Origin of the sequence: Pseudomonas sp. SBT1-2 (assembly GCF_028640875.1) — a bacterium.
Classification (GTDB): Bacteria; Pseudomonadota; Gammaproteobacteria; order Pseudomonadales; family Pseudomonadaceae; genus Aquipseudomonas; species Aquipseudomonas chlororaphis_I.
On the sequence record NZ_JAQZAA010000114.1, the window covers coordinates 1 to 81,901 of the forward strand.

Annotated in this window: 68 protein-coding genes and 1 pseudogene; 35 read left to right on the forward strand and 34 right to left on the reverse strand. The window is 64.5% G+C overall.

Annotated features, from left to right (window positions below):
• The coding region (locus tag PVZ78_RS28295; RefSeq protein ID WP_443218365.1) for a T1SS-143 repeat domain-containing protein at window positions 1–2,140 on the forward strand (2,140 nt) is incomplete at its 5' end.
• 251 nt (window positions 2,141–2,391) lie between these two features.
• Here the strand turns inward: PVZ78_RS28295 and PVZ78_RS28300 are convergent.
• The 5 genes from PVZ78_RS28300 to PVZ78_RS28320 form a co-directional block, all read right to left on the reverse strand.
• Complete coding sequence (locus tag PVZ78_RS28300) at window positions 2,392–3,108, reverse strand: response regulator transcription factor (RefSeq protein WP_009049535.1); 717 nt, start codon at window positions 3,106–3,108, stop codon at window positions 2,392–2,394.
• Between the two features lie 571 nt (window positions 3,109–3,679).
• On the reverse strand, window positions 3,680–5,041 hold the full coding sequence (locus tag PVZ78_RS28305; protein ID WP_016703028.1) for a TolC family outer membrane protein: 1,362 nt from the start codon (window positions 5,039–5,041) through the stop codon (window positions 3,680–3,682).
• A gap of 38 nt (window positions 5,042–5,079) precedes the next feature.
• Window positions 5,080–6,393 carry an HlyD family type I secretion periplasmic adaptor subunit gene (locus tag PVZ78_RS28310; RefSeq protein WP_016703029.1) on the reverse strand — a complete coding sequence of 438 codons (1,314 nt, stop codon included), beginning with the start codon at window positions 6,391–6,393 and terminating at the stop codon, window positions 5,080–5,082.
• On the reverse strand, window positions 6,386–8,161 hold the full coding sequence (locus PVZ78_RS28315; RefSeq protein WP_009049538.1) for a type I secretion system permease/ATPase: 1,776 nt from the start codon (window positions 8,159–8,161) through the stop codon (window positions 6,386–6,388). Before PVZ78_RS28315 ends, PVZ78_RS28310 begins: the two co-directional genes overlap by 8 nt.
• A 548-nt stretch (window positions 8,162–8,709) precedes the next feature.
• Window positions 8,710–9,441: a FadR/GntR family transcriptional regulator gene (locus PVZ78_RS28320; RefSeq protein WP_273829611.1), complete on the reverse strand. Its 732-nt coding sequence runs from the start codon at window positions 9,439–9,441 to the stop codon at window positions 8,710–8,712.
• A 402-nt stretch (window positions 9,442–9,843) separates the two neighbouring features.
• Here PVZ78_RS28320 and PVZ78_RS28325 point away from each other — a divergent pair, with 402 nt between their 5' ends.
• The 7 genes and pseudogenes from PVZ78_RS28325 to PVZ78_RS31895 all read left to right on the forward strand — a co-directional run bounded on the left by PVZ78_RS28325 (window position 9,844) and on the right by PVZ78_RS31895 (window position 15,324).
• Entirely contained in the window at window positions 9,844–10,518 is a 675-nt protein-coding gene (locus PVZ78_RS28325) for an amino acid ABC transporter permease (RefSeq protein ID WP_273829612.1), read from the forward strand.
• 2 nt (window positions 10,519–10,520) lie between these two features.
• Window positions 10,521–11,255 carry an amino acid ABC transporter permease gene (locus PVZ78_RS28330; RefSeq protein WP_016703032.1) on the forward strand — a complete coding sequence of 245 codons (735 nt, stop codon included), beginning with the start codon at window positions 10,521–10,523 and terminating at the stop codon, window positions 11,253–11,255.
• A 5-nt stretch (window positions 11,256–11,260) separates the two neighbouring features.
• Window positions 11,261–12,056: pseudogene (locus tag PVZ78_RS28335) on the forward strand (amino acid ABC transporter ATP-binding protein).
• Window positions 12,057–12,083: 27 nt separating this feature from the next.
• Window positions 12,084–13,037 (forward strand): bifunctional Delta(1)-pyrroline-2-carboxylate/Delta(1)-piperideine-2-carboxylate reductase, encoded by a 954-nt coding sequence (lhpI, locus tag PVZ78_RS28340; RefSeq protein WP_028682160.1) that lies wholly within the window; start codon window positions 12,084–12,086, stop codon window positions 13,035–13,037.
• Window positions 13,038–13,139: 102 nt separating this feature from the next.
• Complete coding sequence (gene lhpH / locus PVZ78_RS28345) at window positions 13,140–14,147, forward strand: trans-3-hydroxy-L-proline dehydratase (RefSeq protein ID WP_009049544.1); 1,008 nt, start codon at window positions 13,140–13,142, stop codon at window positions 14,145–14,147.
• Between the two features lie 86 nt (window positions 14,148–14,233).
• Window positions 14,234–15,058: a transporter substrate-binding domain-containing protein gene (locus PVZ78_RS28350; RefSeq protein ID WP_028682159.1), complete on the forward strand. Its 825-nt coding sequence runs from the start codon at window positions 14,234–14,236 to the stop codon at window positions 15,056–15,058.
• 74 nt (window positions 15,059–15,132) lie between these two features.
• The gene (locus tag PVZ78_RS31895; RefSeq protein ID WP_016703037.1) at window positions 15,133–15,324 is read left to right on the forward strand and encodes a tautomerase family protein; all 192 of its coding nucleotides are present in this window, start codon (window positions 15,133–15,135) and stop codon (window positions 15,322–15,324) included.
• 101 nt (window positions 15,325–15,425) lie between these two features.
• Here the strand turns inward: PVZ78_RS31895 and PVZ78_RS28355 are convergent, their stop codons facing one another.
• Window positions 15,426–16,319 (reverse strand): DMT family transporter, encoded by an 894-nt coding sequence (locus PVZ78_RS28355; protein WP_124302336.1) that lies wholly within the window; start codon window positions 16,317–16,319, stop codon window positions 15,426–15,428.
• A gap of 160 nt (window positions 16,320–16,479) precedes the next feature.
• Here PVZ78_RS28355 and PVZ78_RS28360 point away from each other — a divergent pair, with 160 nt between their 5' ends.
• Window positions 16,480–17,913: an aminotransferase-like domain-containing protein gene (locus PVZ78_RS28360; protein WP_038633312.1), complete on the forward strand. Its 1,434-nt coding sequence runs from the start codon at window positions 16,480–16,482 to the stop codon at window positions 17,911–17,913.
• A gap of 161 nt (window positions 17,914–18,074) precedes the next feature.
• Here the strand turns inward: PVZ78_RS28360 and PVZ78_RS28365 are convergent, their stop codons facing one another.
• On the reverse strand, window positions 18,075–19,034 hold the full coding sequence (locus PVZ78_RS28365) for a GlxA family transcriptional regulator (protein WP_273829613.1): 960 nt from the start codon (window positions 19,032–19,034) through the stop codon (window positions 18,075–18,077).
• A gap of 94 nt (window positions 19,035–19,128) precedes the next feature.
• Here PVZ78_RS28365 and PVZ78_RS28370 point away from each other — a divergent pair, with 94 nt between their 5' ends.
• A complete protein-coding gene (locus PVZ78_RS28370; protein WP_053269323.1) occupies window positions 19,129–19,593 on the forward strand; it encodes a tautomerase family protein in 465 nt (154 codons plus the stop codon).
• A gap of 118 nt (window positions 19,594–19,711) precedes the next feature.
• Here PVZ78_RS28370 and PVZ78_RS28375 read toward each other — a convergent pair whose 3' ends face one another.
• Entirely contained in the window at window positions 19,712–20,461 is a 750-nt protein-coding gene (locus PVZ78_RS28375; RefSeq protein ID WP_038633315.1) for a hydroxypyruvate isomerase family protein, read from the reverse strand.
• Complete coding sequence (locus PVZ78_RS28380; protein ID WP_009049551.1) at window positions 20,421–21,155, reverse strand: arylsulfatase; 735 nt, start codon at window positions 21,153–21,155, stop codon at window positions 20,421–20,423. Before PVZ78_RS28380 ends, PVZ78_RS28375 begins: the two co-directional genes overlap by 41 nt.
• A gap of 151 nt (window positions 21,156–21,306) precedes the next feature.
• Between PVZ78_RS28380 and PVZ78_RS28385 the strand changes: the two genes are divergently transcribed.
• A complete protein-coding gene (locus PVZ78_RS28385) occupies window positions 21,307–22,206 on the forward strand; it encodes a GntR family transcriptional regulator (RefSeq protein ID WP_273829614.1) in 900 nt (299 codons plus the stop codon).
• Window positions 22,207–22,591: 385 nt separating this feature from the next.
• Here the strand turns inward: PVZ78_RS28385 and tagQ are convergent, their stop codons facing one another.
• The 12 genes from tagQ to tagH all read right to left on the reverse strand — a co-directional run bounded on the left by tagQ (window position 22,592) and on the right by tagH (window position 40,107).
• Entirely contained in the window at window positions 22,592–23,530 is a 939-nt protein-coding gene (gene tagQ / locus PVZ78_RS28390; RefSeq protein WP_009049553.1) for a type VI secretion system-associated lipoprotein TagQ, read from the reverse strand.
• Window positions 23,531–23,674: 144 nt separating this feature from the next.
• Window positions 23,675–25,420, reverse strand: coding sequence for an SUMF1/EgtB/PvdO family nonheme iron enzyme (locus PVZ78_RS28395; protein ID WP_443218366.1), 1,746 nt, complete (start codon window positions 25,418–25,420; stop codon window positions 23,675–23,677).
• The gene (locus PVZ78_RS28400) at window positions 25,413–26,600 is read right to left on the reverse strand and encodes an ABC transporter permease (protein ID WP_273829616.1); all 1,188 of its coding nucleotides are present in this window, start codon (window positions 26,598–26,600) and stop codon (window positions 25,413–25,415) included. Before PVZ78_RS28400 ends, PVZ78_RS28395 begins: the two co-directional genes overlap by 8 nt.
• On the reverse strand, window positions 26,600–27,316 hold the full coding sequence (locus PVZ78_RS28405) for an ABC transporter ATP-binding protein (protein WP_041989567.1): 717 nt from the start codon (window positions 27,314–27,316) through the stop codon (window positions 26,600–26,602). Before PVZ78_RS28405 ends, PVZ78_RS28400 begins: the two co-directional genes overlap by 1 nt.
• Window positions 27,316–30,390: a serine/threonine-protein kinase gene (locus PVZ78_RS28410; protein ID WP_414885665.1), complete on the reverse strand. Its 3,075-nt coding sequence runs from the start codon at window positions 30,388–30,390 to the stop codon at window positions 27,316–27,318. The genes PVZ78_RS28405 and PVZ78_RS28410 overlap by 1 nt, the downstream gene beginning before the upstream one ends.
• Before the next feature lie 34 nt (window positions 30,391–30,424).
• Window positions 30,425–31,150, reverse strand: coding sequence for a PP2C family protein-serine/threonine phosphatase (locus tag PVZ78_RS28415; RefSeq protein ID WP_016703051.1), 726 nt, complete (start codon window positions 31,148–31,150; stop codon window positions 30,425–30,427).
• Between the two features lie 47 nt (window positions 31,151–31,197).
• Complete coding sequence (gene tagF, locus PVZ78_RS28420) at window positions 31,198–31,890, reverse strand: type VI secretion system-associated protein TagF (protein ID WP_273829618.1); 693 nt, start codon at window positions 31,888–31,890, stop codon at window positions 31,198–31,200.
• Entirely contained in the window at window positions 31,887–35,399 is a 3,513-nt protein-coding gene (gene tssM, locus PVZ78_RS28425; protein WP_016703053.1) for a type VI secretion system membrane subunit TssM, read from the reverse strand. The genes tagF and tssM overlap by 4 nt, the downstream gene beginning before the upstream one ends.
• Window positions 35,396–36,763 carry a DotU family type VI secretion system protein gene (locus PVZ78_RS28430; protein WP_124308885.1) on the reverse strand — a complete coding sequence of 456 codons (1,368 nt, stop codon included), beginning with the start codon at window positions 36,761–36,763 and terminating at the stop codon, window positions 35,396–35,398. Before PVZ78_RS28430 ends, tssM begins: the two co-directional genes overlap by 4 nt.
• Before the next feature lie 6 nt (window positions 36,764–36,769).
• Entirely contained in the window at window positions 36,770–38,104 is a 1,335-nt protein-coding gene (gene tssK / locus PVZ78_RS28435) for a type VI secretion system baseplate subunit TssK (protein ID WP_081360683.1), read from the reverse strand.
• 21 nt (window positions 38,105–38,125) lie between these two features.
• Window positions 38,126–38,596 carry a type VI secretion system lipoprotein TssJ gene (gene tssJ, locus PVZ78_RS28440; RefSeq protein ID WP_273829619.1) on the reverse strand — a complete coding sequence of 157 codons (471 nt, stop codon included), beginning with the start codon at window positions 38,594–38,596 and terminating at the stop codon, window positions 38,126–38,128.
• 110 nt (window positions 38,597–38,706) lie between these two features.
• Window positions 38,707–40,107, reverse strand: a complete 1,401-nt coding sequence (gene tagH, locus PVZ78_RS28445; protein WP_273829620.1) for a type VI secretion system-associated FHA domain protein TagH — start codon at window positions 40,105–40,107, stop codon at window positions 38,707–38,709.
• 383 nt (window positions 40,108–40,490) lie between these two features.
• On the opposite strand from tagH, the gene tssA reads away from it, so the two are divergent.
• The 17 genes from tssA (at window position 40,491) to PVZ78_RS28530 (ending at window position 59,470) form a co-directional block, all read left to right on the forward strand.
• Entirely contained in the window at window positions 40,491–41,519 is a 1,029-nt protein-coding gene (gene tssA / locus PVZ78_RS28450; RefSeq protein WP_037005791.1) for a type VI secretion system protein TssA, read from the forward strand.
• Window positions 41,520–41,574: 55 nt separating this feature from the next.
• Window positions 41,575–42,090 (forward strand): type VI secretion system contractile sheath small subunit, encoded by a 516-nt coding sequence (tssB, locus tag PVZ78_RS28455; RefSeq protein ID WP_009049566.1) that lies wholly within the window; start codon window positions 41,575–41,577, stop codon window positions 42,088–42,090.
• Window positions 42,091–42,105: 15 nt separating this feature from the next.
• Window positions 42,106–43,602, forward strand: coding sequence for a type VI secretion system contractile sheath large subunit (tssC, locus tag PVZ78_RS28460; protein ID WP_009049567.1), 1,497 nt, complete (start codon window positions 42,106–42,108; stop codon window positions 43,600–43,602).
• A gap of 97 nt (window positions 43,603–43,699) precedes the next feature.
• Entirely contained in the window at window positions 43,700–44,188 is a 489-nt protein-coding gene (locus PVZ78_RS28465) for an Hcp family type VI secretion system effector (protein WP_009044340.1), read from the forward strand.
• A 75-nt stretch (window positions 44,189–44,263) separates the two neighbouring features.
• Window positions 44,264–44,695: a type VI secretion system amidase effector protein Tae4 gene (locus PVZ78_RS28470; protein ID WP_028682143.1), complete on the forward strand. Its 432-nt coding sequence runs from the start codon at window positions 44,264–44,266 to the stop codon at window positions 44,693–44,695.
• The gene (locus PVZ78_RS28475) at window positions 44,692–45,135 is read left to right on the forward strand and encodes a hypothetical protein (protein WP_009049569.1); all 444 of its coding nucleotides are present in this window, start codon (window positions 44,692–44,694) and stop codon (window positions 45,133–45,135) included. The genes PVZ78_RS28470 and PVZ78_RS28475 overlap by 4 nt, the downstream gene beginning before the upstream one ends.
• 150 nt (window positions 45,136–45,285) lie before the next feature.
• Window positions 45,286–45,801: a type VI secretion system baseplate subunit TssE gene (tssE, locus tag PVZ78_RS28480; protein WP_009044342.1), complete on the forward strand. Its 516-nt coding sequence runs from the start codon at window positions 45,286–45,288 to the stop codon at window positions 45,799–45,801.
• Entirely contained in the window at window positions 45,798–47,657 is a 1,860-nt protein-coding gene (tssF, locus tag PVZ78_RS28485) for a type VI secretion system baseplate subunit TssF (RefSeq protein ID WP_009049570.1), read from the forward strand. Before tssE ends, tssF begins: the two co-directional genes overlap by 4 nt.
• Window positions 47,639–48,670: a type VI secretion system baseplate subunit TssG gene (gene tssG, locus PVZ78_RS28490; RefSeq protein ID WP_443218367.1), complete on the forward strand. Its 1,032-nt coding sequence runs from the start codon at window positions 47,639–47,641 to the stop codon at window positions 48,668–48,670. Before tssF ends, tssG begins: the two co-directional genes overlap by 19 nt.
• On the forward strand, window positions 48,667–51,375 hold the full coding sequence (gene tssH / locus PVZ78_RS28495; RefSeq protein ID WP_273829622.1) for a type VI secretion system ATPase TssH: 2,709 nt from the start codon (window positions 48,667–48,669) through the stop codon (window positions 51,373–51,375). Before tssG ends, tssH begins: the two co-directional genes overlap by 4 nt.
• A 30-nt stretch (window positions 51,376–51,405) precedes the next feature.
• Window positions 51,406–53,631, forward strand: a complete 2,226-nt coding sequence (locus tag PVZ78_RS28500) for a type VI secretion system Vgr family protein (RefSeq protein ID WP_101282738.1) — start codon at window positions 51,406–51,408, stop codon at window positions 53,629–53,631.
• Window positions 53,632–53,725: 94 nt separating this feature from the next.
• A complete protein-coding gene (locus tag PVZ78_RS28505; RefSeq protein WP_016703063.1) occupies window positions 53,726–54,172 on the forward strand; it encodes a DUF6484 domain-containing protein in 447 nt (148 codons plus the stop codon).
• A gap of 15 nt (window positions 54,173–54,187) precedes the next feature.
• Window positions 54,188–55,300, forward strand: a complete 1,113-nt coding sequence (locus PVZ78_RS28510; protein WP_273829623.1) for a DUF2169 family type VI secretion system accessory protein — start codon at window positions 54,188–54,190, stop codon at window positions 55,298–55,300.
• Complete coding sequence (locus tag PVZ78_RS28515) at window positions 55,300–56,334, forward strand: hypothetical protein (RefSeq protein WP_124340382.1); 1,035 nt, start codon at window positions 55,300–55,302, stop codon at window positions 56,332–56,334. The genes PVZ78_RS28510 and PVZ78_RS28515 overlap by 1 nt, the downstream gene beginning before the upstream one ends.
• Window positions 56,335–57,282: a DUF4150 domain-containing protein gene (locus tag PVZ78_RS28520; protein WP_009049577.1), complete on the forward strand. Its 948-nt coding sequence runs from the start codon at window positions 56,335–56,337 to the stop codon at window positions 57,280–57,282.
• A 10-nt stretch (window positions 57,283–57,292) separates the two neighbouring features.
• Window positions 57,293–58,207 (forward strand): hypothetical protein, encoded by a 915-nt coding sequence (locus PVZ78_RS28525; RefSeq protein ID WP_273829624.1) that lies wholly within the window; start codon window positions 57,293–57,295, stop codon window positions 58,205–58,207.
• A gap of 3 nt (window positions 58,208–58,210) precedes the next feature.
• On the forward strand, window positions 58,211–59,470 hold the full coding sequence (locus PVZ78_RS28530; RefSeq protein ID WP_273829625.1) for a TIGR02270 family protein: 1,260 nt from the start codon (window positions 58,211–58,213) through the stop codon (window positions 59,468–59,470).
• A 64-nt stretch (window positions 59,471–59,534) separates the two neighbouring features.
• Here the strand turns inward: PVZ78_RS28530 and PVZ78_RS28535 are convergent, their stop codons facing one another.
• Window positions 59,535–60,440 carry a LysR family transcriptional regulator gene (locus tag PVZ78_RS28535; RefSeq protein ID WP_198919061.1) on the reverse strand — a complete coding sequence of 302 codons (906 nt, stop codon included), beginning with the start codon at window positions 60,438–60,440 and terminating at the stop codon, window positions 59,535–59,537.
• Here PVZ78_RS28535 and PVZ78_RS28540 point away from each other — a divergent pair.
• Window positions 60,400–60,741 (forward strand): hypothetical protein, encoded by a 342-nt coding sequence (locus tag PVZ78_RS28540; RefSeq protein ID WP_124340386.1) that lies wholly within the window; start codon window positions 60,400–60,402, stop codon window positions 60,739–60,741. The genes PVZ78_RS28535 and PVZ78_RS28540 overlap by 41 nt on opposite strands.
• 379 nt (window positions 60,742–61,120) lie before the next feature.
• Here PVZ78_RS28540 and ycaC read toward each other — a convergent pair whose 3' ends face one another.
• From ycaC to PVZ78_RS28570, 6 genes are all read right to left on the reverse strand, one after another.
• Window positions 61,121–61,747, reverse strand: coding sequence for an isochorismate family cysteine hydrolase YcaC (ycaC, locus tag PVZ78_RS28545; RefSeq protein ID WP_009049581.1), 627 nt, complete (start codon window positions 61,745–61,747; stop codon window positions 61,121–61,123).
• Between the two features lie 68 nt (window positions 61,748–61,815).
• Window positions 61,816–63,654, reverse strand: a complete 1,839-nt coding sequence (locus PVZ78_RS28550) for an amidohydrolase (RefSeq protein WP_273829631.1) — start codon at window positions 63,652–63,654, stop codon at window positions 61,816–61,818.
• 118 nt (window positions 63,655–63,772) lie between these two features.
• Window positions 63,773–64,402, reverse strand: coding sequence for an antibiotic biosynthesis monooxygenase (locus PVZ78_RS28555; protein ID WP_009049583.1), 630 nt, complete (start codon window positions 64,400–64,402; stop codon window positions 63,773–63,775).
• Window positions 64,395–64,811, reverse strand: coding sequence for a DoxX family protein (locus PVZ78_RS28560; protein WP_009049584.1), 417 nt, complete (start codon window positions 64,809–64,811; stop codon window positions 64,395–64,397). The genes PVZ78_RS28555 and PVZ78_RS28560 overlap by 8 nt, the downstream gene beginning before the upstream one ends.
• A 127-nt stretch (window positions 64,812–64,938) precedes the next feature.
• Window positions 64,939–65,862 carry a LysR family transcriptional regulator gene (locus tag PVZ78_RS28565; RefSeq protein WP_009049585.1) on the reverse strand — a complete coding sequence of 308 codons (924 nt, stop codon included), beginning with the start codon at window positions 65,860–65,862 and terminating at the stop codon, window positions 64,939–64,941.
• A 35-nt stretch (window positions 65,863–65,897) separates the two neighbouring features.
• Window positions 65,898–66,887 (reverse strand): MBL fold metallo-hydrolase, encoded by a 990-nt coding sequence (locus tag PVZ78_RS28570; RefSeq protein WP_016703073.1) that lies wholly within the window; start codon window positions 66,885–66,887, stop codon window positions 65,898–65,900.
• A gap of 277 nt (window positions 66,888–67,164) precedes the next feature.
• Here PVZ78_RS28570 and PVZ78_RS28575 point away from each other — a divergent pair, with 277 nt between their 5' ends.
• Window positions 67,165–67,590: a helix-turn-helix domain-containing protein gene (locus PVZ78_RS28575; protein ID WP_009049587.1), complete on the forward strand. Its 426-nt coding sequence runs from the start codon at window positions 67,165–67,167 to the stop codon at window positions 67,588–67,590.
• Window positions 67,591–67,685: 95 nt separating this feature from the next.
• On the opposite strand, the gene PVZ78_RS28580 is transcribed toward PVZ78_RS28575, so the two are convergent.
• Window positions 67,686–68,510, reverse strand: a complete 825-nt coding sequence (locus PVZ78_RS28580) for an alpha/beta fold hydrolase (RefSeq protein ID WP_016703074.1) — start codon at window positions 68,508–68,510, stop codon at window positions 67,686–67,688.
• A 31-nt stretch (window positions 68,511–68,541) separates the two neighbouring features.
• The gene (locus PVZ78_RS28585; protein WP_273829626.1) at window positions 68,542–69,117 is read right to left on the reverse strand and encodes a flavodoxin family protein; all 576 of its coding nucleotides are present in this window, start codon (window positions 69,115–69,117) and stop codon (window positions 68,542–68,544) included.
• 387 nt (window positions 69,118–69,504) lie between these two features.
• Here PVZ78_RS28585 and PVZ78_RS28590 point away from each other — a divergent pair, with 387 nt between their 5' ends.
• Entirely contained in the window at window positions 69,505–72,321 is a 2,817-nt protein-coding gene (locus tag PVZ78_RS28590) for an ATP-binding protein (protein ID WP_273829627.1), read from the forward strand.
• Here the strand turns inward: PVZ78_RS28590 and PVZ78_RS28595 are convergent.
• On the reverse strand, window positions 72,268–73,764 hold the full coding sequence (locus PVZ78_RS28595; protein ID WP_273829628.1) for an ATP-binding protein: 1,497 nt from the start codon (window positions 73,762–73,764) through the stop codon (window positions 72,268–72,270). The two genes, PVZ78_RS28590 and PVZ78_RS28595, sit on opposite strands and share 54 nt — an antisense overlap.
• Before the next feature lie 153 nt (window positions 73,765–73,917).
• Window positions 73,918–74,868, reverse strand: coding sequence for a GlxA family transcriptional regulator (locus PVZ78_RS28600; RefSeq protein ID WP_009049592.1), 951 nt, complete (start codon window positions 74,866–74,868; stop codon window positions 73,918–73,920).
• 222 nt (window positions 74,869–75,090) lie between these two features.
• Here PVZ78_RS28600 and PVZ78_RS28605 point away from each other — a divergent pair, with 222 nt between their 5' ends.
• From PVZ78_RS28605 to chrA, 4 genes are all read left to right on the forward strand, one after another.
• Window positions 75,091–75,813 (forward strand): pirin family protein, encoded by a 723-nt coding sequence (locus tag PVZ78_RS28605; protein WP_103331884.1) that lies wholly within the window; start codon window positions 75,091–75,093, stop codon window positions 75,811–75,813.
• Between the two features lie 189 nt (window positions 75,814–76,002).
• Entirely contained in the window at window positions 76,003–77,205 is a 1,203-nt protein-coding gene (locus tag PVZ78_RS28610; protein WP_028682132.1) for a YbfB/YjiJ family MFS transporter, read from the forward strand.
• 174 nt (window positions 77,206–77,379) lie between these two features.
• Window positions 77,380–78,324, forward strand: coding sequence for a chromate resistance protein ChrB domain-containing protein (locus PVZ78_RS28615; RefSeq protein ID WP_273829629.1), 945 nt, complete (start codon window positions 77,380–77,382; stop codon window positions 78,322–78,324).
• Window positions 78,317–79,675 carry a chromate efflux transporter gene (gene chrA / locus PVZ78_RS28620; protein ID WP_273829630.1) on the forward strand — a complete coding sequence of 453 codons (1,359 nt, stop codon included), beginning with the start codon at window positions 78,317–78,319 and terminating at the stop codon, window positions 79,673–79,675. Before PVZ78_RS28615 ends, chrA begins: the two co-directional genes overlap by 8 nt.
• A 33-nt stretch (window positions 79,676–79,708) precedes the next feature.
• Here chrA and PVZ78_RS28625 read toward each other — a convergent pair whose 3' ends face one another.
• Together PVZ78_RS28625 and PVZ78_RS28630 are read right to left on the reverse strand one after the other, a co-directional pair.
• A complete protein-coding gene (locus PVZ78_RS28625; protein WP_038633390.1) occupies window positions 79,709–81,316 on the reverse strand; it encodes an MFS transporter in 1,608 nt (535 codons plus the stop codon).
• A gap of 108 nt (window positions 81,317–81,424) precedes the next feature.
• Window positions 81,425–81,901 (reverse strand): isochorismatase family protein (locus PVZ78_RS28630; protein WP_273829047.1); only part of this gene is annotated, 477 nt, incomplete at its 5' end.

Here is an 81,901-nt window from a genome sequence, read left to right on the forward strand (position 1 = left end):
CACGGCGATCTTCCAGTCCGGCGCCGATGTACCGCTGACTTACTCCCTGTCGAGCGACACCAGCGGCTTGCCAGCGCTGAGCTCGGGCGGAGTGGCGCTGGTCTACAGCGTCCTCGGCGACACCCTGACCGCCAAGGCCGGGGCGACCGATGTATTCACCTTCAGCCTCAGTGCAGCCGGAGCCTACAGCTTTACCCTGCTGCAGCCGCTGGACCATCCAGCCGGCAATGACGAGAACGACATCACCCTCAACCTGGGTACCTTGCTGCAAGCTACCGATAAGGACGGTGACACAGTGACGGCCGCCGCCGAGAAACTGGTGATTACCGTCGATGACGACACCCCAACCGCCAATGGAGCCGCCGTGACCGGCACCGTCGATGAAGACGGTCTGGCCAATGGCATCGCCGGTGGTATCGGCGACGTGGCCGGTGAAGCCACCGCCGCCAGCGGCAGTGTGACCGGCATCTTCCAGTCCGGGGCCGACGTACCGCTGAGCTACTCCTTGTCGAGTAACACCAGCGGCTTGCCAGCCCTGAGCTCCGGTGGCGTGGCACTGACCTACAGCGTCCTGGGCAACACCCTGACCGCCAAGGCCGGCGCGACTGACGTGTTCACCCTGAGCCTGACGGTAGCGGGTGCCTACACCTTCACCCTGCTCCAGCCCCTGGATCACGCGACGGGCAACGATGAGAACGACCTCGTCCTCAACCTGGGCACCCTGCTGCAGGCTACCGACAAGGATGGCGACACCGTGACCGCCGCGGCCGACAAACTGGTGATTACCGTCGATGACGACACGCCAACCCTGGCTTTCGGCAACCTGATTGGCACGGGGACCGACCAGGCGCAACAAGGCTACTGGAACCTGGGGACTGGCGCCGACGGGCTGAATGCAGCCGGCCTGGATATCTCGCTGGTGAACGGCCAGTTCACCCTGGTCCGGCCGGACGATACGACCACCACCGGCACCGGTACGCTGGTCGAGCAGTCGCCGTCACCGGACGCCAATGGCGCGTATCAGTTCGCGGGCACCTTGACCGGTGACTTCGACAACAACGCGGCCACGGCGGATACCACCGTGCACTACACGCTGAGCGCCTATGCCAACGGCACCTATGCCCTGGACCTGGAGGAAGGCTTCCGTTCGGTCATTGTCCTCAGCAGTGCCGATGGCGCGCTGGATGCCGGTGGCCCGGACCCCGTGCGCACGCTGACGATCGGCACCGAGGACATCGTGTTCTTCGGCGCCAACCCGCTGGCTCCCGCTAGCGGCGCGAACAGCATCCAGACCGGCATCGGGGTCGGGGCGCCCGACCCTACCGAAGCGCAACTGCAGACCAACCCGCTGCCATCGTTCATCGGCTCGGCAGCCTTGAACGTCAGCACGGCCGGTATCGGCATCGCCAACAACCTGCTCCAGGGCGACAACCTGGCGGCGATCGGCGCGGCCGATGAAAGCTTCGTGGTCAACCCGCAAAGCCTGCTGACGAGCATGAAGGTGTTTATCGACAACTCCGTGGGCGGCTACAACACAGCCACCGAGGACCTGTACTACAGGGTCTTCTACGAAGATGGCACCTTCTCCAACCTGATCGAGGTCAACACCCTGACGCCAGAGGCCGGTGGGCAGGTGTCCTTCACCGTCGAGCAATCGGCCACATCGCTGATCGATGCGGTCCAGCTGACGATGGCCCGGGGCGAGATCAAGATCCCGACGATCCTGTTCACCCATGAGACCGAGAGCCTGGCCAGCGACGTCAAGCTGGCGTTCAACGCGACGGTGACGGACAAGGATGGCGACACCGCGACCAGCGCGTTCGACGCCAACCTGTTCGCCAACGACCCGGCCGACGCCCTCTTCGACTTCAGGCTGGTGGGCACCACGGGTGAGCGGGATGCGTTCAACATCGACCTGTCGGTGGCCGAGAACCAGTACCAGGTCACAGGCTTCGATGCCGGCGCAGGTCAGCGCGATGCGGTGGTGCTCATTGGTGATGCGGGCGCGGTCGTGCAGTCGATCAACAACGCCGGCGCCGACAGCGTCGTCACGGTGGCCGAGACCGGTGGGCAGATAACGACCATTACCCTGGTCGGGGTCGACCTGCTCAATACCGATATCGTAATGGGCAGCGTCTGAAACCTCGCGCATGCGAATAAAAGCGAGGGTGGCCTGGAAACCACCCTCGCTTTTTTTGCCGCTACCGCCCGGAATTCCCCTACTCTCATCCGCGACAAACGCCCAGGCAGCGCAAAGAACGCGGCGGCATGCCAGCGCATTCACGGGGCAGGAAACAATGAGCACGGCATCGCCCTCGGCCTGGGCCCCCAGGTCGACGACGACAAGGACAGCGACAAGGACAGCCACCGGGCTGCCTTGTCTTGATCAACTCATTCCAGTTCCACCCACGTCGAGTCAGGCGGCTCTTCGTCATCGGTGAGCCCGTGCTTGAGCGCATACATCAGCAAGTCGATGCGGTTGATCAGGTTGAGCTTCTGATAGATGTTGCTGAGGTGGTTATGCACGGTGTGTTCACTGATGCCCAGGTGCTCGGCGATGCTCATGTACTTGGCGGACGGGTCGCCGACGATGGCGCGAATCAGTTCCCGCTCGCGCAGCGTCAGCCGCGCCTGTTTCGCCTGCTCCAGGTTGCATCGCAAGGGTATGTGCCGGGTCGCGGCATAGCCGGAAAGCCCGCCGGACCAGGCTCGGTCCAGTCCTACGTCGTAATGGTGGACCTTGATGATGGCCCGGACGATCGATTCCGTCGGGTCTTCCGCCAGCACGATGCCACGCGCGCCCGCTTCGATCGCCTGGGCAACCGGGACGGATTCGTACAGGCCCTTGAGCACCAGCAGCTTGATATCCGGGCGGCGGGTCAGCCCTGCGACCACCTCCAGGGGGTTCAACGCATCCGGAAAGAAACTGAAAAAAATCACATTGGGACGCAGCTGATCGGCAAGGTCCAGCGCATTGGTGTAGGTGGTGGCCTGGCCACTCACCTCCATCCGGGGCTTCCTCGCATTGATCAAATCATGAAGCCCCATAAGAACGAGGGGACGGCAATCGATCAGCATCACGCGTATCGTTTTTTTTTGGTCTGGCATGATCTTTCTGCCTCCCCTTGAAAAACGATGACCTTCATACGCGTTGGCCTTCCTTGATCGGCCACTCGCTCTTGAAGGACGGATGCGAGCGCCGACAGGCTCTGGAAGTGCCCACCCGGGTCTTGGCGACCCGGGGTACAGGCAGACATTGCGGGGGTTTCCCGAAGCCCGGCAAAGCTATTGAAACCACATAAATAAGAATAACTATCAATAGTTTGCATGTGCTGCAGGGCATCCGCGAGCCCTCAATTGAGTCTAGGCCAGCCCACTGTGCTGCCTGCCAACCCATCCGTCGGTCTTCGACTCAGGCCGGGTGCGGGTCACGTGGTCGATGCTCCCCCGAGGCGCCCTGCCCCCTGCAAATCAAGGTCTTAGGCTCGCTGCGGGGGACCTGCGGGCAGACTCGGATCCAACCAGGCTCGTCAATTAACAGACGAGTGGCGCGCGGATAAGTCAGTGTTTATTAAGGGCGTCAATTTATCGACGAAGCCGGCAGTGCCATGAAACCAGCGGCTCGACGCCGATCCCCCACAGAAGTGATTGGCCAGCCGGGACACCACTGTCCCGGTGTCTACTCCTGGTCCTCGATGCCAACGCCCATGGCCTGGCCGGCGCTACCGGGACTGAGCCAGGCATTCACATTCTCGACACTTTCCACCGGCGGTTTGCCCGCCCAGCGATTGAGGCTGAAGACGTTGCTGAGGAACTCGTATTGCGTCTTGAGCAGGTCGCGCCGGGCGCGGAACTCGTTGCGCACGCTGGCCAGTACATCGACGGCGTTGACCATGCCGTAGCTCAGCCCCTTCTCCGCCGCCACCCGGGACAGCTGGGCCGAGGCCAGGGCCGAACGGCTGGCGTCGATCTTCTCGCCGTTCGAATTGGCGGTCAGGTAGGCGCTGGTGATCTCCTTGACCACCCGGCGCCGGATCGCTTCCAGCTGCTGCTCGGCGACCAGTTGGTCCTGGTAGAGCCCACGGACCCGCGCCGAGGTCGAGCCGCCGCTGTACAGCGGCACCTGGACGCCGATGCCGGCGACATAGCTGTCGGTGCGTGGCGCCAGGGTGTTGTTGTAGCCCTCGTTGGTCTGCTGCGCGCTGAGGTTCAGGCTCACCGTCGGATAGTGCCCGCCCTTGCCACTGCGCAACGCTGCGTTGGCGGCTTCGGCGCCGCTCTCGCTGGCCTTGAGCGTCGGGTTCAGCTCCATGCCATCGCGTACCCAGGACTCCAGGCTCTGCGCCGAAACCCGCAGTTGCGCGTCGTTGCGAATCCGGTTGAGCTTCTCCTTGACCGGCCGGCCGACGATTTCCGCCAGCGCCTCGCGACTGATGCGGGCCTGGTTGCGGGCATCCAGCTCCTGGGCCGCGAGCAGGTCCACCCGGGCCTTGAGGTCAAGCTGGTCGGTAACCATTGCCATCTGCTTTTCGTACAGCGCATTGACCCGGTCCAGGCTCTTTTGCGTGGTTCGCCGCTCCGCCCGCACCAGCTCCAGCTCATCCTCGGCCGCCAGCGCGGTGAAGTAGCGCCGCGCCAGTTCCACCGCGGCCTCGGCCTGGGTATCCAGCGCTTCGGATTCAGACTGCTTGGCCAGGCTCTTGAACTTCTGGTAGTTCTCCCACGCGGCCTTGTTGTAGAGGTACTGGCGCAGCACCAGGCTGTAGCTTTCGCTATCGAAACTGCGCTCCTGTATCAGGTCGTTTTCCTGATGGATCCGGTTCGTCCCGGCATTCAGCGACAGTTGCGGCAACAGCGCCCCCAGCGCCTCGCGTTGATGCTCCTTGCCGGCCTGCGCTTGCGCAAAAGACGCCAGGACCTGTGGATCCTCCAGCCGCGCCTCGCGATACAACTGCATGAGGTCGGTGGAATAGGTCGAGGCGCTGACCCCGGTCGACGTTACCGCAGCGGTTTGCGCCAAGGCGGCCCCCGCTGCCAGCATGAATGCACTCCCTAGCAGAACTGACGGCGCTCCCACGGTCACTCCTCGATCATTGATTGAGACATCACATCCCGGGCCGGCTGCATCAGGTACTGCAACAGCGTGCGTTGCCCGGTGATGATCAACACGTCCGCCGGCATCCCCGGCAACAACTTGCGCTCACCCAAGGTGCGCACCCCGTGCTCGGTGACCCGGACCCGCGCCAGGTAATAGGCGGTCCCGGTCTTTTCGTTGGTCAGCCGGTCGGCCGAGACGCTGCTGACCTCGCCTTCGATCACCGGCGTGGTCGAGCTGTTGAACGCACCGAAACGGATATCGGCGCGCTTGCCGATAGCAATGCGGTCGATGTCCACCGGCGCCACCTGGGCCTCTATGATCAGCTCCGAGACCGATGGCACGATGTCCAGCAAGGGCGTCGCCGAACGCACGACACCGCCGATGGTGTGCACCGTCATGCCGATCACCATGCCCGCGTCGGGGGCACGGATGACGATGCGGCTGAGGCGGTCTTCCAAGGCCGAGTTCTTCTCTTGCAGGTCGTAGATCTTGGTCTGCACCTCGGCCAGCTGCTTGGCCACGTCGGAATTGAAATCCTTGTCGACCTGGAGAATCTGCAACTGCGTTTCGTTGATCTGCAGGCGGGTCTTGTCGATGGTGGAACGGTGATCGGCCACCTCCGACCTGAGCATCCCCAGCTTGCGGTCCTGCTCGAGCAGGCGTTGCTTGTCGACGAACCCTTCCTTGAGCAACTCGGTCAACTCACCGATTTCACCGCTGTAGGATTTCTCCAGGCGCACCTTGACCGCGATCATCGACTCCAGGCCCTTGATCTGCTGGTGCAATTGGCCGATGCGCTCGCGCAGCACCGAGATCTGGCCCAGCCGCGAGCCGCGCCGCGCGTTGAATACCTGGGTCTCGCCCTGGCGCGCTTCCTCTCCTCGCACACTGGCGGATTCGGGCATCGCCCCAAAGTCGATCGCCGGCAACCCGTCGCGCTCGGCAATCAGCCTCGACTCCATGGCCCTGGCCGCGACCAGCAGGCCTTGGGTCGCCTCGTATTCGGAGCGCAGCTGGGCATCGTCGAGGATGATCAGCGGATCATCCTGCTTGACGATGTCGCCATCGTGGGCCAACACCGATTTGACGATGCCGCCTTCCAGGTGCTGGACCGTCTTGCGGTAAGTCTGCACGGTGACCACCCCCGGCGCGTAAGCGGCGCCGTCCAGGGGCGCGAGTGCCGCCCAGGTGCCGAACAGGCCGAAGGTCACGCCGACAATCCCCATGCCCAGGCGGTGAGCCTTGCGATCGGATACCGGCAGGTCGGAGGAGCTTTCGATTTGACGATCAGGCATAGGATTCACCGCCATCGTCCTTACGGGCATCGATCGACGCCACGTTGGTCACCACCGGCACTGGCCCGGCATGTTTCGGGACCGGCGGTTGCTGCCCGCTGAGTTCGGCCAGCACTTCCTCGCGCGGCCCGTAGAGGCCGACCATCCCGGCTTTCATCACCAGCAGCCGGTCGAGTTGCGACACGATGTTGGTGCGGTGGGTAATCACGAACAGGGTCGCGCCGGTGTGCTTGATCTGCTGGATGGCGGCCGCCAGCGCGCGATCGCCGACCTCGTCGAGATTGGAGTTGGGTTCGTCGAGAATGATCAGCCGCGGGTTGCCGTACAGCGCGCGGGCCAGCCCGATGCGCTGGCGCTGCCCTGCCGAGAGCATGACGCCCTCGCTGCCGATGACGGTGTCGTAGCCATCGGGCAACAGCAGGATCATTTCGTGGACGCCAGCGGTCCTGGCGGCCTGGATAACCTTCGCCGAATCGATCTCGGCGAAGCGGGCAATGTTCTCGCCGATGCTGCCCTCGAACAGCTCGATGTCCTGGGGCAGGTAACCGATATACGGGCCAAGCTCATGCTTGTCCCAGGTGCTGATGTCCGCGCCATCCAGCCGGACCACCCCATGCTGCGGCGGCCAGACGCCGATCAGCGCCCGGGCCAGGGTCGACTTGCCCGAGGCGCTCGGGCCGATGATGCCCACCACGCAACCGGCCGGTACGCTGAAGCTGATGTTCTTGAGGATCGGGGTTTTCGAACCAGGTGCCGCGACAATCAGGTTCTCGACCTGCACGTTGCCCTCGGGCGCGGGCAAGGACAGGCGCTCGGGTTGCGCCTGCTGTTTGCCGAGGATGTCGTTCAGGCGGTTGTACTGCGAACGGGCCGCGATAAAGCCCTTCCAACTGCCGATCATCAGGTCGATGGGCGCCAGTGCCCGCCCCAGCAGCACGGCCCCGGCGAACACCAGGCCGGCCCCCACCTGATGGTCCACCGCCAGGTAAGCCCCCAGGCCGAGCACCAGCGATTGCACCAGCAGGCGGAAAGTCCGCGAAAGCGTCGTGACCATGCCGCCCCGGTCGCTCGCCAGCGATTGCAGCAGCAGAACGCTTCTTTGCCGGCGCCCCCAGCGATCCATCAGGGTTTCCAGCATGCCCATGGACTCGATGACTTCGGCGTTGCGCAGGTTCTTGGTGGTATGGAGGGTCGCGCCGATGTACTCCTTGTTGGCCTGGGCCAACACCGGCCCCGTGAGCTTCTCGTTGACGAAGGCGAGCACTATCAACAACAGCGCGCTGCCCGTCGCGACCCAGCCGAACCAGGGGTGGAACAGGAACATCACCGCGATATAGATCGGCAACCAGGGGGCGTCGAAAAAGGCGAACAGGCCGCTGCTGGAAAGAAACTGCCGCAAGCCCGTCAGGTCGTTGAGCGACTGGGCCGAGGCATCCATGCCGCCACTGTCCAGGGCCCGCTTGAAACTGGCCTTGTAGACCTGACGACCGAGCAGCACATCCAGCCGGGTACTGACCCGCACCATGATGCGCGAACGCACCCATTCCAGGGAGCCGAGGGTGATCACCAGCCCGGTCATGATCAGCGTCAGCATGGCCAGGGTGGTCAGGCTGCCGCTGGTCATCACCCGCCCATACACCTGAAGCATGTAGAAGGTCGGGACGAGCATCAGCGCATTGATGAAGAAACTGAAAAAACCGACGAAAACAAAGCTGTCTCGACAGACCTTCAACGCATTTTTCAGACTGTTTTCAGGTGTGCTTTGCATTGAAAACCTCTGCTCGAAAGGCCAGCCTTTGTGGAGCTTAGATCATGCCGGACAGCTGCGTGCAGCCATTGGCCGGTTCGCCTCGGGCACCCGGAATGGCCCCGGCAACGGCCCGGCGCGCACGCATGCGCAAGCGCCCCGCGGCCTTGAGAGCAGAGGGCTCTGGCACGGGCGTTTGGCGCCATCGTGGGTCGCTGGGAAGTGGCCGCTGCAAGGGCGCCGCGGGATGCCGGAACAGGCCTTCCAGGCGCGCGACAGGGGCGCCGCACACCTGCTTCGCCCAGAAGAATCCGATTGTCGGTAGCGACAGGTGCAGTACACGCAGCGCCGGGGGTATCCCGATTAGTCTAGTTACTGGATTGACTGGCCGATCTTGCGATGACCAGCGGTGCGCTCGCAGCGGATAACAGGTATGCGGGAGGGGTAGTTTTTGTGCGCAAGCGACTGACTTCGATCGCAGGGTTGCGGGTCAGAGAGTCACTCAGGTCAGCAAGCGGTCCGGGAACGACCGCTTCCTGGACCGGCTTGCCGGGCCTGGCGCCCGCCTGTCACTCGCGGGTGTTGATATCGCGCTGCACCCGCTTGAGGTGGTTTTCAACGTAGAAGGCCGCTGCCTCTTCGTCGCCGGTGACTATCGCTTCGTAAATCAAACGATGCTCCGCCACATAGAGCTGGATGCGATTGGCATCGTATATGCCGTCGTCGCGCAAGCGATTCCACAACGGCTGCGCCATGCTCGCTGAAACCTCATCTGCGATTTTCACCATCAGCGCATCCTCGGTCATGACCGCGAGCTGACGGTGAAAAAGGCGGTCGGATTCGCTCCACAAGGCTTGCTGGCTTATGTCATTGACGTCCTTCACACCGGCCATCTGGGCCAGATAGTGCTCAGCCTGCGCATTGCGCTTGCCGCGCCTGGCCGCCAGTCGCGCAATAGCCGGTTCGATCAGAAGGCGTACCTCAAGAACGCTGTTGGGACTGAAGTCCGCTTCTGACCTGGAGGCACCCTGCATCGAGGGCCGCTCCATCACCCGCTCGGCAACGTAGGTGCCGGAGCCAAGGCGGGTCACCACCATTCCCTCATTCTGCAAGGCGCCTATCGCTTCACGAACAGCGGGCCGGCTCACCATGAAACGCTGTGCCAGGTCCCGCTCCGAAGGCAGGCGCGATCCGGGCAGGTAGACGCCATTGATGATTCCCGCGCGAATTTCATCGGCCACTTGTTCGTAAATTTGCTTGGGGCGGAAATCGCTTTGCATATCGCTTGGGTTGCTTTTCAAGACCACCTTACCAATTTTTCAGACTTACCTTACAAACCGCTCTAAATCGGGCGTATCACGACCAATTTTCTGATTTCCCTTATCAAACAGGTCGTTTTCCAAACCGAATCAGAACTTTCCGGGCCCTTCCATCGTTGCAACCTGCCAAAACTGGACGTAGGTTAGCCGACAACTGGAGCAAAAAACAGACCGGTATTCGCAATATCCGCCAGTCCTGCCCAGTGGAATAACCAGCCAACGCTTAATGCGGTTTCCATAAAACCAATTCCCCACAACCTTGTTGTGCAGAAGGCTCCAATGAATAACAAAAACATGAAGCTGAGAGTGGTCGGTTCTACGTTCGGGATTTCACATTCCCAGCCAGGGGCTCATTGCCCATTCACTCATCAATGAGGGCAGGACATGTCGTTATTGAACGAATACGGGGCGACGCTCCTTCTCGGCCTGGCGCTCACGCTGCTGCTCTCCGTGACCAGTTGGCTGGCCGCCTTTCTGATCGCCCTGGCACTCACGCTGTTGCGCATGACAAAAGTGCGGGCCCTGGAACTTCTGGTGCTGGCCTTCATCGAGTACCAGCGCAATGTCCCTCCACTGGTCCATATCTTCCTTTGGTACTTCGGGGTCGGCAGCGTACTGCCTGAGGCCCTCCAGGACTGGGTCAACGCCAACCATGGCGAGTTCATTTTCGCCGCGGTGGCCATTGCCCTCTACTACGGCGCCTACTTCGCCGAGGACATCCGCAGCGGCCTGCGCAGCATTGCGAAAGGCCAGCAAGAGGCCGCACGAGCCTTGGGCCTGAGCTACGCCGCAGCCATGCGCCGGGTAGTCCTGCCGCAAGCCCTGCGCGTCGCCATCGCCCCGCTTGTCAGCGGCACCGTGATGCTGGTGAAAACCACCAGCCTGGCCATGGTGATCGGCGTCATGGAACTCACGTACGTGACCAAAGAGATCTCCAGCGCCACCTTTCGCATCTTCGAAACCTACGCGATCAGCACCGTGATGTACGTAGTGGTCACGCTCGGCCTGCTGTTCCTCGGCAACTGGTTGGGCCAGTGCCTGCGGATAAAGGGACGCTGATCATGCTCGATATCATCCACGAGTACTGGCTTCTGTTCCTGATCGGGGCTTACCCGAATGGTCCGCTGGGTGGCGTGGTTGCCACGCTGCTCCTGTCGATCACAGGCATCGGCCTGGCCCTCCCCCTGAGCGTGCTGCTCGCGCTGGCCCAGCTCAGCGGGTACAGGGTGCTTCGCTACCCGGCTTGCGCGGTGCGATACGTACTTCGCAGCATCCCGCTGGTCATGCTGATTTTTGCCACCTACTTCATCGTACCGATGATCCTGGGACGCCCCGTTGCCGGGTTCACGACCATGGCGGTGACCCTGGTGATCTTCCAGGCCACCTACCTGGCCGAAATCGTTCGAGCCGGCATCGAGGCGTTGCCGCGCGGCCAGGTGGAAGCGGCTGCGGCCCTGGGCATGGGCTACTGGACACGGACCTGCAGGATCGTCCTGCCCCAGGCGCTGAAGAACATGCTGCCCAGCCTGGTTGGCCAGTTCGTCACCACCATCAAGGACACCTCCCTGGGGTACGTCATCGGGGTGAATGAGCTGACCTACGCCGCCAACCAAGTGAACAGCAGCGTCCTGACGCAACCCTTCGGCGTCTTCCTGGTGCTGTCGCTCGTTTACTTCGCCATCTGCTTCACCCTGACACAGTCCGTTCGGGTGCTGGAGGCGCGTATCGAGCGCCGCAACTCCCGCACGTTCCCCCTTCCCCGCGTCCGTACTTCCAATGAGCCTGTAGCGCAATGACGACCATGAAATCCATCGCCCGGCGCACCGGCGCCGAGCCCCAGGAAAACCTCATCATTCAATTGAGCGGCGTCGAAAAGTGGTACGGCGAGCATCGCGTACTGACGAACTTCACCGCCGCGGTCAAACGAGGCGAAGTCGTGGTCCTGTGTGGCCCCTCCGGGTCCGGCAAGTCCACGCTGATTCGCACCTTGAATCGCCTGGAGGAAATCAACGCCGGCACCATCCGTGTCAACGGACAAGACGTGCAGGGCAAGCGCGTCGACATCAACAGCCTGCGCAGCCACATCGGCTTCGTCTTCCAGCAGTTCAACCTCTTCCCCCACCTCTCGGTGCTGGAGAACGTCACTTGCGGGCCGCTCTGGGTCAACAAGGCCGCTCTGGGTCAACAAGGCCGATCGCCAGGCGAGCCTGGAGATGGCCCTGGAGCTCCTGGCCAAGGTCGGGCTCGGGCACAAGGCGGATGCCTACCCCAACCAACTGTCCGGCGGCCAGCAGCAGCGCGTGGCGATTGCCCGGGCGCTGGCGATGAAACCTCCGGTGATGCTGTTTGACGAGCCGACCAGTGCCCTCGACCCCGAGATGGTGGGCGAGGTGCTTGCCGTCATGAAGGCGCTCGCCAGTGAAGGCATGACCATGGTGTGCGTTACCCACGAGATGAAGTTCGCGCGCGAAGTCGCGGACGTCGTGTGGTTCATCGACCAGGGAGAACTCCTGGAGGTCGCCCCTCCGGAGGCGTTCTTCAGCGCGCCGAAACACCCCCGTGCCAAAAAATTCCTCTCCGATATCCACCGCCACTGAATGTCACTTTCCACCTGGAGCATCTGCATGAGTACTCGGTTCCCTGCTGCAACCGCACACACCGACGCCCCGATCATCATCTGTGACCGGGCCAGGACTGCGGCGCTTCTGGATTTCAACAGGCTGGTCGAGGCCATCGCACAGGCAGCGCTGGAGTTGGCAGCCGGCCAAATCCACAGCCCGGAGCGAATGGTCGTCCCCTTGGGCGAGGCAGGAGTCATGCTGAGCATGCCCGCCACCGCCCAGGACATCGGCATTCACAAACTGGTCAACGTCCATCCCGGCAATACCCAACGCCAGCTTCCCACCATCCATGGCACCGTGACCCTTTGCGACGCAGCCACCGGCCAGGTCATTTGCCTGCTGGATGGGCCGGAGCTCACCGGGCGCCGTACCGCCGCGGTGACGCTCCTGGCGATCCGCACCCTGCTCAAACGGGAGCCGCGGCAGATCCTGCTTTTCGGTACCGGCGTCCAGGCGCGCTACCACGTGCAGGCAATCCATGCGATCTATCCGCAAAGCACGGTGTGGGTACGTGGGGTGGATGCACAGGCAGCCTCGCAGTTCTGCACCGGCAATCGCCAGCTGCATGAGCACCTGGAGCCCTGTGGCCCTGATATTCCGGCTGAAGTGGACGTCGTCATCACGCTGACCACCAGCACCGAGCCGGTCTACAACGAGCCCGCCCGGGCGGGGCGAGTTGTCATAGGCGTAGGCGCCTTCAAACCGGAAATGGCCGAGCTGGGGAAAGTGACCCTGGACGCAAGCGACCTCTACACCGACGACCCGGCCGGCGCCCGGCACGAGGCAGGCGACCTGCTGCAGGCCGGCATTGACTGGTCCCGCGTGAGCTCGCTGGCCGACGCGCTCCGCAAGGACGTCGACACGTCTCGCCCCGCCGTTTTCAAGAGCGTGGGCACCGCAGCCTGGGACCTGGCCGCCGCTCGTGTGGCGCTTCAGACGCTCGCCGCGGGCGAGTGAACGAACCGGGTCGCTGATAGCCGATCTCCCCCCTCACAAGCGCGGGCCGCTGAACCGGCCAGCGCTCTTGCGGATCGCTACATCTTCAAAAGGACTCTATCCATGCAAATTTCTCGCACCATTAGCACCGTCGAAGTCCATACCGGCGGCGAACCGTTTCGCATCGTCACCTCGGGTCTCCCGAGCATGCAGGGGAAAACCATCATCGAGCGCCGGACCTGGCTGCTGGAAAACGCCGATGAGATCCGCCAGGCGCTGATGTTCGAGCCGCGCGGTCACGCCGACATGTATGGCGGCTACCTGACGGAGCCCGTCTCCCCGAATGCCGATTTCGGCATCATCTTCGTGCATAACGAGGGGTACAGCGATCACTGCGGTCACGGCGTCATTGCACTCGCCACTGCCGCGGTGGAGCTGGGCTGGGTAACACGGCAGTCTCCGGAAACCCGCGTGGGTATCGACGCGCCCTGCGGTTTCATCGAGGCCTTTGTGCAGTGGGATGGTTGCCATGCCAACGGCGTGCGCTTCATCAACGTCCCGTCCTTTATCTACAAGCGCGATGTGACGGTAGAGACGCCTACCTATGGCGCCGTCACCGGCGATATCGCCTACGGCGGCGCCTTCTACTTCTATACCAACGCAGCGCCCCATGGCCTGGAGATTCGCGAGCCGTCGATTGAAGCGCTGAAGCAGTTCGGCGCAGAAGTCAAAAAGGCCGCCAACCTGGCCTGCCCGGTCGTTCATCCCGACATTGCGGGCATCAACCATATCTATGGAACCATCATCGACGGCGCACCGCGCCATCCGGGATCGACCCAGGCCAACTGCTGCATCTTCGCGGACAGGGAAGTCGATCGCTCGCCGACCGGCTCCGGTACGGGCGGTCGAGTTGCCCAACTGTATCTGCGAGGTGAAATCACCCGCGAGGATGTGCTCGTCAACGAGTCCGTCATCGGGTCCGTCTTCAGCGCCAAAGTCATCGATGAAACCCGTGTCGGCGAGTTCTCCGCCGTCATTCCAGAAGTGTCCGGCTCCGCTTATATCTGCGGTTTCTGCAACTGGATTCTCGATGATCGGGATCCCCTGAAAAACGGCTTCCTGGTCCGCTAATCGCCCCCCTGGAAACAACGCGAACGGGTTCGTGTTGGCTCAACAGGCCATGCAAATTTCAGTACAAGAAATCTGAGGATGTCGCAATGAAACTTCGAACAGTGGTCCTGATTCCGGTGGTTGCAGGTTGCTTTTTTCTGGCCACGGCCCAGGTGCGTGCGGACCAGCTGGCTGATGTCAAAACCAAGGGGACACTGCTTTGCGGGGTCCTGGATATTTTCGAACCCTTTGGCTACACGGACACCGGCAGTCGAGCCGTCGTCGGTTATGACGTGGATATCTGCAATGCGGTCGCCAAGAGACTCGGCGTCAAGGCGGATATCAAGCCGGTATCCATCGAGGCGAGAATCCCCCAACTGCAACAGGGCCATATGGACCTGCTGGCAGCCGGCCTGGCGTACTCGGCACAACGTGCCGGGCAAATCGACTACTCGGATGCCTACTACGTCAGCCAGAACATTGTCGCGGCGCGGAGCAGCCGTGGCTTCACCTCTATCGGCGATCTGGCGGGCAAGCGAATCAGCTTCGTGAAGGGTTCCATCAGCGAGAACTACATCAAGGAGCAGATACCCACCGCCACGGCCATCGGCTTCGAGGATGTATCGACGGCTTTCACCGCCCTGATGCAAGGCAAGGTCGAGGGTTTCAGCACCTCCGAAGAGACCTTCCATAAACTTGCCAGCCGTCTCGGCGCCAATGCATCCAGCTACGCCATCGTTCAGCCTGCAATCGGCCGCGAGGTGTGGGGGCTGGGGGTGCGAAAAGGCCAGAAGGCCATGCTCCAGGCCGTCAATGGCGCCTTGCAGGACATGGAAGCGTCCGGCGAAAGCCAGGCGATTTTCGACAAGTGGCTCGGCGCGCAAACCCTGTACAAGATGAATCGCTCGTTCAAGGCCGAACCCATCAAGTGAACGGAGAACAGCGCCGGACCTTCGCTGGTTGGCCGGCGCTCTCCTCCCCCCATCGTTTCGTTGAGGATGTCGTCATGCCCATTATCCGGGTCGAACTCCTGCCAGGCCGAACGCAGCAGCAGAAAGCCTTGTACGCCGCCGAAGCGACTCGGCTGGCCGCCGAAATCCTGAAGTGTGCGACTGAATCCGTCGACGTGATCTTTACCGAAACCGCCCCCCAGGACTGGGCCCGAGCTGGACGCCTGTACTCACCTGTACCCGACTAGCCCAACCTCTCTAGCCGTTGTCAGGGGAGTTTCTGGGCATGACGAACTGGCAATCCGCCCCTGACCACCGAGAGATTGCCAGCATTCAAAATGCCCATTGGTTATCTGCCCCATCCGAGAAGCCGTTCTACCGGCAATTTGGTGATGGCAAAGCCTGCCAGCAGCAACAGCGAATAGAGGATCAACTGTCGAGAGATGGGCGTGCCTTCGTACCAGGCGCCGAGAAGGACGGCGAATACTGGAAAGATGATGAATACGAACGACAGAATGACCGGGCTCAAGCGCTTGAGCAGGAAAAAATAGACAATGAAGCCACCCACGGAAGCCACCAGACCGAGATAGGTCAATGCCAGCCAGGAACGCGGCGTCACGCTGGCAAGGTCGGGATGCTCCAGCGCCAAGCCCGTCATGAACAGTCCCAGCCCGGCAATGCCGATCGGCAGGGTATTGAATGTAATGACCCCTATCTCGGCGCCTCTCTGCTTGGTCATGACATAGCAAAGGGCGTGCATCACAGCCGCGATCAGGATAGCGATCACTCCGAAAAGCTCCGAGTAATCGAGATGCAGTCCTTGTGTCTTGATAATCATGAACAAGCTGCCGAAGCCAATGGCTATGCCGACAACTTGCGAAAAAAATATCTTTTCTCTCAGAAAGATCGACGAAAAGATCAGGATGAAGACCGGCATGCTGCTGAACAAAAGTGCTGTCAGCCCGGAAGCTACAGACTGCTCGCCGTAGTTCAGCAGGTAATACGGCACGCTGAAGTAACACAGGGTGACGAAGATGAAAAAACCGAAGCTCTTGCGGGGGAAAAATATCGATTCACGCCGTACCCATGCAAACCCCAGGAACAGCGGAAAGGCGATCAAGAAACGCAAACCTGCAGCTGTCAGTGGTGGCACGCTCTCCACCGCTATCTTGATGCCGAGCCATGTGGTCCCCCAACTGAGACAGACCACCAGAAAGAGCAATGTGGTGACCAAGCCCGCCATCCATCTCCCTGCTGCAGGCTGATCCTGCACTTCCATGCTGATTGACATGTTTTTATTTGGCTCCTAAGGTGATTTTTTAATATTGATAGGATTTATTCCTAATGAATTATCTTATTCGCTCAATATTTTTGATTCGATATCAGGTTAATTTGAGGAAAATATGCCCGTCAAACCCGTTATTGACACCATTTCAATCTTCAAGAATGCCCTGCAAGAGGGTCCTGGGCCCAAGTACATGCGGCTTGCTCAGGGCATAGAGCAGGCCATCAACAACGGCGCTATCGGACAAGGTCTCAAACTTCCGCCACATCGCATCCTGGCCGACAAGATTGGCGTTACTGCCGGAACCGTCAGTCGGGCCTATTCGGAATTGGAGCGCATGGGGCTGGTCATGGCGCGGGTGGGCGATGGCACCTTCGTTCGTGCACGCGAGCAGGAACGCCCTCGCGATGCCGGCTTTCGCAACTTCATCGAGGCAGCGGATGAATGCCACGATATGAGTCGCAACATGCACATCCCCGGTATGGAAGCCACGTTGCTGGCGCGCACGATGGCGCAGCTGTCGGGAGATGTGGAGCGACTGCAGGAATTGATGCTCTACACGCCAGACATGGGTATTCAGCGCCACCGACAAGCCGGAGCCCAATGGCTGGCGCATGGCGATTTCAGGTCATCGGCCGAGCAGATCCTCTGCGTCAATGGCAGCCAGCACGGCCTGCTGACGGTCCTCATTGCAATGCTGCGTGCTGGAGACACGCTGGTCACAGAACACCTCACCTATCCAGGCCTCATCAGCGTCGCTCGATTTCTGGGTATCAAGGTCCTGGGTATAGAAATGGATGAGGAAGGGTTGATCCCTGCATCGCTTGCGGAGATTTGCGGCATCAATCGAGTCTCTGCTTTGTACTGCACGCCGACGATACAAAATCCGACCACAGCGATTCTCAGCCCCGAGCGCCGTAAGGAAATTGCGCAGATATGCCGCGAACACAATGTGCTGATCATCGAGGACGAGACCCATGGCGTGCTGATGCAGGACAGGCCAATGCCAATCGGCATGTACGCACCTGAGCGCGGGATCATCATCAGCAGCTTGAGCAAAGGAGTCGCCGCGGGACTTCGGGCTGGATATGTCCATGTACCGCAGGCGCTGGTAGGACGCCACGCCGCAGCGATTCGCAACAGCTGCTGGATGGCTTCGCCACTGCCCCATGAGATCGCCTGCCTCTGGATTGAAGATGGCACTGCACGCTCACTGCTGCATCAGCAGATAGCGGAAATAGAGCGCCGTAAGCAGGCGGTCGAAAAACTGCTGCAAGGGCTGACCTACCGGACCCATCAATACAGCCCTCACTTCTGGATCGAGGTACCGGCTCCCTGGCGCGCATCGGAAATCGAGTACTCGCTACGCCAGCGTAATCACCTGATCTCGATCGCCGATGCCTTCAGCATCGGTAAAGGCACGGTTCCACAATTCGTCCGCGCGAGCGTCAGTAATGCCTCTGGCGGTGATCAGGCCCTGCATGATGGGTTCGCGATGCTCGCCCAGGTGCTGCGCCACGGAATCAATCAAGAGTCCTCGATGCTTCTATAGAATCCATTCAAGTGTTGCACCAAACACTTTCCGCAGCCTGCAGTCGGTACCGCAGCGAGGCAAGCACCACAACCGGTGTCCAAGGTTAAGGCCAGTTCATGAAAGACGGGCTCAGTCACACAAGAGAAGCCCTCAGAGGATGTCTTTTTGTTCCTGCTGCACTACCTCAGTTGTCTCGGAGTCGCATTCAAGTGCTTCTTCAAGAGGCGGCGCAAAGCCGTTGGATCGCTGAAACCCACTTGCTCGGCGACAGACTCCACCGAGCATCGACTACTTTCCAGTAGCGCTCGCGCCCTATTCAACTGGACAGTTCGAATTAAGTGCAAAGGCCCATGCCCTGTAGCCTTGGATACCCGCCTGGATAGCGTTCGGGTACTCATTCGCATCTTTTCCGCCAGAGAATCAACACTCACCGGCATTGGAAGCGACACCTCGACATGAGCGATCAGCTGCGCAATCAGCTCACCATGTGCCATCAACGCCGGCACCATAAAGGGTGATTGCAACTGCCGCTGATTTAGAAGCAAAGCTTTGGCCACTGCGGCGACCAGTTCCGGACCAAAACGTTGGCCGATCAAGTGCATCAATAAATCGGTGTGCCCCAAGGCTGCGCCCGCAGTAACCAGGGGAGCATCCTCAATCACCATACGGTCCGGGTCGACGTTACAGCAACCTGCCGCTAGCTGCCGCAATGTGGCGGCCAGCCACCAAGTCGTCGTAACCGTTTTCCCTTCAGTCAGTCCAGCTGCGTGCAAGAGAAATACGGCTGAACATGACGCCGCAACAGTCCCGCCAGCGGCCACATGCTGACGTAAAGCGGCCAGCACTGACTCAATCTCAGGCTGTAACAAACTCGACTCCAACTCAGTCGAATCATCAACATCCAACCCAGGAAGAATCCAGCAGGCTCGTCCATCAGACGGGAGTGTCAAACTCTGAGTGAGCAGACTCAGACCTCCACCTAATGAAATGGGCCCCTCTACTGTTGAGCAGACAATCCAGCGTGGCTCTGGCAAACCTAGCCGTGGCGCCAACTTTGATGCAGTTGAAAGTATGTCCAAGGACAACGTGACACTGGAGGCAAACGCCCCAGGGGGGACAACAACAATGAAATCGTTCATTGGCCGATTCTGCACGAAAGATGTCTGATCAGCCAATTCCGCCTCAAAGCGGATAACGCTTCAATGGTGTCCCTCTCATCAGGAACATCCATTCATGCCAAACATCACGATTAAACTGCCCGCCAATGTGCTGAGCGAAGGCACCATTCAACAACTTCTGGCAGCTGTTGACTGCGCAGCAGTAGAAGCCACCGGGCTCGGCAATGATCCTCGTCAGCGGCTTCTGTGTTGGGTCATGCTCGATGAGGTTGCTGATTCACGCTGGATGTGTGGTGGGCGTAGCGACTTCGACCAATTCATACCCTGCCACATACAGGTACTGGCTCCTGCCGGAGAATTGAATGCCGGGCGCCGGGCTCACTACGCCGCAGTACTGCATAAGGCAATTGCCGGTTGCCTGAGCGCCGAAGATCCTCGTGTGCTGATGACCTCCATCGTGATAAACGACGTGGTGGATGGAACCTGGGCCGCTAACGGCGATATCTGGCATCTGTCGGATTTCGTCAGGGTTGCCGGTTACGCACGTCAGGATGTTGTGACAGACATTTCACCCCAGTAGATATAACCACTGCAGCTACCTGGGGCTTCTGCCTTTGATGGCGGCGATTGAAAAGCTGAATGGGTGGAATCGCCGCCATCTCTGCCCATTCAGCTTTTCAAAGGGTCTCGCACAGAACCTAGGCACTTAGCTGCTTGATCCAGTCAAGGCTCGCAACAGTAGCGCCGGAGGGGCGGTATTCACAGCCGATCCATCCTGGGTAGCCACGCTGCTCCAGCGCCGCGAACAAGGCAGCAAAGTCCATGCTCCCCGTTCCCGGCTCGTGACGGCCCGGGCAGTCGGCAATTTGCACATGGACGGTCCTGTCATAAAACCGGGCCAGAACCCCGGCTGCATCTCCGGTCAGAAGCTGGGCATGGTAAAGATCGAGAATCAGCCCGACACTCGCAAAGCGCTCCAGCACCTGATGCGCCTTGTCGAAGTCAGACATGTAGTAGTCCGGCATCGCCTGCGCACTGATCACTTCGATAAGCGGCCGCAGCCCCTGGTCTTCGAAGTATTTGACTGCGTACTCCAGGTTGCTCCCAAAGGTAAGCGCCGCCTCATCCTGTGTCGTCACTCCTGACATGATGTGGACATCCGAACACGCCAGCGCCTTGGCGTAGCTCACAGCCTGGCGCAAGCCGTCGCGAAACTCTTCTTCCTTGCCCTGCAAGGCAGCGATGCCTTTGGTAACCCCGGCCGGTGCCGCGAACTGAATCAACGACAGGCTGTGCTGAGCCAGGTGGTCGGCCAGGAGACTGGCGTCGAACTCATAGGGCGACGGGAACTCCACCGCCCGAAAACCAGCGGCGGCGGCAGCCTCGATGCGCTGCAGAAAAGGCCATTCATTGAACTGGAAACCGAGATGAGCATTGAACTTGAGCATGGGGTAAACATCCGTCCTGGGAAGAAATGAAATCATCGGCCTGAAGCATCCTGCGCATCTCCAGCACCGCACTGTCGGGCGTAGTCAACACCGGCAGACCGGAGCGAGCCTGCGCCTGCCCTGCGGCGCTGGTCATTGAAAACTGGGCGAAACAGATCAGGTCGCAGGCGTCGACCTGAGTGGCCATTTGTGCGATGGCGCGATCGTGACCTTCCTTGTCCCCTTCACTCAACGCCTGCATCGCCCCAGGGACAAAATAGGGCACCAGCTCCAGCGCTCGACCGCTGCGCTCAGCCGCTTGCCTGAACTCGGCCATGATCGAGACGATGGTCGGCTCGAACGTCGCCAGCACCGCAATACGCGATGCTTGCGTGAGAGCCAGGTTGATCATGGCTTCGTTCGGCTTGAGTAGTGGAATGGCAATCTCGGGCTTGCACAGGTCGATGGCATCGCCAAAAGCCGAGCAGGTAAACAGAATCGCGTCCGCTGCGCTTTGCACGGCGTAATGGGACAGCGTCAGAAAGCGCGCCTTCATGCTCGCGGTCAGTTCGCCCTCCTCCACGCGGTCCCGGGACAACGAGTCTTCGAGCAAATTGATCACCTGTGCCTGCGGCCAATGCCGGGCAAAGGCCGTCGCGATCGGATCGATCGCCAGTGCCGTCGCGTGGATCAGGAAAATACGTGGAGCCTTCATGCTCATGTACCTCGACCAGATTGTTCGCCCCATCCGCCAGTGCTCTTTGTGCAGATCCCCACACCTTCGTATGGTATTTTCCAACTCCAGTCCGGTGGGGGCTCCCGCCCCAGCGGAAACGGACTGACGTCAATCATCCGAGAGAGAGCCTGTGATCAAGAAAGACCTCGCCTTGCAGTTGGCCCCCCGCGTTATCGAGATGATTCGCGCGCGCTCGATGAAAGCCGGCGAGCCGTTGCGCGAGCAGACGTTTGCCCAGGCGCTGGGTGTTTCGCGCTCGCCGGTCCGGCGAGTGTTTGCCTTGCTCGCGGAATGGGACCTCGCCATCCAGGAACCCAATCGTGGCTACTTTCTGAAACAAGACGCCGGGCAGATTCAAGAAACGACCTTCCCGCTCGCCAGCGATCCTTTCGAAGACTTTTACCTTCGGGTGGTCGACGACATTCTGGGGGGCGAGATACCTGAGCACTTTTTCGAAGCCCAGCTGCTGCGCCGTTACGAAGTGCCGCGCGGGCAGTTGCTCAAGGTCTTGAACAGGCTGGCCAGCGAAGCCATGGTGGAACGCAAGCCGGGGCAAGGATGGGGTCTGAAGGACTTCGTGCATAACGCCCAGGCACACATCCAGAGCTACCGCTTCCGCATGGCCATCGAACCGGCGGCCCTGCTCGAGCCGGGTTATCAGGTCAATCACGCCGCGTTCGCCCAGGCCAGGCAGCAACAGCAGGCCCTGCTCGACGGGGATATCCAGACCTTGTCCCGTGCCCAGCTGTTCCAGGTGGGCGCCCAGTTTCACGAACTGATCGTGCAGTGCTCCGGCAATGTGTTTTTCATCGATGCCATACGCCAGCAGAATCAGCTCAGGCGCTTCATCGGCTACAAGGCCAACGTCGACCGCACCCGTCTTATGGCGCAATGCCAGGAGCACATCCATTTGCTCGACCTCATCGAATCCGATCGGCGCGAAGAAGCCGCGCAATTTCTCTGGAAGCATCTGGACGAAGTAGGTCGTCTCAAGACTCAACAGGACGTCATGCCAGATGTGGGGATATAGAGCGCGCCCCTGACACCCGTTGACTGATCGAGGCTTTGTCGGAGCGCTCCAATCATCCGCCGGCCAGCTTATCACGATTGTTTTTAATAAACACAAAATACAAAAACACCGCCATCCCGACGACGTGATGTGCCCGCCGCCCAATCCAGAAAACGGCACCTCTACCCCCAAATCCGTCGACCTCCAAAAATTCATTGGTGGGCTGGCCGCGCCGGACCTCAAGGACGCCGTCGTCAAACAGATTGTGCTTCCAATCGGCTCACCCAAACCCTGGAAAGAGGCCCACCCCCTCCTTGCCAGAGTCCTCGACCAGGCGATCAACGTGACGAGCCAGATACCTGTCGATGATGGCCATAGACAGGATCCCGCTGCCCTTTTTCTCGCATCAGGCTTTCGAGCAAGCAGGCGGTGCCCAGTCACCCATGTCGGGGTTGCTGCACACGTCGTTGACCATGGTCTGGCCACGGGCAGCGATTTTCTGGCCTTCCTCACGCTTGGCCGTGGCTTGCTGCAAGGTGCGCTCGGTGGTGACGGCTTCTTTGGGCACATTCTTCTTCGTCGTCGGCTTGACGCTGGCCTTCTTGTTGGTCGCCTTCTTATCGGTGGCGGCCGGAGGCTTCACGGCGGCCACCTGGGCGACGTCCTGGCGTTGCACACCGACCGTCTGCAGGTCTTTCTCATAGGCTTGGGTGTAGACATCGATGCTCTCGCCCGCACGCCCGTCCACGGCGGCCATCAGCTCGTTGGTTTCCTTCAGGCCGCTGACGATCTCGGCCAGACGCAGGCGCCCTTCGCTGTCGCTGATCTTCTTCGTCTTGCGCGCATTGAGCAGTGAGGTGAATTCACGCTGGTAGCAGTTCTGCGCGGTACGGGTGTAGCTGATGCTGCGGTCGATTTCGCCGGTACTGTGGTCGATGTCGCTGGCGTAGGAAGCAATGCGCGCACGGTCGTCGCTGATCTGCTTCTGGCGTTCGCTGTAGTAGCCGGTCGCGCCGCCGACCAGGGCCCCGGCGGCGGCGCCTATCAGGGCATTGCGGCCGGCATCGCCGCTATTGCCGACCAGGGCCCCGGTCAGGCCGCCGAGCAGGCCACCGGCAATGGCGCCGGTGGCCACCGACTTGGTCATCGACTTGTCGGAACTGCGCAGCTGGCTGACCGGCTCATAGCATTGCGGGTAGTACTCGACCTTGGTCTGGGCCGCGACCTTCGAGCTTGGAGCCCCGAAGCCCGCGCATCCGCCCAGCAGCAGGGCGCAGCAGACCGCGGTAGGCAACGGCAGGGTACGAGCAAGGATCGAAGCGCAGTTCTTGAGTGAAGTATCCATGGTCATGTCTCTCCTTTTTGTGCGTATCAATTCCGTTTCGGCTTCTGCGCAGCGTGAGCGCTGTCCGACGTGAGCGAAGCCTGCCGACGCTACATCCAGCCTAGCTGGTCTTCGCCGCCACCGACGGCCGTTCCGACACCCTGCTCAGGGTCCAAGCAGCTCCTTCAGGATCGTCTCCGGATCGGCTCGGCGCTGCTGGCGAAACTGGCCCACGTGCCTGACGAAAAGCGTGGCCCGGGCGACCAGGCTTTTTCCCAGTACCGGCTTGTGATTGAGCTCTTCCCGGGTCCGCTGGAACTGCGCCTGGATCACCGCGTCGGTGTAGCGCGTTCCGTTCGCCAGGTTGTCGATGTAGATCGCCAGGGCACCCTCGAGCGCACTGCGCCCATTGGCGATAGCCGTTTCATAGAGCTTGGCGGTGGCTTCGTCCTGGGCGGCCCGCGCCTGATCGCGATCCTTCTTCAGGTTGGTCAGGCGAATGTTGTAGTTGTTGACGGTCTCGGCCACCAGGGCCGCCGACTGGATCAGGTTGCCGGCGGCCTCCTCGCGCTGCCGGGCGATCAGCGACACGTTGCGCTTGAGTTCTTCGTTCACCCGCGCCAGGCGGGCCTGCAGGTTCGGGTCGGTGCTGCTGGCGATGAGACTGTCCAGTAATTGGGTCGGGTCTTCGGCAGCCTCGATTTCATCGGTCAGGCCTGCCAGGCGGCCCTCCTGCTGCCACTGCTCGAACAGTTCCTCGTAGCGGGAGCGCGGTGCCGACAACGCCCCCAGCGCCACCCGGAAACCGGTGGTGGCGTTGCGCTGTTCGCTGCCGTCGGCGGCGAACAGCGGGTATTCCCGGCGCATGCCGGTGAACAGCGTCAGCTCGCCTTCCAGGTAGTTGCCGCCCTTGACCACGAAGCCGCCGTAACTGCCCTGGCGGCGGCCGGCGTGGACCAGTTGGAAGGACTCCTGGACCATCTCCGCGGCATTGCCGATCACGTCGAACAGTCCCAATGGATTGGGGTTTTTCAGCCCGACCGGCAACAGCCGCGCGCCCTGCCCCGTGCCCCCGGCGACCTGGCTGAACACTGCCCAGTCCCCTAGCGGGCCATCGCTGTCGCTGCCTTGCACCTTGCGCGGAAACAACCGCGCCTCCAACGCCTGGCGGCTGACCGCCTGGCCACCGCGGGCGGCGAATTCCCACTCCACTTCGGTCGGCAGGCGGACGAAGCCCATGCCGCCGTCCTCGGCCGCTTTGCCGCGGCCGCTGACCGGCAACCGGTCGCGGTGGTACTTGAGCAACCAGGCGCTGTACACCGCGGCAAAACGCTCGGCCTCGAGGCGCGACAGCTTGACCTTGGGCAAACGCGCAGACATGTCGTTCATGGGGGCGCAGGCCGGTGCCTCGCCCTGCCCCGCCAAGGCCGCCTCCTGGGCCATGACCAGGGCGTATTGGCGCTCGGTGACCTCGTATTTGCCGACGAAATAGAACATCGGCTTGAGCAGACTGTCGGCCCCGCTCTTGGGCAGGGCCGGGGCGATCCTGGCTTGCCAGTCGGCCGGCAGGTCGTCGAGGACGAACTGACCGTTGATGTAGTCGCGCCGGTAACCGGAGATGAAGGATTGCCGGTAGCCCGGATCGTCATCGCTGAAGGGGTAGCCGAGATTGACCTCACGGTCGTCCAGGGTGCCCTTGGCGAGGACATAGACGTAGCGGAACACCAGTTCACCTTCGCAGGGCAGCGGCAGGCTGAGGTCATCGGGCAGCGGTTTCGGATTATCCGCCGGGGCGCTCTCCGCCTGTACTGTGCCGGCCAGCGCCAGCATGACCAGAGCCTTCAGCCAGACCAGAGCCCTCAGCCAAACCAGGCCCCTCAGCCAGACCAGAACCCTCGGCCAGTTACACATCGCGCAATCCTTCCGATGCTTCGATCCGCGCCGCGCGCCAGCCACCGCAGGCCGCCGCCAGCAGGCAGCAGAGCAGCGTCAGCAGCAGGGCCAGCAGGTAGTGGACCGGCAGCAGCCGGCAGGCGTACTCCCCCGCCGCCGGTGCGAACAGCCGGTTCAGCCCGGTTTCGGCCATGCCGTACAAGCCCCAGGCCAGCAGCAGGCCGAACACCCCGGTGTACAGCGCCTGCAGTACGACGAAGGCGATCAGGGCGCCGGTCGAAAAACCCAGCAGGCGCAACACCGACAAGGCCCTGCGCTTGCGCTCGACGGCGGCCAGGGCGCTGGCGGTCATCGCCGCGAAGGCCCCGGCCAGGGCCAGGCTGGCGATGATCCAGAACACCAGGGTCAGGTTGTGGCTGAGGGAGCGCACCTGGGCGATGATGCCGGCCTGGGTCGCGACCTCAAGCCCGCGCTCGGCGAAATACCGGCGCAGGCGCTCCACGCCGTCCAGGTCCACGGCGTAGAGACGGAACCCCGGATACACCCGCGCCGGGTTCAGCTGTGGCTCATACCCAGGCCAGGCCTGGCCGTCGCGGTAGTCTTCGGCGGCCTCTAGCAGGGCCAGGGGCGCGAACAGCGCATCGCGCGGGAAGGCCGCGAGTGGCAAGACCCCCTGCACTCGCAGGCGGGTGCGCTGGTATTCCTGGCGCCCGGCTACCTGACGGCCGAACGCGGCGCTCAGCACGTCGCCGCCCTGGACCCCGAGTTTCTCCGCCGCCCGCTGGCTGAGCAGTACCTGGTCCGGCGCCTGGAGCAGTTGCCCGGGCGCCACCAGCGGGTCGCCCGCGGCGGTGGGGATCATCTCGACCGTCAGGGCCTGGCCGGCCGAGTCCGGGTAGAGGTCGGCAGTCGCGGCGATCTGTCGGGTACGCGGCACGACGAAGGCGACTTCGGGACGCGCGGCCAGTTCGGCGATGGCCTGGGCGCTGAAGCGTCCGCCGCCCATGGGCACCACTTCGCGCACGGCGGGGTCGCGCTCCAGGCGTTCGGTCAGGGTAGTGACCAGGCCGAACTTGAGGCCGAACAGCACCAGCAAGGGCGCGAGTACGGCGACCAGGGCCAGGACCGCGCAAGCCGACAGGCGCACCTCGGCGCGGTAGTCGTGCCAGGCCAGCAGGGCCATCAGGGCAAGCCGCATCAACCACCTCCCGCCAGCGTCGCGGTGACCCCGCCATCCGCGCCGCGCTGCACCTGCAAGGGATGCAACTGCAGCCCGGCGCGCCGGGCCAGCGCCTCGTCATGGGTGGCGACCAGGATGCACACGCCGCGCTCCTCGGCCTGGGCCACCAGCAGCTGCATGACCCGTTCGGCGTTCAGCGGGTCCAGCGAGGCGGTGGGCTCGTCCGCCAGCACGATGCTCGGTCCATGGGCCAGGGCCCGGGCGATGCTGACCCGCTGGCGCTGGCCCACGGAGAGTGCCGCCGGCAGCTTGTGCAGCTGGTCGGCGATTTCCAGCTGCTCGGCCAGGCGCCAGATCGTGGCATCGGCCGGCAGGCCGAGCAGCGCCCGCGACAACCCGATGTTGCGCTGCACGTCGAGAAACCCCAGCAACCCGCCCGTCTGCAGCACATAGCCCATGACCCGGCTGCGCAGCCCGGCCAGCACATCCTGGCGGCCGCTGCGCCAGAGCCCGGCGACATCCAGCGTACGGTCGTCGGCGCGGCATTCGAAGACGCCGCCCGGGTCCGGCGACAGCACCAGGGCCAGCAGGTCCAGCAAGGTGCTCTTGCCGCTGCCGCTGGGGCCTACCAGGGCCAGGCGCTGACCCGGGCGCAGGTCGAGCTGGGGCACCACCAGGCTGTAACGCTGTGGCCCCTCGCCGCGGGTCTTGCGGATATCCCTGAGCTTGAACATCAGGGCAGCGTCGCCAGGGGCACGCGGTACAGCGCATCGCCCGGCTGGGCCTCGCCGAAGCGGACCCAGTTGGCAATGTCGTTGTGGAAGGTCTCGTACAGGCGGATCTTCGACTCCAGTTCGTCGATGAAGTCCTGCTGCTCGGCCACGCTCAGGGACAGCCAGAGGTCCTGGGTCATGCTCAGCGATTTGCTGCGATACGGCAGGCCGTCCAGGTACTCGCCGAGGATGCCGCCTTCGACCAGGTTGCCGCCCTGCTTCAACCGCGTCGGGTCGCGGCTCATGTGGGCGCTGGCGCTGGCGATTTCCTGGAAGAAATCCTTGGGCGAGGTCTGGGTACGGCGGGCCGCATCGACGATCAGTTTCAGCGACTGCTGCAGGTCGTTGAGCTGCAGCTTGGTCAGCAGCACGCAGACCTGGAAGGCCGGCAGCGAGGGGTTGGTCAGGTCATGGTCGGAGGTCCAGGCGGTGATCAGCTGCGGCGCACGGACCGCCGACTGGCGGCCGAGAAAGTCCATTTGCATGGCGTAGCCGATGGCCGTGGCCTTGCTCGCGACGCTCGCTGTCCCTTGTAGCGGCGGCAGGCTCGGCAGCTGGTTGTTGCGCGCCTGATGCACCTGTTCGGCGAATACCGAGCCGATCTCGGCGACCGTGTCGCCGAAGCGGCCGACATCGCCGCCCGCCACCGGAATGTACAGGTCGCCGATCTGCGGGTTGGCGTCGGCCGTCAGGCTGCGGTACTGCTGCTCGGCGAAGCCGTGGTTTTTCCGGCCGGCCTCGGTGCGCAAGTGCAGCGCATAGATCTTGACCTGTTTGCTGAGGGCGGCTTCGCGCACCTCGGCTTCGTTCATCTGGGTGCGCCCCAGCGGATCGTTCTTGCGCAGGGCGCCTGCGTCGGTGACCAGCAGGATCAGCCGCCCGGCATAGGGGCTCCAGTCCGTACCCTCGACCGCCGCCATCACACCGGCGAAGGCATCCTCATTGAAGGCGTGGCTGGACACCTGGGCGGCCTTGACCTGGCCAGCCAGCTCGAGGAAGCGCTGTGGATCGCGACCCTCCTCCAGGCTCACCAGGGTTTGCGCCACATATTCCAGGCCCGGGGTCTTCTCGACATTGCTGCGAAACCCCACCAGGCCGAAGCTGACGCTGTCCAGGTCGCCACGGCTGGCGATCTGCTGGTGCAGTGCCTGCACGACCTTACGCACCCGGTCGATGTAGGGCTGCATCGACACCGAGGTGTCGACCACCAGCACTATCGCCGTGCGGAAGGCATCGCTGCCGGCCCTGGCCGCCCCCTCGGCCTTGCCCTGGGGCGTATTGCCGGGGTCGATGGAGGCCACGTTGAGCAGTTGCACCGGCTGGCCGTTGGCATCGAAGCTCTCTCGGGCCTGGAAAATCGGCAGCAGGTAGAACTGGTCCTGGGGGATGGCGCTGGCCACAGGCTCCAGCGCGACGATCTGCGGGTCCACGCTGCCTTCGTTCTGCGCCTTGTGCAGGGCCGCGCGGGCCTGCGCCGTGTCAGCCAGGAACCGTTCGAGGCTGCTCTGCTCGCGCAGGAACATGACCGGCGAACGACCGGAGCGCTCGGTGAATTTCAGCACCAGGCTCTGTTTCCAGTCACTGACCTGCTCGGCCGGCAACCAGCCATCGCGCTGGCCATCGCTGGCGGCGCCGACCTCCAGCCAGTTGCCACCCGCCACCGCCTTGCGCTGATAGACATACAGCACCGAGAACGCCGGCAGCGCCGCACCGTCGGGCGCCGCCCCGGGCTGGCCGGACACCTGTGCGCCGGGCTTGCTCAGCACCCGCTGGAACAGGGTTTTCTTGCCCGGCATCAGCAGCGGACGGTCGCCGCCATCGGCGTTCGTCGCCAGCGGCGGTTGCGCTGCGCTGGCCGTCTTGGCGGGCAAGTCCTGCGCATCGCCAGCCGGCGTTTTTTGCGCCTCGACCTGGTCGTTTTGCGGTTCCACCGGCGGCGCCGGACGCAGCCACCAGTAGCCCCCGCCAGCCAAGGCCAGTACCCCGGCCACGACCACACCGAACAGTGCCCATAACGGTCTACGCGACCCGGCCGGCGGCTCTGCGCCGAGGCTTGCGGCCCGGGTGGCTGTGGCGGCTGGCTCGGGTGCGTGCTCAGGCGCGGGCTTTGGCGCAGCGAGCGGCGGCATGTCGAGGGAAACCGGCGCCAGCCCGCCCAGGTCGGTCGTCGCGGATTGGCCGGCGGCCGCCGCGGTGGGCGGCAACGGCAATGGGCGCAACTGCGTCGCCTCGGCCTCGGCCGGCCCGGCGGGCGGCAGATGGTCCAGCGCGGCGATCAGGGCATCGGCATCGGCAAAGCGCTCGGCCGGGTCCTTGGCCAGCAGCTTGCGCAGGATCCCCTGGTAACGGCCGTGGGCGATGGGCAGTTCGGGCAGCGGCTCGGTCAAGTGGGCCAGGGCCGTGGACAGCGAGTCGCTGCCGATATAGGGCAGCTTGCCGGTGAGTATCTCGTAGAGCACCACCCCCAGGGCGTAGAGGTCGGTGCGCCCGTCGATCTGCTGGCCGCGGGCCTGTTCGGGGCTCATGTAGCTGGGCGTGCCCACGGCGAAACCGGCCTGGGTGAACTGGGTGTGGTCCTCCAGGGACTTGGCGATGCCGAAGTCCGAGAGCACCGCCGAACCGTTGGCGCGAAACAGGATATTGGCCGGCTTGACGTCCCGGTGCACCAGGCCCTGGGCATGGGCATACCCCAGGGCCAGGGCGATCTGGCGCAGGTAGACCAGGCCCTGCTGCGGGCTGAGCCCCTCGGCAATCCGCTCCTTGAGCGTCCCGTTCGGCAGGTACTCCATGGCCATGTAGTAGAAGTGGCCGACATTGCCGATGTCGTAGATGGTCACTGTGTGCGGGTGGGAGAGCCGCGCCAGGGTCTTGCCCTCGCGCAGGAAGCGCTCACAGAAGCTGCGGTCGGCGGCCAGCGCGGCGGCCATGACCTTGAGCGCCACCTTGCGCTCCAGCGAGCGCTGGGTCGCCAGGTAGACCGTGGCCATGGCGCCCTCGCCCAGCTCGCGCTCGATCGCATAGCCGGGAATGTCCATGTCCAGACTCGAGCGTTCTTCAGCTGATGCGTTTTCAGTGGGCATTGACGACTACCGCCGTGATGTTGTCGGGAGCGCCCCGGGTCAGCCCCAGGTGCACCAGGCTGCGGACCACCTCATAGGGGCTCGCGTTGCCCAGCACGTCGCGCAGTTCATGGTCCTCGACGGTCTTGGTCAGCCCGTCGCTGCACAGCAGAAAGCTGTCGCCGGGACGCACATCCAGGTCCACCGCCGAGAGCTCCAGCCGGTCCTGGGTGCCCACGGCGCGGGTGACGATGTTGGACATGGGGTGCTCGCGCGCCTCGTCCTCGCTGAGCAGCCTGCTGTCCAGCAACTCCTGGACATAACTGTGGTCATGGCTGATGACCTCCAGCTGGCCCTCGCGCAGGCGATACAGGCGGCTGTCGCCGGCCCACAGGCAGGTGGCCTTGTCACCTCGGGCGGCCAGCAGCACCAGGGTGCTGCCCATGATGCCGACCCCGCGCTGCGCGGTTTCCTGGCGAACTGCCGCGTTGGCCTGCTCCAGCCCCGCCCGCAATGCCTGGACATAGGCCGGCAAGGCGGGCTCGGGCGGGATGGCGCGCAGCGTGTCGACGATCAGGCTGCTGACGAAGTCGCCCGCCGCATACCCGCCCATGCCGTCGGCCACCGCCCAGAGGCCGGCTTGCACGGCATCCAGACAGGCATCCTCGTTGACCTGACGCACCATGCCGACATGGCTGTGGCTGGCGGATTCGTAACGCGTTACGGCTGACGACATGCCCTGGCTCCCGAAATGTCCCTAATTCCCAAAATCAGCTCTTAAAATCAGCTCCCGAAATCGAACTGCACGGTTTGCGCAAGCGACGCGCAGCCGCCCTCGCCCAGCAGAAAACCGCTGAAATCCTGCGCCGCCGGCAACCCCTGGCAACGCAGCAGCCCAGCGGCGACCCGTCCGGAGCCCTTGCCCCACCAAAGGCTCGCGCCCTCGCAGGCGTGCTGCAGCAGCACCGCCCCGCGCGCCGCCGCAGTCGTGGCGGCGAAACGCATCTGCCCCTCCAGCGCCGGCATGCACAGCACCTGCACGCTACAGACCGGACTACCGAGGGCCGGCACCGCGGCCTCGAAGGCCTCGACATCGGCCTCGGGCTCCAGGGTCGAGAGCAACAGGGCCTCGGCCGCCTCGAACCAGTCATCCGGGCCGGCCACCAGCGCGCCCAGATCGGTCTCGGCCTCCAGCTGCAACGCGATGGTCAGCGGGAAGTAGCGCCCGACCCGGTCGACGCTGGGCATCATCACCCCCACCACCGCCTCGCTGCCGAGCAGGCCCGGCGCCACGGCAAAGCGCCACAGCGGGCTGACCAGGTAGGCATCCAGCCAGGCCGCCCCGAGCGCCGCCTGGCTGGTGGCCATGCCAGCGGAGAGCCAGGCATCCCAGCGCTCGATAAAGGTCGGCGACAGGCCGCGGTGGATGAAGTCCCCGCGGCCGGCCAGCTTGCCGTAGAAACCAGGGCTGCTCACAAGCGCTCCGGCAGGCTGAAGCCGGACAACAGCCGGCCCTTGAACGGGTTGAACGCGCTGCTGGCGCGCAGCTCGCAGGAGATACTGGAGCTGTCGACGCGCATGCGCAGGGTGAAGCGGTCCGGGGCGTTGCCCTGGGTCAGGTCGGACTGTTCCAGCAGGCGAAACCAGGCCCAGGGGCCTTCCAGGGTCAGCCCCGAACGACCGGCGCTGGTGGGCGGCGTGACGGACAGGCGCACCACCCCCAGGCTGTTGGGGCTGGGCCATTGCATCGCCATCGGCCGGCTGGGGCCATGGTCGTAGCTGAGCTGCTGGCCGTCCAGGTCGAGCAGGAACTGGCTGATGGAGGCGTCCATGGCCACGGGCTTGAGTTCGAAGCGAACCGTCGGCCGGGTGCCTCCGGCGCGGAAGTAGGCATCGCGAATGGCCGCGGCGCGCTGGAAGGTTTGCAGCACGCCCGGGCCTATGCCGAGTTTTTCAGCTGCGCCCGGCTGCCAGCGCCAGCTGCTGGTCGAGGTGTTGACGTAGGGTTGCAGGTACTTGCGAAAGTAGTTGTCCATCACCCCGCCCACGCCGAAGAAGTTGCCGAAGTCCTCCAGGGTGGCCTCCCGCGAACTGGAGTTGACCATGGGGTAACGGCCAGCCAGGGACTGGCGGTAGACATTCACCACCTCACTGACCCAGGCCGCGTTCAGCTGGGTGCGGATGCCGCCCATCATGCTGCTGGTGGTGGCGTTGACCACCGAGTTGACCAGCTTCTGCACCAGTGGCGGCTGACGTTCGGCGCCGAGCTTGACCCGCGATGCCGTGGCCACCGCCTGGTTCTTCGCCTCGCCCAGCAGGGCCTCGCCGCTGGCGCCGCTCATGGCGCTGACCTGCACATAGAGCTCGTTGAGCTGGGCCAGCAGATCGTCGATCGGCGCGGGCCCCTCCCCGCTGGTGGCCAGCAGGCTATTGAGCTCGGCGAAGCGCGCGGTGATGGGATCGACCTGCGAGGCTGCCGACGAATCTTCCTGGGCCGATTGGCCGACCAGCGAGCCGAGCTGCTGCTTGAGTTTGTCCACGGTGCCGTCGGCGGCCTTGAGCTTCTCGGCCAGCAGGCGATCCTCTTGTTGCAGGTTGGTTTCCTTGGCCACTGCGGCGAGCAGTTTCTTCAGTGGCGAGTTTGGCCCGGAGAGCACCCGCAGCACATCGGCAGCCTGGGCGATGCTGTTGACCGAGACGAAGTCGAGATCGCCGAGCAGTGTTTCCCATTGGTTGAGGAAATCCTGGAAGTACAGGGCCCGCACCTCCAGGGCCAGGCTGGCGACATCCTGGTTGTCGTTCAGCGGCCGGCCGAGTACCCATTGCTCCTCGGCCAGGGCGCCGGACTGGCTGAGACTGGCGACCATGAACGCCTGGCGGTAGCCGCGGTAGGTATAGAAACCGGATAACGGATCGCTCAGCGGCTTGCCGCTCTTGCGCGTGAACACCAGGGCGGCGTCGCGCCCGGCCGCTTCGCTGAGGCGAAAATCCGCTACGCCCTCGGGCAGCTTCTGGCGTTTCACCCGGCTGTAGACCCGCTGCGCCACGGACATCTGCTGCAACTGCCGACGCAGGTCGGCCAGCAGTTCCTCATCCAGCCTCGCCGGTGGTGGCTTGTGGGCGAACAGCGCATTGAGATGCTCGGCCAGGGCCAGCCGCTGTTCCGGGGCCAGGTCGCGCGGCAGGCTGCGGTCCCAGTCGAGGTTGATCCAGGTCTTGATGGCATCGGCGTCATAGTGCTCGGCGCTGGCCAGCATCAGGTAGACCTTGAGGCCTTCGTAGAGAAACTCGGTGTTGCCGCCGCTGCGCAACTGTTCCTCGATGCGCGTCAGCAGACGCGGCGCCAGCACCGCGATCAGCAGCTTGCGGTACACGCTGGTGGCTTCGGCGCCGAGCATGTCGCCCTGGAACAGGCCATAGCCTTCGGCCCAGGACAGCGAATTGTCGGCGACATGGCGAACGGCGTTGAGCAGCGGCAGCACGGCCAATACCTCGCGCTGCGCCGGGCTGAGCGATTCGACCTGCCCCTTGAGCGGCGCCAGGCGCGCGTCCACCTCGGCGATATAGGCCTGATTGGCGCGGTAGCTGGCGACCCAGATGGCCGTCACCGCAAGCAATACCACGGCACTGGCGGCGAGTACGCCACGATTGATCCAGCGATGCCGGCGCTCGACCTTGGGGTTGCTGCCGACCAGGCCGCGCTCGCCGAAGGCGACATCGCGGAACAAGCGGGTGATGAAGTAACTGCGACCGGTGCCGGTCTGGCGCGCCAGGTGCTGGCGATCCAGGTTCATGCTTTGCGCCATGCTGCCGATCAGACGGTCGATGGGGCTGCCTTCCTGGGTGCCGCTGGTGAAGTAAAGCCCGCGCAACAGCGCACGTTCTTCATAGGGATTGGGCTTGAATACCCCCTCGAGGAAGGACGACAGGTTGTGCCGCAACGCCGCGAACTGCTGGATGAAGCCGTAGATCAGATCGCGTCGGTTGGGGTCGCGCTCCTGTTGCAGGCGTTCCACCAAACGCTCGGTAAGACGCGCCTCGAGGGCGGTGAACTCCTCGTCGAAACGGGCCAGCGGGCCTTGGGGGCTCTTGCCATCGTCCAGGGCAAAGGTGACGCCCCAGACCTGGGCGCGCTCTTCCTTGCTCAGCGCGTCGAAGAACTCCATGAACCCCGGCACCAGGTCGAACTTGGTGAGCATCACGTAGATCGGGAAGCGCACACCGAGCTGGCTATACAGCTCCTGCACCCGCGTGCGGATGGCCCGGGCATGGGCGCTGCGCTCGGCCTCGCTGCCCAATAACAGGTCGGACAGGCTGATGGCGACGAAGACGCCATCGATCGGCCGGCGCTTGCGCTGGTTCTTCAACAGGTCGAGAAAGCCCAGCCAGGCCGCCTTGTCCACCGCCGCATGGCTGTCCTGGGTGGTGTAGCGCCCGGCGGTGTCCAGCAGCACCGCTTCGTCGGTGAACCACCAGTCGCAGTTGCGCGTACCGCCGACGCCGCGGATCGCCCCGCTCCCCATCTGTTCGGCCAGCGGAAAGTGCATCCCGGAATTGACCAGCGCGGTGGTCTTGCCCGAGCCCGGCGGGCCGATGATCACGTACCAGGGCAGCTCGTAAAGGTTGCGCCGCTCGTTACCGCCGAGCTTGCTGCGCTTGAGCAATAGCAGCGCTTCGTCCATGCGTTGCTTGAGGGCCGCCAGCTCTTCGGCGGTGGCGACGCTGGCCGCATCCGGCGCCACCGCCGCCAGGCCCTGCATGACCTTGGCGGCGTTGCGCCGGGCCTGGACGATGCGCAATACGCGCACACCGATCCAGGCCAGGAACAACAGGCCGATCAGCGCCCAGCGTACGGCCGCCGGGGCCAAGGGTTCATAGGCGGCGACGATGATCAGCGGACCGAGGAACCAGATCACCAGGCTCAGGGCGAGCAGGCCGAGCAGCGGCACCACCCAGCGCACCAGGAAATTGATAAAGGCCTTCACTGGTTGCCCTCCGCTAGCACGGTAATCTCTACGCGCCTGTTCCTGGCGCGTCCGGCGGCGCTGTCATTGGAAGCAACAGGTTCCGCGTCGCTGCGCCCTTCGGCGGTGAAGCGCTGGGGTTGCCCGCTGCGGGCGGCGAGGATCTCCATCACTTGCTGCGCCCGATCCTGCGACAGCTTCCAGTTCGAGGGGTAGCGCAAGGTGGCGATCGGTCGGTTATCGCTGTGCCCGGTGACCTGCACCGTGCCCTTGACCTGGCGCAGGGCATCGGCGACCCGCAGCAGCAAGGGCTGCAACTGTTCGGAAATGCTCGCGCTGCCCGAGGCGAACAACTCGTCGCCACGAATGGTCACCACCGAGCGATCCAGCGCATCCTCCACGGCAACGCGCTGGGCCTTGATGTCCTCGGCGAGGAAGCGCGCCAGGCGTGGGCGTTCGATCAACCTGGGCTGCTGCGCTGGACGGTCGATAGTTTGCACCGGGATCTCGCCCAGGGCGTGGATATTGCGAAACACCGGCTCGGCGTCGGCCGCCAGCTTCAGGCGCAAGCCGAACAGCAGCAGCAACAGCACGGCCAGGCAAATGGCCACGCCAACCCAGGGCGGCAGGAATTGCGACAAGCGATCGCGCACCACGCTGAGCCCCCGCCAATGCGGCGACAGCTCGCGCTCGAATTCGCCGCGCACGCTGCGAATGGTCGCACTGGTGCGCTCGCGCAACGCCTCCAGCTGGCTGCGGCCGTCATTCATGACCCGGTAGCGGCCCTCGAAACCCAGGCAGATACAGAGGTACAGCAGTTCGAGAATGTGCAGGCGCTGCTGGGGGTTCTGCAGACAGTGTTCGAGCAGCTGGAAGACTTTTTCGCCGCCCCAGGCTTCGTTGTGCAGGGTGATCAGCAGGCTCTGCTTGCCCCAGTCGCTGGTACTGCCCCAGGGCGTGCTGAGTACCGCTTCGTCCAGCGCGGTACAGAGCACATAACGGCTGAGCATCACCTCATCCTGGGCGACGCCGGCGGCGCGCGCCTGCTCCTCGAACTGGCGCAGGTAGGCCAGCAACTGGGCGCGCAGGCTGGCCGGTTGCGGGTGAGCGAGGGTGCTGCGCAAGCGGGTCAGCAACGCCAGTATCGGGCCGGCCGCCCGCTCCAGCGGGTTGAGGCCCTGGGCCAGGCTGCTCGCCACTGGCGCGCCCGGCATCGCAATGTGCGGATCGGCGGCGCTGGCGCCATCCTTCCTTGGCGTAGAGGCATCGACGGAGCGCCCGCCGGGCCGCGGCATGATCAGGGTATGGTCGTTGCCGCCCGGCGAGGCGCCGCCTGAAGTGCCGCCTACGCCAGAGCTGCCGAAGGGATCATCGATCGGGTGCATGACGAATTATCCTCGGATGGCCCAGAAGGCCAGGTTCAGGCCCGGGAACTGGCCGGCAATGTGAAAGGCGAATCCCCCTGAGTTGGCCAACTGTTTCCAGTGCTCGCTGCCACGGTCCAGTTCGAAATAGCTCGAGCCGGCGTGATAGGGAATCTGCCGCGGCGCCACGGGCATGGACAGCAAGGCGATGCCCGGCAACTGCAGGTTGACCAGGTCGCGGATGTGTTCCACCGAGCCGATCTTGGCCTGCTGGGGGAAATGCGTGCGCAGGGTTTCGGCCGGTACCTCGGCCCGCACCACCAGGACGAAGCTGGCCATCTCCAGCAAGCTCTTGTCGGCCAGCATCGCCACATGCACGCCGTAGGATTTCTCGACGATGGGAATCGGTGTGGCGCGGGTATCGATGACCATCGACAAGGCTTGCCGCAGATCGTGCATCACCGGGGCGAAACTGCTCGCCAGGTCGTCGTGGGCATAGGCCGGGTAGTCGCTGGGGCGACGCCCGGCGGCGGAAAAGGTGGCGAACTCCCCCGCCAGGCAGACCGCCTCGCGATAGAAGTCCTGCGGGTGCAAGGGGCTCAACCGGGCCAGGTGGCTGAGCAGGGGCTCGGCGCGATTGACCAGTTGCAGCAGCAGAAAGTCGGCAATCTCCGAGGCACCGCCGGCCCCCGAGGCCACCACCCTTCCTGCCAGGGCCTCGCCGCGCTGGTGCAACAGCCCTTGCAGCTCGCTGCGAAAGGCCGCCAGCACGCTGGAGGCGGCCACATCGAGCAGCGGCGGGATATAGTCGTCGTCCAGCTGCACGGCATTGTCCGCGCGTTTTTCCAGGACCCGGATCAAACCGAGGCAGGCATATTCGCCGAGGCCGTCGCGCTCGGTCAGCAGGCGCAGGGCTTTGCCGCCGATCGCCAGCGACGCGCGGCTCTCGAAGGCGGCGTTGTCATCGCGCACTTCCCGCACCTGGCTGATATAGCGCGCACCGCCCGGTGCCTCGCCCTCCCCCACGGTGTCGCGGCTGCCGGCACGCTTGAGCGGCAAGCCCAGGAAGACCTGCGCATCGCGCAGGTTGTCGTTCACGTTCAGTGGCGGCGGCGGCAGATCGTCGCCGGGAATGTCGAAAGGCGTGCCATCGGGTAGCACCCCGCGCGCGCTGACAATCGCCACCTTGCCCTGGCTGAGCAGGGACTCGTCGATGCGCAGCTCGGAAAACCCCCAGCCCCCCGCGCTCAACGGGCGGCAACGGCCATCGATCAGGGCTTCCATGTAGCGATCATGCTGCTGGAGATGCTGCGGCCGCAGAAACATTCCTTCGGACCACACCACACGGTTATTCCAGGACATGGGCTGGCTTCCTCGACAGGACTAATTCGCAGGTTTCGTGGCTGCCGCGCTGATCGCCCTGGCCTTCAGGGAAACCGTCAATGGCGTGGTTTCATTGCTCGGGATACTGACCATCTGGCGCCACACGGCGCTGTCCAGTTCACGGTAGGACACCACCAGGCCGAGCAAACGGCTCTGCTCGTCGAGCGTGCGCTCCAGGGTCAGCCGTTGACCCGGCTGGATGAGCAATTCGTCCTGCGCCACCAGGTCCGCGGACAAGGTCGCGCCGGTGGCATTCACCAGGGAGAAATAGTCGGCGCGACTGAAAGCTCCGCCGCTCTTCAACTCGTACAAACGCACCCGCACCGGCGTCGCCTGGCCGCCCGCCGAAAGATTCAGATCGGCAGCGGCCTGGATATGCATGACAACGACAGTAGGCGTAGGGGGCGGCGGCGGACTCGAAGTACAGGCAGTCAGCAGCAGTACTGTTGCGAACAACAAGAACTTTGGCATGTCGTCGTCCTCACTGACATTTATTATTCCAAATCGAAACTACCGATAGCCAAACAAGATCAACTCACTATTTAATAGCCATTAGCCTTTATCCAACTAACCGATGGCACTCAGCCTTTTCGCAACTTGGTATTTTGTTCTTCATAGGCTCGACTGAATTCGCGCCCGAACAAATCCTCGAAATCATCTTCGGCCTCCCTGGAAATGCTCGCATAGAGTTCCGTGAACAACTCCCAGTATTGCGCTTGACGCCTACCGGGCAGCAAAGCGCCAATAGCCGAAGGTTGACTTAAACGCGCTTCCAGTACCGCGGGCTGAAAACGCTGGAGCAGGTGTTTGATCGAGGCTTGTACGCCCGCCATGACGGCCAGTTGATGCGCTTTCAGGTCGTCGAAACTTTCCTTGATCGCCTGGTCGGCCGGCATGAAGGCCTGGTTGCCGGAACGCAGCAATAACAGCAGCGCCTCATCGACATTGGGGGCGAATTTGAGGGGGTTGTTCTCCACCGGGCGGATCATGGTCTGGGCCATGCGGAACTCACCCTTGAGGCTGGCACGGGCGCGCAGCACCTCGATCAACCCCTCGACCATATGCCGGTAGCTGCGGCCGATGGCCTCCATTTGCGCGCGGGTTTCGCCTCTGTCGATACGCAATTGCTCGAGCCCCGCGCCCCTGAGAAAGGCTTCCAGCACCTGTTCATTATCGCCCCCGATTGCCGGCGCCGCAGGCGCAACCGCGGCCCGTTGCACGGCCGGTTCGGGTGCGCTGCTGGCAATATTTTCCGATACCGCTGGCAATGGTTGCGGCTGGGCTTGCGCAGGGGGCGGCGCCACCGGCGCCGGGCCCGCACCCAGCTCGGTGAAGGGGTCCCAATCCGCCGGAATCGCCGGTGCCGCGCCGGTTTCGCTGGCCGGGGGGGCGCTGGCGCGTTGTGGCTCGGGCGGGCGGAAATCATGGCGTTCGGGCGGCACGTGGTCGGCCAGGGCCGGAGGGGGGACAGCCGGGGACGCGAGAAAATCGAACAGGTCGGGCTTGGTGTCCAGGGGCGAACCGCCCGCGTGGATCTGCACCCTGCTGGGGGGCGCCGCCGCTGCGCCGGGAATCTCGCCCGGCGCCTGGCGCTTGATCAGCGCATCGAAGCCGGTAAAGGGATCGCTCATCCCGGGTGCGCCGTTGACGATCTGCGGGGCGCCGTTGATCTGCACCAGGATGTCGTACTCGCCGACGCGCAGCAGTTCGCCGTCGCGCAAGGGTTCGCTGTTGCCGCGGTGCATGCGCACGCCGGCATTCATCAGCTGTACGCCATTGGTACTGGTGTCGGTCAGGTAGTAGGTGCCGTCACGCAGTTGAATGACGCAGTGCTGGCCGGACACCAGGCGCTCCGGGTCTGGAAGTACCCAGTCGTTCTCGGGGTTGCGACCGATTTTCAGCTCACCGCGATCAAGCTCGAACTCCGCCCGTTGGCCGGGAGTCAGCTTGTGATAACTGGTGATTGTCAAACGCAGCGGCATTAGAACTCCTTGTACGGTATTGCTCAATAACAACAGCTCGGGCATGCCAGCGAGTGCAAAGCGAGTATAGCCCCCTAAAAGATTTCCGTGCCCTCAAAGTTCCTGCGCTTATATTCGCTTTTTTCAAATAAGCCCTATAACAAAAGAAACTAAAAGAACCACCACCCACCACCTATCTTCAAACATCACAAGGTTCCCCCCATTGGTCGGAGAGTTTCTTGACAACAATTGAACTGGGCTAAAACTTCAGTTCAATTATTGAATCCAGAAATGACCAAAAAAGTGGGTCTGGATAGAACACGCATCTGCAGGAAAGGGATTTTGTCGTGCGCTCGCCCTGACCGGGCGCCGATTGCCGGGCCGATATGGAGATCACGTCCGTGATGGATGTACAGCGTTTGTTGGAAACCATTTCCCCTGACTCCCCCTGTGGCGGCGACCTCGAGTACGACGCCGCCTTTCTCGAGCTTGAACGCGCGGCGCAAGGCCAGCCCGAACGGCAGATGGGCGATGCCGTGCTACCCGCCACACCGCCGGAATGGCGCCAGGTCCGCGACCTCTGCGTCGAGCTGTTCACGCGCAGCAAAGACCTGCGCATCGCCAACTACTTCCTGCAAAGCGCCATTGCCCTGCAAGGCCTGCCCGGCCTGGTGCAAGGGTTGCAGCTGATCCAGCAGTTGCTCGCGCAGTATTGGGACGACCTGCATCCCAAGCTGGATGCAGAAGATGGCAATGACCCCACTTTCCGGATCAACGCCCTCGCCGGCCTCAACGCCGAGCCGGTCATTCGCCTGCTCTGGGGCATGCCGCTGATCAGCTCGCGGGCCTTTGGCAACGTCGGCCTGCGGGCCGCGCTGAATGCCGCCGGCTTGCAGCGCTTCGCCAGTGAAAGTCTCAGCCCGGACCAGCTCGGCGCGGCCTTTCAGGACTGCGCGGGCGAACAGCTCGAGGCCTGCCGCGCCGCCCTGAACGATGCCCATGGCACGCTGTTGACCATAGAGCGCGAGGTCAACGAACGGGTCGGCTCCAACCACGGCGCGGACCTGGGCACGATCAAGCAACTGCTTCGGCATGCGGTGCAAATCATCGCCGAGCACGCCCCGCAGCCGGGCGTTTCCAGCGCTGTCGCGCAGGCCGGCGAGCCTGTCGATGCAGCCACGTCCACGGCCCCCAGCGCCGCCGCGCCGCGCATCGCGGGCGAGATCGGCAACCGTGACGATGTGCTGCGCAGCCTCGACCGCATCCTCGGTTACTACGTCAGGCACGAGCCCTCAAGCCCGGTGCCCGTGCTCTTGAGCCGCGCCAAGAGCCTGGTCAGCGCGGATTTCGCCACCATCGTGAGCAACCTGATTCCGGACGGTTTTTCCCAGTTCGAAAAATTGCGCGGGCCCGAAGGTGAACAGTCCGAGTGAAAACGCTTAACCGACGCCCATCCAACACAGCCGCCTAGGCAGCGCAGGAGGAAAAATGGCTAACACCAGCAGCCAGAAATTCATCGCCCGTAACCGTGCTCCCCGGGTGCAGATCGAGTACGACGTAGAGCTTTACGGTGCGGAGAAGAAGGTGCAATTGCCCTTCGTCATGGGGGTGATGGCCGACCTTGTCGGCAAGCCCGCCGAACCGCTGCCGGCGGTGGCCGACCGCAAGTTCCTGGAGATCGACGTCGACAACTTCGACTCGCGGCTCAAGGCGATGAAACCGCGGGTGGCGTTCAACGTGCCCAATGCCCTGACCGGCGAAGGCAACCTGAGCCTGGACATCACATTCGAGAGCATGGACGACTTCAGCCCGGCCGCGGTGGCGCGCAAGGTCGATGCCCTCAACCAACTGCTCGAAGCCCGCACCCAGCTGGCCAATCTGCTGACCTACATGGACGGCAAGACCGGCGCCGAGGACATGATCATGAAGGCGATCAAGGACCCGGCGCTGTTGCAGGCATTGGCCAGCGCGCCGAAACCGACCGAACCCGAGCCGCAAGCCTGACAGAGGACGCAGACCATGGCCGAATTGATGAAAGACCCGCAGGCCCAGGCAGACGCCGCGATCGAACAACCGAGCGACTTCGCCGCCCTGCTCCTGCAAGAGTTCAAGCCCAAGACCGAGCACGCCCGTGAGGCGGTGGAAAGCGCCGTGCGCACCCTGGCCGAACAGGCCCTGAGCAAGACCGAGCTGATCTCCAACGACGCGATCAAATCCATCGAATCGATCATCGCCGCAATCGACGCCAAGCTCACCGCGCAGGTCAACCTGATCATGCATCACGCCGACTTCCAGCAACTGGAAAGCGCCTGGCGCGGCCTGCACTACCTGGTCAACAACACGGAAACCGACGAGCAGCTGAAGATCCGCGTGATGAGCATCGCCAAGGGCGACCTGCACAAGACCCTGAAGAAGTTCAAGGGCACCGCCTGGGACCAGAGCCCGATCTTCAAGAAAATGTACGAAGAGGAATACGGCCAGTTCGGCGGCGAGCCGTTCGGCTGCCTGGTGGGCGATTACTACTTCGACCAGTCGTCGCCGGACGTCGAGCTGCTCGGCGAGCTGGCCAAGGTCTGCGCGGCGATGCATGCGCCGTTCATCAGCGCGGCCTCGCCGACGGTGATGGGCATGGGCTCCTGGCAGGAGCTGTCCAACCCGCGCGACCTGACCAAGATCTTCACCACGCCGGAATACGCTGCCTGGCGTTCGCTGCGCGATTCCGAGGATTCGCGCTACATCGGCCTGACCATGCCGCGTTTCCTCGCCCGCCTGCCCTACGGCGCCAAGACCGACCCGGTGGATGCCTTCGCCTTCGAGGAAGAAACCAACGGCGCCGACAGTTCCAAGTACACCTGGGCCAACTCGGCCTATGCGATGGCGGTGAACATCAACCGCTCGTTCAAGCTCTATGGCTGGTGCTCGCGGATTCGCGGCGTGGAGTCCGGCGGCGAGGTGCCGAACCTGCCGACGCACACCTTCCCCACCGACGACGGTGGCGTGGACATGAAGTGCCCGACCGAAATCGCCATCGCCGACCGGCGCGAGGCGGAGCTGGCGAAGAACGGTTTCATGCCGCTGCTGCACAAGAAGAACACCGACCTCGCCGCCTTCATCGGCGCGCAATCGCTGCAGAAGCCGGCCGAGTATGACGACCCCGACGCCACCGCCAACGCCAACCTGGCGGCACGCCTGCCCTACCTGTTCGCCACCTGCCGCTTCGCCCATTACCTGAAGTGCATCGTTCGCGACAAGATCGGCTCGTTCAAGGAAAAGGACGACATGCAGCGCTGGCTGCAGAACTGGATTCTCAATTACGTGGACGGCGACCCGGCCCACTCCACCGAAACCACCAAGGCCCAGCACCCCTTGGCCGCGGCGGAGGTGGTGGTCGAAGAGGTCGAGGGCAATCCCGGTTACTACAGCTCGAAGTTCTACCTGCGCCCGCATTACCAGCTCGAAGGGCTCACGGTATCGCTGCGGCTGGTATCCAAGCTTCCATCCGCCAAGGCGGTTTGATCCATCCCCGGTGGCACTCGCCGTGGTGGCGGGTGCACTGCAACACAGCGTGGCCAATCGCTGGAGCACAGTGGTGTAGACCACTCAAGGAGGCATGATGGCTGTTGATATGTTTATCAAGATCGGCGACGTCAAGGGCGAGTCCCAGGACAAGAACCACAAGGAGGAGATCGACGTGCTTTCCTGGAGCTGGGCCATGGCCCAGTCCGGCAACATGCATGTGGGCGGTGGCGGCGGTGCCGGCAAGGTCAATATCCACGACCTGACGTTGACCAAGTGGGTGGATAAATCCTCCCCCAACCTGATGATGGCCTGCTCCAGCGGCAAGCATTACGACGAGGCCAAGCTGACGGTGCGCAAGGCCGGCGGCGACGATCCGGTCGAGTACCTGACCATCACCCTCAAGGAGGTCCTGGTGTCCTCGATCGGCACCGGCGGCAGTGGCGGTGCGGATCGCCTGACCGAAAACATCGCGCTGAATTTCGGCCAGGTGCTGGTCGACTACCAACCGCAGAAGCAGGACGGTTCCAAGGACGGCGGCCCGGTCAAGTACGGCTGGAATATCCGCCAAAACGTCAAGGTATGACGCCAGCCACCCTGCAGCCCTGCCGCAGGGTGCTCGGCTTGTACCAGGGGCCACGGCGCAACAGGAGGTTCGATGATGGCCAGACCCGCGTTCATCAATCTGTGGAACAACTACCCGACTGAAAGCCAGCCTTGCGATGGCGGTTGGGAAAATCAATGCGCGATCCGCATGAGCATTACGCTCAACGCCGAGAGAAGCATCCTCGTGGATGGCCACACCTATTCGGAACCGCGCTGCAGCCACGGCCACGCCCGCGGCGCCGAGTCGCTGGCGAACTGGCTGTGGCGCCAGCATCTGGGCCGGCCGAGCATCTTTACCGACGCGGCCAAGGCCAAGCTGCAGCTCAATGAGAAGAACGGGATCATTTTTTTCAAGGATTGCTTTACCCGCAGTGGCGAGAGTCGCGCGGCCGGCGACCATATCGACCTGTGGAGTCGCGGTTTCACCAAGACCTATGACGACCCGGCCAACCACTCCGCCCAGGTGTGGTTCTGGGAGCTGTCATGAGTCAGCGCCGGTTTCGCCTTATGGTCGCGGGCTTGGCGGGTCTGATTTTGCCCGCCTGCGCGCAGAACCCGGCCGACAGCGCCACCCAGGCGCGCTTCCTGGCCCGGGACCTGCTGCTGGAAGAGCGCAATGGCAACTGTCGCGTGCTGGTCCCGCAGCAACCCGGCATCGACCTGAGCCTGAAATGGCCTTGCCAGTTCCACCGTGACCCCAGCGGCACGCTGCGCACCAAGCAGGTGGGGACACGCCAGGTGATCTTGGTGGAAAGCAGCGAGCAACTGCCCTCGCCCAGTCGGGATTGCCGCACCGAGATCCAGGCGCTACGCAGCGGCTCCGATCAGACTCTGGAAGCCTCGTCGGCGGTGAGCCGGGTGACGGCCTGCCCGCCCTTCCAGTGGGATGAGAAAATGTTTATCGGCCTGTTCGAACCCGACGCTTGACCGCACGCCAGGGCTCGGCTCGAAGCCTGCGAACAAGGAGATGGCAATGAACGCCGAACAGCCGATGGGTGCAGGTCAGTTGGGCGGCGCCTTGCGGGCCCTGCGGGATCAACTGCGCAGCCTCGGCTGCGCCGACAGGGATAACTGAAAATGGCCGAGCTGACCCTGCAAGAACGCCTGCAACCCTCGTTGCTCGATCGCCTGACCGACGATGATCCGCACAACCCGAAAGAAGCCGCCGAGCGCCGCGTCATGTCGCTGACCCAGCTCAAAGCGTGCGTGCTGCGCGATCTGGCCTGGCTGTTCAACACCTGCGTGCTGTTCGATCCGGAGCAGGCCGCGCAGATGCCGGCGGGCAACTCGGTGCTGAATTTCGGCCTGCCGCCCCTGGCCGGACATACCGCCTCGAGTGTCGATGTACAGGCCATCGAAGCCTTGTTCAGCGACACCATCGCCACGTTCGAGCCGCGCATCCTCAAAGGCTCGTTGAAGGTTCGCGCGCGACTCGACGGCAATGACATGAGCCACAACGCCCTGAGCTTCGAGATCGAGGGCGATCTGTGGGCCGAGCCGGTGCCCCTGCGCCTGCTGCTCAGCACCGCCCTCGACCTGGAAACCGGGCACGTCAAGGTGACGCCGGCCGAGCCCGCCAGGAGACGCCAATGAACCCGCGCATGCTCGAGTATTACAACCAGGAGCTGCAGCATATCCGCGAGAGCGCCGCCGAGTTCGCCCAGGAGTTCCCCAAGATCGCCAGCCGCCTGACCCTGTCCGGCATCGAATGCGCCGATCCCTATGTCGAGCGTCTGCTGGAGGGCTTCGCCTACCTGAGCGCGCGGGTCCACCTGAAGCTGGACGCCGAATACCCGACCTTCACCCACAATCTGCTGGAAATCGCCTACCCCCATTACCTGGCGCCAACGCCTTCGGTGGTGGTGGTCCAGCTGGTCGCCGACCCCAACGAGGGCTCACTGACCAGCGGCTTCAGGGTCGAACGCCAGGCCGCCCTGCGTGGCCAGCTGGGCCATGGCGAGCAGACCGCCTGCGAATACCGCAGCGCCCATGCGGTGACGCTGTGGCCATTGCAGGTCGGCCATGCCGAATACTTCGGCAACCCGGCGGCGACCCTCGGCCGCCTGGCCGCCAGCGAACCCAGGGCCAAGGCCGGGCTGCGCCTGCGCTTGCGCTGTGGTGCCGGGTTGCCGTTCAACGCCCTGGCGCTGGACAGCCTGCCGCTCTACCTCAATGGCGCCGACGAGCAACCTTTTCGTCTGTACGAGCAGTTGCTCGGCAATGCCTGTGCCGTGTTTATCAAGAGCGTCGACGGCGACTGGGCCGAACGCTTGCCTGTGGAGAGCCTCAAACCCCGCGGCTTCGACGATCAGGACGCGGTGCTGCCGGTGGTGCCCCGGGCCTTCCAGGGGTATCGCCTGCTGCAGGAATATTTCGCCCTGCCCAACCGCTTCCTGTTCGTCGACTTCACCGGGCTGAGCGCCGGTGTGCAGCGCTGTGGCAGCCAGGAACTGGAGTTGGTGGTGCTGTTCGATCGCCTCGACAGCACCCTGGAAGGCACGGTATCGGCGGCCCAGTTCGTGCCCTTCTGCACGCCGGCGGTGAACCTGTTTCCACGCCGCGCCGATCGCATTCACCTGAGCGAGCGGGTGCATGAGCACCAGGTGATCGCCGACCGCACCCGGCCGCTGGATTTCGAGATCCATTCCCTGACCCAGGTCACCGGCCATGGCAGCGGCCCCGAGCAGCCGTTCCAGCCGTTCTATGCGATCCGCGACCCGCTGCGTTATGGCCGCGAGCAGGCCTACTACATCGTCCGCCGCGAGCCGCGTCGCCTGTCCAGCCAGCAACGGCGCCGCGGGCCCCGCTCGACCTATATCGGCAGCGAAACCTTCGTCTCGCTGGTGGATGTCAACCAGGCGCCCTATCGCCACGACTTGCGCCAGCTCGGCCTCAGCGCCCTGTGCACCAACCGCGACCTGCCGTTGCTGATGCCGGTGGGGACCGGCAAAAGCGATTTCACCCTGGAAGACAGCGCCCCGGTGCTGGCCGTGCGCTGCCTGGCCGGGCCAAGCCGGCCACGGCCGAGCCGCGCGCACGATGCCAGCGCCTGGCGGCTGATCAGCCAGCTATCGCTGAACTACCTGTCGCTGAGCGAACAGGGCCAGGGTGCCGCGGCGCTGCGCGAATTGCTGCGCCTGTACGGCGACCCCGGCGATTCGGCGCTGCAGTTACAAATTGAAGGCCTGCGCCAGGTGCGCAGCACGCCCTGCACCCGGCGGTTGCCGATGCCGGGGCCGATCGTGTTTGGCCGTGGCCTGGAGATCAGCCTGGAGTTCGACGAAAACGCCTTCCGCGGCACCGGCGTGTACCTGCTGGGCGCGGTGTTCGAGCGTTTCCTGGCCCGTTACGTGTCGATCAACAGCTTCACCGAAACCGTGCTGCGCACCACCGAGCGCGGCGAAATCATGCGATGGCAGGCGCACCCCGGATGTCGACCGAACCTCTGAAACCGCTGCACAGCATCGATCGGATGGCCGTCGAGCCCTGGGCCTACGACTTCTTCCAGGCGCTGCGGCGCATCGAGTGCGAGGCCAGCGACCGGCCGCGCATCGGCCATTCCCTGCGCTTGCACGACGACCCGCTGCGCCTGGGGCAGAAACCCGACTGCGGCTTCGCTCCCTCGACCCTGGCCAGCATCGAGACCGACCCCGAGGGCGCCGCGCCGCGCATCGAGCAGTTGTTTTTCGGCCTGACCGGGCCCAACGGCCCGCTGCCGCTGCACCTGACCGAATACGCCCGCGATCGCCAGCGCAACAGCGGCGACGCCAGCTTCACGCGCTTTCTCGACGTGTTCAATCACCGCTTGTTGTGCCTGTTCTACCGCGCCTGGGCCGAGGCGCGGCCGACCGTCAGCCACGACCGCCCCGACCACGACTACTGGTCGATGCGCCTGGCCGCACTGTCCGGACGGGGCATGACCAGCCTGCTCGGCCAGGGCCCGATCGCCGACTCGGCGCGCTACCACTTCACCGGCCACCTGGCGGCACAAACCCGCTACCCGGACGGCTTGCGCGCGATCCTGGAAGACTACTTCGGCGTGCCGGTGAGCATCGAGGAATACGTCGGCCAGTGGCTGGAGTTGCCGCAGCGCAGTCAGCTGGGCGTGGCGCTGTGCTCGCTCGGCAGCGACCTGAGCCTGGGCACCCACGTCTGGGATCGCCAGCATAAATTCCGCATCCGCCTGGGGCCCTTGAGCCTTGCGCAATACCAACGCCTGCTGCCCGGCCAGGACAGCTTCGGCGAACTGGCCGCCTGGGTCGCCGAGTACCAGGGTGAGGAGCTGGATTGGGAAGTCAATCTGCTGCTGCAGCGCGCGCAAGTGCCGCGCATCGATCTCGACGGCCAGACCCGCCTGGGCTTCGACACCTGGCTCGGCAGCCCGCCGACGGATGCCGACGACCTGCTGCTGGCCCGCGAATACGCCAGCCACACCACCCCCCTCAAGGAGCCGCGATCATGAGTGAGATCAGCCGCGTCGCGCTGTTCGGCAAGTTGAACAGCCCGGCCTACAAGGCCATCGAAGCCGCCACCGTGTTCTGCAAACTGCGCGGCAACCCCTATGTGGAACTGGTGCATTGGCTGCATCAGCTCCTGCAATTGCAGGACAGCGACCTGCACCGCCTGGTCCGCCAGTTCAATCTCGACCCGGCGCGCCTGTCCAGGGATATCACCGACGCCCTGGACCGCCTGCCGCGCGGCTCGACCTCGATCACCGACCTGTCCGTGCAGGTCGAGGAAGCCGTGGAGCGCGGCTGGGTCTATGGCAGTCTGCTGTTCGGCGAGAGCCAGGTACGCAGCGCCCACCTGATCGTCGGCATGCTCAAGACACCGAGCCTGCGCCACGCACTCGCGGCCCTCTCCCGCGAGTTCGACAAGATCAAGGTGGAGCACCTGATCGAGCGTTTCGACGAATACCTCGGCGACTCGCCGGAAAACGGCCTGGCCGCCAGCGACGGTTTCAACGCTGGCGCCACGCCGGGCGAAGCCAGCGGCGCCATGGCGCCCAGTGCGCTGGGCAAGCAGGAGGCGCTCAAGCGCTTTACCGTAGACCTCACCGAACAGGCCCGCAGCGGTAAACTCGACCCCATAGTCGGGCGCGACGAGGAGATTCGCCAACTGGTCGACATCCTGATGCGCCGCCGGCAGAACAACCCCATCCTCACCGGCGAAGCCGGGGTTGGCAAGACCGCGGTGGTCGAGGGCTTCGCCCTGCGTATCGTCGCCGGCGACGTGCCGCCGAGCCTCAGGGACGTCGAACTGCGCAGCCTGGACGTCGGCCTGTTGCAGGCCGGCGCGAGCATGAAGGGCGAGTTCGAGCAACGCCTGCGCCAGGTCATCGAGGATGTGCAGGCCTCGCCCAAGCCGATCATCCTGTTTATCGACGAGGCCCATACCCTGGTCGGCGCCGGCGGCGCGGCCGGTACCGGCGATGCCGCCAACCTGCTCAAGCCGGCCTTGGCCCGTGGCACCCTGCGCACCGTGGCGGCAACCACCTGGGCCGAATACAAAAAGCACATCGAGAAGGACCCGGCCCTGACCCGGCGCTTCCAGGTGGTGCAGGTCGACGAACCGTCCGAGGCCAAGGCGATCCTGATGATGCGCGGCGTCGCCTCGACCATGGAGCAGCACCACAAGGTGCAGATCCTCGACGAGGCGCTGGAGGCCTCGGTCAAGCTGTCGCACCGTTATATTCCGGCCCGGCAGCTGCCGGACAAGTCGGTGAGCCTGCTCGACACCGCCTGCGCACGGGTCGCCATCAGCCTGCATGCGGTGCCGGCCGAAGTGGACGACAGCCGCCGCCGCATCGAGGCGCTGAGCACCGAGCAGGCGATCATTGGCCGCGAGCAGGCCATCGGCATCGCCATCGGTACTCGCCAGCAGGAAGTCGAGGCGGCCCTCGACGAGGAGCGCCAACGCCTGGCGACCCTGGAGAGTCGCTGGAGCGAAGAGAAAGCCCTGGTCGATGAACTGCTGGCGACCCGCGCCACCCTGCGCGCCGCCGCCGAACCGCTGGACGACACCAGTGGCGAGGCCGGTGTGCCATCGCCGCGCCTGGATGAAGCCGAACGCACGGCATTGCGCGACAAGCTCGGCGAGCTGCAGAGCCGCCTCGCCACCTTGCAGGGCGAAAGCCCGTTGATTCTGCCCACCGTGGATTACCAGGCGGTGGCCGCGGTGGTCGCCGACTGGACCGGCATCCCGGTCGGGCGCATGGCGCGCAACGAAATCGACACCGTGCTCAGGCTCGACGAGCACATGAAAAAACGCATCATCGGCCAGGACCATGCCCTGGCGATGATCGCCAAGCGCATCCAGACCTCGCGCGCCGGGCTGGACAACCCAAGCAAACCGATTGGCGTGTTCCTCCTCGCCGGCACCTCGGGCGTGGGCAAGACCGAGACCGCCCTGGCCCTGGCCGAAGCCCTGTACGGCGGCGAGCAGAACATCATCACCATCAACATGAGCGAGTTCCAGGAGGCGCACACCGTCTCCACCCTCAAAGGCGCCCCGCCCGGCTATGTCGGTTACGGCGAAGGCGGCGTACTGACCGAGGCGGTGCGGCGCAAACCCTACAGCGTGGTGTTGCTGGACGAGGTGGAAAAGGCCCATCCGGACGTGCACGAAATCTTCTTCCAGGTGTTCGACAAGGGCGTGATGGAGGACGGCGAAGGCCGCCTGATCGACTTCAAGAACTGCCTGATCCTGCTCACCACCAATGCCGGCACCGAGATGATCGCCAGCCTGTGCCGCGACCCGCGACGGCTGCCCGATCCCGATGCCATCGCCAAGGCGCTGCGCGAGCCGTTGCTCCAGGTCTTCCCGCCGGCCCTGCTCGGGCGCCTGGTGACCGTCCCCTACTACCCGCTGAGCGACGAGATGCTCAAGGCCATCACCCGCCTGCAACTGGAGCGGATCAAGCAGCGCGTGGAAAGCGGACACAAGGTGCCCTTCGCCTACGACGACAGCGTGGTCGACCTGATCGTCTCGCGCTGCACCGAGATCGAGAGCGGCGGACGGATGATCGACGCCATCCTGACCAATACCCTGTTGCCGGACATGAGCCGGGAGTTTCTCACCCGCATGCTCGAGGGCAAGCCGCTGGCGGGCGTGCGCATCAGCCAGCGGGACAATGCGCTGCACTACGCATTCGACCCGCATGACTGACGCCCCAACGCGAGCCAGAGGAAGCCGTTTATGGCAATCACGCAAAGCAATCGCCTGGTGCAGGTCGACAGCCCCCTCGGCGGCGAGGTCCTGCTGTTGCAGAGCATGGAAGGCAGCGAGGAGCTGGGGCGATTGTTCCATTACGAACTGGACCTCACGTCCGAAGACCGGGCGATCAAATTCGACCAGCTGCTGGGCAAGCCGATGGGCCTGACCCTGGAGCTGCACGGCGGCGGCAAACGCTATTTCCACGGCATTGCCTGCGGCTGCCGGCAACTGACCGGCCACGGCCAGTTCGCCGGTTATCGGGTCAGCCTGCGGCCCTGGTTCTGGCTGCTCACGCGCACCTCGGACTGCCGGATTTTCCAGAACAAGACGGTGCCGGACATCATCAAGCAGGTGTTCCGCGACCTCGGTTTCTCCGATTTCGAAGACAACCTGAGCGGCAGTTACCGCGAGTGGGAATACTGCGTGCAATACCGCGAAACCAGCTTCGATTTCATCAGCCGGCTGATGGAGCAGGAAGGCATCTACTACTACTTCCGCCATGAGAAAGCGCGGCATGTCCTGGTGCTGGCCGACGCCTACGGCGCCCACTCGACGGTGGCAGACTACGCTTCGGTGCCCTTCTTCCCGCCCGATCAGCAGATGCGCGAGCGCGACCACTTCTACGACTGGCAACTGGCGCGGGAAGTCCAGCCGGGCTCGCTGGCGTTGAACGACTACGACTTCCAGCGCCCCGGCGCCAGCCTCGAAGTGCGCTCCAGCGTGTCGCGCAGCCACAGCAACGGCGACCATCCGCTCTACGACTACCCGGGCGAATACGTACAGAGCAAGGATGGCGAGCATTACGCACGCACCCGCATCCAGGCCATTCACAGCCAGTTCGAGCGCGTGCAGTTGCGCGGTCGGGCGCGCGGCCTGGGCTGCGGGCATCTGTTCAAGCTGACCGGCTACGACCGCGCCGACCAGAATCGCGAATACCTGGTGGTGGTCGCCCGCTATCAGATCCGCCAGGAGCTTTATGAAAGCGGGCAGCTGGACCTGGCCGAGCAGTTCATCAGCGAACTGGACTGCATGGATGCCAGCCAGGCTTTCCGCCCCCTACCCCTGACGCCCCTGCCCATTGTCCGCGGGCCGCAGACCGCCAGGGTGGTAGGCCCCGCCGGCGAGGAGATCTGGACCGACCAGTATGGCCGGGTCAAGGTGCATTTCTATTGGGATCGCCACGACCAATCCAACGAAAACAGCTCCTGCTGGATGCGCGTGTCGCAGGCCTGGGCCGGCAAGAACTGGGGGTCGGTGCAGATCCCGCGGATCGGCCAGGAAGTGATCGTCAGTTTCCTCGAAGGCGACCCGGATCGCCCGATCATCACCGGCCGCGTCTACAACGCCGAGCAGACCGTGCCCTACGAGCTGCCGGCCAATGCCACCCAGAGCGGGGTGAAAAGCCGTTCGAGCAAGGAAGGCTCGCCAGCCAACTTCAATGAAATCCGCATGGAGGACAAAAAAGGCGCGGAGCAGTTGTTCATCCACGCCGAGAAGAACCAGGACATCGAGGTCGAGAACGACGAGACCCACTGGGTCGGCCACGACCGCAGCAAGACCATCGACAACGACGAGACCGTGCACGTCAAACACGACCGCACCGAAACCGTCGACAACAACGAAACCATCACCATCGGCGTGGACCGCAAGGAAAAGGTCGGCAATAACGAGACCATCTCCATCGGTGTGAACCGTACCGAGGATGTCGGCAGCGACGAGAAAATCACCATCGGCGCCAACCGCACCGAGGACGTTGGCAACAACGAGACCATCACCATAGGCGCGGACCGCAGGGAAAAGGTCGGTGCCAACGAAACCATCACCATCGTCAGCAACCGCACCGAGGACGTGGGCGGCAACGAGACCATCGGCATCACCGGCAACCGCAACGAAACGGTCAAGGGCAACGAAGGTATCGAGATCAACGGCAACCAGAGTACCCAGATCGGCCAGAACGAATCCCGCGACGTTAACCAGAACCGCACCACCAACATCCAGCAGAACGACAGCCTGGACGTCGGCAAGAACTTCTCCCTCACCGCCGGCGACTCCATCACCCTGACCACGGGCGCGGCCAGCATCACCATGAAGAAGGACGGCACCATCATGATTCGCGGCAAGGACATCACCATCGACGGCTCCGGCGCCATCAACATCAAGGCCAACAGGAACGTTGTGGTCAAAGGCCAGAAGATCCTGCAGAACTAGGGCCTGTTTTTAACGCAGCATGGCCCGCGTAGCGCCGAAGGCGCCCAGCGCGCAGCCACTTTTCGTACAGAGCCAGCACAGTGGAGGTGTGTATATGACGATTCAGCACCCGCTACCCATACAGGCCCGCATCGACGCAGTGGTCATCGGCACCCTGCTCGAGCTGCCGCACGCCAGCGCGCCCAGGGTCGTTTACCCGGGTTGCCCGGATGCCAGCGGCGTCGTTGCCCGCTGCACCGCGCTGCTGGGGCCTGCGGATATCGGCGGCCAGGTTGCGCTGATGTTCGAAGGCGGCGATCCGGCTTGCCCCTTGGTGATCGGCCGCCTGCTCGGCGCGGACGCCCCGCCCGAGCCAGTCGCCAGCGTGCGGCTGGACGAGCATTGCCTGGAACTGAGCGCCGAACGCGAGATCGTGCTGCGTTGCGGCAAGGCCAGCATCACCCTGACCCGCGCGGGCAAGGTGATCATCCAGGGCGCCTACCTGTCCAGCCGCTCCAGCGGGGTCAACCGCATCAAGGGCGGTTCGGTGCAGATCAACTAAACGGATAGCCGGCCTATGGAACTGCTCAACGCCAGCAAACTGCTTGCGGCCTATACCCAGGGCCTGGCGCCCGATGGCCGCGAATCCCTGGTGGTGGTGGCCAAAGGCACGTTCAACCTGCCGCTGGACGGCCGCGCGGCCACCCTCGCCGACACCCAGCAACCGCTGCTGATGGCCGACACCTTCCTCGGCGAGCCCGGCCTCAGCGCCCCGCTGCAGGAAATGGACTTCGCCCCGCTCAAGCCATGCTGCGATGTCCTGGTCCGCGGCAAGGCCTACGCCCCAGGCGGGCGCTCCGTGACGCAGCTGACCGCGGGCATTCGCGTCGGGCGGATGAGCAAGGCTTTTTCCGTCCTCGGTCCACGGCAATGGCAATCGGGGCTGTTGGGCGTTGCTCCCGGCTTGCCGCAGCCGTTTACCGAGCAGGACATCTCCTACGCCCGGGCGTTTGGCGGCAGCCATCCGATCGCCAACGACCCTCAATTGCGTCACTGCTACCTGGACAATCCGATCGGTTGCGGCTGGTACCCGCGCAGCGCCGACAGTGCCGACATCGTCGGCATGCCGATGCCGAGCACCGAAGAGTTGGGCAAACCGATCGACAGCCCCTCTGGCGACTTCCGCCCCATGGCCCTCGGCCCCATCGGCCGTGGCTGGCCACAACGCGCGCGCTTCGCCGGCACCTACGACGAGGCCTGGCTGGCCGACTGCTTTCCCTTTCTGCCGGCGGATTTCGACCAGCGCTACTTTCAGGCGGCCCCCGAGGATCAGCAGACCCACTACCTGCGCGGTGGCGAGGATGTGCTGTTGCTCAACCTCACGCCCCAGGAGCGCGCGGGCTTTCGCATTCCCGAAATGCAGGTGCCAGTGACCTTCTTCCTGAAAAAAGGCGGCCATGAAACCGTGCAGGCGGTGATCGACACCCTGCTGATCGACACGGATATGCAGCACGTCGAGATCACCTGGCGCACCAGCCGCCCGCTCAAGCGCAACCTGTTCGAAATCGCTCAGGTGCTGGTGGGTAGCATGTCCACGGGCTGGTGGCGCGCCCGCGAACTGGGCAAGGATTACTACCCGTCGCTGTCGGCCCTGGTGAAAGCCAAACGCACGCCCGAGGAGACGCCCTGATGACCGCGCTCTGCATCGTCGGCTCCGGCATGGTCAGCGCCGTTGGCCTTAGCGCCCCCGCGAGCTGCGCGGCGATCCGTTGCGCGATCGACAACTTCCAGGAAACCCGTTTCATTGACCAGGCAGGGGAATGGTTGGTCGGCGCGCCCGTGATCCTGCCTGAGCCGTCCTCCGGATATGCACAACTGGTGGGAATGGCCAGCATGGCCATCGCAGAGTGCCTGTCCGGTCTGTCCGACGAGGACGTCCACGGCATACCGCTGCTGCTCGGCGTGGCCGAGAGCGACCGGCCAGGACGCCTGGAGCGCCTGGACGAGTCCTTGCTGCGGGCCATCGAGGAGCGCCTCGGCCAGCGCTTTCACGAGCGCTCCTGCGTGATCCCGCGGGGCCGGGTGAGCGCTGCGGTGGCATTGATCAACGCACGTAAACTCATCGAGCAGGGATATTCGAAGGTACTGATCGCAGGTGTCGATTCCTATCTCACCGGGGCGACGCTCGCGGCCTATCAGGAGCGAGACCGGCTACTCAGCAGTCATTGCGACAACGGCTTCATTCCTGGCGAAGGAGCTGCGGCGATACTGGTGACGGCCGTGCGGGCCAGCGAAGAGCCGCAACTGCTATGCCTTGGGCTTGGTTTCGGAAGGGAAAAAGCTACTGTCGAAAGCGAGGGGCTGCCATTTCGCGCGGACGGGCTCACTCAGGCGGTGAAAGCGGCGTTCGATGACTGCGGCTTCGGCTTCGAGCATGTCGACTATCGTCTCGCCGACCTGACGGGTGAGCAGTATTACTTCAAGGAAGCCGCGCTGGCCCTGAGCCGGACCCTGCGGGTACGCAAGGAGCGCGTCGAGCTCTGGAGCCCCGCGGACTGCATCGGCGAGTGCGGGGCAATGACCGGACCCGCGCTGCTGTGCATTGCCCTGGCTGCCTCGCGCAAAGGCTATGGCCACAGCGCGCAGGTACTCTGCCATTCGAGCAATGATGGGGGCGAGCGGGCGGCGATGGTGCTTGGCTACCAGCGTGTGAGGGCGAACTAGATGGCCAATGAGGTCTACGCCAATGGTCGAGAACTTTCCTGCAAGTCGGCCTCGGGGAAATCGATAGCCTCGTTTCCCGACGTCTGCTTCACCCCGCCACAGGCACCGCCTACCCCCATGGGCGTACCGATCCCCTATCCGAATACCGGCATGTCGAAGGACACGACGCAGGGCAGTCGGACCATCAAGATCACCGGCAAGGAAGTGATGCTCAAGAATAAGAGCCATTTCAAGAAGAGCTATGGCGACGAGGCAGGTCGAGCGCCGAAGAAAGGCATTATCACCAGTACCAACACCGGGAAGGTCTATTTCATCTCCTGGTCGATGGACGTGAAGTTCGAAGGATTGAACGTCGTTCGCCATCTCGACCTGACCACCCACAACCACAATCCGTCTCCTGGCAACACGGCAACCTGGCCGCACACCTCGAAGATGAAGGCGGCCTTCAAGCCGGGCGGCAAGTGCGCCGGCATGGGACACCTGCGCCTGCAGCCCTATAGCAAGGCCTGTCCGAACACAGCGAGCGGAGCGGCGCAAACCGGCCACCATCTGATACCCGGCCGCTGCATGCGCGGCAAGGCCGGCTACAGTCACTCGAAAGCCCCGGTGATCTGCGTGTCGCGCGGCAACCAGCACCAGGGTTCGCACAAGCGCTGCCATGCGAAGTTCGATCCGGTCGAATTGGACCACTTCGACAAGGGCAAGCCGTTCAAATACGAAACCGCACGCAACACTGCGGCCGCCTCGGCAGGAGGCGCACTGAGCCCCCCGCGCGACCTGACGAAAAAAGAGCAGGAGTGCGTTGCCTTCCAGCTCGACCAGTACTACAAGGCCAAGCCGAAGAAAGGACCTGGCTGCACCAACACTTTGAACCTCCGTGCCTCGGGCGCGGCGGGCAAAGTCATACCACCCGCACGTTCCGCACCAGCCCCCGCAGGACGCCCATAGGATCTGAACCATGGCACAGAGCGAAACCGCCCTCTACTTCACCAACATTATCGCGATCGGACCGGAGCAGGCGCTGCTCGGCGGGCATCTCTATCTGGAGGGCGCGGAGCCCAGCGTAACCCGGGTGATGATGATCGACCAGGACGACTGGTTCCATGTCTACGACATTCCCGAGGTGGTCTACAGCGCTCTGCAGAGAGCACCGCTGCGCGGGCAGCAGAAAGGTAACTACTGTTTCCTCGGGCGGGCCGGGCTACTCCGTGAACACCCCTCCGGGCAGTCCAGCACCGACACCACGCTGGACATCGACAATGTCTACCTGATGGACCTCTGCGAGGTGGACGGCGAACTGTATGCCTGCGGCACACAGAACCAGGTATTGAGGCAAAGCAAGGGCGTCTGGCAACGCATCGACCAGGGGCTCTATGTTCCGTTGGTGGACGAGGTCACGGCCTGCCTGAACGGCATTGACGGGTTCTCGCGCGACGACGTCTATGCCGTCGGCGATGGCGGCGCCATCTGGCACTGGGACGGCAAAGGCTGGCAGGCATCGGTGGCACCCACCAACCTGCCGCTTTACTGCGTGCACTGCGCCGCCGATGGTGTGGTGTACATCGGCGGGTCCGGCGGGATCCTGCTGCGAGGCAGCGCGCAGGCGGGATGGACAGATATCGGTGATCGCGACCTGTGCGCCGAAGTGCTGGAAAACATGGTTGAGTTCGCCGGCAAGCTCTACGTGACCGCAACCGACCAGTTGCTCGAGTACGACGGCATGCAGCTGCGCGAGACCAAGGTGCCGCTGAAGGGCAAAAAGGCCTACTACGCCATCGATGCCAAGCCCGATGTGCTGTGGGTGGCAGGCGACGAATGCGTGCTCAGTTTCGACGGCAGCACGTGGCGGCGCCATGTTTGCCCAGAAAACTGATCGATGACGAGCCTCAGTATCGTCATCGACCAACATATTGAGGAGGCCACCTTTCTGGCCGGCCTGCGCGACCTTGCCGTGCACGCCCCCCACTACGACCTGGCGCACCTGCTCGATCTCGACAAGCGCATCGAAGCTCATCTGGATGCTTTGCAGATAGGCGGGCTAAAGAGCCTGGACCTGGTGCTCCAGCAGCTCAACCCCAACGCCCAGGGCGAGATATTCGCGGCCACGGTGCTGGCCTTCGAAGCCGCCAATACTTGCGCAATGACCCAGTTGGCCGAACATCTGCGCGCCCACCCCGACGGTGCCCGTTATATGGGTGCCGCGCTGGGCTGGCTGGATTGGCCCCGAGTCGAACCCTGGGTGGAGAAGCTGCTCGGCTCGCCGGAAGCGTTGTTTCGCTGCATCGGCCTGGCCGCCTGCGGCATGCACCGGCGTGATCCGGGGGCAGTGTTGATTGCGGGATTGGCGCATGCCGATGCGGCCGTTATCGCCCAGGCCGCGCGCATGGCGGGCGAACTGCGCCGTCGTGACCTGATGCCGGCGATTCGTGCCCACCGCCAGCATAAGGACGCAGCCACCCGTTTCTGGGCCAACTGGGCCACCGCGCAAATGGGTGACGAGGAAGCTTTGGAGCCGCTGCGCCAGTTCGCCGAGCAAGCGGGCGAATTCCAGTACCGCGCGCTCTGCGTATTGCTGGCCTGGCAACAGCGCGAGCGCAGCATCGCCTGGATCCGCCAGTTGATGCAGAACCCCGAGCAGCGGCGCATCGGCATCCAGGCGGTTGGGCTGCTGGGCGATCCGGTCAGCGTGCCCTGGCTGATCCAGCAGATGAGCGACCTGCCGCATGCCCGCGTCGCTGGCGAGGCCTTCAGCCTGATGACTGGCGCCGACCTGGCGCTGCTCGATCTGGAATTGCAGGACCTGCCGGATTTCGATGCTGGCCCGAACGACGACCCTGAGGATGCCAATGTCGCCCTGGACCCCGATGAGAACTTGCCCTGGCCCGACCCGCCGTTGATCGCAGCCTGGTGGCAAGCCCATGCAGGCGATTTCCAGGCGGGCGTGGGTTATGTGCTGGGGCTGCGACAGAGCGAAAGCAGTTATCGGCAAGCGCTTGTCCGGGGCCAGCAACGCCAGCGTATCGCCGCGGCCTGCGGCATGGCGCGCTTGCGGCCGACCGAAGTGCTTTTCCCCACCAGCGCGCCCGCCTGGCGGCAAAAGGCATTATTGGGAGAACCTGCGGGGTTCGGGCGCTGAGCCGGCAACCGCCCCGGATGGCACCAGGCTCCTGCCGCTAACGCCAGCGCATGCTCCCCGCGCCTTATCGCGCGACCGACGCCACGCCGCGATTCAGCTGTTCGCGCAGGAACTCGATAAATACCTGCACCGGTCGCGACCCCTGGCGGTGCTGGGGGTAGACCGCCGACAAGGCCAGGGGCGCGGGCTCGAAGTCGTCCAGCAGCGACACCAGTCGCCCGTCCTTGAGCGCCGCCTCGACGATGAAGGTCGGCAGGTAAGTGATGCCCATGCCGGCGATGGCCGCGTCCTTGAGCAATTCGCCGTTGTTGACCCGCATCCTGCCGGTGACGTTGACCAGCAAGGGCTTGTTGCCCTGCCCTTCGAAACGCCACTGCACCTGCCGACCGTGGCCGTAAGGCAGGCAGTCGTGGCCTTGCAGCTCCTCGGGCCTGAGCGGCGTGCCGCGCTCGGCCAGGTACGCCGGGCTGGCGCAATACACCCGCTGGATCGAGGCGATGCGGCGGGCGATCAGCGTCGAGTCTTCCAGCACGCCGATGCGCAAGGCCAGGTCATAGCCCTCGCCGAGCAGGTCCACCGGGCGGTCACTGAGATCGACCTCGACCGCGACATCGCGATAGCGCTGCAGGAACAGCGGCAACAGTTCCCCCAGGTGGGCCATGGCGAACGACAGCGGCGCGCTCAGCCGAATGGTGCCCCGGGGGTCGACGGTCTGGCCGGCGATGCCCTGCTCCACCTGCTCGACTTCGCTGAGCAGGCGCAGCGCCGACTCGTAGTAGCTCTGCCCCAGGGGCGTCACGTCCAGGCGCCGGGTCGAGCGATTGAGCAGGCGCACGCCCAGGCGTTCTTCCAGTTGCATCAGGCGCCGGCTGACGAACTGCTTGGACAGGCCCAACTGATCCGCCGCCGCGGTGAAGCTGCCGGAGTCCATGACCTGGCAAAAAATACGCATGTCTTCGAACGGGTTCATTGTCACTCTCTGGTTGACAGCTGAACGCTTTATAGCCGCTTTTTCGCGTTCCGGCACCTCATTCCACCTGGAAAACCACATCGCCTGGTTTTACGACGGCTACGCCGCCGATCGCAGCCTGCGGCAGCGGCTACAGGGACCGCGATGCCCGTGTAGCCGCTGCCGAGCTTGCGAGGCTGCGAACGGCAACGCAGTTGCCGCAAAACCCGAGTCCGCGATCTGCCTGGAAAACCACATCGCCTGGTTTTACGACGGCTACGCCGCCGATCGCAGCCTGCGGCAGCGGCTACAGGGACCGTGATGCCTGTGTAGCCGCTGCCGAGCTTGCGAGGCTGCGAACGGCAACGCAGTTGCCGCAAAACCTGAGTCCGCGATCTGCCTGGAAAACCACATCGCCTGGTTTTACGACGGCTACGTCGCCGATCGCAGCCTGCGGCAGCGGCTACAGGGACCGCGATGCCTGTGTAGCCGCTGCCGAGCTTGCGAGGCTGCGAACGGCAACGCAGTTGCCGCAAAACCTGAGTCCGCGATCTGCCTGGAAAACCACATCGCCTGGTTTTACGACGGCTGCGCCGCCGATCGCAGGCTACGCCAGCGGCTACAGGGATCGCGGTGTCCGCGAGGCAAAAAAATGCCCGCACAATGGCGGGCATTTTTTCAGCTCGGCGATAACGCCGGGCTTATTTGGCAGTGAATGCCGAGTAGCTGTTCATCAGGTTGCGGTAGTTCGGGATACGCTGCGACAGCAGGTTGGCCAGGCCTTCCATGTCGTTGCGCCAGTCACGCTGCAGCTCGCATGCCACGGAGAACCAGTTGACCAGTTGCGCGCCGGCGGCGGTCATGCGGGCCCAGGCAGCCTGCTGCACCACTTCGTTGAAGGTGCCGGAAGCGTCGGTCACGACGAACACGTCAAAACCTTCTTCCAGTGCGCACAGGGTCGGGAACGCCACGCAGACGTCGGTGACGACGCCGGCGATGATCAGTTGCTTGCGGCCGGTGGCCTTGATCGCCTTGACGAAATCTTCGTTGTCCCAGGCATTGATCTGGCCTGGACGAGCGATGTAGGGCGCGTCCGGGAACATCTGTTTCAGCTCGGGTACCAGTGGGCCGTTCGGGCCGGATTCGAAGCTGGTGGTGAGGATGGTCGGCAGCTTGAAGAACTTGGCGCAGTCGGCCAGGGCCAGCACGTTGTTCTTGAACTCGTTGGGCGAGAAATCCTGGACCAGCGAGATCAGGCCGGTCTGGTGGTCGACCAGCAGGACAACGGCGTCATTAATATCCAGACGTTTGTAGGGTACGTTGCTCATGTGAAACTCCTAGGTGGGTGGATGTCGCTATGAGCGCCGGCCACTGCGGCCGGCACTGTTGTGGATCGTCAGAAGGCAAAGCACGAGCAGCCGAAGGCGCCCCAGAAGCCCTGGAAGTCACTGACCGGCACATTCGACAGGCGCGCCCGCTCGTGGCTGTGGGAGTGCACCGCGCACGGGCCGCTGCACTGGTGCACCTGGGCCACCAGCGGCGAGGTCGGACGCCAGTGCCCCGGCACCTTGACCACCGGCGACCAGTCCGGCAGCACCGGCACCATCGGCGGCGAAAGCTTGGAGAAGTCGCCGGCGGCGTACACCACCTTGCCGTCGACCACGGTCAGCAGCGACTCGATCCACTTGATGGCCTCTTCCTCGACACTGAAGAAGTCCGCGGACAGGGCCGCCAGGTCCGCCAGCTGGCCGACCTTGATCTGGCCCTTCTTGCCCTGCTCCGAGGAGAACCAGGCGCTGCCATGGGTGAACAGTTCCAGCGCGGTCTGCCGGGGCAGGCCTTCGGCGTGCAGCTCCATGCCGCCCACGGTCTTGCCGCTGACCATCCAGTACAGCGAGGTCCAGGGGTTGTAGCTGGAAACCCGAGTGGCATCGGTACCGGCGCCCACCGGCACGCCTTCGGCGAGCATGCGCTTGATCGGCGGGGTCTGTTCGGCGGCCTTGGCGCCGTAGCGGTCGACGAAGTACTCGCCCTGGAACGCCATGCGGTCCTGGATCGCGATGCCGCCACCGAGGGCGCGAACCCGCTCGATGTTTTTCGGCGTGATGGTTTCGGCGTGGTCGAAGAACCACGGCAGGCCGTTGAAGGGGATATCGCGGTTGACCTTCTCGAACACGTCGAGCATGCGCGAGATCGACTCGTCGTAGGTCGCGTGCAGACGGAACGGCCAGCGCTGTTCCACCAGATGCCGCACCACCGGCTCCAGTTCCTGCTCCATGGTCTGCGGCAGGTCCGGACGCGGTTCGAGGAAGTCCTCGAAGTCGGCGGCGGAGAACACCAGCATTTCCCCGGCGCCGTTGTGGCGCAGGAAGTCGTCGCCCTGGTGCAGCTTGACGCTGCCGGTCCAGTTCTTGAAGTCGGTGAGTTCTTCCTTGGGCTTCTGGGTGAACAGGTTGTAGGCGATGCGCACCGTCAACTGCTGCTCCCGGGCCAGTTGCTCGATCACCGCGTAGTCGTCCGGGTAGTTCTGGAAACCGCCGCCGGCATCGATGGCGCTGGTCAGGCCCAGGCGATTGAGTTCGCGCATGAACTGGCGGGTCGAGTTGACCTGGTATTCCAGCGGCAGCTTCGGCCCCTTGGCCAGGGTCGAATAGAGGATCATTGCGTTGGGCCGCGCCACCAGCATGCCGGTGGGTTCGCCGTTGCTGTCGCGGACGATCTCGCCGCCCGGCGGGTTCGGCGTGTTGCGGGTGTAGCCGGCAACGCGCAGGGCCGCGCGGTTGAGCAAGGCGCGGTCGTACAGGTGCAGGACGAACACCGGGGTGTCCGGCGCCGCCTGGTTGAGTTCTTCCAGGGTCGGCATGCGTTTTTCGGCGAACTGGAATTCGTTCCAGCCACCCACCACCCGCACCCATTGCGGGGTCGGCGTGCGGTCGGCCTGGTCCTTGAGCATGCGCAGGGCGTCGGCCAGCGACGGCACGCCTTCCCAGCGCAGTTCCAGGTTGTAGTTCAGGCCACCGCGGATCAGGTGCAGGTGCGAGTCGTTGAGGCCGGGGATCACCGTGCGGCCCTTGAGGTCGATGACCTGGGTGGCGCTGCCACGCAAGGCCATGGCCTCGGCATCGGTGCCCACCGCGACGAAGCGCCCCTGGCTGATGGCGACCGCGCTGGCGCGGGGTTTCTCACGGTCGACGGTGTGGAATTGACCATTGAACAGAATCAGATCGGCGTTCATCGGATGTCCTTCTGAATGGGAAGAGGCAAGGGACAGGCGCGGCCAGAAAGCCGCCGCGGCGCTGAGCAAGGATCCGGCCGCGAGCAAGTGGCGGCGCAGAGGATCGGTCGGGTCGTCGTTATTGGCCATGGCCGGGCTCCAGGTGTCGGTCGGTGACAGTGGCTTGCAACCAGGGGGCGAACAGCCGGGTCGCCAGGGGCATGAACAGGTAGACCACCGAGAGCACGATGGTCAGGGTGATCAGGAAAGTGGCGACCACGTAATTGCCAAGCCAGGCATTCAGTTGCAGCACAGGCCCCCAGATCAGCGGCACCAGCAGGGTGTGCGGCAGAATGACCAGCATAGTCAACAACGCCTGTTTCCACCGTGGCGGTGGCGAAGCGGCATCGGCCTGGGTGGAAAACCAGAATTCATGGACCGGGTGGACTTCGGTCTGGTCGCCGTCGGCCAGCATCGGCGCGGCTTCGTCGACCAGCGCCCGGCGTTGCGGGGAGTCGAGCCAGCGCTGCATCGCCTCGGTGGAGCAGAAGCGCAGCACGCAGGTGAACAGGTCGAGGCCGCCGCTCTTGCCGCGAATCACGTCCACGCCCAGATGCCCTTCGTACTGCCCGGCAACCCCGACAATGCGCCGCAACCAGGCTTCATAGGGTGCCTCCAGGCCAGCCTTGACCCGGTGCTTGACGATCAGCGTCACGACCTCATCGGAATCCGGCCGCGCGCTGGCCTCGAGGCGATTGGAATCAGACATAACGCAAGGCTCCGGCGAAACGATCATTGAGGGCCAGCCGTCCCGGGCCGGCGATAAGAATGCTGCTGAACAGGATCAACAGCAGCCAGGCGAACTGGCCTTCGGCCAGGCTCCACTGCGGGTGCACCACCAGCAATGCCACCAGCAGCACCGCGAGGATCGGCAGGCAGGCCAGGCGCACCGCCACCCCGGCGACGATCAGCAACGGGCACAGCACCTCGGCGAAGATCGCCAGCATCAGCGTCAGGTTGGCGCCCAGCTGGAACGGGTCTTCGATGCGTTGCAGCTCAGCGCTGTAGTCGAGCAGTTTCGGCAGGCCGTGCACCCACAGCAGAAACAGCCCGGCGCTGACTCGCAAAAACAGCAGCCCGAGGTCCCGGGCCCGTTCATCCCAAGGTGAAGCGTTCATTGGCGCACCCACACAATTTGAAAAATCCCCGGCGTCGACGCCGAGAGTGAATGGTGCCGCTGCACGGGCGGGAAAAATTGAACATATGTGCTCTCTTCGCCCCAGGGCCCGGCACGACCGCCCGCATTTAGGCAGAGTGGATCTTCAAGGGCTCGGACATGAACTGGGCGATCCGCGAACGCAACCAGCGCTCGGCCGGATCGTTGTCATGCACCCCGCTCCAGGCCATGGACAGTTGCGCCGCCTCGATGGCGAACGGCGGGTCCTCGGCGCGCAAGGCGCAGCCTTCGACCAGGGCACAGGCCGCGTAGTCGGGCACGGTGGCGATCATTTCGGTGCCGGCGAGCAAGGCCCGCAGACCGCTGAACTGCGGCACGCCCAGGACCACGCGGCGGCTGCGTCCGACCTTGGCCAGGTCAAGGTCGATATTGCCGCTCAGGTCGCCGGAGAACGACACCATGGCGTGGGGCCGCCGGCAGTATTCATCGAGGGTCAGGGGCTCGGGCCGATTGTCGCCGCGCAGCACCTTGCAGCCGATATCGCGCAACTTCTTGCGCTTGGCATTGGCCGGCAACTCGGTGGTATAGCTGACCCCGACCGAGATCTCCCCCGAGGCCAGCAAGGCCGGCATCAACAGGTAGTTGGCCCGGCGCACCACCACGACTATGCCCGGGGCCTCCTCGCGCAACTGGCTCAACAACGGCGGGAACAGGCCGAACTCGGCATCGTCCGAGAGGCCGATGCGGAACAGGTCGCAGCTGGTCGCCGGATCGAATTCCTTGGCCCGGCTGACCGCGCCCGAGATCGCATCCATCGCCGGTTGCAGCTCCTTGAGGATCACCAGCGCCCGGGCCGTCGGCTCCATCCCGCGGCCGTTGCGCAACAGCAGCGGATCGTCGAACAGGTCGCGCAGGCGGCCGAGCGCGGCGCTCACCGCAGGCTGGCCCATGAACAGTTTTTCCGCGACCCGGGTCAGGTTCTTTTCGAACATCAGGGCCTCGAAAATCACCAGCAGGTTCATGTCGATGCGGCGCAGATCGTTACGGTTCATAGCGGCAGTCCCCTTGTGTGTTCAGCCAGCGCACGTCACTCGATCATCGGCACCTTGGCCGCCCGCTGGTAAGGCCCGTACTCGGCCGGCACCCACTGGAAATGCCCATCCACCGCGGCGATATGGCCCACGCCCGGGAACGGCAGGTGCGCCGCGGTCACCCAGGTCTTGTTGCTGGCCGCCTCGCTGAAGACCTTGGCCCGGGCCTTGATCGCCTGCTGGTTGTCGACGTCGAAACGGATCGACACTTCCGGGTGCTCGAACTGCACCGCCAGGTTATGCACCAGGTCGCCCATGAACAGGATGCTCTGGCCCTGGGAAGTGAAGCGGTAGGTGGTGCTGCCCGGGGTATGCCCGGCCTCCAGCTGGGCCTCGACGCCCGGCACCGGCGACTGGCCGCTGGCGAAGGTCTTGAAGCGTCCGGCGGCGCGGTACGGGGCGGTGGAGTCCTGGGCGATCTTGAAGAACTCCCGGGCACCGGCGGGCGCCTTGGCCAGCGCCTGCGGATCGAGCCAGTAGTCGGCTTCGGCCTGGGCGGCGTAGACCGTGGCGTTGGCAAACAGCGGTTGTTGCTTGCCATCCACCAGCCCGCACACGTGGTCCAGGTGCAGGTGGGTGAGCAGGATGGCGTCGACCTGCTCCGGGCGATAACCGGCGGCCTGCATGTTCGCCGTGAGCATGCCGGCGGTGGCGCCGATGCACTGGCCGGCGCCGGTGTCCACCAGGATCAGTTGCTTGCCGGTGTTGACCAAAAAGGCGTTGAAGGCGGTCTGTACCCCCGGGGTCTCGATCGAGCGGCGGGCCAGCAAGGCGCGGATCTGGCCCTGGGTCATGCCCTGGAGCAGCTTCGGCGACAGGTCGTTGTAGCCATCGAACAGCGCCGTCACTTCGTAGTCGCCCACCGCCAGGCGGTAGTAACCGGGTACCTGGGTGCCCTGGACCGGCGCCTGCGCCTGGGCGCCAAGCGATGTCAGGGCCAATGCCAGGGCTGCTCCGCGCAGCGTGCACAGCAGAGAATGCGTCATGCCTTCACCTTTTTGATCGAGTCAGAAAAACGGCCACTCCCGAGCCAGCCGTACAAGGTCGATCATGCACCGGCCGCGCGCCGCAAAAATTGCAGCCATGTGCTCAGTTGCGGCCACTGCCCACCTGCGGATTAACGGAATTAACAACGTTTAACTCGCAAGCCCCCGCCACGCCACCAAGAATGAAGCCCTCTGCGCAGACCTGTTTTCTAAATCGGGAAGCGCCCGACCCACCCTGCGGTGCGTCGGCGCATGCCCACCGACACGGAATTTCGTCATGGCCCACGCTCAGCACAACGCCGTCAGGGCGCCCGCCCCACAAAGCCGAAAAACCACCCCCGGCGGCCTTTCTCCCTGGCGCGAAAGCCTGGTCAAGCAAATGATCCTCGACGGCCTGAGCAGCACCCTGGAAGTCACCGAGCTCGCCCGGGCCTGCGCCCTGTCCCGCAGCCATTTCTCCCGCGCCTTCAAGTGCAGCACCGGCCTGTCGCCCCAGGAATGGATCCGCTGCCAGCGCATCGCCCGGGCCAAGCAACTGATCCAGGACACCGACCTGACCCTGACGCAGATCAGCCTGGAATGCGGCTTCTGCGACCAGGCGCACTTCTGCCACATCTTCACCCACAGCGAAGGCATCAACCCGTTCGCCTGGCGGTGCCGGGTCCTGCGCGCCCGCCCTTGCCTCAACCAGGCAAGCGCATAAGGCCGCGACACGCTTGAGATCCGGCAATAAAAAACGCCGAGAGGCAAAAACCTCCCGGCGTTTTTTTATGGATCAGGCGCAGGTCGCCGAGCGACTCAGGCCTCGATGAACGCCAGCAGGTCGGCGTTGAGCTGATCCTTGTGGGTGTCGGTCAGGCCATGGGGCGCGCCTGGGTAGACCAGCAGCTTCGCGTCCTTGACCAGCTTGGCCGAGGCAATGCCGGCGGCTTCGATCGGCACGATCTGGTCGGCGTCGCCGTGCACCACCAGGGTCGGCACGTCGAATTTCTTCAGGTCTTCGGTGAAGTCGGTTTCGGAGAAGGCCTTGATGCAGTCATAGGTGTTCTTGTGGCCCGCCATCATGCCCTGCATCCAGAACCAGTCGATCATGCCCTGGGACGGCTTGGCGCCAGGCTGGTTGAACCCGAAGAACGGCCCGCTGGCGACGTCCTTGTACAGCTGCGAACGATCGGCCAGCGACGCTTCGCGCAGGCCGTCGAAGACTTCGATCGGCAGGCCGCCGGGGTTGGCCGCGGTCCTGAGCATCAGCGGCGGCACCGCGGAAATCAGCCCGGCCTTGGCGACCCGTGCCGTGCCGTGGCGACCGATGTAGCGCGCCACTTCGCCACCGCCGGTGGAGAAGCCGAACAGCACCGCGTTCTGCAGGTCCAGGCGTTCGATCAACTGCGCCAGGTCGTCGGCGTAGGTGTCCATCTCGTTGCCCGACCAGGGTTGGCTGGAGCGGCCATGCCCGCGGCGGTCATGGGCGATGACCCGGTAGCCCTTGGACGCCAGGAAGATCATCTGCGCCTCCCAGCTGTCGGCATTCAGCGGCCAGCCATGGCTGAAGACGATGGGTTGGCCGCTGCCCCAGTCCTTGTAATAGATCTCGGTACCGTCGCGCGTGGTGAATGTACTCATGGCGTTTTGCTCCTTCAGGGGGTTGGGTGACTCAAATCGATGAATGGGCCATACGCTCGGCCAGGCGCGCCACCCGCTGGCCCAGGTGCGCGGCGGTGCGGCGGTCTTCGAGCGGGGGTGCGTGTTCGGGGGACTGTTCGACATTCGACTGGGCCATGGCGCCCAGGGAACTGCCGAGGCGATTCAACTGGCCATCGAAGACCCCGATGCTGGAGCGCGCCGGCAGCAGGTCGAGGCCGACCCAGATCATCGAGTGCTGGGCCGCGAAGACCGCCATCTGCAACAAGGTGTTGAGCTTGTCGCCACACAGGCAACCGGAATTGGTGAAGCCGGCGGCGAGCTTGTCGCGCCAGGGCTGGGCCAGGTAGAAGGCCGCGGTGGCTTCCATGAAGCCCTTGAACGGCGCCGAGGCGCTGCCCATGTAGGTCGGCGCGCCGAAGATGATGGCGTCGGCCTGGTGCAGGCGCTCCCACTGGTCGTGCACCTCCTCGACCGGGATCAGCCGGCAGGCGCTGTTCAGGTGGCTTTCCACCCCCTGGGCCACGGCTTCGGCCATGACCCGGGTATGGCCATAGCCACTGTGATAGACCACCACCACCTTGCTCATTCCGGCATTCTCCAGACGTGTTCATCCCTTTTTTCTTCGCGCGGCACGCATGATCGTCCCTTCGATCGGCGACATGAAGACCTGGAGTTTTGGGCGTAGGGCGGATACAGGGCGAGTTAAACGTTGTTAATTTTCAGTGGCGCGGGCATCGCCCCTGCCCGCTCGTCGCCAGGACCGCGGCCAATGAATACGGGGCCCATCGCTGGCAAGGAGATTGCTGCGGTCAGCGCACCGGATGCACGCCCGTCCGCGTCGCGTTGCGTTGTTCGGGAAACCTGAGGAACATGCTCGAAAACCGCGAGATAGAAGGTCGTGCCCTTCGTCCGCCCTTCCCGCACAGGTGCCACGGGAAACACTGGAAAAAAGCAAAGCAGCAGGAGTGAGCCGTTGACCCTAGCCCCCGAACAAGCTGTGCATTTCGGCCCCTACCGGATCTACCCCGGGCAACGCCTGATCCTGGAAGCCGAGCGGCCCTTGCGCCTGGGCCGCCGCTCCATGGACATCCTGCTGATCCTCCTGGAACACGCCGGCGAAGTGGTCAGCAAGCAGCAACTGATCGCCCGGGTCTGGCCCAGGAGCGTGGTCGAAGACACCAACCTGCGGGTGCACATGGCGGCGCTGCGCAAGGCCCTGGGCGACGGCCAGGCCGGCCAGCGCTACATCGTCACCGTGGCCCAGCGCGGCTACAGCTTCGTCGCGCCCTTCTCCCTGGAGCCGTTCTCCCCCGAGCGTTTCGAGCAAAGCCCCGCAGGCGCTCCCGCCGAGCCGAGCGGGCATAACCTGCCGGTGCGCCGCACCCGCCTGATCGGCCGCCAGGTGCTGGTGGACAATGTGATGCGGCAACTGGCGCGCCAGCGTTTCATCACCCTGGTCGGCCCCGGCGGCATCGGCAAGACCACCGTGGCCCTGCGGGTCGCCGAACAGCTGATCGGCCAGTACCGCGACGGCATCCGCCTGCTGGACCTGGCGCCGCTCAACGACCCGCAAATGATCACCAGCCACCTGGCGACCCTCCTCGACCTGGCGCTGCACGACGGCGAACCGGTGGCCGGCCTGGCGAGCTTCCTGCGCGAGCGGCAGATGCTGCTGGTGATCGACAACTGCGAGCACTTGCTCGACGCCATTGCGCCGCTCTGCGAAAGCATCCTGCGCGCGGCGCCGCAGGTGCATGTCCTGGCCACCAGCCGCGAGAGCCTGCGGGCCGAAGGCGAATTCGTGCAACGCCTGGAATCCCTCGATTGCCCACCGCCCATCGCGGTGCTGGACCGCGCCCAGGCCCTGACTTTTTCGGCCCTGCAGTTGTTCGTCGAACGGGCGATGGCCAGCCACGACAGTTTCGAACTGAGCCACGCCGAACTGCCCCTGGCGATCGATATCTGCCGGCGCCTGGACGGCATTCCCCTGGCCATCGAACTGGCCGCCGCCCAGGTCGGCAACCTGGGGCTCGCCGGATTGCTCAGCCAGTTGCAAGGCAGCTTTCGCCTGCTGCCCCAGGGCGGCCAGATCACCCCGGGCCGTCATCAGACCCTGCGCGCCACCCTGGACTGGAGCTTCGAGCTGCTCAGCGCCTGCGAGCAGGCCTGCCTGCGCCGGCTGGGCATCTTCCGGGGCGGCTTCACCCTGCAATCGGCCGCGGCGGTGATCGTCGGCGAGCACATCGAAGCCCGCGTGGTCTTTACCTCGATCACCCAGCTGGTGGCCAAGTCCCTGCTGAACGTGGAGGTCGGCGACGAGGAAGTGTTCTATCGCCTGCTGGACACCACCCGCAGCTACGCCCTGGAAAAACTCGAGCAGGCCGCCGAACTGCCGGCTACCCGCAGGCGGCACGCCGAACGTTGCCTGGCCCTGATGCACCAGGCCCAGGACGATTGGGAACAGACCCCCTCGACGCTCTGGGTCGAGCGGCACGCCCGCAGCCTGGAAGACATCCGCGCGGCGCTCGACTGGGGCCTGAATGCCCAGGGCCCGCAACAGCTGGCGATCCGCCTGGCCGCGGTCTCCGCGCCGCTGTGGCAGGAGCTGTCGCTGCTCAAGGAACATGGCGCCCATGTGCGCAAGGCGCTGACCCTGCTGCACGCGACAGACCAGCCCTGCCCGCGCCTGACCCAGGCCCTCAAGCTGGCGCTCGGCAGCGCCTGCTACCACACCCAGGGCAGCAGCGCCGAAGCCATCGAGGCCTTCGTCGCCGCCAGGACCCTGGCCGAAGGCAGCGACGATGTGGCCGCCCAGCTCAAGGCGGTGTCCGGGCACATGGCGGTCAACCTCAGTTGCGGCCACTACCAACTGGCCCTGGAGCAAAGCCGGCAGTTCGACCACCTGGCGCTGCGCGACGCCGGCGCCAACGCAATGTCCCTCAGCACCCAGCGCCTGCAGGTGCTGGCCCTGCACTTTGCCGGCGACCAACCGCAGGCCCGGGACAAGGCCGAGCAAGTCATCCAGCTGATGGCCCAGAGCGGCAACCTGAGCCGCTTCACCCGCGGCTTTGGCGTGCAGTACGACCAGAGCGTCGCCGCCCTGACGATCCTGGCGCGGATCCTCTGGTTGCAGGGCCATCCGGAAAAAGCCTGGCGCACCGCGCGCCAGGCCCTGGAGATCGCCTTGCAGATCAACCACGGCACGTCCATCTGCTACACCCTGGCGCTGGCCGGCTGCCTGATCGCCCACTACAACGGCGACACCGCGACCGCCCGCGAACTCCTGCGCCTGCTGCTGGAGCAGGCGCAGAAGCATTCGGTGCTGCTGTTCTACACCTGGGGCCGGCACTATGCGCAGGTCATCGAAGGCGCCCCGCAGTTCTCGCCGCCGCAATCCGGCGTCGGGCTGATCGGCGAAATCATGGTGACCCTGGACGGCGGCTTTATCGATAACGCTTTGCTGCAACGGGCCGAAAACGGCACGGCCGGCTGGAGCACGGCGGAGATCCTGCGCGCCAGGGCCGAGGCGCTGTTGACCGACAATGCGCCTGACACCGCCGAAGCGGTGCTGCACCAGGCGTTGGCAGTGGCCAGGGCCCAGGGCGCGCTGACCTGGGAATTGCGCAGCGCCACCTCGCTGGCCCGGCTCTGGCAGCGCCAGGGCCAGGCCCGGCGCGCCCATAAGCTGCTCGCACCGCTCTACGCCCGGTTCACCGAAGGTTTCGCCACGCCGGACCTAACCCGCGTCCGTGAACTGCTCGATGAGCTGCAACGAGACCTTCCTGACTGACAGCCAGCGGGTCTTGCCGATGGCGTGGGCATGCCGCCGTTCGAACACCCGCAGCTGCCCGCTGTGTTCGAGCTTTTCCAGCGCGTAGGCGCGGGTGGTGTTGAGAAAGCGGTAATGCGTCGTGCCCTGGCCCTGCTCCAGCGCCAGCAGCGATTTGCGCGCCAGCTGCGCCATGACCTCGGCCACGCACTCGGGCCGCAGCACCGCACAGCTGATGACGTCGGTGGCGGCCCGCACGGTGAAGGCCGTGTCGAACACCGCCAGGCGCTGCAACAGGGTCTGCTCCAACGGGCTCAGGCGCTGATAGCTCCAGTCCAGGGCGGACTTGAGCGTCTGATGCCGCGCCACGGCCGTGCGCCGGCCCTGGGTCAGCAGTTGAAAGCAGTTGTCCAGCTGCGCTTGCAGCCCCACCAGCGCCAGCGCGTCGATCTGCGCCGCCGCCAGTTCGATGGCCAATGGCAAGCCATCGAGCCGTCGGCAGATTTCGCGCACCGCTGCCAGGTCCTGTTCCCGCAAGGCAAAGTCTTGCTGGCGGGCCCGGGCACGGCTGACGAACAGTTGCACCGCCGAATGGCTCATGACCTCGGCCACGCTGTGCAACGCCGAAGCCGGCGGCACCGACAGGGCCGCCAGGCCATGCACGGTCTCCCCCGCAGCCTGTAGCGGTTCGCGGCTGGTGGCCAGGATCGACAGCCGTGGCGCCGAGGCCAGCAACTGCTCGACCACGGCCCGGCAGCGTTCGAGCAGGTGCTCGCAATTGTCCAGCACCAGCAAGGCATGCCGGGTTGCCAGCGCCTCCAGGCCGGCGTCCAGCTCGAGGCTGTGCCTCATGTGCTCGACCAGTTGCGCCGGGTCGTCGATGGCCGCCAAATCGATGAACCACACGCCATCGCGGTAGTGCTGCAACAGCAGCTCGGCGACCCGCAGCGCGACCGTGGTCTTGCCGATCCCCGCCGGACCGACCAGGGTCATGAAGCGGCGCACTGGCAACTGCCGGACCAGGCTGCCGACCAGCGGGTCGCGGCCGGTGACCGGGGTCAGCCGTGCCGGCAGGTTGTGTTGGGGTTTGTGCAGGCTGGCCAGCGCGACCGGCTCTTCTTGCGCCTCGCGCAGCACCGGGGCGATGAAGCAATAACCGCGCTGCGGAATGTTGACGATGTAGCCTTGCCCGTCCGGGCCTTCACCAAGGGCGCGTCGCAGGGCGGCGATGTGCACGCGCAGGTTGATGTCCTCGACCACCGAGTTCGGCCAGACGCAGGCGATCAGTTCGTCCTTGCCCACCACCTGGCCGGCGCGCTCGACCAGCACCCGCAGGATGTCCAGGGCACGCCCGCCCATGCGCAACGGCCGATCGCCGTCCAGGACCAGCCGCTGCCGCAGGTGGAAGGCGTAGGGGCCGAACCGCAGCACCGCATCACTGTTCAAGTCTCTGACGCTGTTCATGCGCATCCACGTGCTGGAAACCCGGCCTGGCGCCAGGCTCCCGCACCTCCATTACCAAGAATTCCCCAGTATCTTGGCAGGCAGCGATGACGGTACAACCGCCCTGGAGGGAGCGTCACGGCCATCGCGGTGCGCCAGACGGACAAGCCGGCACTAGCTGAACTGTTCGCGGTACTGGGTGGGGGTCAGGCCGAGCTTTTCACTGAACAGAAAGCGCATGTGCCGCACGCTGCCGAAGCCGCTTTTGTAGGCCACGGTCTTGAGCGGCAGGTCGCTGGTCTCCAGCAGGTTCCGCGCGCGGTCGATGCGTGCGCTTTGCAGGAACTCCATGGGCGTCATGTTCACTTCCCGGGCGAACACCCGGGCGAAATGGCGCGTGCTCATGTTCGCCAGGCTGGCCATGCGCTCGATGCTGAAGGCTTCGTCCAGGCGTTCGAGCACATGGTTCTGCACCCGGGTCACCGGCGTTTCCTGCGGCGCCACCGTGGCCATCAACGGGCTGAACTGCGCCTGCCCGCCCTGGCGCTTCATCACCACCAGCAACACCTTGGCCACGTCCTGGGCGACTTTCTTGCCGTGGTCGCGAGCGACCACGGCCAGTGCCAGGTCGATGCCGGCGGTGACCCCGCCCGAGGTGATCAGGTTGCGGTCCTCGACGAAGATCTGGTCGGTCTCCACCGTTGCCTTGGGGAAGGCCCGGATCAGGCGCTCCGTGTAGTGCCAGTGGGTCGTCACCCGAAACCCGTCGAGCAACCCGGCATGCCCGAGGATGAAGGCCCCGGTGCAGATCGAGCCATAGACGGCCGAGCGGCGCACGGCTCCCGCCAGCCAGTCGAGCAAGGGTGGATGCTTTTCGTTGTAGGCCCCCGGCCCCCCGGGCACCAGCAGCAGGTCATAGTTGTCGCGCGCCTGGTCGATATGCATGTCGGCCTGGACGCTGACGCCGTTGGAAGCGCGCAACGGGCCGTGCTCGGTGCCGATCGTCGAGAGCTGGTAATGGTCCTTCGGCTCCAGATAACGATTGGCGATGGAAAACACCTCCATGGGCCCGGCCATGTCGAGCAGGAGAAAGTCTGGAAACAGCACCATTGCCACGGTTTTCATGGGTAAAGATCACTGATATCAAAGGGTTAAAAGCCTAACGCCGACCCTGCAGATTATGCCCGGACGGCGCGCGATCGTCGGACAAGAATACGTGATTCAGCGCACAAAATTGTCAACCCGAAAGGGACAGTCTTTCAGTTTCCATCTACTTATTGCATCACAGGGTAAACATTAGCCTTCTCCTCAACCGGACGAATTCCCGTCCCGACAGGAGATTCCCTCATGCTGACCCTTCGCAAAGCCTCTGATCGCGGCGCCGCCAACCACGGTTGGTTGAAGTCCTTCCACACCTTTTCCTTCGCCAACTACCGCAACCCGCGGGAGCAGGGTTTTTCCGACCTGCTGGTGATCAACGACGACCGGGTCGCCGCCGGCAAGGGCTTCGGCCAGCACCCGCACCGGGACATGGAGATTTTCTCCTATGTGCTCGAAGGCGCCCTGGAACACAAGGACACCCTGGGCACCGGTTCGGTGATCCGCCCTGGCGACGTGCAACTGATGAGCGCTGGCAGCGGCGTGGCGCACAGCGAGTACAACCACTCGGCCACCCAGCCTGTGCACTTCCTGCAGATCTGGATAGTGCCGGATGTCAGCGGCGCCAGGCCGCGTTACCAGCAGGAGCATTTCAGCCCGCAGCAAAAACGCGGTCGCCTGCAACTGATCATCTCCCCCGAGGGCGCCGACGGTTCGCTGCAGGTGCGCCAGGATGCGCGGGTCTATGCCGGGCTGATCGATGGCCAGGAAAGCGCCACCCTGACGCTCGACGCCGACCGCTACGCCTATGTGCATGTGGCCCGCGGCTCGGTCGAGCTCAACGGCCTGTCCTTGCAGGAAGGCGATGGCGTGCGGGTCCGCAAGGAACAGGCACTGACCTTGAGCAACGGCGCGGATGCCGAAGTGCTGGTGTTCGATCTGCGGGCGCAGGAACTGCCCGAGATGCCTTGACCGGCACTGGCCTGGGGGCGTTTGCCCCCGGGCCTGACTGGCGAACGGCCAAGGCCCCGCAAGCGTTTGAGGCGATATCGGCGAGGCATATCCGCTATCGATGCCGATGATTTCCGCCGCACAGGCGCCGCCTTGCAGAATCCACCCCAGCCCATCCCTTTCCACCGCTCACCCATCAAGGACGCCCCCATGTCAGCGCCTACCACCGCGACACTCCCCATGCGCAATGCAGTCTGGCTGCATATTTTCGCCGGCCTGTGCGCCAGCCTGGTCAGTATCGGGCTGGCGCGCTTTGCCTATACCCCGCTGATCCCGCAACTGATCCAGGCCCACTGGTTCGTCCAGGCCGACGTGGTCTACCTCGGCGCCGCCAACCTTGCCGGCTACCTGATTGGCGCGCTGATCGGCCATCCCCTGGGCAAGCGCCTGAGCAATCCGCGGGTGCTGCGGCTGATGCTGGTGGTCGCCACCCTGTCGTTCTTCGCCTGTGCCTGGGCCCTGTCCTTCAGCTGGTTCTTCGTCTGGCGCCTGCTCTCGGGGATCGCCGGCGGCGCCATCATGGTGCTGGTGGCGTCCACTGTGCTGCCCCACGTACCGCCAGCGCGCCGAGGCGCGGCCAGCGGCGCGATCTTCCTCGGCATCGGCCTGGGCATCGCCGGCTCCGGCACCCTGGTGCCGGCCCTGCTGGAATGGGGCCTGCGCGACACCTGGCTAGGCCTGGGGCTGGTGGCCGCGGTGCTGACCGCCGCCAGCTGGTTCTGCTGGCCGCAGAGCCAGCCCGAGCCCGCTGTCGCGGTGAAGGCCAGCGAGCCGGCCGACCCTGAAGACCCGGCGTCCGGCCGTGGCCTGCGCCTGCTGTTCGCCCAGTACGCCTTGATGGCCACCGGGCTGGTGCCGGCCATGGTGTTCCTGGTGGACTACGTGGCCCGCGGCCTCGATGCCGGCACCCATGTGGCGGCGCTGGTGTGGGTGATGTATGGGGTCGGCGCGATCGTTGGGCCGATGGTCTACGGCATGCTCGCCGACCACCTCGGGGCCCGCCGCAGCATCCGCTGGGTGCTGATCGTGCAGGCGCTGGCGGTGGGCGCGTTGAGCATCACCAGCCAGCCGTGGCTGCTGTGCGGGCTGGCGGTACTGATCGGCTCGTTCCCACCCGGCATCGTGCCTTTGGCCCTGGCCCGGGTCCACGAACTGAAGCAACACGCCCATGCCCAACAGGTCGCCTGGAGCCGCGCGACCGTGGCCTTCGCCAGCTTCCAGGCGCTGGCCGGGGCCGCCTACTCGCTGATCTTCAATGCCAGCGGCGGCCATCATCAGCAGCTGTTCGTGATCGCCAGCCTGGCGTTGCTGCTGGCCATCGCGCTGGATCTCGCCGCCCGCCGGCTGCGCTAGTACCGGTCGCCCACCGCTGCCGCGGTGGGCGACTTGCGTTATCAAAGCCCCTCATTGAGCCCTCGGACTTGACCGGCGGACCTCGCCATTCACGAAGAGCCTGTGAAATCCCTTTCCAATGCCTTCGCGCAAGAATAATGTAGCGATATCTACACTTTTCAGATCTGTCACTACATGAATAACTGGCTAGCGCTGATCCTCGGATTGCCGACCGCGAATGCAACAGCGCGCATGCGCGCCTGGCGAGCCCTGAAAGCCTCCGGGGCCGCGGTGTTGCGCGACGGTGCCTACCTGTTGCCGGACACCGCCGCCTGCCGCGAAACGCTGGCCGCGGTTGAGCGCGACATCCTGGCCCTCAATGGCACCGCCTTTGTCCTGCCCGTGGTGGACCCCAACGGCGAACGCTTTATCGGGTTGTTCGACCGCAACGAGGACTACAGCAAACTGCGCAACGAAATCGAGGAGTGCCGGGGGCAACTGACGGCGCAGAATGCCCTGGCCAGCACCCGGCAGATTCGCAAGCTGCGCAAAGCCTACGATCAGCTGGCCAGCATCGATTTTTTCCCCGGCCAGCCGAAGCAGCACACCGACGCCGCCTTGCAGGAGCTGGAGACGGCGGTCAGCCGGGCCTTGTCGACGGATGAGCCGTATAGCCGCGACCTGCCCATCACCCTGCTCAGCCCGGGCGACTATCAGGGCCGTGTCTGGGCGACCCGCAAGCGCCCCTGGGTCGACCGCCTGGCGAGTGCCTGGCTGATCCGCCGCTTCATCGACCCCAAGGCGCGGATCCTCTGGCTGGACCAGCCCCGGGACTGCCCGGCCGACGCCCTGGGTTTCGACTTCGATGACGCAGCGTTCAGCCATGTCGGCAACCGCGTGACCTTCGAAACCCTGCAAGCCAGTTTTGCCCTTCGGCAACCCGGCCTGGATCGTCTCGCGGCCCTGGTGCACTACCTCGATATCGGCGGCATCCAGCCCGCGGAGGCTGCCGGCATCGAGCGGGTACTGGCCGGACTGCGCGAAACCATCAGCCATGACGACCAGTTGCTGGCCGCTGCCAGCGCCATCTTCGACGGCCTGCTCGCCGAGTTCGTGAAAGAGGAGCAACCCCATGAGTAAGGTTTCCGAGTCGGCGCTGGAAACGGATCCGCCGAGGCCCGGGCCGGTCGGTTTGCTTGAAGCCTTCTGGTTCTGGCTCAAGCTCGGCTTCATCAGCTTTGGCGGGCCCGCGGGGCAGATTTCGATCATGCACCAGGAACTGGTAGAACGCCGGCGCTGGATCTCCGAGCGACGCTTCCTGCACGCGCTCAACTATTGCATGTTGCTGCCCGGGCCCGAGGCCCAGCAGTTGGCGACCTACATTGGCTGGCTGATGCATCGGACCTGGGGCGGCGTGATTGCCGGCACGCTGTTCGTATTGCCCTCGCTGTTCATCCTGATCGCCTTGTCCTGGCTGTACATCGCCTTCGGCGAAGTCCCGGTGGTGGCCGGGCTGTTCTATGGCATCAAGCCCGCGGTGACGGCGATAGTCATACAGGCGGCGCACCGGATCGGCTCGCGGGCCCTGAAGAACCCTTGGCTGTGGGCGATAGCCGCGGCGTCATTCACCGCGATCTTTGCCTTCAATGTGCCGTTTCCATTGATCGTGCTGGGGGCCGCCTTGATCGGTTACCTCGGCGGTCGCCTGGCCCCCGAGAAGTTCAAGGTCGGAGGGCATGGCGCGGCTAAAAAGTCCTTCGGCCCGGCCTTGATCGATGACGATACCCCTGCCCCTGGGCATGCCCGCTTCAGTTGGCTGAAACTCGCGCTGCTGGCATTCATCGGCGCCCTGTTGTGGGCCCTGCCGATGGGCGCCCTGACCGCGCTGTTCGGCTGGCAAGGCACCTTGACCCAGATGGGCTGGTTCTTCACCAAGGCCGCCCTGCTGACCTTCGGCGGTGCCTATGCCGTGCTGCCGTATGTCTATCAGGGCGCGGTGGGTCACTACGGCTGGCTGACCCCGACGCAGATGATCGACGGCCTGGCCCTGGGGGAAACCACCCCCGGGCCGCTGATCATGGTGGTGGCCTTCGTCGGTTTCGTCGGGGCTTATGTCTCCCAGGTGTTTGGCGCCGACCAGGTGTTCCTGGCCGGGGCGGTCGCGGCGGCACTGGTCACCTGGTTCACCTTCCTGCCTTCGTTCCTGTTCATCCTCGCCGGCGGCCCGCTGGTGGAGTCGACCCACAACGAGCTCAAGTTCACCGCGCCGCTCACCGGGATCACCGCCGCGGTGGTCGGGGTGATCCTCAACCTGGCGTGCTTCTTCGGCTACCACGTGCTGTGGCCGAACGGCTTCAGCGGCGCCCTCGACTGGCCCTCGGCGCTGATCGCCCTGGCCGCGGCGGTTGCCCTGTTCCGCTTCAAGCGCGGCGTGATCCAGGTGCTGATGGCCTGTGCGCTGGCGGGCCTGGCCGTGCACCTGCTGCGCTAGGGTACAGGCGCCGGCCCGCCAACGCTGCGGGCCTCAGCCCTGCCCCTTGAGGAAATGGCGGATGCGGATCTTCACCCCGTCGCTCTGGAAGCGACGGGCGGCCGCCTCGATCTTCAGTTCGGCGCGGGTCACCCGCTCGTGGTGACGCAGGTGGCCGACCCAGGATTCGTCGAAGAAAATCTCGCACCACAGGCGCGGGTTTTCGCTGTCCTGCAACAGGCACCAGGAAAACGAACCGTTGCGCTGGCGCATGCGGCGCACCGGGTTCATCGCCTGCTGGAAAGCCTGGGCGTGTTCGGGGGCGATGTCGTATTCCAGGCGGATCATCACCGGGCCGCGTTCCAGGTCCTGGTCGGCGCTGAGCAGCGGTTGCGGCCAGTGCAGCGACGGCGCCAGGTCTTCGGCGCTGCGCTGGGGCAAGCCGACCCGCCAGGTCAGCCCGACCCCGGCCAGCAGCACCGCGGCCGCCGCGCTCAGGGCAAGGCTCATGGACAACAGGCTGGCCACCCAGCCCCAGAGCAAGCCGCCCAGGGCCATGCTGCCGAAGAACATCAGGATATACACCGCCAGCGCTCGCGCCCGCACCCAGGCCGGCACCGAGGTCTGGGCCGCCACCTGGAAACTCGAGAGTACGGCGATCCAGGCGCCGCCGCTGATCAGCATCACCGGGATCAACAGATAGAAGTCGCGCAGCCAGGCCAGGGCGAACAGCACCAGGGCGTAGATCACGCTGGCCAGCGCCACCAGGCGATCCACCGCCAGGTGCTGGCGCAGCCGCGGCAACAGCATCGCCCCCAACACCGCGCCGAGGCCGACACTGCCGAGCAACACGCCGAACTGGGTCGCGCTGCCCTGCAACTCGCCGCGCACGATCAACGGCAGCAAGGACATGCCGGCGCTGGCGCCAAAGAAGAACGCCAGTGTGCGAATCAGCACCCGTTGCAGCGGATGGGAACTGCGGGCGTAGCGCCAGCCCACACGGATCGCACTGAACAGCCGCTCCGCCGGCAGTACTGCGACCTTCGGCTCGCGCCGCCAGCAGGCGAGCACGGCGATCACCGCAAAGAACGACAGCGCATTCACCGCGAAGGTCGCCCAGGGCCCGGCCAGGCTCACCAGGACCCCGGCGATGGCCGGGCCCACGGCACGCGCCACGTTGGTCCCGACGCTGCTCAAGGCGATGGCCGCGGGCAACTCGCCGGCGGGCACCAGCTCCGGGGTCAGGGCCGACCAGGCCGGCATCATCAGCGCTGTGCCGATGCCCATGGCCAGGGTCAACAGCAGCAACAGGGGCACCGTCATCAGGCCACTGAGGGTCAGGAACGCCAGGAGCATGGCGACACTGGCCATCCAGCCCTGCACCAGCAACAGGTAGCGGCGCTTGTCGACGATATCGGCCAGCGCCCCCGCCGGCAGCGCGAGGAAAAACATCGGCGCCGCGGCGGCCACCTGCACCAGCGCCACCGTCATCGGGCTGGCCGACAACGAGGTCATCAACCAGCCGGCGCCCACCTCGTGCATCCAGGTGCCGATGTTCGAGGCGATGCTGGCCAGCCACAGCCCGCGAAACAGGCCATGCTTGAGCGGGCTCCAGGGCGACAGGGAGGCCGCGCTACGGGAGGAATCGAGGGTCTGTTTCATGACGGTCCTTGAGTCGTGGGAACGGTGTGCAGTCCGGGCGTTTTCATCGCCAACGACCACCGGCCGACGCAAGCGGGTTGCGTCAGCCGGTGGTCATTGGCGACAGGCTTACTTGACCTGACGCTGCGGCGCCTTGTGCACCATGGTGTAGGCATAGTCCACGCCCATGCCGTAGGCGCCGCTGTGCTCGCGCACCAGGTCCATCACCGCGTCGTAGGTTTCCTTGTGCGCCCAGTCGCGCTGGAATTCGAGCAGCACTTGCTGCCAGGTCACCGGCACCGCGCCGGCCTGGATCATGCGCTGTACCGACATGTCATGGGCTTCCTGGCTGGTGCCGCCGGAAGCGTCGGTGACGATGTACACCTCGTAGCCTTCGGCCAGGGCTTCCAGGGCCGGGAAGTTCAGGCAGACCTCGGTCCACAGCGCGGCCATGATCAGTTTCTTGCGCCCGGTGGCCTTGACCGCTTCCACCAGCTTCTTGTCTTCCCAGGAGTTCATCGAGGTGCGCTCGATCGGCTGGTGATCCGGGAACACGCTGAGCAGTTCCGGCCAGATGTAGCCGCTGAAGCTCTCGGTTTCCACCGA

Excerpts from the sequence above, each read along its gene's own strand:
- PVZ78_RS28300 (WP_009049535.1), bottom strand. The coding sequence starts at position 3,108 with ATGCCAGACCAAAAAAAAACGATACGCGTGATGCTGATCGATTGCCGT.
- PVZ78_RS28305 (WP_016703028.1), bottom strand. The coding sequence starts at position 5,041 with ATGCTGGCAGCGGGGGCCGCCTTGGCGCAAACCGCTGCGGTAACGTCG.
- PVZ78_RS28310 (WP_016703029.1), bottom strand. The coding sequence starts at position 6,393 with ATGCCTGATCGTCAAATCGAAAGCTCCTCCGACCTGCCGGTATCCGAT.
- PVZ78_RS28315 (WP_009049538.1), bottom strand. The coding sequence starts at position 8,161 with ATGCAAAGCACACCTGAAAACAGTCTGAAAAATGCGTTGAAGGTCTGT.
- PVZ78_RS28325 (WP_273829612.1), top strand. The coding sequence starts at position 9,844 with ATGTCGTTATTGAACGAATACGGGGCGACGCTCCTTCTCGGCCTGGCG.
- PVZ78_RS28330 (WP_016703032.1), top strand. The coding sequence starts at position 10,521 with ATGCTCGATATCATCCACGAGTACTGGCTTCTGTTCCTGATCGGGGCT.
- lhpI (WP_028682160.1), top strand. The coding sequence starts at position 12,084 with ATGAGTACTCGGTTCCCTGCTGCAACCGCACACACCGACGCCCCGATC.
- lhpH (WP_009049544.1), top strand. The coding sequence starts at position 13,140 with ATGCAAATTTCTCGCACCATTAGCACCGTCGAAGTCCATACCGGCGGC.
- PVZ78_RS28350 (WP_028682159.1), top strand. The coding sequence starts at position 14,234 with ATGAAACTTCGAACAGTGGTCCTGATTCCGGTGGTTGCAGGTTGCTTT.
- PVZ78_RS31895 (WP_016703037.1), top strand. The coding sequence starts at position 15,133 with ATGCCCATTATCCGGGTCGAACTCCTGCCAGGCCGAACGCAGCAGCAG.
- PVZ78_RS28355 (WP_124302336.1), bottom strand. The coding sequence starts at position 16,319 with ATGGCGGGCTTGGTCACCACATTGCTCTTTCTGGTGGTCTGTCTCAGT.
- PVZ78_RS28360 (WP_038633312.1), top strand. The coding sequence starts at position 16,480 with ATGCCCGTCAAACCCGTTATTGACACCATTTCAATCTTCAAGAATGCC.
- PVZ78_RS28365 (WP_273829613.1), bottom strand. The coding sequence starts at position 19,034 with ATGAACGATTTCATTGTTGTTGTCCCCCCTGGGGCGTTTGCCTCCAGT.
- PVZ78_RS28370 (WP_053269323.1), top strand. The coding sequence starts at position 19,129 with ATGCCAAACATCACGATTAAACTGCCCGCCAATGTGCTGAGCGAAGGC.
- PVZ78_RS28375 (WP_038633315.1), bottom strand. The coding sequence starts at position 20,461 with ATGCTCAAGTTCAATGCTCATCTCGGTTTCCAGTTCAATGAATGGCCT.
- PVZ78_RS28380 (WP_009049551.1), bottom strand. The coding sequence starts at position 21,155 with ATGAAGGCTCCACGTATTTTCCTGATCCACGCGACGGCACTGGCGATC.
- tagQ (WP_009049553.1), bottom strand. The coding sequence starts at position 23,530 with ATGGATACTTCACTCAAGAACTGCGCTTCGATCCTTGCTCGTACCCTG.
- PVZ78_RS28395 (WP_443218366.1), bottom strand. The coding sequence starts at position 25,420 with ATGTGTAACTGGCCGAGGGTTCTGGTCTGGCTGAGGGGCCTGGTTTGG.
- PVZ78_RS28400 (WP_273829616.1), bottom strand. The coding sequence starts at position 26,600 with ATGCGGCTTGCCCTGATGGCCCTGCTGGCCTGGCACGACTACCGCGCC.
- PVZ78_RS28405 (WP_041989567.1), bottom strand. The coding sequence starts at position 27,316 with ATGTTCAAGCTCAGGGATATCCGCAAGACCCGCGGCGAGGGGCCACAG.
- PVZ78_RS28410 (WP_414885665.1), bottom strand. The coding sequence starts at position 30,390 with ATGGACATTCCCGGCTATGCGATCGAGCGCGAGCTGGGCGAGGGCGCC.
- PVZ78_RS28415 (WP_016703051.1), bottom strand. The coding sequence starts at position 31,150 with ATGTCGTCAGCCGTAACGCGTTACGAATCCGCCAGCCACAGCCATGTC.
- PVZ78_RS28430 (WP_124308885.1), bottom strand. The coding sequence starts at position 36,763 with ATGCACCCGATCGATGATCCCTTCGGCAGCTCTGGCGTAGGCGGCACT.
- tssK (WP_081360683.1), bottom strand. The coding sequence starts at position 38,104 with ATGTCCTGGAATAACCGTGTGGTGTGGTCCGAAGGAATGTTTCTGCGG.
- tssJ (WP_273829619.1), bottom strand. The coding sequence starts at position 38,596 with ATGCCAAAGTTCTTGTTGTTCGCAACAGTACTGCTGCTGACTGCCTGT.
- tagH (WP_273829620.1), bottom strand. The coding sequence starts at position 40,107 with ATGCCGCTGCGTTTGACAATCACCAGTTATCACAAGCTGACTCCCGGC.
- tssA (WP_037005791.1), top strand. The coding sequence starts at position 40,491 with ATGGATGTACAGCGTTTGTTGGAAACCATTTCCCCTGACTCCCCCTGT.
- tssB (WP_009049566.1), top strand. The coding sequence starts at position 41,575 with ATGGCTAACACCAGCAGCCAGAAATTCATCGCCCGTAACCGTGCTCCC.
- tssC (WP_009049567.1), top strand. The coding sequence starts at position 42,106 with ATGGCCGAATTGATGAAAGACCCGCAGGCCCAGGCAGACGCCGCGATC.
- PVZ78_RS28465 (WP_009044340.1), top strand. The coding sequence starts at position 43,700 with ATGGCTGTTGATATGTTTATCAAGATCGGCGACGTCAAGGGCGAGTCC.
- PVZ78_RS28470 (WP_028682143.1), top strand. The coding sequence starts at position 44,264 with ATGGCCAGACCCGCGTTCATCAATCTGTGGAACAACTACCCGACTGAA.
- PVZ78_RS28475 (WP_009049569.1), top strand. The coding sequence starts at position 44,692 with ATGAGTCAGCGCCGGTTTCGCCTTATGGTCGCGGGCTTGGCGGGTCTG.
- tssE (WP_009044342.1), top strand. The coding sequence starts at position 45,286 with ATGGCCGAGCTGACCCTGCAAGAACGCCTGCAACCCTCGTTGCTCGAT.
- tssF (WP_009049570.1), top strand. The coding sequence starts at position 45,798 with ATGAACCCGCGCATGCTCGAGTATTACAACCAGGAGCTGCAGCATATC.
- tssG (WP_443218367.1), top strand. The coding sequence starts at position 47,639 with ATGTCGACCGAACCTCTGAAACCGCTGCACAGCATCGATCGGATGGCC.
- tssH (WP_273829622.1), top strand. The coding sequence starts at position 48,667 with ATGAGTGAGATCAGCCGCGTCGCGCTGTTCGGCAAGTTGAACAGCCCG.
- PVZ78_RS28500 (WP_101282738.1), top strand. The coding sequence starts at position 51,406 with ATGGCAATCACGCAAAGCAATCGCCTGGTGCAGGTCGACAGCCCCCTC.
- PVZ78_RS28505 (WP_016703063.1), top strand. The coding sequence starts at position 53,726 with ATGACGATTCAGCACCCGCTACCCATACAGGCCCGCATCGACGCAGTG.
- PVZ78_RS28510 (WP_273829623.1), top strand. The coding sequence starts at position 54,188 with ATGGAACTGCTCAACGCCAGCAAACTGCTTGCGGCCTATACCCAGGGC.
- PVZ78_RS28515 (WP_124340382.1), top strand. The coding sequence starts at position 55,300 with ATGACCGCGCTCTGCATCGTCGGCTCCGGCATGGTCAGCGCCGTTGGC.
- PVZ78_RS28520 (WP_009049577.1), top strand. The coding sequence starts at position 56,335 with ATGGCCAATGAGGTCTACGCCAATGGTCGAGAACTTTCCTGCAAGTCG.
- PVZ78_RS28525 (WP_273829624.1), top strand. The coding sequence starts at position 57,293 with ATGGCACAGAGCGAAACCGCCCTCTACTTCACCAACATTATCGCGATC.
- PVZ78_RS28530 (WP_273829625.1), top strand. The coding sequence starts at position 58,211 with ATGACGAGCCTCAGTATCGTCATCGACCAACATATTGAGGAGGCCACC.
- PVZ78_RS28540 (WP_124340386.1), top strand. The coding sequence starts at position 60,400 with ATGACCTGGCAAAAAATACGCATGTCTTCGAACGGGTTCATTGTCACT.
- PVZ78_RS28535 (WP_198919061.1), bottom strand. The coding sequence starts at position 60,440 with ATGAACCCGTTCGAAGACATGCGTATTTTTTGCCAGGTCATGGACTCC.
- ycaC (WP_009049581.1), bottom strand. The coding sequence starts at position 61,747 with ATGAGCAACGTACCCTACAAACGTCTGGATATTAATGACGCCGTTGTC.
- PVZ78_RS28550 (WP_273829631.1), bottom strand. The coding sequence starts at position 63,654 with ATGAACGCCGATCTGATTCTGTTCAATGGTCAATTCCACACCGTCGAC.
- PVZ78_RS28555 (WP_009049583.1), bottom strand. The coding sequence starts at position 64,402 with ATGTCTGATTCCAATCGCCTCGAGGCCAGCGCGCGGCCGGATTCCGAT.
- PVZ78_RS28560 (WP_009049584.1), bottom strand. The coding sequence starts at position 64,811 with ATGAACGCTTCACCTTGGGATGAACGGGCCCGGGACCTCGGGCTGCTG.
- PVZ78_RS28565 (WP_009049585.1), bottom strand. The coding sequence starts at position 65,862 with ATGAACCGTAACGATCTGCGCCGCATCGACATGAACCTGCTGGTGATT.
- PVZ78_RS28570 (WP_016703073.1), bottom strand. The coding sequence starts at position 66,887 with ATGACGCATTCTCTGCTGTGCACGCTGCGCGGAGCAGCCCTGGCATTG.
- PVZ78_RS28575 (WP_009049587.1), top strand. The coding sequence starts at position 67,165 with ATGGCCCACGCTCAGCACAACGCCGTCAGGGCGCCCGCCCCACAAAGC.
- PVZ78_RS28580 (WP_016703074.1), bottom strand. The coding sequence starts at position 68,510 with ATGAGTACATTCACCACGCGCGACGGTACCGAGATCTATTACAAGGAC.
- PVZ78_RS28585 (WP_273829626.1), bottom strand. The coding sequence starts at position 69,117 with ATGAGCAAGGTGGTGGTGGTCTATCACAGTGGCTATGGCCATACCCGG.
- PVZ78_RS28595 (WP_273829628.1), bottom strand. The coding sequence starts at position 73,764 with ATGAACAGCGTCAGAGACTTGAACAGTGATGCGGTGCTGCGGTTCGGC.
- PVZ78_RS28600 (WP_009049592.1), bottom strand. The coding sequence starts at position 74,868 with ATGAAAACCGTGGCAATGGTGCTGTTTCCAGACTTTCTCCTGCTCGAC.
- PVZ78_RS28605 (WP_103331884.1), top strand. The coding sequence starts at position 75,091 with ATGCTGACCCTTCGCAAAGCCTCTGATCGCGGCGCCGCCAACCACGGT.
- PVZ78_RS28610 (WP_028682132.1), top strand. The coding sequence starts at position 76,003 with ATGTCAGCGCCTACCACCGCGACACTCCCCATGCGCAATGCAGTCTGG.
- PVZ78_RS28615 (WP_273829629.1), top strand. The coding sequence starts at position 77,380 with ATGAATAACTGGCTAGCGCTGATCCTCGGATTGCCGACCGCGAATGCA.
- chrA (WP_273829630.1), top strand. The coding sequence starts at position 78,317 with ATGAGTAAGGTTTCCGAGTCGGCGCTGGAAACGGATCCGCCGAGGCCC.
- PVZ78_RS28625 (WP_038633390.1), bottom strand. The coding sequence starts at position 81,316 with ATGAAACAGACCCTCGATTCCTCCCGTAGCGCGGCCTCCCTGTCGCCC.